This window comes from Methylobacterium phyllostachyos (assembly GCF_900103445.1).
In the GTDB taxonomy this organism is placed as follows: Bacteria; Pseudomonadota; Alphaproteobacteria; order Rhizobiales; family Beijerinckiaceae; genus Methylobacterium; species Methylobacterium phyllostachyos.
Genome location: NZ_FNHS01000001.1, coordinates 442,796 through 541,370 on the forward strand (window position 1 = coordinate 442,796; position 98,575 = coordinate 541,370).

The following is a 98,575-nucleotide window of genomic DNA, read 5'->3' on the forward strand; positions in this document are numbered from 1 at the left end:
CCGTCCCTCTGTCGTTGCCCCTCCTGCGGAGCCGGTGGCCTTCTCTCCGGCCCCTGTAGAGCCCCCTCCGCCTCCTGCGGTCGTGCCGGTGCCGGCCTTCCTCTTGGCCCTCCGGCCGGCGCCCGAGCCTGAACCGGCCCCTTCTCCCGAACCGCCCCCCTCCCTCGCACCCTCTCGCCCCCGTCCATCCCTCGCGTTCCTCGCGCGGTCCCTACCACCCGCTGATGCCCCCTCAGACCCCGCTCCGCTGAGGCCCGTCACGTACCCTCCCAGACACGCCCCTGTGTCCCTGGCCGTCGTAGATGATGGACGCCCTGAGGACGCTCCCGAGGTGCTTTTCCCGCCCGTCGAGAGGAAAGGCTTGCTAGGGCGGCTCGCAGCCCAAGCCCGGGCCATGCGCGACCCGGTCGGCGCCGCAGCCGCGGATGCGCGCATGGCGGAGCTCAAGGCGCTAGCCTCACGTCAGCGTGCCCGTGCTCATGCATCATAGGCGTTGTCTATTGCCGAGCACCCTGGCAATATGCTGGCAGGCTCTCGCGGGCTGACGATGCACCTCATCGTGAAGGCCTCCACCTCCGGGTGGGGGCCTTCTTCATTCAGGCCCATGCCGTTCCTCGGGGGTTGTCCGTTGCAGGGCCCGGCGGCCCGCTACAGGGCATGCGACCCGCCCTCGCCATAGCCTCCCTCGATGCCCTGCCGGACGCCATCGCATCATGGCGCCCGACCCTCATCGTCTCCATCGCATCCCCATCCCGGCCCATGGTTCGCCCATGGCCGGGGCCATGGCTGCCCATGACCCTCCATGACCGCGAGGCCATGGGGACCATGGGGACCGCCATGGTGACTGGCATGGTCCGCATGGGCCTTCCCCGCGCCGCCATTTCCCATGCCCGCCCCATCAGCCTGCCCATGCCGTCCCATGTCCTCGCCATGGTGGAGGCCATCAGGTCCCATGGGGCGACCCATGGGGACGAGATGGGCCGCCATCGGGATTCCATGGGCCACCATGGGCAGGTCCATGGGGAGCCATGGGTCAGCCCATGGGCCACGCATCCTCGTCCATTGCCATGCGGGCCTGGGGCGTAGCCCTGCCATGGCCATCGTCGCCCTCATGGTCATGGGCCTCGATGCCAAGGCCGCCGTCGAGGCCGTGGCTATGGCCGTGCCCGAGGCGTCCCCGAACAGGCTGGTGCTCCGCCATGCCGAGGCTATCCTCGGTGGGGCCATCGTCGTCCATGCGCAGTGTGCATGGCTCTACAGACGCGGGCCCTCGGGCGCACAGCGCGAGGTTCGGGCCGAGGTAGGCCCCATCGCGAGTCCCCCTTGGGAATGCGCTCCATAATAAAATCGCGACGTGCCGCTTTCGAGCCAAAGGATAAGGAAGCTGGCTCCATCCTGAGGAGAGCAGTACTGCCCTCGAGTGCGGCAGGAGTGACCCACGCGGTGTTGCCGACGCCGAATACGACCTGTTCCTAACTGCATAGGATCAGTCAGCAGGGGTCGAGGACCATTCTGAGCCGGTCGATGTCTAGGTTTATGAACTCGGCCACATCGACGCCGGTGACTGAGATCGGCCTGCCTTCCGTACCCCTTGCCGTCTTATGGCTCCCTAGCGGTGATGGCTGACTAACCCCTCTGTAGCCCCAGAATTATTAGCTACGCTGCTACGCTTAAGTATCATGTTTGGCTAAACGCAAGGGAAGAAATCGGCTGAAGGGCCGTCGTCATGATTTTACGTCGGTAATCCAGCACCATCAGACCGTGCTCCGACCCCACTTGCTTTCCTGTAGCAGATGTAGCAAAAGTAGCAGGTGTAGCAGGCGTAGCGAGTCGCGGAGGGGCCTGCTCAGAAGCCGGCTGCCACCAAGCATCACATTTTCATAGATCTGACTTTCCAGACAAATCGAAGGGTCGGACCAACCGACAGCCTAAGAAATCAAGGTTTACGCAAGCTATGACCTCAATAGAAGCACCTGAACCCAACACGCCATCAATATTCAATTTCACATCCTACCCTTACGATGCACCTGAGTACCCTGTGAATGCCTTAGGCCCAGTTTCAGGTCTGGCGCGGTCCCTTGCAGAAGCATTACAGGTTCCGTTAGCGTTGGTGGCGCAAAACATTCTGGGCTTGCTGTCTTTTGCTACCCAAGGGCTAGCAAATGTACAAACCCCACTTACTGCCAGTTCCCCCCTGTCTCTGTGCTTAGTTACAACCGTTGAGTCACAGCCGCGCAAAAGGCTTCTTCAATCGATACTATCGTCCGAACTAATCCTGTATCAAAAAGATCTTCAAAATATTCAAATGCGCACAGCCAAGGAAGAGACCCCCTCCACATCGACTAAATCGAACAATGACACTCACAAATCGGTGCTAGGCTGCATATTCCTTCCACGAGAACAACAAATTTCGAGCATCTTCCCTAATATTAGATATTATCCATCAACTATACTTTTTAATAGTGATAATTTATCTCAGTTCATTGCGAAAGGCGGCCAAAAATATACCTCATCTCAATCCTCCGCAACTCAACATTTAGACGATCTATGGTCAGGTGAGGACATCGTGCAGATTACCAAATCGACCACCGAAATAATTTCAAATTACAGGTGTACGTTTAATCTAAGCGCTAGTGAGGATCAAGTTGTAGAGCTGTTTAATATTGAATATCACGCAACACATGCACTCTTATCTAAGGCGTTGATTGCAGCACCGGAAAAAATTATTGGCCAAAGATCAATTAAAGAATTAAAGCCCAATGAGATTGCGGGACTCAACGACTTTCACAGCAGATGTATAGAACTTTTGCTGCAAATCATACCATCCTCTGAACAACCATCGGCAGGGCCCTCCTTGAGATTGTTGAAATTACAACGCCCCGAGCGTGGAACTCTAATCGATTTCATGAAAGAAATTGAAGCTCATTCGGGTCCAGAAGGATTTTTCTCTAAAATCCAGGCTTTTTCAGAAAACGCGGCCGAACATGTATGTCGGCTCGCAGGCGTCCTGCAACTCTACGACAACCCACTGGCCGAAACTATCAGCGGCGAAATGCTAAACAATGCAATGGCTCTTTTTTCTTTCTATGCAATAGAGGCATACCGGATTCAAGACTTACGCGACAAAGAACGCCAGCTTCCAGAAGAATTGGTGCTATTGAAATGGTTATTGGAAAAGTCGAAAAAAATGAACGGCTCCGCTATTTCAGAGCCCTTTCGTGTCCGTTATGTGCGACAAAATACAAAACCACAGTTCAGAAATATCGAAAAATTACTTGAGATTATTAAGATTTTAGAGGCAAAGCATTATGTTGATTACGACGCGGACAAAAAACTCATCAGTTTGCGAGTCTCCGAGTTGCCGAAGGAGATGTAGAACACAGAAGCGGGCGGTCATAATGACAAATGATCGCCCTTGGCTGCGTGACGGCGGGTAAAAAATGAAGTTCGGGATTATAACTCAGGGGATTATCCTACTACCGGGATCCGACTATGACGTCAGCCGGCGTTGCCTTCCACACCGCAGAACTCGCCCCGGAGTGGAAGGGCAACCTATTTGCAGCCGTCCTGGGCAGACATCACTCTTGTGGCTCGTCGTGGAGGACGGGAGGGTCAATAGTGAGGAACGCTTGTTTCGCGGTAATAACCAGCGAGGCCGCTACGTGAAGCTTGCTTAGATAGAGCGTTCTGAATGGTGTCAGTCGATGTCGATGCTTGTGTCATCCGGCTTTCCCCGAAGAGGGTGCTGTTCAGCTTCTTGAAAGGTACGCGGACTTCGAGTCCGGTGGCGACCCAACGCAGTCGTACACGAGCGGTCGAACGACTCTCGAAAGCGGAAGTGTACTCCGTCGCTACTCCAGCGGCGATGAGCCTACTGCGGCCGCTCAGTTGAAGGCTATGGCTCCCCAAGGAGCAGCCGTTCTCGCCGGCTGCCGCTGCAGGCACCCTTCAAGGTTTGATGAGTTCGACCTGATCAACAGGCAGCGAACGCCACCAAGCGCCAGACGCACGGAATGCCTCGTAGGCTAACCGTAGGACATACTCCGGCTGACAGTGCGACGGGTCGATCTCACGGCGGGCCTCGTTGCGGGCGAGGAGCATTTCCCAGGAAAGGTCGAACACTTTCCACTCGACCGAGAGGCCATACCGCTCAATGACCTGAAGCTCGGCTTTGAATACCTCACGGGTCAGGTGGGTGTCGGCCATTACCACGTTGAACCCGGCCGCCAGGGCCGCATCCAGGGCAGCGACCTTCACACCGTGGAGCAGTTGACGCGCGCCATCGTCCCAGCCCGTCTGCCGCACCTGCCCAGTAGACCTGACGGTCCGGCGGCCAGAACGTCTGACGTAGGTCGTCGAGGGTAAGGTGCACCCAGCCCTGGAGTGGGTCGTACCGGCGCGCATAGGTCGTCTTGCCCGCCCCGGGGCATCCAATCAGCCCCACTACCCTCTGTCGGCGCGGGTATCTCTCATCGTCCATGAAGAGCGGGATCAGGCATGGTGGGCGACATCCTCGTCCTCATCGATCTCGGGGTCGGCCTCGACGGTGTCACCACGGAGATAGCGTGCTTGGACCTCGGCGACGCGGCGAGCGGCCTGGGCGTGGCGGTTGGACACAAGGCTGTCCGGGCCGAAGTCCCCGCCGCGCTTGGCTGCCAGCAAGTCCGGGTCTCCCCAGCGGTCGAGAAGGACCTGGAAGGCGTCGTGCCGGGCCACGTCGAAGGCGATCCGCTGGCCCATCATGTCCTTGTAAGGGTGAGCCGGATGAATGCCGGCGCAGGGTGATCCGCCCCCAGTGAAGTGGTCCGCCCTGAGGTATGGCTTTCGGGCCAGTGGAGTTGACCCCGTTTGTGGTCCACGGCCTATGCAAGTTCTCGGGCTGTGACAGCTTGGTTGGCGAAGGCTCGGGGCGTCAAGCCGCCCAAGGCCGTATGAGGTCGGTCTTCGTTGTAGTGGCACCTCCAGTCCTCGATGCGCTCCCGGGCATCGGTCAGCGACAGGAACCACGAGGCGTTCAGACATTCCGCCCTTAGGCGGCCGTTGAACGACTCGATATACGCGTTGTCGGTCGGCTTGCCCGGTCGGGAGAAGTCGATCTCGACCCCGTTCAGGTAGGCCCACTGGTCGAGCATGCGACCGGCGAACTCCGGCCCATTATCGACCCGCAAGCTCTTGGGCCGTCCTCTGAGCTTGACCAAGGCGTCGAGCGCTTCGGTCACTTGGTAGGCGCGGAAGTTGGCTCTCGGCGTGAGTGAGAGCGCCTCTCGCGTGTGGCAATCGACGACGGTCAGGATCCGGAATGGACGCCCGTCGAAGATGCGGTCGGACATGAAGTCCATCGCCCAGACCTCGTTGGGTCCACCGATCGCAGGCCGTCCCTGGCGATATCGCCAAGCCCGCTTGCGCTTTGGTAGCTTGACCCGGATCGACAGCCCTTCGTCTCGGTAGATCCGGTAGGTGCGCTTGTGGTTCACCTTCCAGCCCTCCCGTCGCAGCAGGATATGTAGCCGTCGATAGCCGTAACGGACCCGTGCGGCGGCCAGCTCCTTCAACCTCATCCGCAGAGCGACTTGCGGGTCGGCTCGCTTCCTGTTATCAAGCGACAGCCGGAACTGACCCCTTCGCGTCATGAGGATCTGACCCCCATGCTAATTTCCCACGCCTAGACGGGTGTGGGTTGGGGGACCGCAGCCGCCTTTTGCAGGAGGCCGCTGCGACGCTTCTCACGAAGCCGGTAGCTGTCGCCGCGGATGGTGACGACGTGGCTGTGGTGCAGCAGCCGATCGAGGATCGCGGTGGCCACCACCGCATCGCCGAACACGCTTCCCCACTCGCCCACGGCCCGGTTCGAGGTCACCAGCATCGCGCCCCGCTCGTAGCGGCGGCTGACGAGCTGGAAGAACAGATGCGCGGCATCCGGCTCGAACGGCAGATAGCCGAGCTCGTCGATGATCAGCAGTTTCGGCTTGGCGTAGTGCGTCAGTCGCTCCTCCAACCGGCCCTCAGCATGCGCCTTGGCCAGCTGCGCCACGAGCGTCGTGGCCGGGGTGAACAGCACGCCATAGCCGGCCACAATCGCCGCGCGCCCGATCGCCACCGCCAAGTGCGTCTTGCCCACACCGGGCGGCCCGAGGAACAGCACCGCTTCGCCATTGGCGATGAAGCGGCCGGTGGCAAGTTCACGGATCTGCGCCTTGTCCAGCGAGGGTTGTGCGCCGAAGTCGAAGCCGGTCAGGTCCCGCACGAAGGGGAAGCGAGCCAGACCGAAGGCCATGTCGATGCGGCGCTGGTCACGCCGAGCGACCTCGCGCTCGCAGAACAGGGTCAGCGCCTCACGGATCGTCAGCTCGCCCCGGCCAGCCTCGTCGATCAGGCTATCGAGCTGATCGCGCATGGCCGTCAGCTTCAGGCGGTCGAGCAGCAGGGTGAGGTGGTCATGGTCCATCAGAAGCCTCCCCCAGCGACCGCCTCGTACTCGGCCAGCGGCCGCAACAGCGCCGGCGGCATGATGGGCGACGGGTCGAGCCGGTGAGCCGGTCGCTCTCGGCTACCCACAAGCCCGGCCAGATGGGCATCGTCGACGACACGGCCGTGGCGCCCCTTCAACGCGGCGTGCACGGCGACCTCACCTCCGCCGTGGTGGACGCGCACCACCGCTCCGCTCACGGTGACGCGAACCCGCTCGCCGATCAGCCGCCACGGCACCGAGTAGGCGTTGCCGTCGACGCTGACCGCGCAGTCTGCCCCAACTCGGCGCACGAGATCGCGCGCGGCGGAGAACGGCGGCACGCCCGCCAGGGGCTGCAGCGCCCGGGCCTCATCCCGGGCGAACCGCGCCCCCGGCGCCTCACCGGTCGTGCCGTGCGCGCGCCGGTCGGCCACATCCCGCGTCCAGGCATCGAGATGCGCCTCCAGGGCGGCAAAGCTCGCGAAGCGGTGGCCGGCCACAGCGTTCCTTTTGACGTAGCCGACGCCGCGCTCGTCCTTGCCCTTCGTGCGCGCCCGGTACGGGGCGCAGGCCCGCACCCGGAAGCCCCAATGCCGGGAGAAGGCGTGCAACCGCGGATGCAGGATGACCTCGCGGCTGATCGGGTCATGGTGCAGGACCAGGGCGCGGGCATTGTCGAGCAGCACCTCACGCGGCACACCGCCGAACGCCTGGAAGGCGCTCTCCAATCCGGCGAACCAGTCCTCCTGCCGCTCGTGGCCGAAGGCGCGCACGTGCAGTCGACGCGAGTAACCGAGCGTCGCAACGAACAGCGAGACCCGGGTCGGCACACCGCCGATCTCGATCCGCCGCTCGCCGAAGTCGATCTGCATCTGCTCGCCTGGCCGCGTCTCGAACCGCACGCTCGCCCGCGCGGCGACCACCAGGTCCCGCCGCAACGGCGCCACAGCCCGTTCCACGGTGCGCAGGCTGACGTGGATGTCCTTCTCGTTGGCGAGGTCCTGGCGCACGACGTCGGCGTTGCCGGCATGCTGCCGGAACCGTTCGGCCAACCAGTCCGTCAAGCCGTCGAGCCGCTTCGATCGTGAAGGCGTTTTAGAGGAACGCCAATCACCCTGACGGAGCCAGTGCTTGACCGTGTTCTTCGAACAGCCGAGCTCGGTCGCGATCCGCTTGGCACCCCAGCCCAGCGCCTTCAGCCGCACCATCGCCGATACGTCGTCCGGCGTCTTCATCTCGGCCCTCCGCGGATCGTTCATCCGCTGAAGAGCCTGATCTTCGTTCCTGATCATCTCGACCTCCTCGCTCATCGAGGGGGTCAGGTCCTCATGGCGTCAGGGGGTCAGTTTGCCGTGTCGCCTGACACCTGTAACGCTGGGACGAACGGCCGAAGCCGGTGGCCTGACAGGCCCGACGCTCGCTGATGTCGTAGGCCACCTGCAAGTGACCGGCGACTTCACGGCGAACGACGGGCCTCACCACTTTCGTTTGAGCACGTCCTGCAGCATCGAGCGGTCCAGCGTCAGGTCAGCGACCAGCCGCTTGAGCTTGCTGTTCTCGTCCTCCAGCTGCTTCAGCCGACGGATCTCCGGCACGCCCATCCCGACGAACTGCTTCTTCCAGCGGTAGAACGTCGGCTCGGACACGCCCATCTTCCGGCAGACCTCGTCCACCGTCGCGCCGTTCTCCGCCTGCCGTAGGGCAAAGGCGATCTGCTCGTTCGTGAAGCGTTTGCGAGGCATGACATCCACCCTCCTTCAGGATTCAGGATGCCCGAAAAACTTGCGCTCGGCCTGGACCAGTTTGCTGGGTCAGGGTCACCAGGACGAGGACGGACAGATGGGAACGAAGCGGCACAAGCCGGAGGATGTCGTCGCCAAGCTGCGGCAGGTGGATGTGCTGGTCTCGCAGGGCCAGAGCGTCGGGGACGCGATCCGCACGATCGGCGTGACGGAGGTTACGTACTATCGCTGGCGCAAGGAGTACGGCGGCCTGAAGAGCGACCAGGTCCGGCGCATGAAGGACCTGGAGACCGAGAACCAGCGGCTCCGGAAGGCGATCGCAGATCTCACGCTCGACAAGCTGATCCTGCAGGAGGCTGCCCGGGGAAACTGACCAGCCCCGCGCGCCGACGCGCCTGCATCGAGAATGTGATGGACGTCCTGGACGTCTCCGAGCGCCGCGCATGCCGTGCGCTCGGTCAGCATCGTTCGACGCAGCGCAAGGTGCCGCGGGGCAGAGACGATGAGGCGGCGTTGACCACCGATCTCGTAGAACTGGCGCGCCGGTACGGGCGCTACGGCTACCGGAAGATCGGCGCGCTGCTGAAGGCGGCCGGCTGGTTGGTCAACGACAAGCGGGTCGAGCGGATCTGGCGGCGCGAGGGGCTGAAGGTGCCCGGCCGCCAGCCGAAGAAGGGCCGGCTGTGGGACGGGGATGGTTCCTGCATCCGGCTCAAACCGGAGCGGCGCGACCACGTCTGGGCCTACGACTTCGTCGAAGCGCGCACCCATCACGGGCGCAAGTTCCGGATGCTCAACGTCGTCGACGAGTTCACCCGCGAATGTCTGGCGATCCGCGTTGCGCGCAAGCTGAAAGGAGCTGACGTGATCGACGTGCTCTCGGACCTGTTCATCCTGCGCGGCGTGCCCGAGCACGTTCGTTCAGACAACGTCCTACGTAGCGAGGAAGGACGACTGGTCGGGCAACAGGTCTCCGTCCGCGAACATGCGCCCGCGGTGTGTTTGTCGTCAACGTCGATCCAGGCGGCTCCTGCCGATCCGGAAGAACTCTCGGCCATAGCGAACACAGGATCCAGCCGGCGCACGCGGCACCCTGGTCCTCACCGTCCTCAACACGAGATGTCGATCCAGGCAGGAGACCCGAGCATTGTCTACAGGGTCGTGGCTCTCACGCCCTCACGGCTCTGCTGAGAGGGGTTCTCCCACCTGGCACCGGTCCCTCGACGAAGGGCCGGTAGTCGGCACCGGTCTTGATGACGGCGTGCACCACGCGCGCCATCTTGGCGGTGATCGCGGTCAGCGCCTTGCGCCGCAGGTCGGCATTGTGCCGGTCGCGGGCGATGTAGCGCTCGAACTTGTCGCGGAAGCCGTTCTCCCGCTGCCTGATGGCCACCTGCCCAGCCAGCCAGAGCGTACGCCGGAGCCGGGCGTTGCCGTACTTCGACAGCTTGGTCTGGCCACGGAAGGTGCCGGATTGCTGGGTGGCCAGATCGAGCCCGCAGAACTTCAGGAACTGCCGGTGATGGCCGAAGCGGCGCAGGTCGCCGGCCTCAGCCAGGATGGTCAGGGCGTTGATCGGGCCGATGCCAGGGATGCGGCGCAGCAGCTTGTAGTCGGAGCTGTCGGTCAGGAGGGCGTCGGCCGTGGCCTCGATGGCGTCGCGCTGCCGGATTAGCCCGCGCGCCTCGCCGATGACGAGCCGGAACATGCTCACCGCCGGAGCGTCAGGCGGCACCGGCAGGCCGATCGAGCTGCGGGCCGTCTCGTAGATGTCGCCGAGCAGTTGCGCCTTAGCGACCTTGCGCCCGACGACATCCCAGGCGGCGGCGATGAAGGCCTCCTTGCTCAGCGCGGTGATGCTGGCGGGCGTGGGGAAGCGATCGAGGAAGGCGAAAAACCAGTCCGAGCGGCTGTTGTGGCGGAAGCGGTCGACCTCCGGGAAGTACAGCGGCAGGTAGTGGGTCAGGATCCGATGCAGCACCTCGGTCTTCGCCCGCGAGACCGCGTCGTGCGTCTTGGACAGTTCCTGCACGTCGTTGATGCCGGCGGCGAGTGGATCGTGGTACACCTGCGAGGCGCCGATGCGGATCATGTGCAGCATGACCTGGGCGTCCTTCGGGTCGTTCTTGTCCCAGCCGTTGTGCAGGGCCTCGCGGGTGCGAGCGAGCCCCACGGAGGAGATCAGGCGCACGGCAAAGCCGGCCTGGAGCAGGCGCCAGGCGATCGGGCGGTGATAGTTGCCGGTGGCCTCGAAGCCGCAGGTCACCGGCTGGCCGAGATCAGAAAGGATCGCGATCAGACGGTCGTGCTCGGCGCGAGTGTTGAGGACGCTCAACCGGCGTCGTCGGCCGGAGCCGGGCACCTCGATGAGGACCTCGTTGCGGGCCTTGGCGACGTCGATGGCTACGAGAACGCCGGCCGGCGGCGTAAGCTGTGGTCTGGTCATGGTCGATCCGTCTCCGGAATGAGGCTTCGAACACCGTCACTCTAGAGACCTGCTGATCGGCCATGACCGCCCAGGGCGGCGCGCTGCGCTCAGCATGGCTTCGCGCGCCGCCCCAGAACCGTCGAGCCATCTTCCCGATGTGCTACGGACCCGAGTTCATCGCCAAGTCGGTGCAGTCCTGGATTGCGGCTATTGGCGCGAAGGCCGCCTACATCGCGCCAGGCTCACCGTGGGAGAACGGCTTTGTCGAAAGCTTCAACGCGCGATTGCGGGATGAACTCCTGAATGGCGAGATTTTCTACACCATGAAGGAGGCGCAGATCATCATCGAAAGCTGGCGTCGGCACTACAACACGATCCGCCCGCACGGTGCGCTTGGCTACAAGCCACCAGCGCCGGAAGTGTTCGTGCCAGCCATGACCGCTTGGCCGGCTGCGCTCGCCCGACCGGCTCCGTCGGCCAAGCTACTCGTAGAGCAGAGGCCGACCCTGCACTAATCTTGAACTCGGACCACCTCGTGGGGGCAGGTCAGTAGATCTGGACCAAAATCACAGTGCCTGTCTTGAATTTGATAGAAAAATTGTAGATTTGATCCGAAAATATAGACATCTCGAATTATAAATTGCCGTCGTAATAACATACGCACTCGTGTGATGTGCGGAGCAGCCAACGCTCGGACCACAGCCTTTGCGGATCATTCGCGATCTAATCTTGCGGCGGAACCTGCCTCTATGTCCGCTCCAGAGATTGCACCGGATAGAGCTGGATGGCAGCTATGAGCGCAAATCTGAACGGCCGGTTCTGCGCACACTGGAGCTTCGGCATGACGCAGTCTGGCCGAAAGAAGCTGGTCCGCTTTCGGTTCAATATCAGAGTGTAGCGGACGAGTGCGCCGAGCAGTGTGGCTTGCAGCGGCCCTCTTCCACGTTGCACATGGCCGCTATCACATCATCCGCATTCTCAGATTGAAGAGAACGACGAGCGTTCCGCCGACCATGAGGAGGACGATGAGCGTCGAGAACAGGATGAGCTGACGGTCGTCGCGCGCGGATCGTTTAAGGTTGATATGCAGGAAGCAGCGGAAGTGTACGAGCGCCTGGACTAAGGCGAGTCCGAGCACGAGGCCGAGCGCGGTCTGGGCGGCGAACCAATGCCAGTACACGAACCCGAAGGCGAGGCAGGTCAGCGTGAGGGCCAGCGCGTAGCCGATGACGTAGGTTATGAGGTCGACGTGCCTCGAGTGTAAGTCGTCGTCGGTGGGGCGTTCCCGCGCTGCAGGTGGATGCCCGTCCTCCAAACGTCGTCCCTTCCGCCCGATGATGAGACTGGACGCGCCGAGCAGGGCGGCGGCCCCGAGAGCCTTGGCTAGTACGGCGGCTCTCGTTTCGCTCCGCGCGCTCATCGCAAGATCCCCTGCAGGTAGACGACGGAGAAGATCCCGATCCAGATGATATCGAGAAAATGCCAGAACAGACCGAGCCGCAGAAGGTTGAGCTTGACCCGATCGTCGAGCCCGAACACCCCGATTTGCACGAGCATCACCGCGATCCAGATACACCCGGCCGTGACATGCAGCCCGTGGGTGGGCACAAGGGCGAAGAAGGCCGAAAGGAATCCGCTCCGGTCCGGGGTTGCCCCGTTCGCAAACATCGTCTGGAAGTCGTTGAGTTCGAAGCCGAGGAAAGCGAGTCCGAGCACCAGGGTGAAGCAAAGCAATACGACGAGACCAGTGCGCGTCCGGTCGTACTTCATCGCGATCGAAGCAAGTCCAAACGTCAGGCTGCTGGTGAGCAGAAGCAGCGTCTCGATGAACGCCGGTCCGATTTTAAACTCGGCTTGTGGCCCTGGGGCTCCTGCGGTTGCGGAGAGCTGCGTCCCGTAGATGGCGAACAACAGCGCGAACAGCACCGCGTCACTCATCAGGAAGATCCAGAATCCGTAGATCCCGATCGCAGCCTCACTTGGTTCGATGAGGTCGGAGCCGCGCAGATTCAAACCGACGTGGCGCAGTTGCGGAGCGCTCATGCCGGCACCGGCGCTGGGAAGGGCTCGGCGAGGCCGAAATTCTCCGGGCTCTCTTCCAGCCGCCGCGGGATCGGATGCGCGGAGGCAGCCTGATCGAGCCAGCGCCGGTCGGTTGCCTCGACCTCGGCCGCCGGAATGACCCGGTGCGTGTCGCGGACGAAGCTGCGGACGACCACCGTGATCCAGACACCCGCGAAGCCGAGGATCGTCATCCACCAGATGTGCCAGACGAGACCGAAGCCGCAGGCAGCGCCGCCCAGGCCGACGAACGGTCCAACCCAGCTATTCTTTGGGACGGTGATGTCGCGGTAGTGGTCGGCAGGCTTGTAGGCGCCGCGGGCGGCCTTGCGCCAGTAGAACGCATCTCGGCGTCCGACCTGCGGGATGGTCGCGAAATTGTATTCCGGCGGCGGTGCTGAGACCGACCATTCGAGGCTGCGCGCGTCCCACGGGTCGCCGACCGGGACACGGTTGCGCTCGCGCTCGCGCACGCTGACGACGAGCTGGACGAACAGGGTCGCGAGAGCGGTCAGCAGAAGAAAGGCGCCGACGACGGCGACGATGAGCCAGGGGCGGTAGTCCGGCTCGAACAACGCTTGGCTGCGCCGGGCCATGCCGCCGAGCCCGAGCACGTAGAGCGGCATGAAGGCGAGATAGAACCCGACCACCCAGCAGACGAAGGAGATCTTGCCCCAGCCCTCGACGAGCCGGAAGCCGAACGCCTTGGGGAACCAGTACTGGTAGCCGGCGATCATTCCGAACAGCGTGCCGGGGATGATGACGTTGTGGAAGTGCGCGACCAGGAAGACGGTGTTGTGCACGACGTAGTCGATCGGCGGCACGGCGAGGAGGATGCCCGAGAAGCCACCGAGCACGAAGGTGACGATGAACGCGAGCGAGAACAGCATTTGCGTGGTGAAGCGGACCTCACCGCGGAACATCGTCCAGATCCAGTCATAGACCTTGACCCCGGTCGGAATGCCGATGGTCATCGTCGCGATGCCGAAGACCGCGTTGATGTTCGCGCTCTGTCCCATCGTGAAGAAGTGGTGCAGCCACACCGTGAACGAGAGCACGCCGATGGCCATCGTCGCGAGGACGAGGGACGTGTAGCCGTAGAGCTCTTTAGAGGAGAATGCGGAGATGACTTCCGAGTAGACCCCGAACGCCGGCAGGACGATGATGTAAACCTCCGGATGGCCGAACAGCCAGAAGAGGTTCACATAGTTCATCATGTTGCCGCCGAGGTCGTTGGTGAAGAAGTGAAAGTCGGCATAGCGGTCGAGCGCCAGCAACGCGGTCGCGAGCGTGAGCGGCGGCATCGCGAAGATCATCAGGATCGAGGTACACAAAGCCGTCCACGAGAACAGCGGCATGCGCATCAGGTGCATCCCGGGGCAGCGCTTCTTGTAAATCGTCGCGGCGAAGTTCAGCCCGGAGAAAGTCGTGCCCAGCGAGGTGAGGGTCACCGCCCAGATCCAGTAGTCCGGGCCAACGCCGGGCTGGAACGCCTTGCCGGTGTAGGGCGGGTAACCCGACCATCCGCCGGTCGAGAATTCGCCGATGGCGAGCGAGATCATCACGAGGCCGGCGCCGCCGGCCGTGAGCATCAGGCTGATCGAGTTAAGTAGCGGGAAGGCGACGTCGCGGGCGCCGATCTGGAGCGGCACGACGTAGTTGATCAGCCCGGTCAGGAACGGCATCGCCATGAAGAAGATCATGATGGTGCCGTGCGTGCTGAACAGCTGAGCGAAATGCTCCGGAGCGACGATACCCGGCGCGTTAATGGCGAGCGACTGCTGCGTGCGCATTAGCACTGCCTCGATCAGCGCCCGGGTGAGCATGACGCCGGCGATCACGACGTACATCACGCCGATCTTCTTGTGGTCGAGACTAGTTAGCCAGTCGAGGAACAGCGGGCGCCACCAGCGCATGTACGTCAGGAGCGCGACGACGCCGACGGCGCCGATGACGACCATCGCGCCGGCACCGGCGCCGATGAACTCGCTCAAGACCGGGTGATCGTAGGCCCGCACGAACGGCAGTGCCTTGGCGTCGAGGCGCCCGAACAGCCAATACCAGAGTTCATCGCCGCTCATTGCTTGGCTTCCTTGTGGGCGGCATGTGCGCCCGCGTCGTCGAGGGCGATGATCGCCTTGAACAGGTCCGGCGTCACTGCGCCGTATCGGCTGGGCTCGGCCTGCACGGAGCGGACGGACAGGGCCTTGTAGGCGGGCATGTCGAGCGTCCGCCCATCGGTCTTGGCCCGCGCGAGCCAGGCACGGTAGTCGGTGGCTGGCTCGGCCCGAACCTGGAATTTTTGGTTCTGGAAGCCCATGCCGTTGAACTGCGTGTTCTCGCCGCGGAACGTGCCTGGTGCGCCGGCCGCAAGGTTCATCTGGGTGGTCATACCGGCCATCGCGTAGATCTGCCCGGCGAGCTTGGGGATGAAGAACGACTGCATCACCGTGCCGCTGGTCAGACTGATATGGACCGGGCGGTCGGCCGGGAAGACGAGCTCGTTGACGCTGGCCACCCCCTCCTCGGGGTAGATGAACAACCATTTCCAATCGAGGGCGACCGCTTGCACCTCCGTCGGCGGCAGAGCGGAGGCGAGGGGCTTGTATGGGTCGAGCCGATGAGTGTCGCGCCACAGGAACACGGCGAGCAACACCACGATGAGGATGGGCGGGATCCAGATCAATCCTTCGAGGGGCCAGTTGAAGCCCCATTGCGGTCGATAGGCGCTCTTGGTGTTCGACAGGCGATAATGCCAGGCGAAGAGCGGAGTGAGCAGTAGCACCGGCCCGACCACGAACAGCAGGATGCCGCAGACGATGAAGAACAGGTGGCGCGTCTGGTCGGCGACTGGCCCGGCGGCACCGAGCATGCCGTGATCGAGCACGCCGCAGCCACCGAGCGGAAGCAGAGTGGCGACGACCAAAACGGGGGCAATCCGCGCGAGGGATGCTGATCGAAGGGCTGGGCTTGCGCCCTTGGATGGCGGGGATTCGACGGTGTTAGGCATCGCGGCCGCTCTTGATGCGTGCGGTCGCACGGATCCTGTCGGCGGTGCGCAAGGCGATGGCCTGGATGGTGAGCGACGGGTTCACCCCGCCTGTGGTCGGAAACACCGAGCCGTCGCAGACGAAGAGATTTGGGATGTCCCAGGTCCGGCAGTCGGCATCAACCACCGAGGTGCTCGGGTCGTGGCCCATTCGGGCGGTGCCGTACAAGTGGTTGGTGTCGTCCGTCTGCTCCCAGACGTTGCGCCCACCAGCCGCCGCGAGCGCCCGCCCCATGAACTTTAGGCCATGATGATTCAAAGCTCGATCGTTGTCGCACCACGAGTAGGTGATGCGTGGGATGGGCAGACCATACTGGTCTGTTTCGTCGGTAAGAGTGACCCGGTTGCGCTCCTGCGCAAGGTATTCCGAAACGATCTTCAGCCCGGCGACGTGGTTGTAACGCTGCATCTCGGAGACCAGCGCTTCGCCCCACAGGCCGTGTGCGCCGGCGAGCGTATTGCCCCAGAGTGTCGGCAGCGGCCCCTGGCTCATGTAGCAGTATCCACCGAAGAAGTCCTTCGCGAACTCCCCCCGGCCGCAATCGTCGTAGTTCCAGTGCTCGCTGACCGCGAGCGAGGGCGGCCCCTTGTACGAACGGATCTCCTGTTCGAAGTCTCCCCAGACCGCCTGGTTGCCCTGGACGATCAGGTTCCTGCCGACCAGCCCCGAGGAATTGGCGAGCCCGTCCGGGAACTCGCGGTTGGCCGACATCAGCAGCAGCCGCGGCGTCTCGATGGCGTAGCCCGCCACCACGACGTTCTTCGCTCGCTGGAAGCGCCACGTTCCTTCGCGATGATAGTGCACCCCGGTGGCGCGTCCGTCCTTCGTCTCGATCCGTCCGACCATGGCGAGGTCGCGGATCTCGGCGCCGGCCGCCAAGGCCCGCGGCAGGTAGGTGACGAGCACGCTCTGCTTGGCGTTCGTCGAGCAGCCGGAGGTGCAGAAGCCGCGATAGACGCAAGGTGGGCTGTCGCCGCGCGGAGCCGAGACCGTGGCCAGCGGTGTCGGCGTCCAGGCAATTCCCATCGCCTCGGCGCCGCGGGCGAGCACCTTGGCGGCGGCATTCAATTCGTGTGCACGGTAGCGGTAGCGTGGTCGCCTCGGCCCCCAAGGGTAGGTGACTGGGCCGGAGATCTTGAGGTCGTCCTCGACCTGATCGTAGTAGCGCCACATCTCACGCCAATCGAGGGGCCAGTCCGCGCCATAGCCGAGCAGCGTGCGCGACTTGAACCACTCGGGGCGGAAGCGGAGCGCCACCATGGCGTAGTGCACGGTCGAGCCGCCCACCGCCTTGCCGGAGTTGTTCGAGCCCATCTGCAGCGGGTTGTCGCCGTCGACGATGCGCTCGTCCGTCCAATAGAGCTTTGACTGGTGGCGCTCGTCCGAGGCGAAGTCCTCCAGCGGCCGGAAATACGGCCCGGCGTCCATTGCCACCACGGAGAAGCCATGCTCAGCCAGGCGGCAGGCGAGCGTGCCGCCGCCAGCACCGGTGCCGACGACCACGAAGTCGACCTCCTCCGCCTCGCGGAACTGGCGCATCGGCACCCAATGCCCGAGCCGCATGACGTCGGGCGCGCGGCCGTCGCGGGCGCGGGGGCGATGCTCGGGATCGTCGCCGGGAACGGCGTGCCTGGGGTTGTCGGCGGCGTCGCCGAGGCCGGAGATGCGCATGGGTGTCCGCGAGCCCTATCTGCCGATCCGGAGGTTGTGCGCGAGCGCTTCGTCCGCCCGCCCGGGCTTGGCCTCGGCCGCCTCCCAGGGGTCGCGGCGGTCGTAGTCCATGCGCACGTAGCCGCGCGGGCTCGCGGGCCCGCCCCAGCCGATCTCGTTCCAGGCCGTGGGGTGGGCGTAGTACGCCTTGACGAGGTCCGGCAGCACGCGCTGCTTGAAGAACAGCCCCGGGTTCATCCCCTCCCAGATTGGGTCGGCGAGATCGCCCGCCTCGGCCTTCCTCAGGATCTCGTCACGCGCCCAGCCACCCAGGGCGGCGAACCCGGTGCCGAAGGCGCGCTTGGCCTCGGCATCGAGAGCCGCGAGACCGCGCCGCCACGCATCGCCCTGCTCGGGAAGGCCGGCGTGACGGTAGCCGTCACCCTCGCCACTCGCGAGTTTGTCATCGACGAGGGCCGCCACCGGGATTGGCAAGTCGCGCCCAGTGGGCTGAGGGACGATCCGGTCGGCGACCGCGCGCAGCACGGCGAAAGCGTCCGCGTCGAGGAAGCGATGCGTATCGCACGTCAAAGTAAGCCGCTCATCGAGCACGGCGCGGGTCTTGGGGTTCCAGGACGGCCCGTCGCGCTTGGCCAGCACGTCGTAGCCGGGGAACAGGTCTTTGCGTGGATGCACGGTCGTCCTCGTCAGATCGAGTATCGCGTCAGGCGCGCAAGCGGCGCCGTTCGAGCAATTCGAGGGCGGCGAGGCCGCCGAGCGCTACGCCGGAGAATGAAGGTGGGGCTGGCAGCGGCGGCCCGTCGATGAGGTTCTGGCGCCAGTTGCCCCAGCCACCCATCATCCGCGCGACGCCGTAGGCATGGAACGCCACGCCGGCCACGCCCATCGCAGAGACTGCCAACATGGCCCACTTGGCCGTGACCTGGGAGGCGCCAGCCTCTTTCATGGAGGCGACCGCCAGCACCGCGGCGGCGAGCGGCGGCAGGGTGACGGGCGCGAACATCGCCGGGTTCTGGAAGGCGCCGCGGAAATGGAGCAGCCCCGCCTCAAAGGTTGTGCCGACAAGCATCCCGGCCGTGGCCAGCACGAGTAGGCGCCCGGCAGGCAGGCCGGCGAGTTCAGGCCAATCGGGGTCGGCGTCACGCACCCGTTCGGCGGCGACCCCCAGGACTCCGGCCAGCGTCAGCGCCATGGGCGCGCCGATCGGAGCGGCGTAGAACAGGTTCTGGAAGGAGTAGCCGCCCTCGCGCTTGCCGACGTTGTAGGCATGGAAGCCGAAGCCGACGAGCCCGGTGAGTCCGGCCAGCGCCTGGGCCGCGTGACGGACGTGTGAGCGGCCGGGGTCTGTGTCGCCGGCCCCGTGCAGCGATGAGGCGAGGGTGATGCTCGACACGACGATCGGCGTGTACATCGCCCGGTTGAAGAACTGTCCGCGGTAGTGCTCCAAGCTGGAATCGAACAGCACGGACGCTGCGAGCATCGAGGAGGCGTGGTTGAGGCGCTGTGCGGCGCTGGCCGTGACCTCCGCGCCGCGGGTCCGGTAGCAGCGCGTGCCCTCCGGCATGACCTGTCGACCATGGTGCGGGGCCGGTCCGAGCCGCTTCGAGCGCCCGGCGGCGAACCAGGTCAGCAGCCCAGCGCCGGCCGCCACCGCCGCGAGAATTGCGACCGGGTGAACGGCAGCCTCGACGCGTGCGGGTACAGCGCCCGATCGCACGCGGCGAGCGTCGCGAGCCGACCGGTCGAGTCGGTCCGGTGCCGCATGGGAGAGCTTGGACGCCAACATGCCTGCGTTCGATGCGACCATCGTCCCGAACCTACTTGCTGCCAGGCAGGATGCCGCTCAGCACCTGCCGGGCGGTGTCGACGAGCAGGTTGCGCTGCTTAGGATCGCCCTTGCCGAGCATCGACATGAAGTTCTGTACTTGCTCGAAGGTGAAGAACGGCGGCAGCGGCGGCACCTCGGGGTCAGTCTTCACCTCCAGGACCACCGGCACCGAGCTCGCCAGGGCCTCGTCCCAGGCCGCACCCATCCGCTCAGGATCATCGACGTAGATGCCCTTCAGGCCGATCAACTCTGCGAACTTGTGATAGGGCACGTTGGGGATGACTTGGCTCGCTTCGAACTTCGGGTTGCCCTCCATCACCCGTTGCTCCCAGGTGACTTGGTTCAAGTCTTCGTTGTTGAACACGCAGCAGATCCAGGTCTTGTTCGACCAGCGGTGCATATACTTCGCGACCGTGATCAGCTCGGCCATATTGTTCATCTGCATGGCCCCATCGCCGACCAGCGCGATCACCGGCCGGTCGGGATGAGCGACCTTGGCCGCGATGGCGTAGGGCACCGCCGCGCCCATCGAGGCGAGCCCGCCCGAGAGCGAGCACATCTGGCCCCGGCGCATGCGCAGATCGTGCGCGTACCAGTTGGCGCAGGAGCCGGAATCGGAGGTGATGATCGCCCGCTCGGGCATGCGGGGCGACAGCTCCCAGGTCACCCGCTGCGGGTTGACCGGGTTGGCCTTTGCCATCGCCCGGTCCTCGGCCTCCTTCCACCAGGACGCCACGCCCTTCTCGATCCCCGTGCGCCACGAGCTACCGGTTTTCTTCTGCTGCAGCAGAGGCAGCAGGGCCCGCAGGGTCTCGGCGGAGTCGCCGCACAGCGGCACCTCCATCGGGTAGCGCAGAGATAGCATCTCCGGGGAGATGTCGATCTGCACGCCTCGGGCCTGTCCTTCCTTGGGCAGGAACTCGGCCCATGGGAAGCCCGAGCCAATCATCAGCAGGGTGTCGCATTCCTCCATCATGTCGGAGGATGGTTTCGAGCCGAGCAGGCCGATGGTACCGGTGACGAAGGGCAGATCGTCGGGCGGCGAGGCCTTGCCCAGCAGAGCTTTGGCGACGCCAGCCTGAAGCTTTTCGGCCACCGCGATCACCTCGTCGGTGGCGTGCAGCGCCCCGGCCCCGACTAGGATTGCCACCTTCTCGCCGGCGTTCAGCACGTCGGCGGCACGGCGCAGATCCACCTCGTAGGGCACCACCTTAGGCGCGGTGTAGCCGATGCCTGAGAAGGTGTTGCCGTGCTTGCGCACCGGCGCCTCATAGGGAACCTCCTGCAGGTCGTTCGGTAGGATGATCGCCGAGACCTTTCGCTCGGCCTTGGCGATGCGCATCGCCCTGTCGACGATGTGGCGCACCTGCGCGGGGCTGGACGCTTGCTGCACGTAGGCCGCGACGTCTTTGTAGGCGCTGGTGAGGTCAAATTCCTGCTGGTAATGCGCGCCGTTGACGTTGCGCCCCTGCTGCCCGGCGATGGCGAGCAAGGGAACATGGTCCATGTAGGCGTCGTACATGCCGGTCAGGAGGTGGGTCGCGCCGGGGCCGGAGGTGGCGAGGCACACGCCGACCTCGCCGGTAAACTTGGCGTAAGCCGACGCCATAAAGGCGGCCATCTCCTCGTGCCGGACCTGGATGAACTCGAAGGGCAAATCGAGGCGCTGCATCGCGCCGAGGAGGCCGTTGATGCCGTCGCCCGGGTAGCCGAAGATCGTCTTGACGCCCCACTCGGCCAAGCGCTTCCAGAAAAAGTCGGCGACGGTATCGGTCATACTAAATCCTTGATGACTAGACGGTGGAGCACAGGTCACGTTCACGCATTTATCATAGTAATCTGAGAGCTTATAGGTGCATCATAACAACTTCTTGCTCGACAATCTATTCTGAAAATATATTTTTATTCAACTCACGACTGCGTCAAAAAGCAATATTGCTCTCATAGTTGTTGCGCAATGGGTCGCTCCCGAGATCGATCGCGTAGAGGTGTTGCATCGAGGTAATGAACAGCCGTCTCTCGCCGGGACCGAAGCAGCAGTTCGAGGCGCGTTGCGGGGTCGGGATGAAGCCGAGGGGGCGCCCATCCGCGGAGAAGATCTGAATGCCCGCGCCCGAACTCGTCCAGACCCAGCCACGGGAGTCGACACGGAATCCATCCGGGATGCCCGGCTCGACCTGCGCGAACACCCGTGGCTCGCCAAGCACATGATCGTCGCCGACCGGGAAGGCGTAGAGGGTATGGCCGTCGCCGCCGTGGGTACGCGATGTGTCGCTCACGTAGAGCGTACGCCCGTCCGGGGCGAAAGCCAGACCGTTGGGCTCGCCGAGGTCCGCCATTCGGCGCAGGCCCCCGGTAGCCGGCTCAAAGCGGTAGACGCTGTGGTGGCCGAGTTCGGACTCAGCCAGTGTCCCCTGTTTCGGCAGGCGCAGGGCGTAGCTGGGATCGGTGAACCACACGGCGCCATCGGGGGCGCAGACGACGTCGTCTGGACCGTTGAGCCTCCGGCCCTCGTAGGTCTCGACCACCGGTTCGTACCGTCCCTCCGGCGTCGTGCGCGACAGGCGCCGAGTGCCGTGCTCACAGTGGATCAGGTCGCCGCCGTGATCGACCGTGTTGCCGTTGATGAAAGGTGTCGCATCGACCACCACGCGCACGCACCCGTCCGGGTGCCAGCCCAGAACGCGTCGGCCCTCGATGTCGGACCACACGAGGACCCCTTTGGCGGGCCACCACGTCGGCCCCTCGCTGAAGGTCGCCTCATCGTAGAGCGAGACGAGCCGGGCGTGTTGCGACACGACTTCGGAGAGCCGCGGGTCGAACGCGTGCGGCGGATCGACGGACGAAACGAGATCCGGCGGCCCAGGGTGGCGCAAGAGATCGGACATGAAGCCACTGCCCTCCGCAGTCGTCCGACGCTGCTGCCAGGATGATGCGGTGAAGTGCATTTATCCCCCACCGCGGTTGAGCACCGGTCCGGACAGGCCAAGTGCGGTGTTGACGACCGCCAGATGCGTGAGCGCCTGCGGGAAGTTGCCGGTTAAGCAGCGGCCGGGCACGTCGTACTCTTCCGACAGCAGACCGACATCGTTGGCGACGCCGAGCACCCGCTCCAGATATACCGCAGCCTCGTCGTGACGGTCCTGAAGGCGCAAGCAGTCGGCCATCCAGAGCGAGCACGGCAGGAAGACGCCCTCATCGGTGCCATCCCCCTTGGCGCGGGTGCGCCTGATGAAGCCGCCCTGGTCGAGATCGGTCCCGATCCGGGCGATGGTGGCGGCCATGCGCGGGTCGTTGACGGGGAGGAAGCCGACCAGCGGCAATAGCAGCAGACTCGCGTCGAGTGCGTGGCTGCCGTAGCTCTGCGTGAAGGTGGACAGCCCCGCGTTCCAGCCCTCGTGGCAGACCTCGGCGTGGACACGGGCACGCAGGGACTCCAGCCGGCCGCGCGTCGGCCCGTCGAGGTTGGCATGGGCGAGCGCCCGGTCGAAGCCGACCCAACACATCGCCTTGGAGTAGGTGTACTGCCGCGGCTGCCCCCGCGACTCCCACACGCCCGAGCCGCGATGGTGCCAGACACGCTCCAAGTGGGCGACGATGCGCGCCTCCATCGCCGTCTGGTGCGCGCTCGGCTCTATGCCGGCGCGGCGGGCGAGGGCCAGGGTATCGAGCACCTCGCCGTAGACGTCGATCTGCACTTGCGTCGAGGCGGCGTTGCCGATCCGCACCGGCCGCGCCTCGCGGTAGCCGGGCAGCTCGTCGACCGTCCACTCGTCGAGGTGGCGTGAGCCGTCGACGCGGTACATGATCCGCATCGCGTCGGGGTCGCCGGCGATGGCCCGCAACAGCCAGTCGCGCCACGCGGTAGCCTCGGCGCAGAAGCCCGCGTTGATAAAGGCGCCGAGCGTGAAGGTGGCGTCGCGCAACCAGGAATAGCGGTAGTCCCAGTTCATGGCACCGGCCGGGGCCTCGGGCAGGCTGGTGGTCGGCGCTGCGATCAGCCCGCCGGAGCGCTGATGGACCATCGCCTTCAGCGTGAGGAGCGAGCGCTTGACGGCCTCGGGCCAGCGGGTGCGGGAAGCGTCGAAAGTACCGATCCAGCCCTCCCAGTGCGCGAGCGTCGCGGTCAGCGCGCCGCGCGGGTCGATCGGCTCGGGCTCCGGGTCCCAGGCGGCGGTGCAGGTGAGGACGAGAGCATGGCTCTCACCCTCGCGCAGGGTGAAGCCAGCTGCGATGCGCCCGTCCTCCACGCTTACCGTCACCGGCATTGGCGCGCGCAGGTACACCCGGTGCTGCCCGACGGTGGCGACCGCGCCGTCGCCGCGCGCCTCGCACCATGGTGCCAACGCGCCGTAGTCAAAGCGCAGGCGCAAGTCGAGGTCCATCGCGACCGTGCCGGACAGGCCCTCGACTATCCTCACGAGGGACGAATGCCGCCCGCGGATCGGCATGAAGTCGGTGACACGCGCCCTGCCGGCGTCCGTGTGGAAAACCGTTTCCAGCACAAGGGTATCGCCGCAGTATCGCCGCTCGACCTCGCCCGCCCCGCGCGGCGCCACCAGCCAGCGGCCATTGCTGTCGTCGCCGAGCAGCGCGCTGAGGCAGGCGTCGGAGTCGAACTCCGGCCAGCAGAGCCAGTCGATCGACCCATCGCGGGCCACCAGGGCTGCGGTCTGCCCGTCCCCGATCAGGGCGTAGCTCTCGATCGGCTTGCTCATGGGATCGGCTTCATCTCGACCTCATCGGTGGGCGGCAGCGGCATCTCAGAACTTGTACTTCTTGGCGAGCAAATGCAGCCCGGTGATGGCACCCAGCGCGGCGGCCGCCCAGAACGCGGTGCGGTGGCGGTCGGTGAACATCTCCCAGCTGCCCGAGCGCGCTTTGTCGTCGAAGCGGCCATGGGCGCCGTAATCGCCCGGCACGGGCTCGAACAGGTTGGCCGGCGCATCCTTGGGCAGGCGCTTGTCAGTGAGCTGGCCGCTGTAGCCGGCCTTGGCAAGGTAGCGGTCGATCAAGCCCGGCGCGATGCGGTTGGCCAGGATCGCTTGCACCGTCGGGTAGCCGACCCAGACCTGGCGTCGGCGGTGGGTGGCGGCGAACACGATAGCGCGGGCGGGGACCTCGGGCTGGTAGATCGGTGCGACAGGTTGCGCGCGGCGGCCCATCTTGTTCATCGCCCAATCGAACTGCGGGGTATTCACCGCCGGCAGGTCGACCATCGTGAGGTGGATGTCGAGCTTGTCGTGGATGATCTCGGAGCGCAGCGAGTCGGTGAAGCCGCGGATGGCGAACTTGGCGCCGCAGTAAAGCGATTGCAGCGGCACCGAGCGGTAGGCCAGAGCGGAACCAACGTTGACGATGGTGCCCCGGTTGCGCGGGCGCATGCGCTTGAGCGCGCTCATCATCCCGTAGACCTGCCCGAGGTAGGTAACCTGAGTGGCCCGCTCGGCCTCCTCGGCGGTGATCTCGCTGACGGGCGCAAAAACGGTGGCCATCGCCACGTTGACCCAAATGTCGATCGGCCCGAGTTCCGCCTCAACCCGGTCGGCAGCGGCCTCGACGGCCTTGGCGTCGGCGACGTCGGTGGGGATCGGCAACGCGCGGACGCCATGCCGACGCAGCGTCGCGGCGGCCCGCTCTAGCCGATCGGGATCACGCGAGAGCAGGGCGACGTCGTAGCCGCGGCGGGCGAACGCCTCGACCGTGGCGCGGCCGACGCCGGCCCCCGCTCCCGTGACGACGACGATGCCTGACATGGCTGTTCCTTCGTTTGCAACGCGTGCGATGGCGCTGGATGCCGAGCTGAAAGTTACCGGCGGCTACGTAGCGATCTAACGGTATGATCCGATCGGGAGAGGCGATGGGACCGGTCGTCGCCTCAATGCAGACGCTCGGCGATGCGGTCTGCCACTCTGAGCGCGTTGGCGATGATGGTCAGCGTCGGGTTCACCGCACCGATCGAGGGGAAGAAGCTCGCGTCGGTGACGTACAGGTTGTCGAGTTCGTGCGCTTTGCAATCGAGGTCGAGCACGCTCGATCGCGGGTCGGTGCCGAAACGCAGCGTGCCGGCCTGGTGCGCCGTGCCGGATAGCGGGATATCCTTGCCGAGGTACAGCGAGCGCTCGAACAGGTAGCTGTAGAGCCCGCCCGGCCCAAGCAACTCCTCCAGCTTGGCGCGCAGCCTTTGATGCGCCTCACGGTTGTTCTCGGCGATGTCGAGGATCACCCGGCCGTCCCGGTCGATCGAAACGCGGTTGTCCGGATTGGGCAGATCTTCGCTCTGCAGCCAGAAGTCGATGGAGTGTCTGGCCATCATGTCGAACGGGGCGTTGGGCAGGAAGCCCGTCCACTTGGGGAACTCCTCGCCGCGAATCTGCTCCGGGTGCGTCTTGGCGCACATTTGGATCAGGCCCATAGGGTGATCCCATTCCTTCGAGCCGAAGTAGAAGTCCGAAACCGCGAGAGTCTTTTGGAAGACGGTCTCGTTGACGGCCTTCGACAGACCCATCAGCACCGACATGTTGTGGCGCACGTAGTTGCGCCCAACCTGATCCGATCCGTTAGCGAGACCATTTGGGTGGACGTTGTTTGCCGAGCGTAGGAACAGCAGCGCCGAGGACAGCGCGCCGCAAGCGACCACGACGATGTCGGCGGAGTAGCGCTCGGCGCGGCCTTCGCGGGTGACGCGCACACCGGTCACCGTCCTACCTTTAGGATCGGTCTCCAGCCGCGTGACGGTGGCGTTGACCAGGAGCGTCACGTTGTCGTGCCGGGCGAGCGTCGGGTCGACGGTCATGACCTGGGCGTCGGCCTTGCCGTTCAAGAGGCAGGGGAACCCGTCGAAAGCGTCGCAGCGGATGCAGATCGAGGTCGGCGTGGGCTTGCCGTCGCGCTCGTCGAGCTTGATGCCGAGCGGCAGGTGGAACGGGCGTAGGCCTTCTTTCGCCCAATCGTCCGACAGCCGCTGGATGCGCGGCTCGTGGCTGACCGCCGGGTGTGCGTAGCCGCCGCTCGACCATGGCTCGGTCGGATCCTCGCCGCGCGTGCCGTGGACCGCGAACAGTGCCTCGGCCTCCGCGTAGAATGGCTCGAACTCCCGGTAGGAGACCGGCCATGCCGGCGAGACGCCGTCGACGTGGCGCAATTCCTCGAAGTCCCGCTCGCGCAGCCGAAACAGGGCCGCGCCGTAGACCTTGGAGTTGCCGCCGACGTAGTAGTGCAGGCCTGGGTGGAACGCCCGCCCGTCGCCGCCATACCACGTCTCGGGCGCCTGATACTTGCCGTCGACGAAGACGGTCTTGGCGCTCCAGTTCGCTTGCTCACGCGGCAGATAGTCGCCACGTTCCAGCATGAGGATGCGCTTGCCAGTGCCGGCGAGGCGATGGGTCAGGGAGCCACCACCGGGACCTGAGCCGATCACGATGATGTCATAGTGATCCTGCGACATCGACGCGTCCCACGAAGTCCACCGGCAATTCGAGGCTACAAGCGGTGACGTTTGGATCTGTTCCAATCCGAATGTTCTGCATTTCAGAACGATTTACGCGGGTAAGTCTGTCGGCCTCGCGCGTTCGTCGCATGTGCAGCGGGATCCGCCCCGCGATCGGCCCTCTCACGCGACCCTTCCCTTACATCCGGATCATGCATGACCTCCCTCGCTGAATGGCTGAACACCGCCACTCCGTTTCTGGCCAAGCTCTGTCTCGTGTGCCTCTTCCCCCTGAGCGCCCTCGACAAAGTCGTGCACTGGGACCAAGCGATGAAGCAGGCTCGCTCAACGCCGATCCCCGGCCCGGCAGTGCTGCTGATGCTCGGCATCCTGGTCGAGGCGATCACCCCGGTGCTGATCGTCGCCGGATGGTGGGACCGTGCCGCCGCGTTCGTGCTGATGGGCTTCTGCGCCGTCACCGCGCTGCTGTTCCACCGCTGGTGGGAGTACCCGCACTTCTGGTCCGGGCAGGGCGAGGGTAAGTCGCACTTTTGGGACTTCTTCAAGAACTTCGGGCTGGTTGGCGGCCTGCTGCTCATCGTCATCGTCGGCGGCTACGTGCCGGTCGGCCAACTCGTGCGAGATCCCCTCGCGCCCGGCCCGCGGGCGGCCTTGCCCACAGCGCATTGAGCGAGGGCAGACGATGATGTTGCGTGGAACCCCGGGCACTTCCGGCCGTTCTGCGCATCGATAGTTCCTGCCGCATAGCGCGGGGACGCTGTCGCAGATGGGGATGGAGCTCCCCGACAACCGCCCTCGCCGAGGGCTGATGGCTCCTACCGCGAGGGCGCGATCCGTTCGCCCGCGGTAGGAGCGTGTCTCCACCGCGGACCGACGACCAAGCCCTTTCAGAGAGAAGGGGGACTGGTTCCGTGAATTTTCTGATCGTGATGTTGGGTGCGGGGCTAGGCGGCGGGGCGCGGCACGGCGTGAACGTCGCAGTCTCTCGGCTGGCCCCCGACATCGATTTCCCGCTGGCCACCCTGATCATCAATGTCCTCGGCTCGTTTCTGATGGGCGTGCTTGCCGAGAGCTTCGTGTTGCGCGGGGCCGGCGGGCATCCCGCGAAGCTCCTCCTCACCACCGGGGTTCTAGGCGGCTTCACGACCTTCTCGACCTTCTCCCTCGACGCAGTCAGCCTGTACGACCGCGGGCAGGTCGCGGCGGCCGGCCTCTACGTAGTCCTGTCGGTGGCCGGCGGCCTCGTCGGCTTGGTGGCGGGCCTCGCACTGGCCCGCGTCGCCCTGTCGGGAGGCGCGTCATGAACCGCGCCCTCGTCCTTATCCGCCACGGGCAGAGCACGGCCAACGCTGCCGGCGAATTCACCGGCAACCGGGACGTGCCGCTGACGCCCCTCGGCCGCGAGCAGGCCCGCGCCGCCGGCCGCCGCCTCCTAGAGCGCGGCCTCTACCCCGACGCAGCCTTCTGTTCGACCCGCGCGCGCACCGCCGAGAGCGCCGAGCTGATCCTTGACGCACTGGGCCGCTCCGGGCTCCCCGTCGAGCCAGGCGCGGCGCTGGACGAGCGCGATTACGGAGCGCTCACCGGCCTGACCCATACCGAGGCCGAGGCGCGCTGGGGGGCCGAACAGGTCCGCGTCTGGCGCCGCGCCTTCGCCGATGCGCCGCCGGACGGTGAGAGCATCCGGGACACGCTCGCGCGGGTCGCGCCCTACCACATCACGCACATCCTGCCTGCGGCGATGCGCGGACCCGCCCTCGTAGTCGCCCACGGCAATTCCCTGCGCGCGCTGGTCACCGCCATCGAGGGACTGTCCACGACAGAGACCGAGTATCTCGAAATCCCGACCGGCTCGCTGCGGCTCTACCGGCTCGCGAACGACAGCTCGATCGAGGCCCGCGAGATCGTCGCCTAAATTCGACACTCTGGAGATCAAGATGATCAATGCGCCAAACCACGATCCGGACCCCGAGTTGGAGGACATCCGCCAGCTCGGCCTGATCGCGCACCAGCATCGCAAGGCGGCGCGCAAGCTCGGCGTCTCGCACGGCACGATGGCCGTGATCTGGCTCCTCGTCGTGGCGGTGCTGGTCGCCGCCCTCGTCGGGCTGTTCCTCGCCACGCGCTGAGCTGAGATCCGCCGACGCGCGCATCCGCACCATTCCCTCGAACGGAGACATGCCGTGAGCATCACCGCCATCTGCAATCTTGACGCGCTAGAGATCCTCGACTCGCGCGGCGAGCCGACCCTCCAGGTCCGCGTAATCCTCGAAGGCGGTGCGAGCGCGGTCGCCGCCGTGCCGGCAGGCGCATCCACCGGTCGGCACGAGGCGCGAGAGGCGCGCGACGCGGACCCCGAGCGCTACCGCGGGCGCGGCGTCAGCCGGGCAGCCTCGGCCGTGCGGGGGCGGATCGCCGAGGGTCTGCGCGGGCTCGACGCCGCCGACCAGAAGCAAATCGACGGACGGCTGATCGCCCTCGACGGGACGCCGGACAAGTCCGGACTCGGCGCCAACGCGATCCTCGGTGTATCCATGGCCGCCGCCCGCGCCGCCGCTCAGGCCTCCGGTCGGCCGCTCTACGTCCATCTCGGCGGCGGCGATGCGACCCTCCTGCCGATGCCGTGCCTGAATGTCCTCAACGGCGGCCGGCACGCCGATTCCTCCCTCGACGTGCAGGAGTTCATGCTCGTGCCGGTCGGCATGCCGACCTTCGCCCGGGCGATGCGTTGCGCCGCCGAGACGTATCACGCGATCCGCGACCTGCTGCACGAGCGGTCCTTGAGCACGGCGGTGGGCGATGAGGGCGGCTTCGCCCCCAAGCTCCCCGACAATGAGGCAGCGCTCGACCTGATCGTCGCGGCGACCGAGCGGGCGGGCTACCGCCCGGGGGAGGACGTCGCCATCGCCATCGATCCGGCCGCGACCTCCTTCGCGGTCGAGGGCGGCTACGATCTGGTCCGCTCCGGCACCGGGCGGCTCGACCGGGGCGGGTTGCTCGCGCTCTACGGCCGCTGGATCGAGCGCTGGCCGATCGTCTCGATCGAGGACGGGTTCGGCGAGGACGACTGGGCCGGCTTCGTCGCGCAGACCGCGGCACAGGGCAAGCGCATCCAGGTGATGGGCGACGACCTGCTCTGCACGAACACGCGCCTCATCGAGCAAGCGATCGCCGAGGACGCCTGCAACGCGGCATTGATCAAGCTCAACCAGATCGGCACCGTGACGGAGACGGCGGCGGCTGTCGCGATGTGCCGCGAGGCCGGCTGGGCGAGCATGGTCTCGCACCGCTCGGGCGAGACTACCGACGCGTTCATCGCCGATTTCGCGGTGGCTATGGGCTGCGGCCAGATCAAGTCGGGCGCGCCCTGCCGGGGCGAGCGGCTCGCCAAGTACAACCGCCTCTTGGAGATAGAGGCCGAGCTCGGCCCCCGCGCCCGATTCGAGAACCCGTTCGCACACCGCCGCCACTGATCGGCGCATGCGAAACGACAGCATCGCGTCATCCCGTTGGACGGGAGCGATCCGCTGCAGGAGGCTCAACATCAAAGGTCGAACTTGAGGAGGTCGCGATGACCCGCGCGATGTCGAGCGCGGCAGTGACGGCGCATCGCAGCGAGGCACGACCCGCTTCGCCGCGTCTGATCGAACGGCTGCGCGAGTTGGAGGACGGATCCCGCGCCCGGGTCGACCCGCAGGCGGTGCAGATCTTCGCCTCGGCGCGGAGGCTGCTCGGGGACCTGTGCCACCTACCGGATCTGGACAACACACCACTGGACCTACGAGCTCGCCGTTCGTTCGCGAAAACTGATCGAAACCATCGCTACGTTCCGTTGGAATGAAAGGTAGCCGGTTGCGAAGGTGGGCTCACCCTCCGGAGCGCCACCACGGAAGCGACCATGACAACCTCGGCCCCATCCTTATTTCCCGTCACGCTCGCCTCGGCCGTACGTCGCGTCCTGCCGGGCCTCGCCCTCTGCCTCGCGGTCACGGCGGCCGCCATCGGGCTGGAGGCGGCGGAGGAACATTTATTTGGCCGCGCGTGGCTGGAAGCCCTGGTGCTCGCCATCGTCATCGGCACTGCGGTCCGCACCGCCTGGAACCCCGGCCCGCGCTTCTTCCCCGGCATCGCCTTCGGCGCCAAGACCGTGCTGGAGGTCGCCGTCGTTCTGCTCGGCGCCTCGCTCAGCGTCGCCACGCTGCTCGCCGCCGGCCCAGGGCTGCTCGTCGGAATCGCCGCCGTGGTGACACTAGCCATTGCCGCGAGCTACGGCATCGGTCGCGCGCTCGGGCTGCACCCGAGGCTCGCCATCCTCGTCGCCTGCGGCAACTCGATCTGCGGCAACTCCGCCATCGCCGCCGCCGCCCCGGTGATCGGCGCCGAGGCCGAGGACGTCGCCTCCTCCATCGCCTTCACCGCCGTGCTCGGCGTCCTCGTCGTGCTCGGCCTGCCGCTGCTCGTGCCGCTGCTCGGCCTGTCGCCGATGCAGTACGGCGTGCTCGCCGGCCTGACGGTTTACGCCGTGCCGCAGGTGCTTGCGGCGACCGCGCCGGTGGCCGCGCTGAGCGTGCAGGTCGGCACGCTGGTCAAGCTAGTGCGCGTTCTGATGCTCGGGCCGGTGGTGCTGGCGCTCTCGCTCGGCGCGAGCCGGCTGCGCGAGGAGACGGATGTTCCGGCCCCGCACGTCACCGCGGGCGAGCGCCCGAAGTCCGGGCGCTTGGCTCTGCACCGGATGGTGCCGTGGTTCATCCTGGCCTTTCTCGCGATGGCAGGCCTGCGATCGGCCGGGCTGATCCCGCAGGCGGCGCTCCATCCGATCGCACTGATTGCCAACGTGCTCACAATCGTCTCGATGGCGGCGCTCGGGTTGGGGGTCGACGTGCGGAGCGTCGCGGGAGCCGGCGCCCGGGTGACGCTGGCGGTGGTCGCCTCGCTCGCCGCTCTGACCGCGGTCAGCCTCGGCCTGATCCGCATCCTCGGCATCGCCTGACCCAAATTATCGAAAATACAGAACGAAATGTGCTGAACAAACCGTTTTTCAGAATGCCAGGGGAAGTCCATCTTGAACCCAAGGCGGTCGGCCGAAGGAGCCGGGACCGCCGATCCAAAAGAGAGTCCCATGACCGAGCCGGCCATCATCGAGACCGCCGAGCAGGCCCGCGAGGGCGAGACCAGCGGGCACATGCGCTGGGTCCTCCTGTGGAGCGTCGCCCTGTCCATCGCGGCGATCGCCATCGCCGGCCTCGCCATCGTCGGCTGACCGCCGACGCCCCGATCCTGATCCAGCAGGAGGATACATCATGACGTTCAAGACCGGACGGCGCGGAGCGCTGCAGATTCTTAGTCTCGGCCTCGCCGCGGGAGCGGCGGGCGGCACGGCCCTAACGCCGGCGGCAGCCCGGGCCGCGATCCCCGACAAGTATCCCCTTGTCGAGGCCGGGGCGGGCGACCTGCGCGCCTTGATGGAGCGCCTCGCCAAGGCGCCGCGACGGCGCGACTTCAAGACCGTGCCGATGATCCTCACCAAGCCCGAGGAGTGGGACCACGAGGCGCTCACGGAGGTGATGGCCTACAGACCCAAACCGAAGCAGGTCTGGGACAACACCGACATCGCCAGCCCCTGGCTCAACCTGATGCGCAACGCGCTGAACGCGCAGGTCTGGTCGTTCCGCCACCCGGACTTCCTCGCGGTCTCGGCGACCCACGGCACGGCCCACCTCGCGCTCTACGATCAGGAGACCTGGGACAAATACAAGCTCGCCGACCTCGCCGGGCCGAAGTTCAAGTCGAACACCCTGATCGTCGAGGGCAAGGCGGCCTCGGCCGACCCGAAGAACTTCGAGGATCCGGCCGGCGTGTTCTCGCCCGAGGACAACGCGATCCCGGTTCTGATGCGGCGCGGCGTGGTGTTCACCTCCTGTCACAACGCGATCTGGGAGGAGGCCGGCGGCCTGATCGCCAAGGGCGTCAACCCGGACAAGCTCAGCCACGAGGCGCTCGCGGCCGAGCTGACCAACCATCTCATCCCCGGCGTGATCCTCACGCCCGGCGCCGTCGGCACGCTGCCCGAGCTGCAGCAGGCCGGTTTCCACTACGCGAAGTGAGGAGGGCTCGATGCACCATTTCCACAAAGCGATGCTCGCCGGCTGCGCCGTCGCCCTCGCGCTGTCCTCCGCCGCGCGGGCCGAGGACGCGAAGGGCCCACCCGGCCCGTTCCCACCTTGGCAGCACGGCGACAACAACGACGCCACGCCCCGCGGTCTGCCGTTCACCGTGCCCGAGGTCGACGTGCTCGCCGACTTCCACGGCAGCCTGGACGACCCGAAGCTCGTGCTGTTCGTGGGCGGCAACTACTTCTTCGCGATGGCGCCGCTGGTGAAGGCGTTCGAGGCGAGCCACCCGGAGTACAAGGGTCGGATCTTCTGGGAGACGATCCCGCCGGGCCTGCTCGTCAAGCAGATCGAGGCGGGCGGTACCGTCACGGTCGGCAACATGACTTTCACGGTCAAGCCCGACGCCTATTTCGCCGGGCTCAAGAAGGTCGAGGCGCTGATCCACGAGGGTAAGCTCGTCGGGCCGGCGGTGCCCTACGTGACCAACACGCTGACCATCATGGTGCCCAAGGACAACCCGGCGGGCATGAAGGGTCTGTCTGATCTCGGCAAGCCGGGCATCCGGCTCGCGATGCCCAACCCCGAGTTCGAGGGCATCGCGCGGCAGATCAAGATGTCGCTGGCCAAGGCGGGCGGGAAGGATCTGGAGACAGCGGTCTACGACACGAAGGTCAAGGACGGCTCGACGATCCTCACGCATATCCACCATCGCCAGACGCCGCTGTTCCTGATGCAGGGCCGGGCACAGGCCGGCGTGACGTGGCAGTCCGAGGCGCTGTTCCAGCAGCAGGTCGGCAATCCCATCGGCCACGTCGACATCCCGGACGCGGACAACGCCACGGCCGTCTACGCCGGTGCCGAAGTGAAGGGAGCGGCCCATCCCGAAGCGGCCAAGGCGTGGCTCGCCTTCATCCGGTCTCCCGACGCCCTACAGATCTTCGAGCGGTACGGCTTCAAGCCGTACCGCGGCGGTTGAGGAGGCGGCGATGGGAGGCAGGATCATGACCCTGCACCAGCTTCGCGTCTTCGTTGCGGTGGCCGAGCGGGAGCACCTGACGCAGGCCGCGGCGGCGCTGCACGCGGCACCCTCCGCCGTCAGCGCCTCGATCGCCGCGTTGGAGACCGAGTACGGGCTGTCGCTGTTCGACCGAGCCGGGCGCGGCCTGCGCCTGACGCCGCACGGCACGGTGATGCTGGAAGAAGCCCGCGGGGTGCTGACGCGGGCCGACGCCGCTCGGGCGCGTCTCGCGACGCTGCGGGCCGGGACAGGCACAGGCGAGGCGTCGCCGTGAGCGGCACGCCGCGCCCGAGCCGACCCGGCGGATCGGCGGTCGTGCGGCAAACCGCAGGTGTACGGCCAGCCCGGACACTACCGGTGCCGCGCGGCGATCACGTTCAGACAGGACCGACAACTGATGATCGGCACACCGTGCTCGTTCCACCGTGTACGACGGACCTTATGGTTGTCGCTCGCGGCCTCGGCGCTCGCTGTCCCGGTACCGACGATCGCGGCACCGGCCTGCTCCCCGGGTTATCGGACGGTGGGGGCGGCCGGCCGGTCGATCCACGCCAGGGCCGACATGGATTGGCGGAGGGAAACCTACGGTCCTACGGCCCCTCAGGGGGAGTGCCCGCCGGGCCTGAAGCAGGTGGCCGGGACATGCCTTCAAGCGTGTCCGGGGGGCTACGAGGACCGCGGGGCGACTTGTCTCTATCGCAACCAGTCGAACTGACGCGCGATCGGCCGTCGCTACCGCTGGCGGTGGGATGCAGCGTTCGGATCAAACGAATGGACCGCAACACGGCGAAAGCTCACATACACGTGATGACAGGCTGCTCGAATACGTCTGCGTGGTGGGGCTTCGTGGGCATGGGCGGCTGGATGTCTCGCGCAGGCCTCGCACTGACGCTCGCGCTCCTCGCCCCTGCGCCAGTCTTCGCGGGGGACGATCCGGCTACCGGCGCGACCGTCGCGATGCAGCCCGGTTCTTCCGGACGGCCGGCCTGCGCCGCCTGCCACAGCGCCGACGGCGCCGGACAGGCGGACGTGGGCATCCCACGGCTGGCCGGACTCCACGCCTCCTACATCGCCGACCAACTCGGCCACTTCGCCACGGGGGTACGCGCCAACGCGATCATGGCCCCCTACGCCGCCTCGCTCTCGGCCGATGAGCGCCGGGCCGTCGCTGAGTATTTTGCGGCCCTGCCCATCCCCGCACCGGTCGATCCGATCCCGGAGCCGGTCGCCAAGCTCGATCGCGGCATGGCCCTGTTCCAGCGCGGGGACGCGCGCACAGGCCTGATCGCTTGTACCCAGTGCCACGGCCCGAACGGGGTCGGCGTCGGCAGCTTCACGCCGCGGCTGGCCGGCCAGTCCGGCCCCTACATCGCCGAGCAACTCCATCGCTGGCGCGCGGGCGACATCCGCGATCCGCGCGGCGCCTACATGCGGGCGATCGCCGCCCGCCTGTCCCCGGCCGACATCGAGGCGGTGGCCGCCTACGCGGCCGGCCTGAAAACGGGCGAGACGATCGAAAACACGGCGGGAGGGAAGCCATGAGGTTCATGCAAGTGGCCGCGACCGCCTGCGCCGTCTCGGCCCTGGCCGTGGCTGGGCTGGCCGCGGAGACGGCGTGGTTCCCGCGTGCGGCCGGGGCAACGGAAACGCCGGCGCCCTTCACGCCGCCGGCCGAGGACGCGATTCCCGCCGGCAAGTTCGGCGACGAAGTCCGGCTGGGCGAGCAGATCTTCCGCGAGCCGGGGGAACACGCGGCCGCCTATGTCGGCAACGACCTGCGCTGCTCGAACTGCCACCTCGACGCCGGGCGGCTGGCCGGCTCGGCGCCGATGTGGGCGGCCTACATCTCCTATCCCGCCTACCGGTCCAAGAACGGTCATGTGAACTCGTTCCAGGAGCGCCTGCAGGGTTGCTTCCGTTACAGCATGAACGGGAAAGTGCCCCCGCTCGGCGACCCGGTGCTCGTCGCCCTGGAGAGCTACTCCTTCTTCCTCGCCAAAGGCCTGCCGACCGGCGAGAAGCCCGCAGGCCGCGGTTTCCCCGCGCTGCCGAAGCCCGCGCTGGCGCCGGACTACGCCCGCGGCGCGCAGGTCTATGCCGAGAACTGCGCCGCCTGCCACGGAGCCGACGGGCTCGGCCAGTCGGCCGACGGCAAGGTTGTGTTCCCGCCGCTCTGGGGTCCGCGCTCCTTCAACTGGGGCGCCGGCATGGGCTCGATCAAGAACGCCGCCGAGTTCATCCACGCCAACATGCCGCTGGGCATGGGCGGAACGTTGACGCCGCAGCAATCCTGGGACGTGGCGACCTACATCGACAGCCAGGTCCGCCCACAGGATCCGCGCTTCACCGGCGACGTGGCCGAGACGCGTGCCAAGTTCCACGACAACCCGAACTCCATGTACGGCCGCACGGTCGACGGCGCCGTGCTCGGCGATCCGAAGGTGACGCCCCCGGCTGGCACCGTCCCGGCCTCCAAGGCGGAGCACAAGTGATGAGCGGACAGGGTACTCCCCCGTCGCCCGCGGAGGCGTCCGCCCCGACCGAACCCGTGCGGCCGGTCGGCACCTGGGTGGTGGCGGCCTTCCTGGTCGCCTCGATCGTCGTCGTCTGGTGCCTGGCGGCGCTGGTCTTCCATACCCGGAGCTGAGAACCCGCGATGAGCGAGACCGGCGCGTCGTCCGCCTTCGAGGACGCTTTTCACAAAGCCGCGGAGCGCCACGAGCGCGCTTGGGTTTTCCTGGCCGTCACGATGCTGACCCTGCTGCTCGCCGGCACGATGTTCCTCGTCGTCTACGCCTACGGGATCGTCGTGCGTACCGACGGCTTCCGCCGCGATCCGGCCGCGCTCGATGCCCCCGAGGGCAGCGTCGTGAAGACCGGTCCGAACGCCTACACCGTCACCGTGGTCGCCCACCTCTGGCGCTGGAGCCCGAGCCCGCTGCGCATCCCCAAGGGTGCGACCGTCACCTTCCGCGTGACCAGCGCCGACGTGCTGCACGGGTTCGCCATCCAGGGTACCACCGTCAACGTCACGGCGGTGCCGGGCATCACCGGCAGCGTCACCTACACCTTCAACCGGCCCGGCACCTTCAACATCGTCTGCAACGAGTATTGCGGGCTGGAGCATCAGGGCATGCTCGGGCGCATCGTCGTCACGGGAGACCCGGCATGACCGCCACCGCGATCCCCGGCACGCTGCCGGTTTCCGTCGCCGCACCCGCTGACGTCCTGGCGCCGCAGCGGCGCACGATGCTGGCCTTCCTGGTCTGGGGCTTCTCGGCCCTGATGATCGGGGCGATGATCGGCCCGCTCCAGGCGCTCAACTACGGCGGCGTCAACGCCTACCCGGCCCTCACGCCGATCCTGAAGTCCTACTATCAGGGCCTGACCATCCACGGCGTGCTCAACGCCTACATCTTCACGTTCTTCGTGACCTGCGGCCTGCTGGTCTACCTCCCGGCGCGCGAACTCGGGCTCGCGCCGAGCATGGCGCTGTGGCGCGGCTGCTTCGCGACGATGGCGCTCGGCACGCTGATGCTGCTGCTCGCCATGTTCGACAACTCGTCGAGCGTGCTGTGGACGTTCTATCCGCCGCTCAAGGGCAGCGCGTGGTTCTACCTCGGCATGACGCTGGTCGTCCTCGGCAGCCTGATGCCGCTGCCGATCCTCCTCGACCTACGCGCCCGCTGGAAGGCGCGCCGGCCCGGCGAGGTCACGCCGCTCGTCACCTACATGAGCCTGACGACCATGCTGATGTGGGCGCTGGCCGGGGGCGGCGCGCTGATCGAGCTCGTCGTCCAGCTCAACCCGTGGGCGCTGGGGCTGACCGATACGGTCGACCCGATCGTGGCCCGCACCCTGTTCTGGTGGACCGGACACCCGATCGTCTATTTCTGGCTGATGCCCGCCTACGTGAGCTGGTACGGGCTGCTCTCGAAGCAGATCGGCGGCAAGCTCGTGTCCGACCCGATGGCGCGGCTGACCTTCGCTCTGCTGCTCGTGTTCTCCTTGCCGGTCGGCAGCCACCATCAGTTCACCGATCCCGGCTTCTCGCCGGTCTGGCGCGGCATTCTCACCGCGCTCACCCTGTCGGTGGCGCTGCCGAGCTTGGTCACCGCCTTCACCATCGGGCTCAGCCTCGAATACGCCGGGCGACTGCGCGGCGGCCGGGGCTGGCTCGGCTGGTTCACCGCTCTGCCCTGGCGCGACCCCAGTGTCGCCGCGCAGGTGCTGGCGATGCTCACCTTCATCTTCGGCGGGGCCGGCGGCATCGTGAACGGCAGCTGGGAGCTCAACAACATCGTCCACAACACCACGTGGGTGCCGGGCCACTTCCACATCACGGTCGGGACCGCCTCGGCGCTGACCTTCATGGGCGTGGCATTCTGGATGCTGCCGCATCTCACCGGACGCGCGCTCCTCAGTCGGCGGCTGGCGCTCGCGGCCGCGTGGCTGTGGTTTACCGGGATGTCGGTGTTCGCCCTCGGCATGCACTGGGCGGGCCTCTTCGGCGTGCCGCGCCGGGCCTGGGTGTCGATGCTGCCGCGCTCGGTCTACGACCGGGTCTACGGCGACGCCCATCTCGCCCTGATCCTCGTGGCGGTGGGCGGCTGCATCCTGTGGCTCGCGACGATCGCCTTCTACACGGTCTTCCTCGGCAGCCTCGGCACGCGCCGCCTCGACCGGCGCCCGGCGATCCCCTTCGCCCAGGCCTTCGGCGGCCGCGAGAGCTACGCCCTCGACGGCGGCGAGCCGGTCGGCATCGTCGCCCATCAGGAAGCCTCGAAGCTCGCCCGCGCCCTGGAGCATCTCGGGCTCATCACCGCCTTCACCGCGCTCGCCACCGCCGCGGCCTATGTGCCGATCTTCTGGCCATTCCTGCGGAACGTCACCGCCGCCCGCGGGTGGGTCGTCTGGTGAGAGGTGCCGGCATCACGCGACGGGCGGTCCTGAGCGCCCTGCCGCCTGTCGCGCTCATCACGCTGTCGCCCGTCGCGCTGCGGTGGGGACGCTCCGGCGGCGCGCTCATCGGTACGCCGGTCCCCGCCGGTCCGACGCCGCCGCTCGCCTTATCGAAGACCGATGGCCGGCCGTTCGACCTCGCCGCCGAGCACGGTCGCCTGGTCCTGGTCTATTTCGGCTACACGCGCTGCCCGGACGTGTGCCCGACGACGCTGGCCGACGTGGCGGCCGCGCTCGCCCACCTGAGCGCCGGAGAGGCCGCCAGGGTGCGTGTAGCCTTCGTGAGCCTCGACCCCGCGGCGGATCCGGCCGCGACGTTGCAAGGCTACCTCGGAAGCTTCGGTCCCAGCCCGCCCTTCGTCGGCTTGACCGGCTCGCCCACGGCGGTCGCGCGGGCCGCCGCTGCATGGGGCGTCACGTGGCGGAAGGCAAAAGGTGGCTTCTTCGACCATAGCTCATTCGTGACGGCGGTCGATCCGGGCGGAATTCGCCGCCTCCGCTACGGATACGCGCAAACCCAGGATCCGATCGCGCTCGCTCACGATCTCAGCGTCCTTCTACACGATGCCTGAGCGAGCGCTTCCTTCCCTCCGCCGCGCGGCCGGTGCCACGGGCATCGTCGTGACGGTGGTGGCCAGCCTCGGTCTACGCGACCCGCTGGCCTCGATGGCGAGCTACACCGCCGCTCTGATGGCGCTCAACCAGATCGCTCCCCCACTCCTTCTCCTCGCCCTCGACCGCCCGGGACCGCGCGCGGCGAGATTTTTCGCCGCGACGCTGGATCCGATCCTGGCGTTTACGGCCTTCTGCACCCTGAGCGTCGCGGTCAGCCTGCCCGGCATCTTCGAACCGACGCTGGCCAACGCGCTGTACGCGGCCCCGCTCGGGCTGCTCGAACTCGGGACCGGCCTCATGATGTGGGCGCAGGCGATGCCTGCGACGCGTCAGGTCCACTCGGCCTGGCGGGTGGCGTTGCTCCTCTGGGTCGCGAGCGTCCCGATGACCACGGTCGCCGTCGTGTGGATGCTCAGCCCCGACGTCCTCTACACGCCCTATCTCGACGTCATCTGTCGATGGAACGTGCCGCCGCTCGTCGACCAGAAATGGGCGGGGTTCGTGATGTTCGCAGCTGGCATGCCGATGCAACTCGCAGCCGTCTGGCTTTTGCTGGGCCTGTCAGGGGCGCAACGCGATGCCGCCTGAGCCCGCATCCGAGTCACCCCCCACCTTGCGTGGGATCGACTGGCTCGCCGCCCTGCTGGCCGGCATCGCCGGCGCGACGGATGCCACCGGCATCCTCGCCTTCGGCCGCTACACGGCGCACATGTCGGGCACGACCTCGCAGACCGTCGCGCACGCCCTCTCGAGCATGGGCCCGGTGGTACTTGGCATCCTCGCGATCCTGTGCTTCGTCGTCGGCGCCGCGCTGTGCGGCTTCGTGGCCGAGGCGTTCGCCGCGCGGGCGGCCCGGCGGACTCTGGCGGGCCTGCTCGCGGTCGAAGGGCTGCTGCTCGCCCTGGCCGCGACGCTGCTGACCGCCGCACCGGAACCGATCCTCGCTCTGGCGCCGATGGCCTTCGCGATGGGCCTCCAGAACGCGACGAGTTCGCGCCTACTCGGACCGACGATCCGCACGACCCACGTCACCGGGACTCTGACCGACCTCGGTGACGCGCTCGGCGCCCTGGCGCGGCGCGCCCCTGGGCGGCGCGCGGCGCTCACGGACGTGGCGGCGCGCAAGGGCCTGCTGTTCTGCGCCTTCGCGGGCGGCGGGGCGTTGGGCGGAGGCGGATACGTCTGGGTCGGCTCGTACAGCCTCTTCGCCGCTGCGGCCCTTCTCGGCCTCGCCGCTGTCGTCCTCGCGCGGTCCGGCCGCGCAGGGATGGCGACGCGGCCCTGACCGGTCCTGCGTCGTCAGGCCGATCCCACCGGAGCGGGATTGCTGGCGCGCTCGATCGCCTCGCGGATCATCCTGCGGGCGGCCGCAGGGCCGTCCCAGCCCAGGATCCGCGCCCACTTGCCGGACTCCAGGTCCTTGTAGTGCTCGAAGAAGTGCTGGATCTGCTGGCGCGTGATCTCCGGCAGGTCGGTGTGGTCGCGCACGGCATCGTAGCGGCGGGTCAGGCGCGCGGCCGGCACGGCGACGATCTTCTCGTCCGTGCCGTGCTCGTCCTGCATCAGCAGGACGCCGATCGGCCGCGCGTGCAGCACCGCGCCGGGCAGAATGGTGCGCGTGTTGGCCACGAGCACGTCGCAGGGGTCGCCGTCCTCGGACAAGGTGTTGGGGATGAAGCCGTAATTGCCAGGGTAGCGCATCGGCGTGTGCGGGAACCGATCGACGAATAGGGCGCCGGCCGCCTTGTCCATCTCGTACTTGATCGGCTCGCCGCCGACCGGGACCTCGATCACGACGTTCACCTCGTCGAGGGCCTCATCGCCGGCTGGTATCGCTGAAAGATTCATCGTCCATCACTCTCGTAGTCGTGCCCGAGGCGGACGGCCGGTGGGGGGTCATGGCGGAGGCAATCCAGCCCAGGCACGACGATCCCCCGTCGGTCGCGACGCGGTAGGAGTCATCAGCCTCGGGGGCGGTTGCGGGGAACTCCATCCCCACATACCGAAGTGGGGTGGCGGGCGCGGCCGTCAAGCCTCGCGCGATCGATCGCCCACCACGAACGAAGCGTGCGCGCGACGGCGTTGGACGGTCGCGAGCGCCCGTGCCAGATCGTACCGGTGCCACTGCGATCCCGAAGGTTGAGCGAGCCGATGTCCTCCCCCCAGCCGAACCTCGACCCGGGCGGCGATTTCGGATGGCGCTTCTGGTGCCTCGCGCCGGTGACCGGCGTGGCGGCGGGACTCTCGGCCGGCCTACTGATGCAGCTCCTGCACCGCGTGCAAGCCCTCGCCTGGGGGACAGGCGCGGCGGACTTCCAGGCCGCCGTGACGGCCGCGCGCCCCCTCCACCGCGTCCTCGCCCTGGCGCTGGCAGGGCTTGTGGCGGCGGCGGGCGGCCTTGCTTTGCGCCGCGGCCGGATCCGCGCCGGGCCAGCCGGCGGCGGCCATTCCGGCGAGCTCTCGGCAGCGATCTGGTTCCGGGGCGGGCGGCTGCCGTTCCTGCGCACTCTGGCGCAGGGCGTCCTCTCGATCACTGTGGTGGGCCTCGGGGCCTCGCTGGGCCGGGAGGCCGCGCCGAAGCAGACGGGCGCGGCCTTCGGCAGCCTGTTCGCCCGCGGCCTCGGCCTGTCGCCGAGCCACACCCGCATCTTGGCGGCGTTGGGCGCCGGGGCCGGAATCGCCGCCGTCTACGAGGTGCCGCTGGGCGGTGCCCTGTTCGCCCTCGAAGTGCTGTTGGGCAGCCTCGCCCTGCCCCTCGTCGCCCCGGCGCTGCTGGCGAGCGGGCTCGCGACCGCCACCGCCTGGCTGCTCCTGCCCGAGCGGGCAACCTACGCGATCCCGGCCGAGCCGGTGTCGCAGGCCCTGATCGCCTTCTCGCTGCTCGTCGGCCCGCTGGCGGGGCTCGCGGCAGCGGCTTACGTGCGCCTGATCGGTTTCGCCGACGCCCGGCGCCCGACCGGCGTCGCCGCCCTGATCGCACCCGTTCCCGGGTTGGCTCTCGTGGGCGCGGTCGCCATGGGACTGCCGCAGATCCTGGGCAACGGCAAGGACCTAGCCGAGCAGCTCTTCACGGGCGGCCTCGCGTGGCCGCTGCTCGCCGCCCTGGTCCTGGCCAAGCCACTGGCCACCGCATTGTGTCTCGGCTGCGGCGCGCCGGGCGGCCTGTTCACGCCGACGATCAGCTTCGGCGCCGTCCTCGGCGGGCTGGCCGCCTACGCCTTCTCCCGCGTCGTGCCGGGCGCGCCGCCGGGCGCCTGCGCCCTGGTCGCGGCGACCGCGGTCCTCGCGGCCGCGACCCAGGGCCCCGTCTCGGCGGTGGTGCTGATGCTGGAGCTCACCCGGCGCCTCGACGCAATGATGGTCCCGGTCCTGCTGGCAGTAGCGGGGTCCATGCTGGTGGCGCGCTTCCTGGAACCGCGCTCGCTCTACGCCTGCCGCATCCGGGAGATCGATCGCGCCGCGCAACCGGGCGACCCGGCGATATCGGTCGCCGCGCCCTACCTCGCGGTTCTGCGGGCGATGCCGGTCGACGGCGGACCTCTGCGCGTCTTCGACGAGGCCGGCGCCTACCTCGGCCCTGTCGACGCCGATCGCGTGCGCGCGCCGTGCTGTGCTGATGGTCCGCTGTCGACCGCCACGGCCGGCGATTTCGTGGTGCTGGCGAGACGGGTGCCATGAGGCACCTGCGAGAGCGTGCAGCCGCGTGGCTCGCAGGCCCGGGCCGGGGCCTAGCGGACACGGGGGCGCTGCTGACCGGCCTATCGGAGCTTCTGTGCGACCTTGGTCTGCCGCTTGACCGCGCCACTACCCATGCCCCGACCCTGCACCCGTCCTACCGCTGGGTCATGCGGGTCTGGCGTCCGGGCGGGGAGATGCTGACGCTGCGCCGTCCGCACGGCATCGAGACGACGCCGACGTTCCACGGCAACACGGTTGAGCACGTCGTCGCCGCGGGCGCGCCGTACAGGGTCCGACTCGACGGGTCGGGGCCGCTGCCGTTTCCGGTGCTGGACGCGCTGCGCGCGGAGGGGCTGACCGACTATCTCATCGTGCCGCTGCCGGCCTCCTCCGGGCGAACGGGCGCCGCCTCCTGGGCCACGGCCCAGCCCGGCGGCTTCGACGCGGGGGAGATCGCCGACCTGATCGCGCTTGGCGCGTCCCTGTCCCTCGTGTTCGAGCTCAAGGCCTGCGAGAGCATGCTCGGCGACGTGCTCGCGGCCTATGTCGGGCGCGACCCGGCCCGGCGCATCATCGCGGGCGGCGTGCGCCTCGGCGACGTGCGGGTGATGCGCTCGGCGATGCTGCTCACAGACATGCGCGGGTTCGGGGCGCTCTCCGACGCGAGTGGGCCGGCCGATCTCGTGGCCCTGCTCAACGCGATGTTCGCGGCGATCGTCCCGGCGGTGCAGGCCGAGGGTGGGGAGGTCCTGAAGTACATCGGTGACGGCCTGCTGGCAGTCTTCGACGCGTCCGGTGACGAGGCTGAGGCACGCCGCAGAGCTTTCCGCGCCGCTCAAGCCGCGCTCGCCGCGGTGGCGCGGACGCCGGACCTCCCACCCGTCGGCGCCGCACTCCACGCGGGCGAGGTCGCCTACGGCAATATCGGCGCGGGCGACCGGCTCGACTTCACCGCCATCGGCCGGGACGTGAACGTGCTCGCCCGCGTCGAGGCCCTGTGCCGCACCTACGGCACGCCGCTCCTGGCCACCGGCGATTTCGCGCAAGGGCTCGGCCTGCCCCTGGAACCCATCGACACGGTCACGCTGCGCGGCATTGGCGAGCCGCAGACCCTCTACGCCCTAACCCTGGAAGAGGACGATCGAGCGAGGCTCCCACGCCTCACGCGGTGACCGGCTCCTGATGAGCTTGAAGGATCTCTGTCCGCCCCGTCGCGCCGATCACGATCTGTACGGGCATCGCCGCGGCCTCCGCCGGGGTTTCGGCGCACACGATCAGGCACCCGGGCGCGTAAGGCCCTTCGGACAGAGTTGCGATGACCCGGTCGAGATCGGAGATGTGCCGCAGGGTCCCGTCGATGATTATGGCCCGCGGTTGCCGCAGGGCAGCCCGGCCGATCTCGATCAGCGCCCGCTGCCGCTGCGTCAGCGCCTGCCCGCGGTTCCCGACGGCGTAGTCCAGCCCGCGGACCCGGACGTCGTCCTCAAGCTCGAATCGCCGGACGGCACCGCGCACGGCCGCCTGGATCACGTCGCTGGCCAGGCCGTGGCCGGCGTCGATGCGGCCGAACAGGAGGTTGTCGAGCATCGAGCTGCGCATGTTGATGCGATCGGGGTCGAAGGCCTCCACGTCCGGCACGCCCCGCGTCCGCAGCGCCTCATGCAGCGGATCCCGCGCGCCGACGACGCGCCGCCGGAGGGCGTCGTCGAGGAGACCGAGGCGCTGCACCGGCTCGACGTAGGACAGCGCGATCGCCAGGAAGATCGGCGTGTGGGGGGCGGGCACGGTCCCCTCGGGGATGGCGCCGAGAAGGCGCTCGACCTCGGGCAGCTCTTCCGGTTCGATCAGCGAGAAGCGCCGGAACAGGCCGTCACCCGGTGCCACGCCGCGGAAGAGATCCACGAGCGTCCGGGCGATCGCGACGCCGAGGCGCCAGAGCGGGTCGATGAGGTCCAGATCCGTCAAAACGGCCCGAAACCGCGGTTCCGCGGCGAGGTCCCGCCCGACAAGCGCTTGGTCGACCGGCACGCCAAACAGCAGGTTCTCCGCGATCGTGGCGCGGGCGTTGTAGCGTCGGCGCTCGAAAGGTAGCACCAACCCTGCGTGGCCGGAGTGAGCTAGTTCCTCGCGCAGGAACCGGCGCGCCGCGATCATCCTGGTGCCGAGCGGCGTGCCCTCGCACCGGGATCGCGCGGTAAGGCCGAACCGGTACAGATCCTCTTCGAGCCCCAGCCGACAGACGAGGTGGAGCATCGTGCGGTCGAACCCGCACGCGTCGGCCGCGCCGAGGGCGGCGTGATCGATCCACGGCGCGGCCGACGCCTCCGGCGTGTTGCCGGTGCGCCGCGCTTCGGCCGCGTAGAGCGGGTCCTCCGGCGGCGCCAGCGGCGCCACGCGCAGCCCGTAGATCAGGTTGTCTCGAATGCTGCCGGGGAACAGTGTCGGCTCGCGCCCGGCATAGCCGACCGCTCGCACGCCGCCGCCACCGACGTCGAGGCGAAGGCTGCCGCCGACCGCGGGCCGTAACCCGGCCAGTGCCATGGCTGCAGCGTGGGCTAGCCCGCTTCCCGGCGAGACGACGGCGAAACGCGGTGGTAAAGGCAGGGCGATGTCGGTCACCGCGACCGACCGATCCTCCTGTGGGTCGTGAAGGATCAAGCCGGCGAACGCGAGGTGGTTCAGGCTATCGTCGGAAAACCCCGGCGCACTGACTTCGGCGGTTCTGAGCAGTCGCGGCGCAAACTGCGCCGCGATCGTCTCGTACTTCACCTCTACATCGAGGCGCTGCTGGTCCCAGTCGATCAGTTCCTTGAGCGGCGGCGGCAGGTCGCGGTAGGCGGCGAGTACGGCGACCAGCTGGCCGATGTCGAGTCGGCCCTTCAGCGCGAACATTCCGCCAATCGCGTAGAACAAGAATGGGGTAATCTGGGCGAGAAGGTTATTGAGATATTTCACCGCGAACTTGCGCTTGTAGATGCGCATCCGAAGATCGTAGATCCCGTGAAGGCGACCGCTGATCTCGGAGCGTTCCCAGCGCTCACCCTCGTTCACGGTGACCGTATCAAGCCCGTCGAGAACCTCGGCGACACGACCAGCGAAGGCACGCGATGCGATCTGACGCTGACGGCTCAAGCCAATGATCTGGCGTCGCAGTCGCGGGATGACGGCTATTTGCACGCCGACCATCCCACCCGCGGCCAGACCCAACCAGACGTTTTGCATCAGGATGAATGCGAGCGTGGTCAACGCCTGTGTACCAAGATGGAGTGGCGTCACGATCGCGTCGCCGATGAACGAACCGATCGGCTCGACCTCGTCGCGGATGATGGTTGCGGTCTCGGAGGACTTGACCTCGCGCTGCGCCTGCGGGCTGTAGCGTAGCATCAGCGAGAACAACTGGAAGCGCAGGCGCCGCAGCATGCGCTCGCCGAGCATGCCCTTCTGCAGGTTAATCCAGAACTTGAACGCCCCGTTCGACAGGACGAGCATTAGAAACAATGTGGAAAGGCCGAGCAGCAGCTCCAGGCGGTCGAGCTGAAACCCGTCGAACACATGGATGCGCCCCCCGCCCAAGGAGGCCGGCCAATCGATTTCGAGAGCAAGGAATGGGGCGGTGACTTCGCCGTGGGCGTAGGCTTTGCCGGTGATCGCGTCGTTGACGATGCGCTTCGGGAGGTCGAGCGACGCGAAATAGAACGGCAGGGAGGCGAGCACGACCGCGCAGATCGCAAGCTGGTCGCGCTTCGAGTGACGCCAGATGTATGAGAACAGGCGCGGCGCCAGGAGCGGAGGGGCGGTCGATCCCGACGGATGATCAGGCGAACTCGGTCCGTCGTCCTCTACCACACCGGAGATGCAGGCCCGTCGACGGCTCCCTATCGCCACACCTATCGACTCCTATGATCGCCAGAGACGGCCACGCCGGACACATGGCTGCGTTTACGCGGTTTCGCTTGCCGTCGCACGCGTCGGGAACGTTCTTATTTTACGAATGAAATGACCACGATGGGCATTTGTCCGAACGTCTGTTCAAAGGCATAGTAAGCACGATCGAAAACGCGGGAACGGCCGCACGCCATGATCTGGGGGGACTAGAGTGAAGTCGACATTGGGCATCGCGAGCCGGCGGGGCTTCCTCACCGGTCTCGGCATCGGCGGGCTGGCCGCAGCCGCGCCGGCCTGGGCGGCGGGGTCCGTCAAGCTGCCGCTGCCGGGCGGCCCGGATGAGCGGGCGCTGACCACCGCCTTCCCGGGCAAGGGCGAGATGATCCTCCAGCGCACCCGCCCGCCGTTGCTGGAGACGCCGTTCGAGGTGTTCGACGAGGGCGTCTTCACCCCCAACGATCGCTTCTACGTGCGTTGGCACTGGGCCAACATCCCGGCGGCAGTCGATGCGAACACCTACCGCTTGAAGGTGCATGGCCACGTCCACAAAGACCTGTCTCTGTCGCTGGACGACCTCGCACGGTTACCGCGCTTCGAGATCGCCGCTGTCAATCAGTGCTCGGGCAACTCGCGCGGGCTGTTCGAGCCGCGGGTCGCTGGCGCACAATGGGCCAACGGCTCGATGGGCAACGCCCGCTGGGCCGGCGTGCGCTTGAAGGACGTGCTGGACAAGGCCGGCGTAAAAGCCGGGGCCGTGCAGGTGCGCTTCAACGGGCTCGATGAGCCGGTGGTGGACGGCGCCCCGGACTTCAAGAAGTCCCTCGACCTCGACCACGCCCAGGATGGCGAGGTCATGCTGGCCTACGCGATGAACGGCGAGCAACTACCCCTGCTCAACGGCTTCCCGCTGCGCCTCGTGGTGCCGGGCTGGTACTCGACCTACTGGGTCAAGATGCTGTCCGACATCGAGGTGCTGGACAAGCCGGACGAGAACTACTGGATGAAGATTGCCTATCGCATCCCCGACGTGCCCGGCGCGAACATCAAGCCCGGCCAGACCGGCTTCAAGACGGTGCCGATCAACCGGATGGTGCCGCGCTCCTTCGTGACCAATATGCGCGACGGGGCCAAGGTGGCGGCCGGCAGCCCCGTGGCCATCCGCGGCCTCGCTCTCGGCGGCGACTGCGGGGTGAAGGCGGTGGACTTCTCCGGCGACGGCGGGGCGACGTGGTCCCCCGCCGAACTCGGGATGGACGAGGGCAAGTACAGCTTCCGCCGGTTCACCGGCAGCCTGCCGGCGCTCGCGGCGGGCGCGCACGCGGTCAAGGTCCGGTGCACCAACGCGAACGGGCTCGTGCAGCCGATGGACCCCGTGTGGAACGCAGCCGGCTTCATGCAGAACGGCGTCGAGACCGTGTCATTCCAGGTCGCCTGAGGAGGAACGATATGATCCCGACCCGCACCCTCGCATCCTCGGCGGCGCTGCTCGCCGTCTTCACCCTGTCGGCCGCCCCCGCCCTGGCCGCCGCCCCCGAGCCGATGCGCTTCAAGTCCGCTGAGATCGAGTTCCCGTCCTCCGACCGGATCTTCCCGGGCGGCCACGAGGCGGAGGCGATCAACAACAACTGCCTAGCCTGCCACTCGGCTGGAATGGTGCTGACCCAGCCGCACCTGTCGAAGGCTGAGTGGCAGGGCGAGGTCACCAAGATGATCAACGTCTACAAGGCGCCGGTCGACCAGGCCGACGTGGCCGCCATCGTCGACTACCTCGCCGCGATGAAGCCACAACCCTGAAGTGCAGGGCGCGCCGCGTCCCGGTGTGCCCTGTTCGATCCCCCGCCATCCTTTGGAGTTGGGCATGAACAAGAGCACACGCGAGACCCTTTATCCGGGCACGCGCCTGAGCGTCCACCTGACCGAGCGCGGCATGACGCCGGACGGCGGCGAGCCGGAGCAGCCGAACTATACGCTGATTGAGGCTCTGCGCACGGTGCGCGATGAGGGCTACGATTCGATCACTGCGGTCGAGCGCTACGACCCCGACTTCTCGATCGATCTATCCCGCGCCCGCACGGAGGCGGAGGCCGACGCCCTTCTGGAGCGCTGGCACGCCCGCCGCGCCGCCGTGCTCGACGAGACCCGCGCGAAGCTCAAGCGGACGTGGTCCGACGGGCGGACCCGGGCCGGGGCTTAGTGCCGCGCCGAATTCCGCACCGCCGGTGGAATAGATCGCCCGCGCCGGACTCCTCATCCGGGCACGCACACCCGCCGTGCCCCGGAGCTGATCCATGCCTGTCTCACGCCACGTCGCCCTCTTCGGCGCTGCCCTCGCCCTCGCTGCGGCGACCCCCGACCTCGCCGCGGGCTTCGACTCGGCCATCAAGAACAACAGCCTCGCCCTCAGCCCCAACGGGCGCACCGCCGCCGCCTCGAACAGCGACGAGGGCCGCGTGCTCGTCTACGACGTGACCTCGGGCAAGCTCAGTCGCACGCTCCCGGGCTTCGTCACCCCGCGCAACATCGTCTTCAGCCCCGACGGCGCGCGCTTCTACGTCTCCGACAGCGGCACCGGCCGCGTCACCGCCCACGGGACCGCGACGGGCAAGGAGACGATGGCCCTCGCCGCCGGCCCCGGCGCCTTCGGCACCGTCCTCTCGGCCGACGGTGGCACGCTCTACGTCAACAACCAGGCGTCGAGTACCGTGGCCGTGTTCGACACCAAGACGGGCCTGCCCAAGGCGGTGGTGTCCGGCTTCGACCAACCGCGCCAGGGCGTGCGCCTCTCGCCGGACGGGGGCACCCTCTAGGTGACCAACTTCGTGGGCGACAAGATCACCCTGGTGGACACGGCGACCGACAAGCCGACGGGCGAGATCGCTGGCTTCGACAAGCTGCGCGCCATCTCGGTCACCAAGGACGGCAAGACGATCTACGCGGCCAACAGCGGGCGCGACGCGATCAGGGTCGTCGACGTGCCGGAGGGGAAGGTCGTCGCGGAGATCCCGGTGGGCAAGGACCCCTACGGCGCAGCACTGACCTCGGACGGGAAGTTCGTCTACTCGGGCAACCTGAAAGACAACACCCTGTCGGTGATCGACATAAGCACTCGCAAGGTGGTGGCGACGGTGACCGGGTTGAACGAGCCGCGGAAGGCGATCGTGTTCTCGCCCGACGGGACCAAGACGTACGCGCTCAACCGCGACTTGAGCGTGGCTGTGGTCGACCGCGCGAGCAACGCAGTCGTCTCCCTGATGAAGCCCTGAGGCATGGTCGCGCCGCCGGGACCCGTTTGGTCCCGGCGGCGCGACCCGGACACGAGGAACCACCGATGTCGAACCAGCCCGACCACAGCCTTTCCGATGGCGGACTTGCCGAGCGGATGGCGCGCCTGATCGTGCACGGGCGCGCCCCCTACAATGCCGAGCCGCCGCTCGACCGGCTGCGGGCGTCCTGGCGCACGGCGGCGGCGGACTTCTACGTGCGCTCGCACGGGGATCTGCCGGCGATCGACGCGGAGGCCTATCGCCTGGAGGTCGGCGGGGCGGTGGGCCGAAAATTGTCCCTGTCGCTCACCGAGATCCAGGCGATGCCGCAGGCGACGGTGACGGCGACGCTGCAATGCGCCGGCAACCGCCGGGCCGACATGCGCGCGGTCGCCCCGGTCTCGGGCGACCCGTGGGACGCCGGCGCCATCGGCACCGCCGACTGGACCGGTCCCCGTCTCGCCGACGTGCTGGCGGCAGCCGGGTTCGACCGGGCGCACGCGCAGGAGGATTTGCACGTCGCCTTCGCGTGTCACGACACCGTGGAAGGGGAAGCCTACCGCTACGGCGCCTCGATTCCAATGGCCAAAGCGCTGGCGCCGGAGACGCTGCTCGCCCACGCGATGAACGGGGAACCGCTCCTGCCCGAGCACGGCTTCCCGCTGCGTGCGGTGGTGCCGGGCTACGCCGGCGTGCGCAGCCCGAAGTGGCTGGCGTCCATCACCGTGCAGGATCGCCCATCCGACAACCCGATCCAGGCGGGCGACTACAAGTTTCTGCCGCCGCAGGTCGATCCGGACAAGGTCGGCCCTGACGACGGCATCACCATCGAGACCATGCCGCTCAACAGCGCGATCTGCGAGCCCGCCCGCGGGGCGTCGCTGCCGGCGGGGCTCACCGCTGTGCGCGGCTACGCGGTGTGCGGCGACCGCACGGTGGCCCGCGTCGACGTCTCCGGGGACAGCGGGCGGACCTGGGCGCAGGCCAGCCTGGAGCGCGAGGCGGAGGCGCCCTTCGCCTGGACGTTCTGGTCGATCGACCTCGACCTGCCCCCGGGCGAGCACGAGCTCGCCGTGCGCGCCTGGGACGCGGCCGGCCAGACCCAGCCCGCCGCCGCCGACGACACCTGGAACCGCAAGGGCTACTTGAGCACCGCGTGGCACCGGGTGCGGGTCACAGTGGGCTGAGGCGCGCCGTGCCGGCTTGGGCGGAGTTCGTCTTCGGCGCCGACCACGCGCTGTCGTGGGGGCAGGAATGTGCCCGGGCGGCGCTGGTCTTCACCTACGGCCTGTTTCTGCTGCGGCTGGGCGGGCGGCGGGTGTTCGGGCGCTGGTCGGCGCTCGACATCGTGGTCTCGATCATCGTCGGCTCGTCGCTGAGTCGGGCACTGACCGGCGCCGCGCCGCTGTTCGGGACGCTGGCGGCCTCGACGCTGATGGTCGGCTTGCACGCGGCGCTGGCCCGGGCGGCGGCGGCCTCGTCGCGCATCGCCCGCCTCGTCGAGGGTGGATCCGTCGTGCTGGCCCGCGACGGGCGCGCCGTCCAGGCCGCGATGCGCCGCCACGGGGTCAGCGAGGCCGACCTCGCCGAGGCCCTGCATCAAGCCAAGGTCGCGGATGTCGCGCAGACGCGCCTCGTCCTGCTCGAACCCTCCGGCACCATCAGCGTCCGCAAGCGCTGATGCTTCCGGCCGGGGCTGCCGCCCCGGGAGGCGGACGCGGTCCGGGGAGATGTACGAGAAACGGCGCCCCGTCTCCGGGGCGCCCTCTCAGGTTCCGACCGAGACCGATACGAGCGTCAGCCGTGCTTCTTGTTGGCCCGGTGGTGGCCGATGGCGCATCCCGCGGCCGCGCCCGCCACGCCGTGACCGGCCATGTGCCCGGCGACCGCGCCGACGGCGGCGCCCTTCAGGCAGCCCTTGGCCTCGGCCGAGCCAGCTGCGAGCAGACCGAGCGAGAGGACAGCGGCGGCGAGCGTGACGTGCTTCATGGGGTGATCCTCCGATGATCGTGCGGGTCTAACTTGCTGACAACGAAGGGCGTTCCAGGCGCCGCCCATCACCCGAGCGTGATCGCCGTCGCTGCCGGCCCGATCCCAGAGCCGCGACGGCCGTCGGACCGATCGTCCCGGACACGTCGCGCGGCCGGTCGGCGACCGACGCTCACCGTGGCTCATGACAGAAGCGCTCGGTCTGCCACTTGGCCCCGCCCGGCTGCTGCGCGCTGAAGCAGTCGTCCCCGCGCGGCCTCCCCCCGCTTCACCTCGGCCCCGGGCCCCCGCACCACGATCTCGCGGACGTACCCACTTCAGTGGGGGCGGATCACGGCGGCAGCATAACTAGCGAACGAGTTACTGACGATCTCGCCAGCCCACATAGCCCTTTGCAATGGTTGAAAGTGATGAGGGTTCAATCCAGTGTCGTGAATGCTCCCGCCACCAACCTCAAAGGGCGAATCGACGAGACAGTTGAAATTGACATCGGCCACATCAGCTGCGCAGATTAGAAGGCAATAGTTCAACAAGAAAACTATATGTTGAAAATTTAATTTGTTTATAGTGAACTCGGTGACTACCAATAACCTTTGGCTGCCGTTACATAATAGCTGACCTGACCGGTATTTTGGACCGAGCCGATTGAGAGGCTACTGCATGGTGGCGGCCATGGGTAGACGGAAGGCCAGATCCGGGTAGCTGACGGGCGCGGGCGGCCGATAGCCCAGCGACGAATGCGGTCGAACGCGGTTGTAGGTGGTTTGCCATAGACCGATCACGATCTGCACTTCTTTCAGCGAGTAGAAGATCTCCTGGCGAAGACACTTGTCACGAAGCTTGCCGTTGAAGCTTTCACAGTAGCCATTCTCCCACGGGGATCCTGGCGCGATGTACCGGATCTTTGAGCCAGCTTTGGCGGCCCACTTGCGCAACGCCTTCGAGATCATCTCTGGGCCATTGTCGCAGCGGATATGCTCCGGGGTGCCGTGCAGGCACATGGCATCGGCCAGCGCCTCGATCACGCCGACGCTGTTGATGCGCCGCGCCACCTTCAGCGCGAGGCAGGCCCGGCTGTGCTCGTCGATCGGCGTCAGGATGCGCAGAGAGCGCCCATCGTGCGTCTGGGCCTGCACGAAGTCGAAGCTCCAGACGTGATTACGGTGAAGCGGTCGTAGCCGCATGCACGAGCCGTCGTTCAGCCACAGGCGGCTGCGGGGTCTATGTCGGCTGGGGACCTTCAGCCCCTCGCGACGCCAGATGCGCTGAACCCGGTCTTTGCCGACCTGCCAGCCGGCTGCCTGTAGCAGCGCGGTGACGCGGCGGTAGCCGTAGCGTCCGTACTCGGACGCCAGGGCGATGATGGCCTGGGTCAGCGCATCCTCGTCGGCCAGCACGGTAGGCATGTAGCGCTGCGTGCCCCGGTGCTGGCCGACGATCCGGCAGGCGTGACGTTCCGAGAGGCCGTACTTCTCACGGATGCCGTCCAACGCCTGCCTGCGTCGCTCGGGGGCTACAAGTTTCCCGAGGCGACGTCCGCCAGCACCTGCTTCTCTAAAGAAAGGTCGGCCACGAGCCGGCGCAGACGAGCGTTCTCGCGCTCCAGATCCTTCATCTTCCTGGCTTGATCGACTTGAAGGCCGCCGTACTCCTTGCGCCAGCGGTAATAGCTCTGCTCGGAGATCTCCGCCTCCCTGCACGCAAGGGTCAAACCCTTGCCCTGGGCTGTCTGCACCTCGATCTGGCGCAGCTTGAGCACGACCTGCTCCGCGTTCGTCTTCTGACCTCGCCGCATGTCCAACTCCTTTGGTCCTGGCTGATCCTCTCAATCAGCCCGGTCCAAAACCAGCCGGTCAGGTCAAGGACCTGGAGCCCGGCAAGTGGGTCCGGATCACCGGTTGGGACACGGCGGCCGCGGCGCGGGCGATGATCGCGGCCGCCGTGGAGCGCCATCAGGCGGCCGGCCCCGCGCCGAGGACTCCGTGAGGGGCCTGCTGCAGTCCTGGCAGTCCTGGGCCCTGCTCTCGGCCGGCTTCGCAGCGCTGACCGCGATCTTCGCCAAGGTCGGCATTGAGGCGGTCGGCTCGGACTTCGCCACCTTCATCCGCACCATGGTGATCCTGCTCGTCCTCAGCGGCGTCCTGATCGCGACCGGCCAGTGGCAGCCGCTCTCGTCGGTGTCCGGCCGGACCTACCTGTTCCTGGTCCCTTCGGGTCTCGCCACCGGCGGTTCGTGGCTGTGCTACTTCCGGGCGCTCAAGCTGGGTGACGCGGCGCAGGTCGCCCCCATCGACAAACTCAGCGTCGTGCTTGTCGCCGTGTTTGGGGTCGTGTTTCTGGGCGAGCGGTTGTCCGGACCCAACTGGCTCGGCATCGTCTTGATCGCAGCCGGCGCGATCCTCGTCGCCTTCCGGGGTTGAGCGCATGGGCGACGTCTCCTGGCTCGGCGTGGTCATCACCTTCCAGGTTACCTTCATTAAACTGTCCATCGCGGCCACGGTCCTGATCGCGGGAGCCTACCGCTGCGGTTGGCGCAGTCTCCTGTTGGGCGGCGTCCTCGGCGCGGCTGCCGTAGTCGCCCTGCGCGAGGGCGCCGCGACTGCGACGCTCGGGGTCGCGCTCGGCGTCGCGATCATCGGCGCGTTGGCGGCGACGCTGGGCCGAACGGGGGTTTTCCGAAGCGTACCGCCATTCCTTCTGGATGGCGCCGCCGCCTTCATGGTCGTCGCCTACGGATCCTATTTCCTCGCGTCGGCGCTCGCGGACGGCTGACCCGGCAACACCGAACTCGTTCGGGTGCCGTCACAGCCTTGTCACCTGCGTCGGAATTGACGGCCGCCGTGGATTAAGCCACTGTCCCGGACGTGGGATGGGGATGGAGCTCCCCGACAACTGCCGGGCCCTATGCCTGGACGATAGCTCCTACCGTGCGCTTCCGGGCGCGGGTAGGGCTATGCCTGTTCCCACTTCCGGCCGCGCACCTCCCGTAACCTGATCCCTTCGCCGGGATCCTGCGTGAGCTGTGTGCCGATGCGATCCCACCCTTCGCCGCTCTGAGCCGCCCTGACGTGCGCGACACTGCGCGCGCCTTTTTGCGTGCTCGCACAAGAAAAACGGCGAGGTCCTAAGACCCCGCCGTCTCCAGCGAACCTCCCGAGCGGTAACTTAAGACGTTCGCCAGATCCAAGTCTGTCGCAAACAAGATTAGAGTAACCTTGCAGGGTCAATGTAACCCTGTACGACCCGGAGTCAAGGCATAAACCGCGACTTCGAGCCAATAAAACAGGTACTTTGATCTTTAAAAAGCGCCATTACTGACATCCTGAAACCTTAATGGTTTTTTGGGAGGTTTAGTCATGTCTAATCATGAGCTGATATCGAGTTAGATCTGAAAAACTGTCGCACTTAGAAGAATCTTATTGTAATCCGACGTGCATTCGATAGACCTACGACGCTCGCCTGAAGTCGTTGCCATTGAACAACGATCTCCTGCGACGACAAGCACGCGTGAAGTGACGCATGGCCACGCCAAGACGGGGTCAGGGGCGTCAGTACGGAGGAACGCGCATGAAAAAGATCGCCCTCGTGGCATCGGTCGCCTACGCCGCAACCCTGTTGCCGGCCTCGGCCAACGAAAACCTCATGAAGATGATGGAGAACCCCAACGACTGGGCGTTCCCCGGGCTGAACTATTCCAACACCCGCTTCTCGAAGCTCGACCAGATCAACACGAAGAACGTCAAGGACCTGCAGGTCGCCTGGACCTTCTCGACCGGCGTTCTGCGCGGCCACGAGGGCGCGCCGCTCGTGATCGGCAACGTCATGTACGTGCACACGCCGTTCCCGAACATCGTGTACGCGCTGGATCTTGAGCACGAGCAGAAGATCCTCTGGAAGTACGAGCCCAAGCAGGATCCGTCCGTGATCCCGGTCATGTGCTGTGACACGGTCAACCGTGGTCTGGCCTACGCCGACGGCGCCATCCTCTTGCACCAGGCCGACACCACCCTCGTGTCGCTCGACGCCAAGACCGGCAAGGTCAACTGGTCGGTGAAGAACGGCGATCCGTCGAAGGGCGCGACCAACACCGCCACGGTCATGCCGGTCAAAGACAAGGTCCTCGTCGGCATCTCGGGCGGCGAGTTCGGCGTGCAGTGCTCGATCACCGCCTACAGCCTGAAGGACGGCAAGCGGATCTGGCGCGGCTACTCGGAAGGTCCGGACGACGAGTTGCTGGTCGACCCGGAGAAGACCACCTCACTCGGCAAGCCGATCGGCAAGGACTCCTCGCTGAAGACCTGGGAAGGCGATCAGTGGAAGACCGGCGGCGGCTGCACCTGGGGCTGGTACTCTTACGACCCCAAGCTCAACCTGGTCTACTACGGCTCGGGCAACCCCTCGACCTGGAACCCCAAGCAGCGTCCGGGCGACAACAAGTGGTCGATGACCATCTGGGCGCGTAACCCCGATACCGGCATGGCCAAGTGGGTCTACCAGATGACCCCCCACGACGAGTGGGACTACGACGGCATCAACGAGATGATCCTCACGGATCAGAAGGTTGACGGCAAGGAGCAGCCGCTCCTGACCCACTTCGACCGTAACGGCTTCGGCTACACGCTGAACCGCGAGACGGGCGAGCTGCTGGTCGCCGAGAAGTTCGACCCGGCCGTCAACTGGGCGTCCAAGGTCGACATGGACAAGGGCTCCAAGACCTACGGCCGCCCGCTGGTCCAGTCGAAATACTCGACCGAGCAGAACGGTGAGGACACCAACTCCAAGGGCATCTGCCCGGCGGCCCTCGGGTCGAAGGACGAGCAGCCTGCGGCCTTCTCGCCGAAGACCAACCTGTTCTACGTGCCCACCAACCACGTTTGCATGGACTACGAGCCGTTCCGGGTGACCTATACCCCGGGCCAGCCCTACGTCGGTGCGACCCTCTCGATGTACCCGGCCCCGAACTCGCACGGCGGCATGGGCAACTTCATCGCTTGGGACGGCGTGAAGGGTAAGATCGTCTGGTCCGATCCGGAGCAGTTCTCGGTGTGGTCGGGCGCTCTCGCCACCGCCGGCGACGTGGTCTTCTATGGAACCCTGGAAGGCTACATCAAGGCGGTCGACGACAAGACCGGCAAGGAGCTTTGGAAGTTCAAGACCCCGTCGGGCATCATCGGCAACGTGATGACCTACGCGATCAAGGGCAAGCAGCACATCGCCGTCCTGTCGGGCGTCGGCGGCTGGGCTGGCATCGGCCTCGCGGCCGGCCTGACCGACCCGAACGCCGGCCTCGGCGCGGTGGGTGGCTATGCGGCCCTGTCGCAGTACACCAACCTCGGTGGCACGCTGACCGACTTCGCCCTGCCGAACTGAACAGCGGCACATCGCTGACGACATGAGGGTGCCGGCGCGGGTTCCGCGCCGGCACCCTTCTCCTTGCTCGGTTACCGCCGAGGAACTTCATCAATCAACGGAATACCCAATGCGTCCGGACACGAAGATCCGCGCCCTCGAAGCCCTGGAAATCCTCGACTCCCGCGGCCGCCCGACCCTGGAGGTCCGCGTCACGCTGGAAGGCGGCGTCAGTGCCACCGCCGGCGTCCCCTCGGGCGCCTCGACGGGCGTCAACGAGGCGGTCGAGAGGCGCGACAACGACCCGGCTCGTTACGGGGGTAAGGGTGTGCTGATGGCCGCAGGGGCCGTGCGTGGCGAGATCGCCGGGGCGCTCCGGGGGTGGGACGCAGCCGACCAGCAAGGCGTCGACCGGACGCTCGTCGAGCTCGATGGATCGCCGAACAAGTCCAGGCTCGGCGCCAACGCGCTGCTCGGCGTCTCCATGGCGGCGGCGCGTGCGGCCGCGCGCGCGACGGGCCGTCCCCTCTACGCCCATCTTGGAGGCGAGGCCGCAACCCTTCTCCCGATGCCGTGCCTCAACGTCCTCAATGGCGGTCAGCATGCCGACAGCTCACTCGACGTCCAGGAGTTCATGCTCGTGCCCGTCGGCGCGTCGAGCGTGGCCAAGGCGATGCGTGTCGCGGCCGAGACCTACGCGGCTATTCGGGAGAACCTCCACGAACGGGGGCTGGCCACGGCCGTAGGGGACGAGGGCGGCTTCGCACCCAACCTGCCGGACAACGAGGCGGCTTTGGCGTTGATCGTGGAGGCCACGGAGAGGGCCGGCTACAGGCCGGGCGCCGACGTCGCCATCGCCCTGGATCCCGCGGCCTCTTCCTTCGCGGCGACGGACGGTTACAACCTCGCCCGATCGCGGACTGGCATGCTAAACCGCGCGCAGCTCCTGGAGCTCTACGGCCGTTGGGTCGAGCGCTGGCCCATCGTCTCCATCGAGGACGGGTTCGGGGAGGAGGACTGGACCGGCTTCGTCGCCCAGACGGCCGCGCAAGGCGAGCGGATACAGGTCGTCGGCGACGACCTGCTGGTGACCAATCCCCGCTTCATCGCGAAGGCCATCGACGAACGGGCCTGCACCGCGGCCCTGATCAAGCTGAATCAGATCGGCACCGTGTCCGAGACGGTCGAGGCCATCACCCTGTGCCGGAAGGCCGGGTGGGCAACGATGGTTTCCCATCGCTCCGGGGAGACCACGGACACGTTCATCGCCGACTTCGCGGTCGCCATGGGCAGCGGGCAGATCAAGGCCGGAGCGCCCTGCCGGGGCGAGCGGCTGGCCAAGTACAACCGCCTGCTGGCCATCGAGGCCGAACTCGGCGCCCGCGCGCGCTTCGAGAACCCGTTCGCGCGCTACGGACGCTCCTGGTAGCGCCGAGCAAGGTCGGCGCCCGCTCGGTTCCCGTCACCGATGCCGGCGGGAGCGTGGACGGGACGCCAACAGCCAAGGTGCATGACAGCACCGAGCCGAACCCGCTTGTTCGCCGACGCCTATCCGGCAGAACGCGCATGACACCAACGAGACGCCCATGCCCGCCTATCGCTCCCGCACCACCACCCACGGCCGCAACATGGCCGGTGCCCGCGGCCTGTGGCGCGCCACCGGCATGAAGGATGCCGATTTCGGCAAGCCGATCATCGCGGTGGTGAATTCCTTCACGCAGTTCGTGCCGGGCCACGTCCACCTGAAGGACCTCGGCCAGCTCGTCGCGCGTGAGATCGAGGCGGCCGGCGGCGTCGCCAAGGAGTTTAACACGATCGCCGTGGATGACGGCATCGCCATGGGCCACGACGGGATGCTGTACTCGCTCCCGTCCCGCGAGCTGATCGCCGATTCCGTCGAGTACATGGTCAACGCCCACTGCGCCGACGCGATGGTGTGCATCTCGAATTGCGACAAGATCACCCCCGGCATGCTGATGGCAACGCTCCGCCTCAACATCCCGACCGTCTTCGTCTCGGGCGGCCCAATGGAGGCCGGCAAGGTCCAGCTCCCCGGCATCGCCAAGAAGGTCGATCTTGTCGACGCGATGATCGCGGCCGCCGACGACCGGATCTCCGACGCCGACGTCGCGGTGATCGAGCGCTCGGCCTGCCCGACCTGCGGCTCGTGCTCCGGCATGTTCACGGCGAACTCGATGAACTGCCTCACCGAGGCGCTCGGGCTGGCCCTTCCCGGCAACGGCTCGGTGCTCGCCACCCATGCCGATCGCAAGCGCCTGTTCGTCGAGGCCGGCCACCTGATCGTCGATCTCGCCCGCCGCCACTACGAGCAGGACGACGCCAGCGTGCTCCCCCGCGCGGTGGCGAGCTTCCAGGCGTTCGAGAACGCCATGACTCTCGACATCGCCATGGGCGGCTCGACCAACACGGTGCTGCACCTGCTGGCCGCCGCCCACGAGGGCGAGGTGCCGTTCACCATGGCCGATATCGACCGGCTGTCGCGCCGGGTGCCGGTGTTGTGCAAGGTCGCCCCGGCGGTGGCCAACGTCCACATGGAGGACGTGCATCGCGCCGGCGGGATCATGGGCATTCTGGGTGAGCTCGACCGGGCCGGCCTGATCGACACCGGGGTGGGCAACGTCTCGGCCGGGACGCTCGGCGCGGCGCTCGCCCGCTGGGACGTCCGTGGCGAACCGGCCGCCTTTGTCCAGGACTTCTACCGCGCGGCCCCGGGCGGCGTGCCGACCCAGGTAGCGTTCAGCCAGGAATCCCGCTTCGACGAACTCGACCTCGACCGGGAGGGCGGCGTCATCCGCGACGCCGCGCACGCCTACTCGCAGGATGGCGGCCTCGCCGTGCTGTTCGGCAACCTCGCCGAGGACGGCTGCATCGTGAAGACCGCGGGTGTCGACGCCTCGAACCTGACCTTCACCGGGACGGCCCGCGTGTTCGAGAGCCAGGACGCGGCCGTCGACGGCATCCTTAACGGCAAGGTCACGGCGGGCGAGGTGGTGCTGATCCGCTACGAAGGACCGCGCGGCGGACCCGGCATGCAGGAGATGCTGTACCCGACGAGCTACCTGAAATCGAAGGGGTTGGGTAAGGCCTGCGCCCTCGTCACGGACGGGCGTTTCTCCGGCGGCTCCTCCGGTCTGTCCATCGGGCACGTTTCCCCGGAAGCGGCTGAGGGCGGCCTCATCGGCCTCGTGCGCGACGGCGACCGGATCGCCATCGACATCGCGGCACGCAGCATCCACCTCGACGTGGAACCCACGGAGCTCGACCGGCGGCGGGTCGCCCAGGACGCGGCGGGCTGGCAGCCGACGAAGCCGCGCAAGCGCAAGGTTAGTGCGGCGCTGCGCGCCTACGCGATGCTCACGACCAGCGCGGCGAAGGGCGCGGTCCGGCGGGTCTGAGCTCGACCCAACGGACCGGCGGCCGGACCTCAGCGCGACAGAAGCCAGATGGCCACGACCGCGATGACGACGATGGCGGCGCCGATCAGGACGGCACGCGGGATGGGCGCCTTGCCCACCGCGTGCCGCCGCTCCAGGCGCCCCATCTCGTCGATGTCCCTCATCTCGAGATCGGGATCTTCCCCGGGCGAATTGACCATCAGTTTCCTCCGTCGACGGCTTGCAGGGTCGGTTCCAGGCACGTTCGCGACAGGACGGTCGTGTCCGGTGCCAGCGTGTAGAGGCGCATCGCGCAGGTGGGCAGCTCAAGGTCTTCCACCGCGTCCGGGGTGAGCCCGTCCAAGGCCATGACCAGGGCCCGCAGCGAGTTCCCGTGGGCAACGACCAGGGTCGTGCCATTCATGGCCGCCGGCAGGATCTCCCGCACGTAGCCGAGCATGACGCGCGCCGCGGTATCGCGCAGGCTTTCGCCCCCGGGCGGCGCGTCCGCGTAGGAGCGTCGCCATCGCTCGATCCGGTCCGGCGGCCACCTTTCGCAGGCCTGGGCCCTGTCCAGTCCGCTCAACTCCCCGTAGTCGCGTTCGACCAGGGCCTCGCAGAGCCGCGGGCGCACCTCCGGTTGTCCCAGCGTCTCCAGGGCGAGGGCGCAACTAGTGCTCAGACGCACTCACTTCGTTCATGCGAGTGAGCACTCGCTCATTGTTCGAGCATCAATTTTTCCAGACTCGGCTGAAGCCTCCGTCTGGATCGATGCACTAGCCACCGCCCGGAGCAGGGGCGACGCGAAGGCGGTCCGGACGTCCAGCCCCCGTGCGGCAAGCGTGGCGCCCGCCGCTCGGGCCTCCCCAATGCCCCGTGCGGTCAGTGGCGGGTCGAGCCACCCGGTGAACCGATTGGCTCGGTTCGCCTCGCTCTCGCCGTGCCGCATAAGGACCAGGTTCGGCGCGCCCGCAGGCGAGCCAGGGCTCACAACAGAGCCACCTTCTCGCGCTGCCGCCTTTCGGCCGCAGCGACCAGCTCGCGGGCTCGGCTTGCATCCGCCCAGCCGGCGATGCGCACCCACTTGCCCGGTTCCAGGTCCTTGTAGTGCTCGAAGAAGTGCTGGATCTGCTGGCGGGTGATCTCAGGCAGGTCGGTGTGTGCCCGGATGCCGTCGTAGCGCCGCGTCAGCCGCGCGGCCGGCACGCCGATGATCTTCTCGTCGGGACCGTGCTCATCCTCCATCAGGAGAACCCCGACCGGCCGCACGGCGATCACGGCGCCGGGCTGGATCGCCCGGGTGTTGGCCACCAGCACGTCGCAGGGATCCCCGTCCTCCGACAGGGTGTTGGGGATGAAACCGTAATTCCCCGGGTAGTGCATGGGGGTGTAGAGGAAGCGGTCGACGACCAGGGCGCCGGACGCCTTGTCCATCTCGTATTTGATCGGCGGTCCGCCGATGGGGACCTCGATCACGACGTTGACCTCGTCGAAGGGCGCAGTGCCCGGGCTGATCGCGGCAAGATTCATGGCTGCACGCTCTCGGCAGGAGCGGAGAGACGACGGGCACGAATTAGTGATGATGGGCGGTACGGGGACAAGGCACACTCCTATCGTGCGTTGGCAACGATAGGAGTCATCAGCCCCGAGGGCGGTTTTGAGGGAGACCCCATTCCCAAGTCAGACATAACAGCCAATTCGTTTGGATCAAGGGGAACCTCCTGCACAAAAAACGGGAACACCCTTTCAAGGCGCCGCTTCCAAGTGACGGGCAAATCCAAGCCGGCTTCGTCCGCTTTCTAGATGTTGTCAAAGGAAGCTGAATGACCGGGTTGGGCGCAAAGCGGAACGGCCGCTTTTGGTGACAAGACTGTTCAGACGGGGTCCGATTTTTCAATCTGCCGCTTCGGAGATGCCGTGCAAGCCAAGCTCGGATTTCCGAACCTCGACATGATCCTTCGCCGCAACGAAGATTCGGTGAGCGGTTATGGCGCCTTGAAAACATCCGACGAACCACGGATACGTACCTCGAATGTGTAGCGGCCTCGACACCTTTGCGTTGATTAGCGCGGCCTCCCCGCCGGCCAACGCGAACTCTCACGCAGCACTCGGCGGGTGGCGGTTCGCGATGACCGTTCCGTCGGAGCCTAGCCGCCGGCGCTACGGCTTCTCCAATGCGGAGTTGGCGTCGACCGGCAGTGAATAATTACAGTGGCGTCCGGCGAGGGGTGTACGAGGGCTGGGTAAGTGCGCGCCCGCATCGCAGAGCGCACCACAAGCAACTTCGGGTTCACCCCCGGCTAAAGGGGGAGCTGAAAGGATGGTGCCTTCGAAGGCGCACACAGGGGTAAGGCGCTCTACCTGAGGCGGCGACCATACACAAAGTGTTACGGGGTATGTCCTCTCTGGCCGAAGGCCAAAGTCGGGGGAGAAAATTTTTTGGCTCGTCCACACCCCGATCGCAGTCGCGCCCGGTACGGTGGAAGTAGCATCAAGGCGCAGGGAAGCCTCGCAGGGCACCCTGGCCGTGTCGGCGACCTGGTATAGCACCCCATCCGAACGAGGTGGCGTAGCGGCCTCTCAGGCGCCTTCCTCCGGCATCCTTGCGCCTTCACCCCCGCCGAATTCGGACGCCAACCTCGAAGTAGTTCCACAGTCTTACCCGAGTTTGACCTTTCCGGGTCCCGGTGTAGCTTTGGTCCATCGAGTTGCTCCCCCGCGGTCAGAGGTGCCCTGCGGTCGAGCCTAGCTAGAGGACCGTCGTGACCCCCCTGAACACTGTCGTCGGAGGCAAGGCCTCCACGCGCGCCCCGCACGTAATCGTCTCGGGCCTGCGCTACGCCCACGAGGTCGGTCCGCTCGACTTCGCCCGCATCCTCCACCCCAAGGGCGGCACCGGGCAGGTCGCCTTCGGCGGACCCGTGGCGACCCGGAAGATCGACGCCAAGGGGCACGCCGTCATGACCTGGACGAACAAGCGCTGGTCGCCCCATGCCCTCGCGACCCGCAGCACCGTCGACATCGCCGGTGCCCGGTTCATCACGATGGCGACGTACCGCTACCACGAGCGCGGCCAACCCAAGCCCAAGAAGTCCGAGGCCAACATCGTGGGCATCGGGTCGTCCTGGGTCGACCTCGACAGCTACAAGGAAGAGGCCTGGCGGGACGTCCCGCCGTCCGTCATCCGGGAGGTCATCCTCAACAGCTGCGAGGACCTCGGGCTCCCGGCCCCAACCCTCATCAACTTCAGCGGCCGTGGCCACCTCGTGGTCTGGCAGTACCAGGCCCAGGCTTGGGCCCTCATCGCTCCCCGCTGGAAGGCGGTGCAGAAGACATTGCACGAGAAGTTCCTGTTCCTCGGCAGCGACCGTTCCGGCAAGAGCCCGACCAAGTGGTTCCGCTTGCCCGGCTCGAAGAACGAGAGGTCCGGCCAGCAGGTCGGGATGGTGTGGCCGCCGGTGCTGGCCGACATGCAGCGCACCACCTTCGATTGCCTCGCGGCCGCCGTCCTCCCGCACGCCCGCCAGACCAAGGCCGAGCGGCTCGCCGCCAAGGCCGAGTTGGTCGCCAAGCGCCTCGCCGCCAGGAAGCCGCGCGCCGGGCTGCACGGGGCCAAGCTCGGCGGTCGCTCCTACTGGGAGACGATCAGCACCGACCCGGAAAGGCTCTTCGCCCTGCGGTTCGGAACCGGGCCCATCCCCGACGGCGAGGGGCGCAATACCTGGATCCTGATGCTGGCCTACGCCGCGTCGTGGCGCATGCCCGCCAAGGACCTGCCCGGCTACATTCGCGACCAGGCGGCCCGCTGCGGCCTGGAGGAGCACGAGGCCATCGCCAAGACTGTCACGGTCGTGCAGCACGCCGGCGAGGCCGCTCAGCGCATCAAGAAGGTCTGGATCGACCGCCGCGGCCCCGTGCCGGTCGAGCGCAAGGTGGACCCCCGCTACCGCCCGTCGCCCGCGTACTTCGTCGAGGAGCTCGACATCAAACCGCGCGAGATGAAGAGGGCCGACCTGCGCATGCTGGTCGACGAGGCGCGCCGGAAGGCCAACGCGAAGGAGCGGGTCACGAAGAGCCGGCGCGCGGCCGGCGTCGGCTCCCGGGATGTCTCGCAGGACACCCGGCGCGAGGTCGGTCGTGTGGCCCTGGAGATGCGGGACGAGGGCCTGAAGAACCGCGAGGTGCTTGAGGTGTTCGGGATCGAGCAGCGCTACCTAGATACCTGCCTGCGCGACGCCCGTGTCGTGGCCGACATCGGGTCGACGGCTAAGCCGGCCAAGGCCCGGAAGGTCTCGCCCGTCCCGGCCCCCGTGGTCGAGCCGGAGACCTGCGACGTCATCGAATCTCCCGCCCTCGCGGACGCCCCCGAGGGCACACATGAAGTGTTACGGGGTACAAGGGAAAGTGGCGACCAGTCCGTGGATGTCCTTGTCGCTGACTCCGCCGCAGCCTATTCTGCCGTCGTCACGATGGTTGGCACCTCCCTCCACCGAGGACGGACGCCCGCTGAGAGCCCACCGGCCCGGCGGGCGTTCTCATGTCCGGCCCCCGTCCCCGCCGACATGGAGGCCTGCGCGTGACCCCCGAGCAGGAACGTCTCGACCGCGTCGCCTGCCTCGCCGCCATCCGCGCCGGTTGGTACGGCGATGCCCAGCCGGTCTCGCCGCATGGCCGCCGCATGTACGCGGCCGGCGCGGTCCATCATCTAAGCGAGCAGACCGAGGCCCTGTTGCCCCCGCCCTCGCACGAGGCCGGGCGGACCTACCTGCGGGGCGTCCTGCGGGACTGGCGCACCGTGCACGCCGTCCTCGCGGACTACGACGCGTCCCGGGGCGGTGCCATGCGGCGCGCCCTTGTGGCGGCCGGGCGCGCCCTGGCGGACGAGACGGACGACGGGCGGGAGCGGGCCGATGCCCTCGTCCGTGAGGCGACCATTTCCGTGCGGGCCCGCAAGCCCGAGGTCCTCGACGCCATCGTGGCCCATCTCGGCACTATACCGGTCGGACCGTTCCGTCTCGGGTGGGGTGGCCCGTCCCGCATCTAGGCGTCGTGCCTTGCCGGGCTGGCTGGCATGATCTTCCCGAGGAGCCAGCCCCATGCTCACCGAAGCTTCCTACATCCTCGCCGGTCTCGTCGAGCAGATGCCCGAGGAGATCTACCTCGACGACCCCGCGCCCGAGACCGGCTCGGCGCGCACCGCCCGTGAGCGCAGGGACGCCGCCGAGCGCAAGCGGGCCGAGCGTGCCAGACGGAAGGCCGAGGGCATCCCCGAGCCCCGTCTAGTCGACGCCGCCATCGCCACGGCCCTCTCAGACCTGTCCCGTCGAGGCGGCCTTCGCGCGCGCGTGCGAGAGCAGAGGAGCTTCGAGGGGATCTCCTACGACCTCGGCGGGCTGCTCGGGCAGGCGATGGAAGAGCTCGTCGAGCGCCGCGGCGTCGCGCAGCCGCAAGCCAAGGCGGCTTTGATGCAGCGCCTCGGGCTGACCCGGCAGGCCTGAGACCGCCATTGAGGGGCATGTGTTGGCGGATGCACGGGGCGCCCCGACCGTGGGGACGTCACCCACCAGGGCCAGCCCCCATGCCCCGCTACAACGCCAATCCCATCGTCCGCCCCAGCAACCTCAAGGGCCGCTCCATCCCCAGCCACGTGGCCGAGGCCGTCCGCAAGGAGACCGCCCGCCTCGTGGGGTTCGATAGCCAGGGCGAGGCCCTCGGGCTGCTGGAGGCCCGGGAGGGCGTCACCCGGATCTCGCGTGGCGACTACCGCGGCGTGAGCGAGGGGGCAGCCCGCCGGTGGTTCAGCCTGGCTGACGTCCCCGGTGGCGTGGCTTGCCTCGCCGAGGAGGGTGCGCACCCCGCTCCCCGGGGCGGGAGGGGGCCGAGGGGGGTGGGGGTCGCGGGTCCTTCCGGCCGGGGGGCCTGACCCGCAGGTTTCCCGATTCCGGGCCCAGGCGGGGCACACGCGATTTTTTTGGGTACGCAGGTACGCACCGGCACCGGTCGCCCTGAATCGTCAGAGGGTTAGCAGGTGCGCACCGACCACCGCCTCAGGTACGCAGCGGTCGAAATCGTGGGGGTACGCACCCTCACCGGCTTCGACCGCAACGCGCGTACGCACTCCCCCGAACAGGTCGCCCAACTCGCGGCCGCCATCGACCGCTTCGGGTTCACGCAACCGCTCCTCGTCGACGAGCGCGACGTGATCATCGCGGGCCACGGGCGCCTCGCCGCGGCGAAGTCCCTCGGCATGCAGGACGTGCCGGTCATCCGAGTCACCGGCCTGACCGATGCCGAACGCGGCGCCCTGGTGCTGGCCGACAACCGCATCGCGCTGAACGCCGGCTGGGACGAGAAGCTGCTGGCGGAGGAGCTCCGGTCCCTGCAGGACGCCATCGGAACCGGTGACCTCGACCTCGGCGACGCCGGCCTGGAGGCCCTCGGCTTCGGCGAGGCCGAGCTCAGGGAGTACGAGGAGCTCCTCGCGCCGCCGCCCGAGAAGGAGCCGGTGCGCGAGGTCATGCTCGGCGAGGAGCCGCACGTCTGGCGAACGGCACCACCACCATGGAGATGGAGTGGGCCAAGCTCGGGCGGCGCTGGCAGGAAGAGGCCGAGCAGCAGGAATCCGAGGCCGAGTTTTACGCCGCCCGGAAGCGCCCGTACCCGCTCGACCTCGCCGCCCGCCATGCCGTCACCGGCGGCGGCGCCGCGCCGCCCCAGCCCGAGCGCGACGAAGAAACCGACAGGGAGCATTGAGCCATGGCGCGCGACCTCGCCCACATCGCCACCGCGCTGAGCCGCCCGTGGGCCATCACCTCGGAGGGCCTCGACGAGCTCGTGTTCCTCGCGCGCCGGGAGGACATCCAGATCAAGGCCCTCGCCCCGCGGGCACAGGACCACGTCACCGGCGGCGTCTCGGCCGGCGACCACGATGTCGATGTAGACGGCCCCCCGAAGCGGAAGGCGCTGGCCGAGGGCGACGATTACCTGCGCGAGTACGGGAAGAGCATCGGGACGGGGTCGCCATCATCCCGGTCATCGGACCGCTCATCGCGCGGGCGTCGTGGCTGGAGAGCTGCGGCATGACCTCGTACCAGACGCTGAAAGACGACCTGACCGCGGCGGTCAGCCATGGCGCGCTCCGCGGCATCGTCATGGAGGTCGACAGCCCCGGCGGCCAAGTCACCGGCTGCAGCGAGGCGGCGGCCGCGGTCAAGGCGGCGTCCGAGCACCTGCCCGTCATCGCCATGGTGGTAGGGGACGCCTGCAGCGCGGCCCTTTGGATCGTGTCCGCGGCCGACCACATCGCCATCACGCCGACCTTGGCCATCGGGTCGCTCGGGTGCTGCTGCTCCATCACCGACCGCCGCGGCGCCGACGAGAAGGCCGGGGTGAAGACGCATGAGATCATCTCGTCCCAGACCCCGAACAAGCGCCCGGACGTGGCGACCGATTCGGGGCGGGCCGCAATCCAGAAGATCGCCGACGACACCGCCGCGGTGTTCATCGCGCAGGTCGCCGCATACCGCGGCCTGTCGGTGGACGTCGTCGGGTCCGAGCAGTTTGGCCAGGGCGCGGTGTTCATCGGTCAGGCCGCCGTCGACGCCGGTCTCGCCGACGAGGTTTCGACATTCGACGACGTCATGGCGGAGCTCGTCGGGGACGAGGACGAGACCCTAAGCGGCCTGCTGCAGGTTGCTTAGAGGACCGGGGCGTTCACCGCCCCGGTCCGAATCGGTCACGACGGGAGCGGGACCGGGTAGGCCTCGGGGTGCCGGCGGCGGTGGACGACGTGGTTCACCGATCCGACGTTGAGGCCCACGATGATGGCGGCCTCCGTCTGAGTGAGGCCGAGGATCTCGACGAGGTAGAGGACGTAGCACGCCAGTTCGAACGTGCAGGGGAAGCGGCCGCGCATGGGCGAGCCCTCCTGTTCATATACAGGATGAAGGGGCTCCCGAGTTGAAAACTGCGGCGGAAAGTGACACGTTCAGGCTGCGGAGCCGTCGACTTTCAGCGCAGCTTCCTCCCGGAAGCGGCTGTTGTTGATGGTCCAAGCGGGGTCGGGTGTTGCAAGCGCTCGACCCCGTTTCTTCGACCGGCCGGACCTGAGCCGTCGAAGCACAGTCTATGAGGCCATACTGCCTCCATCGGAGTCCCCAAAGAACGGCGCGTCACTCGTCGCGCCCTGCTCGCGCAGGGTATCGGCGTCCGAGGCGTCGTCGTCCTCTTCCTCTTCCTCGATCTCCGGCACCTCGGGCGAGTGCCCGCCGTGACCGGCGGCTGGCGCCTGATCGAGCTTGAACTGGTCGACCGCTTTCTTGGTGACCCGGAAACCGTCCTCGGGCGTCCCTTCGAGGAAGCCTTGGGTCACGTAGTCCCGCGCGCGGTCGCGGATGGATGCGATGGACTGCACATTGATGCCGGCGCTCTGGGCGGCACTCATCATCATCTCGTAGTCGAAAGGCTCGCCCGTCAAGTTGAGATAGCCGAGCGTCTTACGCCAAGCCCGGGAGATGCTGCCGCGCTGCCGGCCGCGGCGCTTGCCGTCACCGTCCGAGGCGTCCGACGCATCGTCGTCGCCGCTCAGCGACGAGAGGGGGCGAAGCGAGGCGGCCTTCTCGAACGCCGCCAACTCGACGGTGGCGAGCATGATGCTCTCGCGCAGGCTGACGACCTTGGCCTCGTGGTCGGCGATTTCCGCCTCCACGGCCCGAATGGCCTGCCGCTTTTCAGCGATGAGTGTATCCAACGCGTCCATGACACCGTCATAAGTGCACACGACGCTTAGAAGCGCAAGGGCGCACGGCGTCTAGACGACGCCGATTTACACCGCGGGAATTTCCGCCATCGGTATGTCAAGCCCCGAGAAATACCGTCGAACGGCATCAAATGCCACGAAGTTCAGACCATCGAAGTCATTGTTCGAACCGGGACCCGGTACGGACTGCCGACTTCTTAAGCCGGCGGGCGCGCGCGTGCGCACGCGAGGAGGCCGTTGTCCACCGGCGATTTTTCCGCTCGGGCATGTGTTGGCGGATGCACGGCGGCACCTGACGCTCTCCGGGACACACAGTTCCAGACCCGCTCACCGGCCCCGGCACGATGCCGGGGCGGCGCGCGGGTCCCCCGAACCCGGAGCAGCCCATGTCCGCCCCCCGCCTCCGCGCCAAGCTGGCGACGCCCCGCACCGCCTCGGAGCAGACCGAGGAGGAGAAGGCCAAGGCCAAGAAGGCCGAGGGCAAGGAGGTGGACAAGGACGTCTCCGACAACGATGAGGACGACGGCGAGGGCGTCACGCCCCCTAAGAAGGACGGTAAGAAGGCCGCCGCGGCGACCGCCCCCGTGAAGGCTCTCTCCCCGGAGAAGGCCCGCATGAAGGCCATCACCGGCTCAGAGGCCGCCGGCCTGATGCCGAAGCTCGCCGCCCACCTCGCCTACGACACCGACCTGTCCGCGGCGGAGGCCGAGGCCGTCATGGCCGCCGCCCTGGAGGACGTCGACACCGAGGCCTCCGAGGCCCCGGCCCAGCGCGAATCGTCCGCCACGTCGCCGAATGGCGCCGCCTTCCGGAAGGCCATGAACGCCGAGGCCCCGAACCCCAGCCTGGGCGCCGGCGGCGGCGGCAAGGGCGAGCCCGAGGATCCGTGGCTCGCCGCGGCCAAGAGCCTGGGCGTCGCCTGACTGCGCCCGCCACCCCTTCCGCAGCCTGAACACCAGAGGTCACCATGGGCATCCCCCGCAGCGACGAGTTCACCTCGAACCCCTACGACTACCGCTGGGGCTCGGACAACAGCGTCGAGACCCGCACCGTCACGCTCGCCGCCGGGCAGGTCCTGAAGAAGGGCTCCGTTCTTGGCCGCATCGACGCGACCGGCGAGTACGTCCTCTGCGCCAAGACCAAGGCCGACGCCTCGGCGGTGAACGACGGCTCGCAGCGAGCCCGCCTGGTGCTGGCTTCCAGCGTCGACACCACCGGCGGCTCGAAGAAGGGCGTGACCTACACGAAGGGGACTTTCCCCAAGACCTGGGTCTCGGTCGGCACGGGCCACACGCTCCTGACCGTCGAGGAGGACCTCCGCGACCTCGGCATCTACCTCTCGGAAGTCGCCATCCCGGCGGTCGGCTGACGCCGGCCCCGCCCCTTCGCGCCAATCCCGCAACGCCGCCCCGCGCGCCAGACTAAGGAACCGCCTCGATGGCCGACACCCCCGGCACGATGAACACCGCTGATACCGCGCGCGTCATCAAGCTCGTCCAGTCCCTGAAGCGCCCGAAGACCGTCTTCCTCGGGAAGTTCTTCCCGGGCATCCTCAAGTCCGAGCACAAGCACATCTACATCGACCTGGAGATCGGCAACCGCCAGGTCGCGCCGTATGTGCACCCGCGCTCCAAGGCGCCGGACATGCAGCTCGACGGCTTCGTGACCCGGGACTTCCAGCCCCCGACGGTCAAGCTCAAGGCCGAGGTCCCGGTCGAGGGCGCCTTCGTCCGCGCGGCCGGCGAGCAGATCGGCGGCGAGATGACCGCCCAGGAGCGGGACGCCGCGAACTTCGTCCGGACGGTCACCAAGATGCGCGACCTGTTCACCCGGCGCGAGGAGTGCATGGCGGTCGAGTCCATCGTGACCGGCGGCCTGGTGGTCAACGGTGTCGGCTACGCCGAGCCCATCGTCCTGAACTTCCGCCGCGACCCGGCGCTGCAATCCGTGCTCCTCGGCGACGCCCGCTGGAACGGCGGCGCGCTGGCCGACCCGCTGCAGGACATCGAGGACAAGGGCGAGCTCGTCAACAACATCGAGGGCGCCCTCATCACCGACGTCTACATGGACCTGCAGGCGTGGCGCTGGGCCCGCAAGGACCCGAAGCTGAAGGAGATCATCAATCTCCGTAGAGCGGCGGGCGGCAACACCGCCGACATCGGGCCGACCAACACCGTCCGCGGCGCGAAGCTGGTCGCCAACATGGGCGACTACAACCTCTGGATCTACCAGGACTACAAGGACGTCATCAACGTCCTCCCCGACGGCACCTTCACGGTGACCAAGTGCGTGCCGGTCCTGCCCCCGGGCGCGGTCATCGGCGTCGGTCCCGACCTGGAGGGCGTGCACGCCTACGGCCGGATCGAGAACAAGAAGGCCGTGAAGATGGGTCAGGCCACGACCGAGCTCTTCATGGACACCTGGATGACCGACGACCCCTCGCGCGAGTGGGTTTACGGCGAGGCCGCGCCCATCACCATCCCGGTCCGCCCGAACGCCTGCTGGGCCATGAACGTGTTCGGCAACCCGCTCACCTTCAACGGCAACTGACCGGCACCCCGCCCGGCGCCCTCCGCGCCGGGCGGTCCGCTTCGCGACCCTCCCGAACCCACCACCTGAGACCGAGGACGAGACGCCATGGCTGATGCGCTGTGCCGGGCCCTGCGGGGCGTGAAGACCGTCGAGGACGGCGAGGCCGTCTGGAAGGGGCCGGGCGACGAGCTCACCCTGCCGCTGTCCGTCGCCGCCGACCTGCAGGAGGGCGGCTACGTCACCATCCTCGCCACCGACGAGCAGGCCCCCGAGGGCGTCGACCTCGGCAAGGGCGGCAAGGCCGGCAAGTAAGGGGGACGGCCCGATGCAGACGTCCCCCTCGGCCGGGTTCCACCCGCCCGTCTCCGACAACAACATCGGGCAGCAGGTCCCCCTGGAACTGCAGTGGCTCGATTCGCCGATGGTCGCCGTCGGCGTCGTCGACGCCCTTCGTCTCCGTCCCGCTGCCCCGCGGCGGCTACGTCGTCTGGACCTCTGGCCCAGCGTGGGTGAACGCGGGCCCGGACGGCGGCAGCCTCGACGCGACGGTCACCTCGGCGAACGCGGGCTCGCCCGCGGCGCTGGCCGGTGCCCCCAAGAGCCATGACGGGAAGCAATGGCCGGTGGCGGTCCGCACGGACAGCTGCATCGCCCTGAAGGCCGAGGCCGGCAGCATCGAGTTCCGGATCTGGGAGGCGCTCTAACCATGGGTCTCGCGGTCCCCAGCGGCAGCCTCGAAGGCTCGCCCGGCGCTCCCGGCGCCAACACGCAGTTCTCGAACTACGGGATGGCCTACGTCACGTTCGACGCCGGGGCGACGTGGAAGGGACCGGTCAAGACGATGACAGCGAGCGGCGGGGCAAGCCCCCAGTTGAACGTGGTCGTGAACCCCAAGCTCGTGCCGCTCTACCCGACGGCTTCGTGACCCGTCACAGGCGGAACTTCTTGCCCGCCTGTTGCAACCCGGCAGTGACGGCGTCACGGACGATCAGCTCGAACGGGAACCGCGCCTCGTACTGTGTCTCGGCCACGATGGCGGCTATGACCTCGGGGCGGCCGCGCTCGCGCCCCGGCAGGATGAGGGTGAGCGGCGCCGTCGGGCGCAGGCGGACCCAGCGGGCGCCGCGCGAGATGGCGTCCGAGACCTCGCCGCGGGGCATGTTGCCGTGCTCGTCGAGGACGGCGTCACGCCCGGGGACGAGCGGGCCGGCCGGCGTGGTGGCGTAGTCCCCGCCGCGGCGTGTCCCGCCGAAGACCGCGAACCTCAGGACCTCGGCTTGCTTCTCCATGACGTAGACCAAGGCGGCCGCCCGGTCGCCGTCGCCGGCCGGGGAGAACGCGAACCCTTGCAGCGTCCACGGTACGGGGTTCTGCAGGAACTCCGGGGCGCGCTCGATCAGTCTCTTCCGGGCGGACGCCGCGAGGTACAGGACGGTGTCCTGCTGGGCCGGGAGCAGCCTCGTCCTGATCAGGTCCTTGACCTGGCGGCGGTAGCGCTCGGTGTCGATGGAGACGGCGAACTTCATGCCTTCGAGCGTGCCTGGGCTGCGTGCACCGGACCACACATGCGGTCGGAGCGGTGACGCCGTACCTCTGACTTTTCGTTACACAACCAGCAAGTAACGGGGCGCTAACCACCGTTCGAGCTTTCCACATGTTCTGGCGTCCGGGCCAGGGACAGCCGTTGACTCCCCCTCGACAGTGAGTCCGTGACCCCCGATCGTGAGGTCACACCGGACGAGGGAGTGACCCCATGACGAGCGCCCACGGAATCGCCAGCGACCTCGACCGGGTGGGCATGACCCTGGCGGGCGTGCTCGCCACGAGCATGGCCGATGCCCGGCGGCGTCAGGCCGACGCCGATTACGAGCAGGGCCTCCGGAACGTCAGCGCCGCCGGGCGCGCGATGCAGGCCGTCACCCGCCAGCGTGCCGCCCTGCAGGCCAGCGTCGACGAGGCCGCCGCCCTCCGTGCCGAGGTCGCCCGGTTGCAGCGCGAGCTCGCCACCGCCCGCACCGAGACCGCCACGGTCCGGGCTGAGACCGCCCGCATGCGGACCCGCGCTCTCCGCGCTGAGGGCCTCGTCCTTCGCGCCGCCCGGTCGGCATGACGTCAGCATCTCTGCGCACGTTGTCATGCTACCGTGTGCGCACGGGGCAAGGCACAAGGGCCGGACGGCGCGGTGACCACACAAAAAGAAAGGCCCGCCCCGGGACGTCGGAGCGGGCCTTTCTCTGTTCGGGGGGGCTTCGTTAGATGCCGTGCTTGAGCTCGAAGGTGGGGCTGTTGATCATCTCGTCGAAGGCGGCGTCGAGGGTGGCGTTGTACTCGGCGATCTCCTCGCGCTGACGAGGCGTCACTTGCGCCGCGCTTCCCAGGATGTGCCTGTACTCCGACAGGGTCGGGCACAGGGGCAGCCCGGGGATGGCCTTGATGCCGAGCATGTGGGCGCCGGCCTGCATCGGGCCGGCCCTCCACACGTGCATCATCTCGTAGGTGTTGAGGCTGTTGAGCCACGCGATCTCGGCCTCGTTGAGACCCTCCGTCGGGGGCTCGTCACCCAGCGTCGCGAGGGCGCAGGCGAACGCGTGGGCCGCCTTGCCCTTCGCGAGGACGGGATCGAGCTCCACGACCTGCGCTGTTTTCGCGGCGGGCTTCGGAGCGACCTCGGGCTTGGGGGCTGGCGCCGGAGCGGGCGTGACACCGTCACGGGCGGGCTGTGACGCCGTCACGGGCGCGGAGGCCTTCGCGGCGACGGCGTCCATCGCATCCTCCACCTCGACACCCTGTGGCGTCGGGATGCCGGAGAAGGCCTTCGCGACCCACCGGGTGCCGTCCCAGACTTTCTGGGCCATGGCGGCCATTGCGGCCATGACGAGGGCGAAGAACTGGCTGAGCTTGCGCATGACGTGAGGATTCCTGTTCGGGGCTACGGGGTGATTGTCGGCGGGGGGACGAAAGCGAGAAGAGGGGGATGGGCTAGACCTCGGGCGAACCGAACACGCGCTCCCGGAGGTATGCCGGGATCTGCCGCTGGTGCGCCCAGACGGCCCTCAAGGCGTGCGAGGCTTCGGGCTGACCGAGCGCGGGGAGGCTCGCCAGGACATGCCCGGCGTGCGAGTGAGCCGCTGACCACCCGCGGGCGTTCCGGACGGTCGCCCAATCGCCGTCCATGTCGGACAGCACTTGGCAGGCCTCATGCGCCGCGGCGCGGACCTCGGGGACGGCGGCGCGCTCCCACCACTCGGCGACACGCTCCTGGCCGAGCCGGGCGGTAATCGTCTGAACGAGGTATTCGACCTCAGCGACGAGTTCGCGGGCGATGCGAGCGTCCCGGTCAGAAGGGCGGTCGCCCAGCAGGGACTCAGCGAGTTCGCGCTTACGCTTGTTCCAGGCCCATGCCCGCGTCTTGAGGCAGGCCCGCAGCGCGTCGATGGCCTCCGCCCGGGCGGCGCCGTTGGCGGCCCATTCGGCCTCCGCGGCGGCTAGCGCTTCCCGCTTCTTGGCGCGGTCCGCCGAGTCCGCGCGGGCCTCGGCCGCCGCGATGGCCTCCTCGACGGTGTAGGGCACGGGCGCCGGAACAGGCTCCCAGCAGACCGGCGTCGAGCCGTCCCACGAGAACCCGAGCTCCCGCATTCCCTCGCGGTCGGCGGAGTAGGCCCGGCTGTAGCGGGTCGTGTCGCCCTCAGCCTTCCAGAGCATGCGCTTCCCGTTGCGGGTCTGGCGCTCGCCGGTGTTCCGCCAGGCGAGGCCCAGCGCGCCGACAGGGAGCGCAAAGTCGAGGGGGAGCGGGCGGTGGGCCGCCGTGGCGGCCGCGGCGGCGACGAGGCCGACGCTGACGAGGAAGAGGAAGATCGTGAACACGGTGTCGGGGCTCCTGGCGATCTGCTGATTGCCATATTGAAGCACTCGACCAAGCACAATGAAAGGGCCGCCAAGAATTTTTCTTCGACCCAATTCGTAAAGTGCAATTTGCAAATTACGAATTACGATCATTCTAATGTCGAAGGAATATGGCATCTTGCATTTCAGCGGAACGTCCATAACCTCCACTGCATTGAACGCTTGGAGAGCTTGGATGTCCGCGTCGCTTACAGAGGAAGAAGTCGTCGACCGCCTGCGGGCGGCCTGCGTCGAGGCAGGCGGACAGACTGCGTGGGCGGCGGCACACGGCCTGAGCGTCCCCTATGTGAACGACGTCGTGCGCAAGCGCCGCGGGCCGGCCGCGCGAATCCTGGAGGGCCTCGGGCTGGTCCGCGAGGTCCGCTACGTGCCGCGCCAGCCCGAGACCGTGACGCTTTACGACCGGGACGGCCTGACGCTCATCGAGGCGGAGGTCCTGTGATGGCGAAGCGTCGGCCGAACCCCGATCAGCTCGACTTCTTCTCGCTACCGGCCCTGGTTCCCGCGGCCGCGCCTTCGGCCTTTCTGTTCCACCGTCCCGGTTGCGTCGAAGAGGCTGAGGCCATAGCGGCCATCCCGTTCGGCCAGCGGTGGGAGAACTACGTCGCCGTCGGCGCCGCGCCGGAGCGGATCGAGATACTCCTGCCGCGGAAGAACCGTATCGAGTTGAGCATCACCGGGACGCGCCTCGGTTGGACGGCGGGTTACCACCTAACCTTCCGCCGGCCGGTTGGGCCCGGCGCGAATCCGAAGGCCGAAACAGGATGCTTCGGCCAAGCCTGCGGCGGCGGCCTCCACGCCAACGTCGACGAGTGCGGGTTCTTCCTTTGGATGTCCCGCGATGCGGCCCTGCGGACGGCCGCCCACCGGGCATGGTGGGCGTGCTGGAAGCTCGACGAGAAGATCGCGTCCGAGGTCGAGCGCGCCATGGAGAAGGTCTTTGGGTTCTCCCCCGTCCAGGCGCCCGGGCACGACGCGAGGCGCTGGCTTGTATCGCGCGCCGACGGTGACGCCAGCCTCGAACGGCGGCGGTCCGGACCGCACGAGGACGTCCCGGAGAGCCCCGCCATCGACGAGTACCGGCGGGCTGCGGGGCTGAGCGACATCTCCGCCTGGAGGGCCGCGGCATGAGCGACCGTTTGCGATTCGTCGACGAGCTCGCCGCGCTCGACGCCCGCGAGACGCGCGCCCGCTACGCAGCGGTCCTGACCGCCGCAAAGGCCCGCGCCGGGTCGAGCCGCTGGGCGGACGAGCGCCTGCAGATCCGCGTCGCCACCGCCGAGGCGGTCGTCCTGTCCGCGGTTCGGCGCGCCATCGCAGAGGTGGAGGCCGCGCTGGCCTGGGTCGACCCGAACGAGAAGGGGACGCCATGAGCGACGAAGCCGTCCCCGACCTGCGCGGCTACGAAGACACCGACCTCGGCGTCGAGATCCCGGCGCTCAACCGCGGTGAGGCCTGGCTCGTCAGCGAGTGCGCCGGGCTCCAGTTCTACGCGTACGGCCGCCGCGACGACCTGACGGGGGAGCGCATCATGCCCCGGCTCGGGGACCGTCTCCACCTCGTGCGTGTCCCCGACAACCAGCACGACGCGAACGCCGTCGAGGTCTGGTGGAGGAACGCCCACCAGATCGGGCACCTGCCGCGCAACGCCGCCGGCGATGTCGCCCCGCTGCTCGATGCCGGCGCGGCCGCCCGGGCGTACGTCATCGGCGAGGGTGACGGCGAGGCGTGGTCGCTCAGGCTCATTGTTGTCGGCCCGGCCGCGGAACCGCTCTACGCCGCGCACATCGAACGGGTCGCCTACCGCGCTACCCTGCCGGTTCGGAACGAGAAGCGGGAGCGGCGCCTGCGTCGGCGGGCCGAACGGTTCGCGGACCAACTCCAGGCCAGGAGAGTGGCGCGCGTCGCCCAGGCGGTCGAGACGTTGCTGGCCGTGCCGTTCGAGCCTGATCTTCCGGACGTCGGCACCGAGGTAGACGTCGACCACGTAGCCCGGCTGCTGGCCTGTTCGCGGTCGACGGTCGCCCGCCTCGCGAAACGGGTCGGCATCGTGGTCGGCCGCTACACCTGGCGGGTGCCGCTGACACGCGAGTTCGACGCGGAGATCCGCGCTTGGTGTCGGGCACCTCGGAGCAGGCTCGACCCCGATTCCGTTCGCGCCCCCCGAATTGGTTGTGAATCGCCCCGGGTTTTCCGGAGGCCGTTTGGTTTGGCTCAGGCGGCCAAGGCTTGGACCTCGGCCTGGGCATAATAGCGTGCCTCCGCCTCGGCGGGAGGGATGTGGCCGATTGGTTCGAGCAGCCGACGGTGGTTGAACCAGTCCACCCATTCCAGCGTGGCGTACTCGACCGCCTCAAAGGACCGCCACGGCCCGCGTCGATGGATGACCTCCGCCTTGAACAGGCCGATCACCGTCTCGGCGAGAGCGTTATCGTACGAGTCGCCAACACTGCCGACGGAGGGTTCGACGCCCGCCTCGGCCAAGCGCTCGGTGTAGCGGATGCTCACATATTGCGATCCGCGATCCGAGTGACAGACGAGGCCGCTGCCGGCGAAGGGGCGGCGCTCGTGCAGGGCCTGCTCCAAGGCATCGAGCACGAAGTCGGCCCGGGCCGAGCGCGACACACGCCAGCCCACGATCCGGCGGGCGAAGACGTCGATCACGAAGGCCGCATAGACGAAGCCGCCCCAGGTGGCGATGTAGGTAAAATCCGCCACCCATAGCCGGTTCGGGCATTCGGCCCTGAACTGTCGATTGACCCGGTCGAGCGGGCAGGCCGCCGCCGGATCGGGAACGGTGGTGCGAACCCTCCGCCCCCGGACGACGCCAGCCAAGCCCATCGTTCGCATCAGCCGGACCACCGTGCAGCGCGCCACAATGATCCCTTCGCGGGCGAGCTGCCGCCAGACCTTGCGCACGCCGTAGACCCGGAAGTTTGCCTCGTACACGCGCCGGATCTCGACCATGAGTGCCGCGTCCCGCTTGGCTCGAGCCGACAGCCTCCCGGGATCGGCTCGTCGCGCGGCATGGGCGTGGTACGTCGACGGGGCGATCGGCAGAACCTTGCAGATCGGCTCGACCCCGTAGAGCGCACGATGATCGTCGATGAAGGCGATCATGACCGGAACCGGCGGTCGAGCTCCGCCTGGGCAAAATACGCGCTCGCCTTCCTGAGGATCTCGTTGGCCTGCCGGAGCTCGCGGTTCTCCCGCTCCAGCGCCTTGATCCGCTCGCGCTCATCCGTCGTCGGTCCGGCCCGCACGCCCCGGTCGCGCTCGGCCTGACGGACCCACTTGCGCAGCGTTTCGCCAGAGCAACCGATTTTGGCCGCGATCGACTGGATCGCGGCCCATTGCGAACCGTGCTCGCTCTCATGCTCCCGGGCCAGCCGGACTGCCCGCTCGCGAACCTCAGGGGAAAAGGGTGGGGTATGCTTCGTCATGGCTCCAGTCTCTCAAGAGTTGGAGCCTCCGAAAATCCCGGGGCGATTCAGTTGCGAGGTCAGCCATGCCTGGGACTAGACCTCGGCAGCCGCGCCCGCCCGCGACGCACGTAATTGTCGACCGGCGAACATGGACCGTCGTCAGCCGCCACCCGTCGCTCGCCGAAGCCAGGGACGCATGGCGACGCCGAGCCTTCCCAACCAAGGGCATGGTCAAGGGTACGCTGCGCCCTTGGGCGTCCCATCACCTCATTCGGACGGTCGCCGCCGCCGAGAATGCCGCGAACCGCTCGGCCATCGAAGCCGCAAAGAGGGAACACCGCGCATGACGACCGCCTCCACGCCCCGCCTGCCCCCGGTCGCCCGGGGAGCCTGCCGCGCCATCCACGCCGCCCCGCCCGCTCTGCCGGAATCCCCGCCCGTCCCGCCGGCGGACGCCCCGGTCGAGGAGGTCCTGGCTAATCAGGCCGTGGCCCTCGTCAAGGCGGTGGAGGAGACCGAACCCGTGCTGATGAAGGCTGCCCGGGATGCGGCGCGGCTTCGCGCGCAGGAGGAGGCCGTCGCCGGCGCGAGCGAGACATACAACCGGCCGAGAACGCTGACGCACTTGGGCTACGGGCCCGAGCCGACGAGCCTCGATGAGCGTGCCCACGTCGCCAGGTGCCGTGCGGCGGGATTCTCTGGGGCGGCCGCGCGGCTGCGCCCGTTCCTCGGAATGGACCACCCCCGCGCAGGCGAGGCCCGCGACCTGCACGACAAACTGGTCGCCGCCGAGGCGGAGTGGAAGGCCAGGGCCGAACGGGAGCGCCACCCCTCGCGCGGGTGAGCGCCTCGTTGCTGTGGACGATTAACCAGCCTGTTAACCTTCGACCATCTCTCGACTCCAGCCGCGACGACCGCTTCGGCAGGGTCTTCTCGACGGCCGCACGGGCGGCCCGAAGATGAGGACCGAGATGACGAGGCGAAATTCGAAGCATCGGGAGCGCGAGATCACGGCCGAGCAGGTCCAAGACCTCATCGACATGGCACAAAAGAATAGTGCCAGCATGCTCGCCGCGGACGAGATCAACCAAGCGTACATGCTAGTGGCCATCTTCAACGCCGCTGACCGCGTCTATGGCCTATGGCCGGACTCATCCAAGCCCAGCGGATACGCGTACAGCATCATGAAGGGCGAGCCCGGTAGCGCCGCCATGCGGCGGGTCGCAGGGAATCCGGACATGCTCGTCGCCGGTGTTTTCCAGCAGGACGAAAACCACGTCGACCTGACGCGCCAGCTGTACAAGATGCTCGATGGCTGTGGCGTCAATGATGAGGCGTACAGGCTGGCATGGAGCATGTGGCTCGGAACCGTCCCCGCGAACATCGAGGCGACCAAGGCCCGCGTGCGGGCCGACATTTTCGGCTGACATCATGTGCTAACGACATGATGAGCGAGTGCCCCGGCGGAGATGCCGGGGCCTTTCGCGTTCAAGTGACGTGCTCGCAGACGACCGCGTTGAGCGTCGCCCCCGGCGGGCAGTCCCCGGCGACGGTCCGCCGGTACGGCCCCCATTGCCCGCATCCCCTGCAGCGGTAGCTGTCGAGCACCGCCGGGGTCGGCCAATGCCGCAGGCGGCTTGGGTCCTCTAGCCGCCACAGGTTGTGCCTCTCGATGTGCGCCTCGGCGTCCGCCTTCGAGACGGCATAGGACACCCACCCGCACCTGATGCACGTGACGCAGTCGGCTGGGATCTCCTGCTCACCCCTCGGCATCGTCGTCCTCCCCTTGCTGCCCGAGCCGCCGCTCCTCGGGAATTTCCGGCGTCGCAGCGAGGCGCTCCCGAATTTGGCCGAGCGTCACCGGGGCGTACGACCACCGGTCCACGCCTACGTCGCAGGACTGGCTGGTGTCCGGCAGGGAGCCGTGGGTGTGCCCGAAAAAATGGACGCTCTCCCGCCACGCGCCCGGCCACGCCCTCATGGGGTAATGGCACATGACGATGCGCTGGCCCTCGATGCGGCGGCTGACGAGGTCGTGCTGCTCGTGCCACGGCAGGTCCGTGACCCGCTTCCGGTCGTGGTTACCACGGACGAGGATCTTGCGGCCGCGCAGCCGGCGGAACAGGGAGGCGCACCGCTCCGGGCTTGCCCCGAGGGCGAAGTCGCCGAGGTGCCAGACCTCGTCGCGCGGACCGACGACGCTGTTCCACGCGGCCACGAGGGCCTCGTCGTGCTCCTGAATGGAGGCGAAGGGGCGGCCGCTCATCCGCAGGACGGACGCGTGGCCGAAGTGCGAATCGGCAGTGAAGTAGGTCGTCATAGGGGCAGCCTCCGTGAGGGGGGGCTGCCGCGCGCGGTCACGCCCCCGGGGGTGTCGTTCGGTTCGAGCGGGGGAGCGCTATTCGTTTCACGTCGGCCTCGATGGCTTGTGAGGGTGCGATGATCGCGGCGCGGACTCAGCCGGTCAACGGCGGCCGAGGGGTTATCCCTGGGCCTCACGCCGGAGTTGAACATAAGGGGCGGCGGGACGGCCGAGTGCCGTTATGTTCTGCGCATAAGGGGCCCCAAAGCGGCATAACCTGAACGTAGCGGCTGCCGCGCATCCGGCAGGCCCTTAGGGTGATGGGCGGTCCGGCGGGCGACCAGCGTTGAGGTCCTCGAACATGGCCCGACACCAAGGCACGTACTGGCTCGGCCCGCGCTTCCCCCATGGTTTCGGGCGCGGGCAGGTTCTGGTGATCCACCGCAACACGGTGTCGAGGTCGGCCCCGGGCCCGAGGCGCGCGGATAGCCGCTCCGTGTGGTAGTCCCCGCGGCGCCGGGGGCACCAGCAGCACGTCACGCGTACCCGTCGGTAGGGGAAATCGACCAAGCCGCGAGGTTCTCACATCCCGTTCTATGCCCCGTTGAACCCGTCCTCGTGTTCCCTATCTGTTCTAAAGAACGGAGGGGTCAATGCTCAGCTTTCAAGACGTCGCCGACGCAGGGTTCGAGGAGCGCGACGCCGTCATGCGCGCCCTGGCCGAGGACATGCTGGAGGCCTCCGGGCGCTACCGCGGCGGCCGCGGATTCGTCTCGGCCGAGCGGCCGCGAGATCGCGCTAGGGCCCTCGGCAGGGACCGGCGGGAGCGTCGGCCGCAGCGCCGGGCCTGCTAGGCCGCCTCCTTCCGCCGCGGAGCCGCCGGCTTGCGCTTCGTCCTAGGCGGTGGTGCCGGCACCGGGAGCAAGGCTAGCGCGGCCCGCTCGCGCTCGTAGGCGTCCAAGACCGCGGTGACCCACATCTCCATGCCCTCGGCCTTGAGGGCCATTCGCTGGCCGCGGTCGTAGTGAAGCCGCGTGACTGCTGCGGTCCGTTCCTTCTCGTTTTCGTCCTTGCCCTCCTTGTGGGAGAGGATGGCCGACGCAGCACCGCCGAGCCGGCGGTCTCCGAGGAATGAGCCAATCGTGCGCCGGGCATCATGCGGCGTCCACGGTTCGATTCCGTGCAGCGCGAGAAGGTTCGCCCGGCCGGGCTTCGGGTCTCCGTACTGGTCGAGGCCCTCTAGGCGCCAAAGCAACTTGTTGACGGCGCTCTGGTGGGCATGGCCTTCGCCGCGGACGGACGGACACGCCCATGGTGACGGCTCGTCGAGCTCGGCCCAGAGGCGCTTCAGAACCGCCGTCGCCTGCGGGGGCAGCGGCAAGGCGTGCGGGCGGCTGCCCGACTTGCCTCCCTTCATCTCGACCCCGGTCCAGTTCGCACTGACCCAGCCCGGCATCCCGTCGAGGGGGTAGAGGCGGTCGTGCCGAAGAATCGACGTCTGGTAAGTCCGCTGTCCCGTCAGGACGGTGAGCCACAACATCGCCAGGGTGCCGGTCCCGGTCGCATGCTCCGTCTGGCCAAGGGACCGGTGCCGCTCAGCGAGGGCGAGCGTACGGGCGAGCTCCTCGATCCGGGGGACGTGGTCGCGCTTGCCCGACGCGTAATCGATGCTCCACCGCAGCCACCATTCGTACTCGAACGCGTCGAGGCCGCTAACACCGGCATTGAACTTCCATGCCCATGACATCGCTTCCTTGCCCTGCTGGACGACGCGGTGAGCGGCCGACGCGGTGTTCGACTTCAGGACGGAATTACGGACCCCCTCCAGGTCCTTGATGCGGATGTCGGAGACAAGCCGGTCGCGGATGCGGTCGAACGCCTGGTGACGCAGATAGCTCTCGTACTGCGCCCGGTAGGTACCCTTCAGCTTAGGAAGCTTGGCGACGAGGAACTCGTCTACGAGGTCGCGCCATAACCAAGGCCCGTGGGCGCGCCGGTCAGCCTCGGTCTGCGCCGGCGTGTCGTCCACCGCCGCGGCGACCTCGGCGGCCGAGGATTGGTCCCCCGAATCCCCTAGCGATGCCTCGAACGCGGCGACCTGGCGCCGAGGGTCCCGGCCGCGCTTGAGGCTGATGCGTGCGAGGGTGGCTTGGTCTCGCGCCTGCTCGACGGTGATGCGGCTAGCCTCGCCCAGCCTGACAGTGGCGTGCTCGGTCTTGAGCATGAACGTCGATGCCGTCGGGGTAATCCGGAGGATGAGGCCGGGCGTCCGGGTGTCTGCGAACTCGATGCCCCGCCCCGGGACGCGTCCCCGCTCAATCATGTCCTCGCCGCGCTCGACGTGTTCGAGAGCCAGTGACACCCGCTTCCGCGTGTACGCCGCCGGATTCGCCGTGGCCTTCGTCACCGCCTTCGCCATGCCTCGCCTCGGCCTGTTCCGCGTGATACCAGCCAATACCAGCCGCACCGGGAAACCGGGCGCAACGGGGCATCCTACGCACGAACGCGGATTTCCGCTGTATTCTCAGTGGGCTGTTTAATGGGTCGTGGTGGCTTTAGCGGCTGAAATTCAGTCGGGGAACCAGCCTTCCAAGCTGAATACGAGGGTTCGATTCCCTTCACCCGCTCCATCCCGCGCCGCCGATTGCCGCGGTGCGGCAGACGTGTTCCGGATCAGGCAGGCGTCATGAAGGTATCGGCCGACCTGTGCATCGTGCCGATGGGAGTCGGCCCCTCGGTCTCGCCCTACGTGCGAGAGATCAAGGCGATCATCGAGGCGAGCGGACTCACCGCCACGATGCATCCCAACGGTACTAACATCGAGGCCGAGCTGTCCGAGATCTGCGCCCTGGCCGAACGCTGCGAGGCGCGGCTCGCCGAACTCGGTGTCCAGCGCACGTTCTTTACGCTGATCTTCTCGACCCGCCGGGACAAGGATCAGTCCATGGCCGACAAGCTCACGGCCGTCTCCTGACGCGGCCCCGCGCGGCGTGACACCGCGCCCGCGCGGCTCCGGATGTCTCACCCGTGTCAGGCGCAGCCGGCATGCTCACAGCCGGGGTGATCCTTGTGGCCCTCCGCGTACGCGTCGCAGCAGGATGACGCAGACGTAGTCCTGGCAGGCGCACTTCACCATCTCGACATCGACGCCGGCCATAGCCTCTTCCCCGCTCGATACGTGCACGAATCGACGTTGGATGTGCCGCGCCGCGAACGGAAGCCGGCCGGCGCCGCAGTGACGCGCCCGCGATCCCGATCCCTTCCTCGCGCGTTCACCCTGTCCGGTCACTGGGGTGCCGGGTGGGAGGACGGCATGGCCGAGCAGGAGAACGGTGAGATTCGGATCGAGCCTTACGATGGCCCGGCCGGCGGCTGGGGCTCCGCGCGCTCCCTGGTCGAGATCCTCACCCGCGAGGGCGTGCCGGTCACCGGGTCGGCGATGCTGCTGAAGCAGAACAAGCCGGACGGATACATGTGCACGTCCTGCGCCTGGGCGAAGCCGGCCAAGCCGCTGGCCTTCGAGTATTGCGAGAACGGCGCCAAGGCGACCGCCTGGGAGCAGACGCGGCGCCGCGCCACCCCGGATTTCTTCGCCGCTCACACCGTCACCGAACTCCGCGGCTGGAGCGATTACGCCCTGGAGGAGCAGGGCCGCCTCACCCATCCCCTGCGCTACGATCCCGAGACCGACCGCTACCGCGTGGTCTCCTGGGGCGAGGCGATGGCCGAGATCGGCCGGGAGCTGAAGGCCCTGCGCGAGGCCGATCCGAAATCGGTGGTGTTCTACGCCTCCGGCCGGGCCTCGTTGGAGACCAGCTACATGTGGGCGCTGCTGGCCCGGCTCTACGGCAACAACAACCTGCCGGATTCCTCTAACATGTGCCACGAGCCGACCTCGGTGGCGCTGCCGCAATCGATCGGCGCACCGGTGGGCACGGTCCTGCTGGAGGATTTCGAGACCACCGACCTGATCTTCTTCTTCGGCCAGAATGTCGGCTCGAATGCACCACGGATGCTGCACCCGCTGCAGGAGGCCCGGCGTCGGGGGGCGCAGATCATCACCTTCAACCCGCTCCGCGAGCGGGGCCTGGAGCGCTTCACCGATCCACAATCACCGGTGGAGATGCTGACGCGATCCTCGACCAAGATCTCGACCCAGTACCATCAGGTGAAGGCCGGCGGCGACCTCTCCGCACTCACCGGCCTGTGCAAGGCGCTGCTGACCATGGACCGAGAGGCCGAAGCGGCGGGCCGGCCCCGGGTTCTCGACCATGCCTTCATCGCCGAGCACACCCATGGTTTCGCGGATTTCGTCCGGTTCTGCGATCGCCAGGACTGGGCGGTGCTGGAACGGCGCTCCGGCCTGACCCGGCGCGCCCTGGAGGCCGCGGCCGAGGTTTACGCCCGGGCGAAGGCGGTGATCGGCATCTACGGGATGGGCCTGACCCAGCACCGTAAGGGCACCGAGACGGTGCGGATGCTGGTCAACCTGCTGCTCCTGCGCGGCAATATCGGCAAGCCCGGGGCCGGGATCTGCCCGGTACGGGGCCATTCGAACGTGCAGGGCCAGCGCACCGTCGGCATCACCGAGAAGCCGGAGTTGGCACCGCTCGATCAGTTGAAGGACCTCTACGGGTTCGAGCCGCCGCGGGAGAAGGGGCTCAACACGGTGGAGACCTGCGAGGGCATCCTCGACGGCAGCGTGCAGGCCTTTATCGGGCTCGGCGGCAATTTCCTGCGGGCGATACCCGATACCGGCCGAATGGAACCCGCCTGGCGGCGGCAGCGCCTGACCGTGCAGATCTCGACCAAGCTCAACCGCTCACACCTTGTGAACGGGTCAGTCGCCTATATCCTGCCCTGCCTCGGGCGCATCGAGGTCGACCAGCAAGCGAGCGGACCGCAGGCGGTCTCGATGGAGGATTCCACCGCGCGCTTTCACGGCTCCCGGGGGGTGGCTGAACCGGTCGGGCCGCACCTGCGCTCGGAGCCCTGGATCGTGGCGGAGATCGCCAAGGCGACGCTGCCGCCGAACTCCCGGATCGACTGGGATGCATGGGTCGCCGATTACGGCCGCGTGCGCGCCGCCATCGAGGCCACCTACCCGAAGGTGTTCCACGACCTGAACGGGCGGATGTTCCAGCCCGGCGGCCTCACCAAGCCGCTGGGCGCCCGCGACAGGAAATGGGAGACGGAAACCGGCAAGGCCAACTTCGCGGTGCCCGAAGGGCTCGAAGCCGACCCGGATCTGCCGTCTCGCGGACACGACGTGCTCGACCTCATCACCCTCCGGTCGAACGACCAATTCAACACCACGGTCTACGGCTACGACGACCGCTTCCGCGGCGTGAAGGGCACCCGTGCCGTCCTGTTCATGAACCGGGCCGATATCGCCCGGCTCGGCCTGAAGGATGGCGGCGCTGTCGACGTGGCGACTGAGGCGGGCGATGCGGTGGCCCGGCAGGTCGCTGGCCTTCGGGTCGTCGCCTACGACATTCCCGAGGGGAATTGCGGCGGCTACTATCCCGAGCTGAACGTCCTGCTGCCGCTGTGGCACTACGACGAGCAGTCCAAGACCCCAGCCGCCAAGGCGATCACGGTGCGGGTGACCGCCTCGACACGCGCAGCCTGAGAAAGGCGGTCCGAGAGAGAAGGCGTCTGGCGCACGGCCATTCTCTCCGGCAAGGAACCGCCATGGATCAGGCGACACCACCGGACGCGCGGCCGGACATGCTGGGGGACACGCGCCTGCGTGCGCTCCTCGACCGGATCGCCGCCGGGGCTCCCGTGCGCGAAGCGGGTTCGGACCTCGCACATCTGAGCGCCTCGCGCGATGCGTTGGCCACGGCGGGTTTCGGCGCCGATCCCGAATCGGGCGGGCTGCCACTGGCGGAGGCCGACCTGTCCCGGGCGCGCATGGAGGAAGCCGACTTCTCCGCGGCGAACCTGCGCCAGGCCAACCTCGTCGGGGTGGTCGGGCGCTCCACCCGCTTCACCGGCGCGATCCTCGAGGCGGCCGACCTCTCCGAGGCCGATCTGTCGGGGGCGGATTTTTCCGGCATCGTGGCGGGACAGGTGAAGTTCGCGGGCGCCATGCTGGAGGATGCGCGCTTCGGGCAGGCTGCGATGCGCTTCGCCGACCTGTCCGGCGCACTCCTCGACGGAACGGATTTCGCCGACGCCGACCTCTGGGGCGCGGATTTCACCGGGGCCGACGCCGACGATACCGTCTTCCGTGGCGCGCGCCTTGATGAGGCCAAGCTCACCGACGCCAACCTGACCCATGCGGATTTTGCCGGGGCAAGCCTCACGAGGGCGAGCCTGGCGGGCTCCCGGCTTCGCGGGGCGAATTTTTCGGGGGCGAAGCTCGATGGGGCGGATCTCTCCGGCGCCGATCTGTCCGACACCGATCTCGTGCGCCTGAACCTCGCCACCTGCCAGCTGCGGCACGCTCGCTTCTCGGGCGCATGGCTCAATGGGACGCGGATGAGCGTCGAGCAGCTCGGCGGCGCGGTCGGCGAGGAGGTGGCGGGCGCCTTCGAGGCCGCGCAGGCGAGCTACCTCGCCCTGGAGCAGAACTGGAAGAGCATCGGCAGCCACGATGCGGCGAGCTGGGCCTACAAGCGCGGCCGCCGAATGGGCCGCTTTCACGCCGGCCGGCAGGCTCGCGACGCCTGGCGCGCGCGCGACTGGGCCGGCGCTTTGCGACACGGCTACCGCTGGAGCGCCGACCGCTTCGTCGAGTGGTTGTGTGATTACGGCGAGAGCCTATCGCGCATCGCCCGCGCCTTCGCGCTGCTGATCGCGGTCTTCGCGGGCCTCTACGGCCTGACGGGGGGCCTGATCATCCTGGAGGGGCCGGAGGCCGGGCCGACCTACAACCCCCTCGATCTCCTGAGCTACAGCGCCCTCAACATGATGACGGCCAATCCGCCGGAGATCGGCCTCAAGCCCACGGGCCGCGTCACCAACCTGCTGGTCGGCATCGAGGGCGCAGTCGGTATCATCCTGATGGGGCTCTACGGCTTCGTCCTGGGCAACCGCCTGCGCCGGTGAAGGCGGAGCGGCTGCGCCGTCACTCGCCGTCGCTCAGCCGCTCGATCACCAGGCTCAGATCCTTGCGGAGCGCCCGGATCTCCGGCTCACTCAGCTCAAGCTGGCACATGACGCTCTCGCGAACCGAGACGGCATCGGCCCGGAGCGCGGCGCCTTGCGGCGTCAGGGCAATCTCGACTTCGCGCTCGTCCGACTGTCGGCGGGTGCGCAGGAGGAAGCCCGCACTCTCCAAGCGCTTCAACACCGGCGTCAAAGTGCCGGAGTCGAGCCGGAGCCGCCGGCCGATCTCCGAGACCGTGACGCCGTCCTGCTCCCACAGCACCAGAAGCACAAGATATTGCGGATAGGTCAGCCCCAGGCGCTCCAGCAAAGGCCGGTAGGACTTCGTCATCCGATGCGCGGCCGCGTAGAGCGCGTAGCAAAGCTGGTTATCGAGGAGGAGCGGATCCGTCTCGCGCTGAGCCTCCACCGTGTCGGCAGTATGAACCATATCGTTCGCCTATCGCGGTCCAGGCACCGCACCTCTCGACCGCGACCGCGGGTTCGTCATTATACCACAACACTTGAAGCCGGCGCACGAGCTTCGACCAAGGCATCCACGTCCATACAGTCCCGACTTTGTCACAACGCGGACGGCGGCGAAACGAGCGACGCCAAGCTGTCGAGGAGACCGGCCTCGTCCTCCAGCGTGCGCAGGTCCAGGAGGATGGCGTCGTCCTGAATGCGGCCGATCACCGGCACGGGCAGATCGCGCAGGCGCTCGGCGAGGCGCTTGCATCGCCCACCCGCGCCACGGCGTGCCGGTTCTCCGGCCGCTTCCGGGGTCAGGACCAGGGCGGCGCTGGGCAGCGTCTCCACCGGCAGCGCGCCGGACCCGATCTGGCTGACGCACTCCGAGACTGAGACGGCCGCCCGGCCGGCCAAGCGCTCCGCCACCGCAGGGGCGAGGCGTTCAGCCTGCGCGGTGATCGCCGCGCGGTCCCGGGTGAGCAGCCGCAGGGTCGGTAGTTCCTCGGCCAGCCGCTCCGGGTGGAGGTAGAGCCGCAGGACCGCTTCGAGCGCCGCGTAGGTCATCTTGTCGACCCGCAGCGCCCGCTTCAGCGGGTTCTTACGCACGCGGGCAATCAGATCCGTCCGGCCCGCCACGATCCCGCACTGGACCGCGCCCAGCAGCTTGTCGCCGCTGAAGGTGACGACGTCGGCGCGCTCCAGCGCCGCCCGAACGGTCGGCTCGGGGGGCAGGCCGTAGGCGGCGAGATCGGCGAGGTTGCCGCTGCCGAGGTCGTCGGCCAGCGGCACGCCGCGCTCCCGGCAGAGGGCATAGAGCGCCTCGGGGTCGGCCTCGGCCGTGAAGCCCGCGATGGCGTAGTTGCTCGGATGCACCTTCATCACGAGGCCGGTGCGCGGGCCGATCGCCTCGGCATAGTCGCGCAGATGGGTGCGGTTGGTGGTGCCGACCTCGCGCAGGCGGCAGCCGGCCCGCACCATCACGTCCGGCACCCGGAACGAGCCGCCGATCTCCACGAGCTCCCCGCGGGAGACCACGACCTCCTTGCGCATGGCGAGCGCGTTGAGCACCAGCAGGACCGCGGCCGCGTTGTTGTTGACGACCACCGCCGCCTCAGCGCCGGTCAGGCGGCAGATCAGGGCCTCGACATGGTCGTCCCGCTCGCCGCGGGCACCGGTCGCCAGATCGAATTCGAGGTTGCTCGCCTGCACCATCACGGCCGCCACCGCCTCGGCCGCCGAGCGGGGCAGCAGCGCGCGACCCAGATTGGTATGCAGCACCGTGCCGGTGAGATTGAAGACCGGCTTCAGGGACGGGCGCCGCTCGGCGGCGAGCTGCCGGCAGGCGGCCGCCCGGATCGCCGCCGCCTCCGGAACGGGGCCGGCCTCCGCGCGGAGGCCAGCCAGCACAGCCCGGATCGCGCCGGTGAAGGCGATACGCCCGTAGGCGGCGAGATCCGCCGGGGACGCGCCTCCGACCAGGCGCTCCACCGACGGGATGCGCCGGGGGCTTGGCGCCGGGTCGTCGGAGGTCGAACGGGTCTTGTTGAATGAAGGCATTGCGAAACCAGAGATAACGATCCGGCTGTGTTGAGCCAGTCCTGACCGCCGTGGATAATCCGCGCAGGTTGTTTGGCTTCCGGCACGCCGTTAAGGGCAAGTACGCGAAAAATCGCGGGCGCCGGCACTCCTCATCCTTGCGGGGCGGTCCGGACTGCGCGATCACGCCATTCCGTCACGCACCGCGGGAGGAGCCGCCATGTCCCGATCTTCTGCTCCCATCTACCCGATGATCCTGTGCGGCGGGACGGGCACGCGGCTGTGGCCGGCCTCGCGCGAGAGCATGCCCAAGCAGTTCGCCCGGCTGGTCGATGCCGAGCGCTCGACCTTCCAGGCGACGCTCGCGCGGGTCTCGGACGCGGCCGTATTCGCCAAGGCCACCGTCATCGCCTCGGCGGAAGCCCGCTTCATCGTCGCCGAGCAGCGGGACCAGATCGGGCTTGCCGCCGACATCCTGCTCGAGCCGCAGGGCCGCGATTCCGCCGCCGCCGTCGCGGTCGCGGCCCTGCACGCCTCGGCCAGCGACCCTCAGGCGGTCGTCCTGATCATGGCGGCCGATCACGTCGTGCCTGACCCCTCGGCCTTCGTCGACGCCGTCGTCCGCGCCGCCGCAGGCGCCCGGGCCGGCTTCACGATGACGCTCGGCATCGAGCCCGACCGCCCGGCCACCGATTACGGCTATATCCGCCGCGGCGAGCCGATCCACGAGGCGCCGGGCGCGGCCCGCGTCGCCCGCTTCGTCGAGAAGCCCGATCGCGCCGGCGCCGAGGCGCTGATCACCGACGGCGCCCTTTGGAACTCCGGCTACTTCCTGTTCCGCGCCGACCTGATGCTGGCCGAACTCGAAGCCTTCGTGCCCGAGGTGTTGGCGGCCGCCCGCGCCGCCTACGAGTCCGCGGTGACCGATCTCGACTTCGTACGCCTCGACGCGGCGGCCTTCGCGCAGGCGCCCAAGATCTCGATCGACTACGCGGTGATGGAGCGCACCGCCCAAGCCGGCGTGCTGCCGGTGTCGTTCGCGTGGTCGGATGTCGGCACCTGGGACGCGGTCTGGCAGGTGCTCGACCATGACGAGGCCGGCAACGCGGTACGGGGCCGGGTGTCGCTGATCGGGACGCGGAACAGCCTCGTGCACAGCCAGGGCGAGGGCCTGACCGCGGTGGTGGGGCTGGAAGATGTGGTGGTGGTCTCCACGCCCGACGCGGTGCTGGTCGCCTCCAAGGCGCATTCAGGTCAGGTGAAGGAGCTGGTGAACGCGCTGCGGGCCTCCGGCGAGCCGGAGGCGGACGCGCATCTGCGGATGTACCGCCCCTGGGGCTGGTACCAGCGGATCGATATCGGCGAGCGGTTCCAGGTGAAGCGGATCCAGGTCGTTCCGGGCGGGCGGCTGTCTCTCCAGAAGCACTACCACCGGGCCGAGCACTGGGTCGTGGTGCGCGGCACCGCCGAGGTGACGATCGACGACCGGGTTGTCCTGGTCCATGAGAACGAGGCGATATACCTGCCGATCGGGTCGATGCACCGGCTCTCCAACCCGGGCAAGATCCCGCTGGAGCTGATCGAGGTGCAGGTCGGCTCCTATACCGGCGAGGATGATATTATCCGCGTCGAGGATATCTACGGGCGCTGAGTGGGCTGCCGCGTGCGGCGCTCGATCCTGCGGGACGCCGGGTGGCCGGTATCGAGACAGGTTTGACACGCGGAAGAGCGCGCGTGCTTCTCGATAGCGGCCGTGTGGTGCCCCGCGTGCGAAGGCGGCAGGGTTTGGGCAGGGCCATCGCCCGCCATGTCAGGCGCGCAGCGTAGCGCACAGCCCCGGCGGTCGCATCGGCGGATCGGCGGATCGGCGGATCGGCGGATCGGCGGATCGGCGCGCCTACGATTGAAGCGCGAAGCGCAGCAAGATCTGCATCACCGAAGGCAAGCCGGCCGATACGGCTGCGGAACCATGGTCCTCAGCCACTGACCGCCTTGCGTGCCGCAAATCTCGCATCACACTGAACTCATTCAACAAGATGTCCGCAATCGGTCATTGAGCTGACGGTCGCGATCGCTGCGACTAGACGTCAACGGCCGACCCCGCCAAGCCTGGGGCCCAGATCCGCCAGCGCGCGCCGGGTCGCACCGCATCCGACTATCGCGGAAGGACGCATCATCGCCGCATCCCCGCAACCGGGATGGGGCGCGTGCGATGCCATACGGCCGGCGCTGTGGAAGACAGCGCCAAGGCGATGAACGCGCTGGTCGCGGTGTTCCCGCTGATGCTGATCGTGACGCTGACGATCATCATGCTGCAGGTGCGATCGTTTACGACGATGCTCATGGCGTTCGCGACCGCGCCGCCGGGCCTTGTCGGCGCCGTCCCGACCCTGCTCGTCGTCCACCAGCCCTTCGGCTTCGACGCGATCCTGGGCCTGATCGCGCTGTCGGGCATCCTGATGCGCCACACGCTGATCCTCGTAGACCAGATGCACCACGACCGTGCGACAGGGCTGTCGGACTACGGGGCCATCGTCGAGTTGACCGTGCGGCGGGCGCGTCCGGTGAGCCTGACGGCGGTCGCCATACTGGCCTTCATCTCGCTGACCCACTCGCTGCCCTGGGGGGCGCTGGCCTACGCGCTGATCGACAGGGTCGGCATCGGGACGCTGCTGACCCTGCTGTTCCACCCAGCCCTCTACGCTTTCGAGTTCCGGGTCGGGCGGTCGCCGCGTCCAACGAGGGCTGCCGTAGCGGGAGCGCCAGCCGGCCACACGCCCTGACGAAGCGTCCGCACGGCAGCTCCTTGAATGACGCCACGCATCTATATGTGAGGCCCTATCGAAGGATCAGAGCATGCCCCGCGTCTCCCAGGAACAGGCCAGACAGAACCGGCAGCGGGTCGTCGAGGTTGCAGCGGCCCTGTTCCGCGAACGTGGACTGCACGGGGTTGGGGTCGCCGACATCATGGCCTCCGCCGGGCTGACCCATGGCGGCTTCTACGGCCAGTTCGCCAACAAGGATGCTCTGGCGGTCGAGGCGTTCGACGCGGCACTGGCGGAGGAGCGCCAGGGAATGGGCGACGCCCTCATCGCGAACTACCTGTCGCCCACACATGTCCAGAATCCCGGGAGAGGATGCCCGCTCGCCGCGCTGGCGAACGACGTGGCGCGGGAGCCGCCGGACAGCCCGATGCGTGCCCACTTCACGCGGGGCGTCGAGAGCCTCGCCACCATCCTCGCCGGGCTGACGCCGCGGCTGTCCAAAGAGCGGCGCCGCCAGCAATCCCTGGCCGCCCTCTCGACGCTCGTGGGCGCCGTGGTGCTGGCTCGCGCCGTCGATGACCAGGCTTTGGCGAAGGAGCTGCTCGAAGCGGCCACTGCATCGACGACCCGGTAGCGGCTCGAGATCCTGCTCACCGCATTCGGCCCCGGGAATCCCGGCTCCCATCGACGCAGTATGACCCAGGCCCGCCCCACAGCCGTCCCAACCATCGCGGCTAGCGGCGCCCCGCGGCCGAACCTCCTCGGCCCGAGGAGGGTCCAGAGCACGGGCCGGAAATCCCGCCCCTGTCGGTGAGGACGGTCACGGTTTGGGCTACGCGGAAGCGCGGTAACGCTCAGCGGCGTGGGACTGCGCGAAGTTCGGGACCATCGCAAGCCGCGCGGCCTCGAAGATCTGCCACTGCCCGGCATCAGGCAGGGGTGGGATCGTCACGTCCTCGCGTCGGTCGAAGCCCGAGAGCGCCGCATCGACGAGTTCGCCGACCTCCATGACACCCGGAAGCATGTTCACATCGCGCCCGGAGCGCTCCCAGATTTCGGTTCGGGTTGCCGCCGGCAGGACGGCTTGGACGTAGACGCCCTTCGGACCCAGTTCGCGCTGAAGACCCTGGCTCAGGAACAGCATGTAGGATTTGGTCGCCCCGTACACCGTCATGCCGAATTCGGGCGCGAGTCCGACCACGGAAGCGATGTTCACGATGCCGCCCGTCCCGGCCTGCACGAAGCGTGGCGCGACGGCGCTGGCGAGTCGCGTCGGCGCCGTGACATTGAGGGCGACGAGCGCGGCGGCCGCAGCGGGATCCTGATCGAGGAAGCCCCCGTGACCGGCGGCCCCTGCGTTGTTCACCAGCACGCCGATGCGTGCATCCTCCCGGAGCCGGGCCTCAATCCGAAGCAAATCGGCCTCGACCGTGAGATCGGCGGTGAGCACGTCGATGGCGACGCCTGTCTTGGACCGCAGTTGGTCGGCCAAGGTCGCGAGGCGCGCCGTATTCCGGGCGACCAGGACGAGGTCGTGACCGCGGCGTGCGAAGCGATCGGCATAGGTGGCACCGATCCCCGAAGAGGCACCGGTGATCAGGATTGTAGGCTTGTCGCTCATGGTCGGAGTTCCATCCGCTGAGCATGACGGTCATCATGCCGAATTTAGATGATGAATGTCATGATAACGATCAAGACTGCTCGCACGCCGCGCGTGTGAGATTGCGCACACGCAGGTCCGTCGCGGGCCGGCCGGGGGGACCTATCGGGCGAGCCTCGGCAGGGCTGACAGCCGGTTCCACAGGCGGGGCTTCGCCGCGGCGAACGTCGAGGCGGCGCGGCACGGGCGAAGCACGGGCCATCAGGACGGCAAGCGGCCGGTGCCAGACGCCCCCAGAGTCGCGACCGTGGGGGCGCCCGGGAGCAGCGTGGCCCCTGCGACCCAGCGACTGCCCTCTCACCCAGGAACAAAGCACCCCACCCGAGGGATAGCCATAGGTGCGACCGGTGCGGCCTTGTTGGGCCGCGCGAGCGCATGTTCGGATCGCAGGGGTTCACCGCATGAAGCACAAGCCGCTCCGCGAGCAGGTCATCGTGATCACCGGCGCGTCATCGGGCATCGGCCTCGCCACCGCGCGGATGGCGGCCGGGTACGGAGCCCGTGTCGTCCTGGCTGCGCGCAGTGGCGACACCTTGGCCCGCGTACAGCAGGAGATCGAAGGCGTCGGCGGCAAGGCCGTTCATGTTGTCGCGGATGTCGGAAACCGCGCGGACGTGCAGGCGGTCGCCGACCGGGCCGTGGCGACCTTCGGCGGCTTCGACACCTGGGTGAACGTGGCGGGGGGCTCGATCTACGGAAAGCTGCGCGAAATCAGCGACGCCGACCACGAGCGGCTGATCCAGACCAACTTCTGGGGAACGGTCTACGGCTCCCTGGTGGCGACCGAGCATCTGCGGCAGCAGGGCGGCGCCCTCATCAATGTCGGCAGCATCGCCTCCGATCTCGCCTTTCCGTATCAAGGGATGTACGCGGCCTCGAAACACGCGGTGAAGGGCTTCACCGACGCGCTGCGCATGGAACTCCTCTACGAGAAGGCGCCGGTCTCGGTCACCCTGATCAAGCCCGCCTCGATCGATACCCCCCTCCCCCAGCGCGCGCGCAACTACATGGACCGCGAGCCGAGCCTGCCGCCGCCGATCTACCCGCCCGAGGAGGTGGCGAACGCCATCCTGCACGCGGCCGTGCATCCGCAGCGTGACATCTTCGTGGGCGGCGCCGGCAAGGCCTTCACGGCCGGCAAGGAATTCGCACCCGGCGCTTACGATTATCTCGCCCCGGCGATCATTGCCCTGCAGAAGCGCAAGAGCGCCCCCCGCAACCCGGACGGCGCCCTCCACGCGCCCGTGCCGGCCGGCGAGACGCGGGGTGATCCACCCATTCCGGTCATGCGGACCAGCGCGTACACGCGGGCGACGCTGCACCCGCTCGCGGCAGCGGCCGGCCTCCTGGGGGTTGGGGCGGCCACGGCCCTGGCGGTCATGGGTCCCACCAGCCGCAAGCGGCGCTCGTAATTGGCGGCCTCGGTCGAAACCCTGCCCGGATCGGCCCAGCCCGAGCAGGAGGCGCAATGTGATCCCCGCATCGTGCCGCGCCGGATCGTCCGCCTGACCGACGACCGAACGATCGCCTATGCGGAAACCGGGTCCGGGCCTGATCTCGTGGCAATCCACGGGACCCTCATGTGCCTGGAGGATCTCTGGCTCGGGCCGGTGCCGGCCCTGGCCGAGCATTTCCGTGTGGTCGCGGTCGATCGTCCGGGCCACGGCTTCAGCCTGCGCCCGCGCGGGCAGGCGGGCGATCTCTGGGATCAGGCAGAGCGGATCCGCGAGGCGGTGCAGCACCTCGGTCTGCACCAGCCAGTGATCCTCGGGCATTCCTTCGGTGGTGCGGTGGCGCTGGCCTACGGCCTCCTCTATCCCGACGAGATTACCGGGGTGGTCTCGGTCGCGCCGATCTGCTTCCCGGAGCCGCGCCTGGAGCATGTGCTATTCGGGCCCCGGGCGCTGCCCTTCGGGGGCGATGCGCTTTCTCGGCTCCTCGGTGCGACGAGCGACAGGGCGCTGCTGCCGCTGCTCTGGAACGCGATGTATTTCCCGCGCATGATGCCGGACACGGTCGCCCGAAACTTCCCGTTCGACCTCGCGGCACGACCCGCGCAGATCACGGCAGAGGGCGAGGATGCCGGTTGGCTCTGGCCGGGCCTGACCCGCAGCATGCTGGCCTATCCGAGTCTGCGGGTCCCGGTGCGCCTGCTCGCCGGCAGCGCCGATCTCGTGGTGAACACGGCCGTGCACGCGCAGCGCGCCGCCCGGATGATACCCGATGTGCAGTTCGAGCTTCTGCCCGGAGCCGGGCACATGCTGCACCACTTCCATCCCGACGCGGTCGTGCGGGCCGCCCTGTCGCTCCGGCCGTCGTAGCGCGGGTCCCGAAGGGCCTCTTCAGGTTTCGCCGCGCATGGGTCTCATGAGAGCGCCGAGCAGGAAACCGAGCTGCCCGCAGACGAGCAGAGCCAGCCCGCGGCGCATACTGCCGCTGGCGCTGAGGTGATGGATGTACATGCCGTAGGCCAACTCACCAGCGACGATCGGCGGGAACGCCAGCAGCCACCATGCCGAGCCGAACCGCCCCAGACCCAGCCCGAGCAGCGCGTTCAGCAACAGACCCTTCATCGCCGCCCGTCCCCGCATCCCGGCATGGGCCAGGTGGTAGACCGATCCCGCCCGCCGCGCCATCGTGCTCGGATCCGTCCCAGTCGCGGCACTTCCGGCTTGAGCGCCCCGTCCTAGCGGCTTCCGCGCTGGGCGAGGACGGCCGGGACGGTGCGCAGCATGATGGCGATGTCCCGGCGCAAGCTCCAGCGGCTGGCATAGTCCAGATCCAGCGCCACACGCTCGGCATAGCTCGTGTCCGACCGGCCCGAGACCTGCCACAGCCCCGTCACCCCCGGCGGCACCGCAAAGCAGGTCGCAAACGCCCGGCCGTAGCGCGCGACCTCGGCCGGGACGATCGGGCGCGGGCCGACCAGGCTCATCTCGCCACGCAGGACGTTCCACAGCTGGGGCAGCTCGTCCAGCGAGGTCTTGCGTAGCACCTGGCCGATCGCGGTGATGCGCGGATCGTTGCTGAGCTTGTGCGTCTCGGCCCATTCGGCCCGGGCCTGCGGGTCGGCGGCCAGGTGCCGGGCGAGCACCGCCTCGCCGTCCGGGACCATGGAGCGGAACTTGAGGCAGCCGAAGCTGCGCCCGTCGCGGCCCAGGCGCCTGTGGCGGAAGATCGGGG

General features: G+C 67.8%; 101 protein-coding genes, 7 pseudogenes, 4 riboswitches and 1 other annotated feature (1 of these 113 only partly in view). Of the genes and pseudogenes, 67 read left to right on the forward strand and 41 right to left on the reverse strand.

The window, feature by feature from the left end; all coding sequences use genetic code 11:
• Positions 1 to 490 carry the final stretch of a hypothetical protein gene (locus BLQ49_RS02190; RefSeq protein WP_091712894.1) on the forward strand. Its footprint begins 1,466 nt before the window's first position, so only the last 490 of its 1,956 coding nucleotides appear in the window; its start codon lies off the left edge, out of view; its stop codon occupies positions 488 to 490.
• A gap of 543 nt (positions 491 to 1,033) precedes the next feature.
• Here BLQ49_RS02190 and BLQ49_RS30090 read toward each other — a convergent pair.
• Positions 1,034 to 1,237, reverse strand: a complete 204-nt coding sequence (locus tag BLQ49_RS30090) for a hypothetical protein (RefSeq protein ID WP_244507392.1) — start codon at positions 1,235 to 1,237, stop codon at positions 1,034 to 1,036.
• Positions 1,238 to 1,954: 717 nt separating this feature from the next.
• On the opposite strand from BLQ49_RS30090, the gene BLQ49_RS02200 reads away from it, so the two are divergent.
• On the forward strand, positions 1,955 to 3,376 hold the full coding sequence (locus tag BLQ49_RS02200) for a DUF3987 domain-containing protein (protein ID WP_091713111.1): 1,422 nt from the start codon (positions 1,955 to 1,957) through the stop codon (positions 3,374 to 3,376).
• 572 nt (positions 3,377 to 3,948) lie between these two features.
• Here the strand turns inward: BLQ49_RS02200 and BLQ49_RS02205 are convergent.
• From BLQ49_RS02205 to BLQ49_RS02230, 6 genes and pseudogenes are all read right to left on the reverse strand, one after another.
• Complete coding sequence (locus tag BLQ49_RS02205; RefSeq protein ID WP_342028147.1) at positions 3,949 to 4,305, reverse strand: AAA family ATPase; 357 nt, start codon at positions 4,303 to 4,305, stop codon at positions 3,949 to 3,951.
• A gap of 186 nt (positions 4,306 to 4,491) precedes the next feature.
• On the reverse strand, positions 4,492 to 4,959 hold the full coding sequence (locus BLQ49_RS30825; RefSeq protein WP_425283961.1) for a DUF6925 family protein: 468 nt from the start codon (positions 4,957 to 4,959) through the stop codon (positions 4,492 to 4,494).
• Positions 4,863 to 5,609, reverse strand: a pseudogene (locus tag BLQ49_RS02215) (IS3 family transposase); the annotation flags it as partial. The gene BLQ49_RS30825 and the pseudogene BLQ49_RS02215, both read right to left, overlap by 97 nt.
• A gap of 53 nt (positions 5,610 to 5,662) precedes the next feature.
• The gene (gene istB / locus BLQ49_RS02220) at positions 5,663 to 6,445 is read right to left on the reverse strand and encodes an IS21-like element helper ATPase IstB (RefSeq protein WP_170861908.1); all 783 of its coding nucleotides are present in this window, start codon (positions 6,443 to 6,445) and stop codon (positions 5,663 to 5,665) included.
• Positions 6,445 to 7,683, reverse strand: coding sequence for an IS21 family transposase (gene istA, locus BLQ49_RS02225; protein ID WP_091713112.1), 1,239 nt, complete (start codon positions 7,681 to 7,683; stop codon positions 6,445 to 6,447). The genes istB and istA overlap by 1 nt, the downstream gene beginning before the upstream one ends.
• 112 nt (positions 7,684 to 7,795) lie before the next feature.
• Positions 7,796 to 8,190, reverse strand: a pseudogene (locus BLQ49_RS02230) (transposase); the annotation flags it as partial.
• A 97-nt stretch (positions 8,191 to 8,287) separates the two neighbouring features.
• On the opposite strand from BLQ49_RS02230, the pseudogene BLQ49_RS02235 reads away from it, so the two are divergent.
• Positions 8,288 to 9,120 (forward strand): annotated as a pseudogene (locus tag BLQ49_RS02235) (IS3 family transposase); the annotation flags it as partial.
• A gap of 238 nt (positions 9,121 to 9,358) precedes the next feature.
• Here the strand turns inward: BLQ49_RS02235 and BLQ49_RS02240 are convergent.
• Entirely contained in the window at positions 9,359 to 10,636 is a 1,278-nt protein-coding gene (locus BLQ49_RS02240; protein WP_091712898.1) for an IS110 family RNA-guided transposase, read from the reverse strand.
• 146 nt (positions 10,637 to 10,782) lie between these two features.
• Between BLQ49_RS02240 and BLQ49_RS02245 the strand changes: the two are divergent.
• Positions 10,783 to 11,133: pseudogene (locus BLQ49_RS02245) on the forward strand (integrase core domain-containing protein); the annotation flags it as partial.
• Between the two features lie 446 nt (positions 11,134 to 11,579).
• On the opposite strand, the gene BLQ49_RS02250 reads toward BLQ49_RS02245, so the two are convergent.
• The 12 genes from BLQ49_RS02250 to BLQ49_RS02305 form a co-directional block, all read right to left on the reverse strand.
• Positions 11,580 to 12,038 (reverse strand): cytochrome o ubiquinol oxidase subunit IV, encoded by a 459-nt coding sequence (locus BLQ49_RS02250; protein ID WP_091712899.1) that lies wholly within the window; start codon positions 12,036 to 12,038, stop codon positions 11,580 to 11,582.
• Positions 12,035 to 12,661 carry a cytochrome c oxidase subunit 3 gene (locus BLQ49_RS02255; RefSeq protein ID WP_091712901.1) on the reverse strand — a complete coding sequence of 209 codons (627 nt, stop codon included), beginning with the start codon at positions 12,659 to 12,661 and terminating at the stop codon, positions 12,035 to 12,037. The genes BLQ49_RS02250 and BLQ49_RS02255 overlap by 4 nt, the downstream gene beginning before the upstream one ends.
• Entirely contained in the window at positions 12,658 to 14,760 is a 2,103-nt protein-coding gene (locus BLQ49_RS02260; RefSeq protein WP_091712903.1) for a cbb3-type cytochrome c oxidase subunit I, read from the reverse strand. Before BLQ49_RS02260 ends, BLQ49_RS02255 begins: the two co-directional genes overlap by 4 nt.
• Positions 14,757 to 15,605, reverse strand: a complete 849-nt coding sequence (locus BLQ49_RS02265) for a COX aromatic rich motif-containing protein (protein WP_244507393.1) — start codon at positions 15,603 to 15,605, stop codon at positions 14,757 to 14,759. Before BLQ49_RS02265 ends, BLQ49_RS02260 begins: the two co-directional genes overlap by 4 nt.
• 76 nt (positions 15,606 to 15,681) lie before the next feature.
• Positions 15,682 to 17,400: a GMC family oxidoreductase gene (locus BLQ49_RS02270; protein ID WP_091712906.1), complete on the reverse strand. Its 1,719-nt coding sequence runs from the start codon at positions 17,398 to 17,400 to the stop codon at positions 15,682 to 15,684.
• A gap of 15 nt (positions 17,401 to 17,415) precedes the next feature.
• Complete coding sequence (locus BLQ49_RS02275) at positions 17,416 to 18,075, reverse strand: gluconate 2-dehydrogenase subunit 3 family protein (RefSeq protein WP_091712908.1); 660 nt, start codon at positions 18,073 to 18,075, stop codon at positions 17,416 to 17,418.
• Positions 18,076 to 18,103: 28 nt separating this feature from the next.
• Positions 18,104 to 19,186: a hypothetical protein gene (locus tag BLQ49_RS02280; RefSeq protein ID WP_244507394.1), complete on the reverse strand. Its 1,083-nt coding sequence runs from the start codon at positions 19,184 to 19,186 to the stop codon at positions 18,104 to 18,106.
• Between the two features lie 31 nt (positions 19,187 to 19,217).
• A complete protein-coding gene (locus BLQ49_RS02285; RefSeq protein WP_091712910.1) occupies positions 19,218 to 21,005 on the reverse strand; it encodes a thiamine pyrophosphate-requiring protein in 1,788 nt (595 codons plus the stop codon).
• A 145-nt stretch (positions 21,006 to 21,150) separates the two neighbouring features.
• Complete coding sequence (locus tag BLQ49_RS02290) at positions 21,151 to 22,116, reverse strand: SMP-30/gluconolactonase/LRE family protein (protein WP_091712912.1); 966 nt, start codon at positions 22,114 to 22,116, stop codon at positions 21,151 to 21,153.
• A gap of 60 nt (positions 22,117 to 22,176) precedes the next feature.
• Entirely contained in the window at positions 22,177 to 23,946 is a 1,770-nt protein-coding gene (locus BLQ49_RS02295; RefSeq protein WP_091712913.1) for a glycoside hydrolase family 15 protein, read from the reverse strand.
• 45 nt (positions 23,947 to 23,991) lie between these two features.
• A complete protein-coding gene (locus BLQ49_RS02300; protein WP_091712915.1) occupies positions 23,992 to 24,984 on the reverse strand; it encodes an SDR family oxidoreductase in 993 nt (330 codons plus the stop codon).
• Positions 24,985 to 25,106: 122 nt separating this feature from the next.
• Positions 25,107 to 26,675 (reverse strand): FAD-dependent oxidoreductase, encoded by a 1,569-nt coding sequence (locus BLQ49_RS02305; protein WP_091712916.1) that lies wholly within the window; start codon positions 26,673 to 26,675, stop codon positions 25,107 to 25,109.
• A 198-nt stretch (positions 26,676 to 26,873) separates the two neighbouring features.
• On the opposite strand from BLQ49_RS02305, the gene BLQ49_RS02310 reads away from it, so the two are divergent.
• The 19 genes from BLQ49_RS02310 to BLQ49_RS02385 all read left to right on the forward strand — a co-directional run bounded on the left by BLQ49_RS02310 (position 26,874) and on the right by BLQ49_RS02385 (position 40,671).
• Positions 26,874 to 27,347: a DoxX family protein gene (locus BLQ49_RS02310; RefSeq protein WP_091712918.1), complete on the forward strand. Its 474-nt coding sequence runs from the start codon at positions 26,874 to 26,876 to the stop codon at positions 27,345 to 27,347.
• Between the two features lie 90 nt (positions 27,348 to 27,437).
• Positions 27,438 to 27,503, forward strand: a riboswitch (Fluoride riboswitch).
• 104 nt (positions 27,504 to 27,607) lie between these two features.
• A complete protein-coding gene (gene crcB / locus BLQ49_RS02315) occupies positions 27,608 to 27,982 on the forward strand; it encodes a fluoride efflux transporter CrcB (protein WP_091713116.1) in 375 nt (124 codons plus the stop codon).
• Positions 27,979 to 28,593 (forward strand): 2,3-bisphosphoglycerate-dependent phosphoglycerate mutase, encoded by a 615-nt coding sequence (locus BLQ49_RS02320; protein WP_091712919.1) that lies wholly within the window; start codon positions 27,979 to 27,981, stop codon positions 28,591 to 28,593. The genes crcB and BLQ49_RS02320 overlap by 4 nt, the downstream gene beginning before the upstream one ends.
• A gap of 22 nt (positions 28,594 to 28,615) precedes the next feature.
• Positions 28,616 to 28,807: a hypothetical protein gene (locus tag BLQ49_RS02325; RefSeq protein ID WP_091712921.1), complete on the forward strand. Its 192-nt coding sequence runs from the start codon at positions 28,616 to 28,618 to the stop codon at positions 28,805 to 28,807.
• Positions 28,808 to 28,867: 60 nt separating this feature from the next.
• Complete coding sequence (gene eno / locus BLQ49_RS02330; RefSeq protein WP_208859000.1) at positions 28,868 to 30,151, forward strand: phosphopyruvate hydratase; 1,284 nt, start codon at positions 28,868 to 28,870, stop codon at positions 30,149 to 30,151.
• A 98-nt stretch (positions 30,152 to 30,249) separates the two neighbouring features.
• Positions 30,250 to 30,519: a hypothetical protein gene (locus BLQ49_RS28815; protein WP_143012192.1), complete on the forward strand. Its 270-nt coding sequence runs from the start codon at positions 30,250 to 30,252 to the stop codon at positions 30,517 to 30,519.
• A gap of 57 nt (positions 30,520 to 30,576) precedes the next feature.
• Positions 30,577 to 31,668 (forward strand): YeiH family protein, encoded by a 1,092-nt coding sequence (locus BLQ49_RS02335; RefSeq protein WP_091712924.1) that lies wholly within the window; start codon positions 30,577 to 30,579, stop codon positions 31,666 to 31,668.
• Between the two features lie 129 nt (positions 31,669 to 31,797).
• Positions 31,798 to 31,938 (forward strand): hypothetical protein, encoded by a 141-nt coding sequence (locus tag BLQ49_RS29450; RefSeq protein WP_167627602.1) that lies wholly within the window; start codon positions 31,798 to 31,800, stop codon positions 31,936 to 31,938.
• Between the two features lie 40 nt (positions 31,939 to 31,978).
• Complete coding sequence (gene tetH, locus BLQ49_RS02340) at positions 31,979 to 32,782, forward strand: thiosulfate dehydrogenase (protein WP_091712925.1); 804 nt, start codon at positions 31,979 to 31,981, stop codon at positions 32,780 to 32,782.
• Positions 32,783 to 32,792: 10 nt separating this feature from the next.
• Positions 32,793 to 33,767 carry a molybdate ABC transporter substrate-binding protein gene (locus BLQ49_RS02345; RefSeq protein ID WP_091712927.1) on the forward strand — a complete coding sequence of 325 codons (975 nt, stop codon included), beginning with the start codon at positions 32,793 to 32,795 and terminating at the stop codon, positions 33,765 to 33,767.
• Between the two features lie 10 nt (positions 33,768 to 33,777).
• Positions 33,778 to 34,083, forward strand: coding sequence for a LysR family transcriptional regulator (locus BLQ49_RS02350; protein WP_244507395.1), 306 nt, complete (start codon positions 33,778 to 33,780; stop codon positions 34,081 to 34,083).
• 590 nt (positions 34,084 to 34,673) lie between these two features.
• The gene (locus BLQ49_RS02355) at positions 34,674 to 35,351 is read left to right on the forward strand and encodes a c-type cytochrome (protein WP_167627603.1); all 678 of its coding nucleotides are present in this window, start codon (positions 34,674 to 34,676) and stop codon (positions 35,349 to 35,351) included.
• Complete coding sequence (locus tag BLQ49_RS02360; RefSeq protein WP_091712933.1) at positions 35,348 to 36,301, forward strand: c-type cytochrome; 954 nt, start codon at positions 35,348 to 35,350, stop codon at positions 36,299 to 36,301. The genes BLQ49_RS02355 and BLQ49_RS02360 overlap by 4 nt, the downstream gene beginning before the upstream one ends.
• On the forward strand, positions 36,301 to 36,456 hold the full coding sequence (locus tag BLQ49_RS29455; protein WP_167627604.1) for a hypothetical protein: 156 nt from the start codon (positions 36,301 to 36,303) through the stop codon (positions 36,454 to 36,456). The genes BLQ49_RS02360 and BLQ49_RS29455 overlap by 1 nt, the downstream gene beginning before the upstream one ends.
• Before the next feature lie 9 nt (positions 36,457 to 36,465).
• Positions 36,466 to 36,981: a cytochrome c oxidase subunit II gene (locus BLQ49_RS02365; RefSeq protein WP_091712935.1), complete on the forward strand. Its 516-nt coding sequence runs from the start codon at positions 36,466 to 36,468 to the stop codon at positions 36,979 to 36,981.
• Complete coding sequence (locus BLQ49_RS02370; protein WP_091712936.1) at positions 36,978 to 38,729, forward strand: cbb3-type cytochrome c oxidase subunit I; 1,752 nt, start codon at positions 36,978 to 36,980, stop codon at positions 38,727 to 38,729. The genes BLQ49_RS02365 and BLQ49_RS02370 overlap by 4 nt, the downstream gene beginning before the upstream one ends.
• Entirely contained in the window at positions 38,726 to 39,343 is a 618-nt protein-coding gene (locus BLQ49_RS02375; RefSeq protein ID WP_208858999.1) for an SCO family protein, read from the forward strand. The genes BLQ49_RS02370 and BLQ49_RS02375 overlap by 4 nt, the downstream gene beginning before the upstream one ends.
• On the forward strand, positions 39,336 to 39,974 hold the full coding sequence (locus BLQ49_RS02380; RefSeq protein ID WP_091712939.1) for a cytochrome c oxidase assembly protein: 639 nt from the start codon (positions 39,336 to 39,338) through the stop codon (positions 39,972 to 39,974). The genes BLQ49_RS02375 and BLQ49_RS02380 overlap by 8 nt, the downstream gene beginning before the upstream one ends.
• A gap of 25 nt (positions 39,975 to 39,999) precedes the next feature.
• Positions 40,000 to 40,671 carry a YoaK family protein gene (locus tag BLQ49_RS02385; protein ID WP_167627605.1) on the forward strand — a complete coding sequence of 224 codons (672 nt, stop codon included), beginning with the start codon at positions 40,000 to 40,002 and terminating at the stop codon, positions 40,669 to 40,671.
• A 14-nt stretch (positions 40,672 to 40,685) separates the two neighbouring features.
• On the opposite strand, the gene ppa (BLQ49_RS02390) is transcribed toward BLQ49_RS02385, so the two are convergent.
• Positions 40,686 to 41,234, reverse strand: a complete 549-nt coding sequence (ppa, locus tag BLQ49_RS02390; protein WP_091712943.1) for an inorganic diphosphatase — start codon at positions 41,232 to 41,234, stop codon at positions 40,686 to 40,688.
• Positions 41,235 to 41,331: 97 nt separating this feature from the next.
• A riboswitch (Fluoride riboswitch) is annotated at positions 41,332 to 41,392 on the reverse strand.
• 145 nt (positions 41,393 to 41,537) lie between these two features.
• Between ppa (BLQ49_RS02390) and BLQ49_RS02395 the strand changes: the two genes are divergently transcribed.
• Both BLQ49_RS02395 and BLQ49_RS02400 read left to right on the forward strand, forming a co-directional pair.
• The gene (locus tag BLQ49_RS02395) at positions 41,538 to 43,064 is read left to right on the forward strand and encodes a chloride channel protein (protein WP_091712944.1); all 1,527 of its coding nucleotides are present in this window, start codon (positions 41,538 to 41,540) and stop codon (positions 43,062 to 43,064) included.
• A complete protein-coding gene (locus BLQ49_RS02400) occupies positions 43,061 to 44,236 on the forward strand; it encodes an adenylate/guanylate cyclase domain-containing protein (RefSeq protein WP_091712946.1) in 1,176 nt (391 codons plus the stop codon). Before BLQ49_RS02395 ends, BLQ49_RS02400 begins: the two co-directional genes overlap by 4 nt.
• Here BLQ49_RS02400 and BLQ49_RS02405 read toward each other — a convergent pair.
• A complete protein-coding gene (locus tag BLQ49_RS02405) occupies positions 44,226 to 46,778 on the reverse strand; it encodes an ABC transporter transmembrane domain-containing protein (protein ID WP_244507396.1) in 2,553 nt (850 codons plus the stop codon). The genes BLQ49_RS02400 and BLQ49_RS02405 overlap by 11 nt on opposite strands.
• A 382-nt stretch (positions 46,779 to 47,160) precedes the next feature.
• On the opposite strand from BLQ49_RS02405, the gene BLQ49_RS02410 reads away from it, so the two are divergent.
• The 7 genes from BLQ49_RS02410 to BLQ49_RS02435 all read left to right on the forward strand — a co-directional run bounded on the left by BLQ49_RS02410 (position 47,161) and on the right by BLQ49_RS02435 (position 51,893).
• Positions 47,161 to 48,384 (forward strand): molybdopterin-dependent oxidoreductase, encoded by a 1,224-nt coding sequence (locus BLQ49_RS02410; protein ID WP_091712948.1) that lies wholly within the window; start codon positions 47,161 to 47,163, stop codon positions 48,382 to 48,384.
• Between the two features lie 11 nt (positions 48,385 to 48,395).
• Complete coding sequence (locus BLQ49_RS02415; protein WP_091712950.1) at positions 48,396 to 48,743, forward strand: c-type cytochrome; 348 nt, start codon at positions 48,396 to 48,398, stop codon at positions 48,741 to 48,743.
• Positions 48,744 to 48,807: 64 nt separating this feature from the next.
• Positions 48,808 to 49,143, forward strand: coding sequence for a hypothetical protein (locus BLQ49_RS02420; RefSeq protein WP_091712951.1), 336 nt, complete (start codon positions 48,808 to 48,810; stop codon positions 49,141 to 49,143).
• 94 nt (positions 49,144 to 49,237) lie between these two features.
• Positions 49,238 to 49,756, forward strand: coding sequence for a YncE family protein (locus tag BLQ49_RS30095; protein ID WP_244507397.1), 519 nt, complete (start codon positions 49,238 to 49,240; stop codon positions 49,754 to 49,756).
• Positions 49,757 to 50,212: a YncE family protein gene (locus tag BLQ49_RS30100; RefSeq protein WP_244507398.1), complete on the forward strand. Its 456-nt coding sequence runs from the start codon at positions 49,757 to 49,759 to the stop codon at positions 50,210 to 50,212.
• A gap of 65 nt (positions 50,213 to 50,277) precedes the next feature.
• The gene (locus tag BLQ49_RS02430) at positions 50,278 to 51,399 is read left to right on the forward strand and encodes a molybdopterin-dependent oxidoreductase (RefSeq protein WP_091712953.1); all 1,122 of its coding nucleotides are present in this window, start codon (positions 50,278 to 50,280) and stop codon (positions 51,397 to 51,399) included.
• Positions 51,400 to 51,407: 8 nt separating this feature from the next.
• Positions 51,408 to 51,893: a DUF421 domain-containing protein gene (locus BLQ49_RS02435; protein WP_091712955.1), complete on the forward strand. Its 486-nt coding sequence runs from the start codon at positions 51,408 to 51,410 to the stop codon at positions 51,891 to 51,893.
• 116 nt (positions 51,894 to 52,009) lie between these two features.
• On the opposite strand, the gene BLQ49_RS02440 is transcribed toward BLQ49_RS02435, so the two are convergent.
• Positions 52,010 to 52,201 carry a hypothetical protein gene (locus BLQ49_RS02440; RefSeq protein WP_091712956.1) on the reverse strand — a complete coding sequence of 64 codons (192 nt, stop codon included), beginning with the start codon at positions 52,199 to 52,201 and terminating at the stop codon, positions 52,010 to 52,012.
• A gap of 653 nt (positions 52,202 to 52,854) precedes the next feature.
• A protein-coding gene (locus tag BLQ49_RS02445) for an IS3 family transposase (protein ID WP_091712958.1) occupies positions 52,855 to 53,996 on the reverse strand; the annotation gives its coding sequence in 2 pieces (ribosomal slippage) (positions 52,855 to 53,729 and positions 53,729 to 53,996; 1,143 coding nt in all).
• A gap of 187 nt (positions 53,997 to 54,183) precedes the next feature.
• Between BLQ49_RS02445 and BLQ49_RS02455 the strand changes: the two genes are divergently transcribed.
• From BLQ49_RS02455 to ilvD, 5 genes are all read left to right on the forward strand, one after another.
• The gene (locus BLQ49_RS02455; protein WP_091712962.1) at positions 54,184 to 54,621 is read left to right on the forward strand and encodes an EamA family transporter; all 438 of its coding nucleotides are present in this window, start codon (positions 54,184 to 54,186) and stop codon (positions 54,619 to 54,621) included.
• 4 nt (positions 54,622 to 54,625) lie between these two features.
• Entirely contained in the window at positions 54,626 to 54,973 is a 348-nt protein-coding gene (locus BLQ49_RS02460) for a hypothetical protein (protein ID WP_091712964.1), read from the forward strand.
• Positions 54,974 to 55,063: 90 nt separating this feature from the next.
• A riboswitch (Fluoride riboswitch) is annotated at positions 55,064 to 55,133 on the forward strand.
• A gap of 635 nt (positions 55,134 to 55,768) precedes the next feature.
• Positions 55,769 to 57,571 carry a lanthanide-dependent methanol dehydrogenase XoxF5 gene (gene xoxF5 / locus BLQ49_RS02465; protein WP_091712966.1) on the forward strand — a complete coding sequence of 601 codons (1,803 nt, stop codon included), beginning with the start codon at positions 55,769 to 55,771 and terminating at the stop codon, positions 57,569 to 57,571.
• Between the two features lie 109 nt (positions 57,572 to 57,680).
• Positions 57,681 to 58,979 carry a phosphopyruvate hydratase gene (eno, locus tag BLQ49_RS02470; RefSeq protein WP_091712968.1) on the forward strand — a complete coding sequence of 433 codons (1,299 nt, stop codon included), beginning with the start codon at positions 57,681 to 57,683 and terminating at the stop codon, positions 58,977 to 58,979.
• Positions 58,980 to 59,136: 157 nt separating this feature from the next.
• Positions 59,137 to 60,966, forward strand: a complete 1,830-nt coding sequence (gene ilvD / locus BLQ49_RS02475) for a dihydroxy-acid dehydratase (RefSeq protein WP_091712969.1) — start codon at positions 59,137 to 59,139, stop codon at positions 60,964 to 60,966.
• Positions 60,967 to 60,995: 29 nt separating this feature from the next.
• On the opposite strand, the gene BLQ49_RS30550 is transcribed toward ilvD, so the two are convergent.
• The 3 genes and pseudogenes from BLQ49_RS30550 to ppa (BLQ49_RS02490) all read right to left on the reverse strand — a co-directional run bounded on the left by BLQ49_RS30550 (position 60,996) and on the right by ppa (BLQ49_RS02490) (position 62,475).
• Entirely contained in the window at positions 60,996 to 61,130 is a 135-nt protein-coding gene (locus BLQ49_RS30550; RefSeq protein ID WP_280140934.1) for a hypothetical protein, read from the reverse strand.
• A gap of 35 nt (positions 61,131 to 61,165) precedes the next feature.
• A pseudogene (locus BLQ49_RS30830) lies at positions 61,166 to 61,894 on the reverse strand (histidine phosphatase family protein).
• 38 nt (positions 61,895 to 61,932) lie between these two features.
• On the reverse strand, positions 61,933 to 62,475 hold the full coding sequence (gene ppa, locus BLQ49_RS02490; protein ID WP_091712974.1) for an inorganic diphosphatase: 543 nt from the start codon (positions 62,473 to 62,475) through the stop codon (positions 61,933 to 61,935).
• Between the two features lie 93 nt (positions 62,476 to 62,568).
• Positions 62,569 to 62,631, reverse strand: a riboswitch (Fluoride riboswitch).
• 1,076 nt (positions 62,632 to 63,707) lie between these two features.
• Between ppa (BLQ49_RS02490) and BLQ49_RS02495 the strand changes: the two genes are divergently transcribed.
• The 8 genes and pseudogenes from BLQ49_RS02495 (at position 63,708) to BLQ49_RS02525 (ending at position 68,645) form a co-directional block, all read left to right on the forward strand.
• Positions 63,708 to 65,525 (forward strand): hypothetical protein, encoded by a 1,818-nt coding sequence (locus tag BLQ49_RS02495; RefSeq protein WP_091712975.1) that lies wholly within the window; start codon positions 63,708 to 63,710, stop codon positions 65,523 to 65,525.
• On the forward strand, positions 65,522 to 65,989 hold the full coding sequence (locus BLQ49_RS02500; protein WP_091712977.1) for a hypothetical protein: 468 nt from the start codon (positions 65,522 to 65,524) through the stop codon (positions 65,987 to 65,989). The genes BLQ49_RS02495 and BLQ49_RS02500 overlap by 4 nt, the downstream gene beginning before the upstream one ends.
• A gap of 52 nt (positions 65,990 to 66,041) precedes the next feature.
• Positions 66,042 to 66,443: a hypothetical protein gene (locus BLQ49_RS02505; RefSeq protein WP_091712979.1), complete on the forward strand. Its 402-nt coding sequence runs from the start codon at positions 66,042 to 66,044 to the stop codon at positions 66,441 to 66,443.
• An 80-nt stretch (positions 66,444 to 66,523) separates the two neighbouring features.
• Positions 66,524 to 66,868: a hypothetical protein gene (locus BLQ49_RS02510; protein ID WP_091712981.1), complete on the forward strand. Its 345-nt coding sequence runs from the start codon at positions 66,524 to 66,526 to the stop codon at positions 66,866 to 66,868.
• A 147-nt stretch (positions 66,869 to 67,015) separates the two neighbouring features.
• A pseudogene (locus BLQ49_RS30110) lies at positions 67,016 to 67,207 on the forward strand (ParB/Srx family N-terminal domain-containing protein); the annotation flags it as partial.
• 299 nt (positions 67,208 to 67,506) lie between these two features.
• Complete coding sequence (locus BLQ49_RS30115; RefSeq protein WP_244507408.1) at positions 67,507 to 67,698, forward strand: hypothetical protein; 192 nt, start codon at positions 67,507 to 67,509, stop codon at positions 67,696 to 67,698.
• 3 nt (positions 67,699 to 67,701) lie between these two features.
• Complete coding sequence (locus tag BLQ49_RS02520; RefSeq protein ID WP_091712982.1) at positions 67,702 to 68,028, forward strand: hypothetical protein; 327 nt, start codon at positions 67,702 to 67,704, stop codon at positions 68,026 to 68,028.
• Positions 68,025 to 68,645, forward strand: coding sequence for a S49 family peptidase (locus BLQ49_RS02525; RefSeq protein WP_091712984.1), 621 nt, complete (start codon positions 68,025 to 68,027; stop codon positions 68,643 to 68,645). The genes BLQ49_RS02520 and BLQ49_RS02525 overlap by 4 nt, the downstream gene beginning before the upstream one ends.
• Positions 68,646 to 68,680: 35 nt before the next feature.
• Here BLQ49_RS02525 and BLQ49_RS02530 read toward each other — a convergent pair whose 3' ends face one another.
• Positions 68,681 to 68,860, reverse strand: a complete 180-nt coding sequence (locus BLQ49_RS02530; RefSeq protein WP_091712985.1) for a hypothetical protein — start codon at positions 68,858 to 68,860, stop codon at positions 68,681 to 68,683.
• A gap of 210 nt (positions 68,861 to 69,070) precedes the next feature.
• Positions 69,071 to 69,703 carry a hypothetical protein gene (locus tag BLQ49_RS02535; protein WP_091712987.1) on the reverse strand — a complete coding sequence of 211 codons (633 nt, stop codon included), beginning with the start codon at positions 69,701 to 69,703 and terminating at the stop codon, positions 69,071 to 69,073.
• Between the two features lie 386 nt (positions 69,704 to 70,089).
• Between BLQ49_RS02535 and BLQ49_RS02540 the strand changes: the two genes are divergently transcribed.
• From BLQ49_RS02540 to BLQ49_RS02565, 6 genes are all read left to right on the forward strand, one after another.
• Positions 70,090 to 70,626, forward strand: a complete 537-nt coding sequence (locus BLQ49_RS02540) for a hypothetical protein (RefSeq protein WP_091712989.1) — start codon at positions 70,090 to 70,092, stop codon at positions 70,624 to 70,626.
• 44 nt (positions 70,627 to 70,670) lie between these two features.
• Positions 70,671 to 71,072 (forward strand): head decoration protein, encoded by a 402-nt coding sequence (locus tag BLQ49_RS02545; protein ID WP_091712991.1) that lies wholly within the window; start codon positions 70,671 to 70,673, stop codon positions 71,070 to 71,072.
• A 68-nt stretch (positions 71,073 to 71,140) separates the two neighbouring features.
• Positions 71,141 to 72,253: a major capsid protein gene (locus BLQ49_RS02550; protein WP_091712992.1), complete on the forward strand. Its 1,113-nt coding sequence runs from the start codon at positions 71,141 to 71,143 to the stop codon at positions 72,251 to 72,253.
• A gap of 87 nt (positions 72,254 to 72,340) precedes the next feature.
• Positions 72,341 to 72,547 carry a hypothetical protein gene (locus BLQ49_RS02555; RefSeq protein ID WP_091712994.1) on the forward strand — a complete coding sequence of 69 codons (207 nt, stop codon included), beginning with the start codon at positions 72,341 to 72,343 and terminating at the stop codon, positions 72,545 to 72,547.
• A gap of 197 nt (positions 72,548 to 72,744) precedes the next feature.
• Positions 72,745 to 72,939, forward strand: a complete 195-nt coding sequence (locus tag BLQ49_RS02560) for a hypothetical protein (protein ID WP_091712995.1) — start codon at positions 72,745 to 72,747, stop codon at positions 72,937 to 72,939.
• A gap of 2 nt (positions 72,940 to 72,941) precedes the next feature.
• The gene (locus BLQ49_RS02565; RefSeq protein WP_091712996.1) at positions 72,942 to 73,160 is read left to right on the forward strand and encodes a hypothetical protein; all 219 of its coding nucleotides are present in this window, start codon (positions 72,942 to 72,944) and stop codon (positions 73,158 to 73,160) included.
• Positions 73,161 to 73,164: 4 nt separating this feature from the next.
• Here BLQ49_RS02565 and BLQ49_RS02570 read toward each other — a convergent pair whose 3' ends face one another.
• Complete coding sequence (locus tag BLQ49_RS02570; protein ID WP_091712997.1) at positions 73,165 to 73,761, reverse strand: hypothetical protein; 597 nt, start codon at positions 73,759 to 73,761, stop codon at positions 73,165 to 73,167.
• Between the two features lie 227 nt (positions 73,762 to 73,988).
• On the opposite strand from BLQ49_RS02570, the gene BLQ49_RS02575 reads away from it, so the two are divergent.
• Positions 73,989 to 74,345: a hypothetical protein gene (locus BLQ49_RS02575; RefSeq protein ID WP_091712998.1), complete on the forward strand. Its 357-nt coding sequence runs from the start codon at positions 73,989 to 73,991 to the stop codon at positions 74,343 to 74,345.
• Positions 74,346 to 74,487: 142 nt separating this feature from the next.
• On the opposite strand, the gene BLQ49_RS29995 is transcribed toward BLQ49_RS02575, so the two are convergent.
• Both BLQ49_RS29995 and BLQ49_RS02585 read right to left on the reverse strand, forming a co-directional pair.
• Positions 74,488 to 75,141 carry a hypothetical protein gene (locus BLQ49_RS29995; protein WP_091712999.1) on the reverse strand — a complete coding sequence of 218 codons (654 nt, stop codon included), beginning with the start codon at positions 75,139 to 75,141 and terminating at the stop codon, positions 74,488 to 74,490.
• A gap of 73 nt (positions 75,142 to 75,214) precedes the next feature.
• Entirely contained in the window at positions 75,215 to 76,099 is an 885-nt protein-coding gene (locus BLQ49_RS02585; protein ID WP_143012193.1) for a hypothetical protein, read from the reverse strand.
• Positions 76,100 to 76,313: 214 nt separating this feature from the next.
• On the opposite strand from BLQ49_RS02585, the gene BLQ49_RS02590 reads away from it, so the two are divergent.
• Genes BLQ49_RS02590 through BLQ49_RS02605 form a run of 4 tightly spaced genes read left to right on the forward strand, consistent with a single transcriptional unit; the run spans position 76,314 to position 78,389 of the window.
• Positions 76,314 to 76,580, forward strand: coding sequence for a hypothetical protein (locus tag BLQ49_RS02590; RefSeq protein WP_091713006.1), 267 nt, complete (start codon positions 76,314 to 76,316; stop codon positions 76,578 to 76,580).
• Positions 76,580 to 77,269 (forward strand): hypothetical protein, encoded by a 690-nt coding sequence (locus BLQ49_RS02595; RefSeq protein WP_091713008.1) that lies wholly within the window; start codon positions 76,580 to 76,582, stop codon positions 77,267 to 77,269. The genes BLQ49_RS02590 and BLQ49_RS02595 overlap by 1 nt, the downstream gene beginning before the upstream one ends.
• A complete protein-coding gene (locus BLQ49_RS02600; RefSeq protein WP_091713009.1) occupies positions 77,266 to 77,511 on the forward strand; it encodes a hypothetical protein in 246 nt (81 codons plus the stop codon). Before BLQ49_RS02595 ends, BLQ49_RS02600 begins: the two co-directional genes overlap by 4 nt.
• Positions 77,508 to 78,389: an HIRAN domain-containing protein gene (locus BLQ49_RS02605; protein WP_091713011.1), complete on the forward strand. Its 882-nt coding sequence runs from the start codon at positions 77,508 to 77,510 to the stop codon at positions 78,387 to 78,389. Before BLQ49_RS02600 ends, BLQ49_RS02605 begins: the two co-directional genes overlap by 4 nt.
• On the opposite strand, the gene BLQ49_RS02610 is transcribed toward BLQ49_RS02605, so the two are convergent.
• A protein-coding gene (locus BLQ49_RS02610; protein ID WP_091713013.1) for an IS3 family transposase occupies positions 78,353 to 79,581 on the reverse strand; the annotation gives its coding sequence in 2 pieces (ribosomal slippage) (positions 78,353 to 79,293 and positions 79,293 to 79,581; 1,230 coding nt in all). The genes BLQ49_RS02605 and BLQ49_RS02610 overlap by 37 nt on opposite strands.
• Positions 79,184 to 79,300, reverse strand: a sequence feature (AL1L pseudoknot). Its footprint overlaps the gene before it by 117 nt.
• Before the next feature lie 325 nt (positions 79,582 to 79,906).
• On the opposite strand from BLQ49_RS02610, the gene BLQ49_RS02620 reads away from it, so the two are divergent.
• Entirely contained in the window at positions 79,907 to 80,407 is a 501-nt protein-coding gene (locus BLQ49_RS02620; protein ID WP_167627606.1) for a hypothetical protein, read from the forward strand.
• A 115-nt stretch (positions 80,408 to 80,522) separates the two neighbouring features.
• Positions 80,523 to 80,990: a hypothetical protein gene (locus tag BLQ49_RS02625; protein ID WP_091713019.1), complete on the forward strand. Its 468-nt coding sequence runs from the start codon at positions 80,523 to 80,525 to the stop codon at positions 80,988 to 80,990.
• A 61-nt stretch (positions 80,991 to 81,051) separates the two neighbouring features.
• Here the strand turns inward: BLQ49_RS02625 and BLQ49_RS02630 are convergent, their stop codons facing one another.
• Together BLQ49_RS02630 and BLQ49_RS02635 are read right to left on the reverse strand one after the other, a co-directional pair.
• Positions 81,052 to 81,276, reverse strand: coding sequence for a hypothetical protein (locus BLQ49_RS02630; RefSeq protein WP_143012195.1), 225 nt, complete (start codon positions 81,274 to 81,276; stop codon positions 81,052 to 81,054).
• A gap of 46 nt (positions 81,277 to 81,322) precedes the next feature.
• Entirely contained in the window at positions 81,323 to 81,883 is a 561-nt protein-coding gene (locus tag BLQ49_RS02635; protein ID WP_091713022.1) for a metallophosphoesterase family protein, read from the reverse strand.
• 635 nt (positions 81,884 to 82,518) lie between these two features.
• Here BLQ49_RS02635 and BLQ49_RS02645 point away from each other — a divergent pair.
• Positions 82,519 to 82,719, forward strand: coding sequence for a hypothetical protein (locus BLQ49_RS02645; RefSeq protein ID WP_091713026.1), 201 nt, complete (start codon positions 82,519 to 82,521; stop codon positions 82,717 to 82,719).
• Here the strand turns inward: BLQ49_RS02645 and BLQ49_RS02650 are convergent.
• Positions 82,716 to 84,284: an integrase arm-type DNA-binding domain-containing protein gene (locus BLQ49_RS02650; protein ID WP_091713028.1), complete on the reverse strand. Its 1,569-nt coding sequence runs from the start codon at positions 84,282 to 84,284 to the stop codon at positions 82,716 to 82,718. The genes BLQ49_RS02645 and BLQ49_RS02650 overlap by 4 nt on opposite strands.
• Before the next feature lie 267 nt (positions 84,285 to 84,551).
• Between BLQ49_RS02650 and BLQ49_RS02660 the strand changes: the two genes are divergently transcribed.
• The 3 genes from BLQ49_RS02660 to BLQ49_RS02675 all read left to right on the forward strand — a co-directional run bounded on the left by BLQ49_RS02660 (position 84,552) and on the right by BLQ49_RS02675 (position 88,921).
• Positions 84,552 to 84,839, forward strand: coding sequence for an MTH1187 family thiamine-binding protein (locus BLQ49_RS02660; protein ID WP_091713030.1), 288 nt, complete (start codon positions 84,552 to 84,554; stop codon positions 84,837 to 84,839).
• A 339-nt stretch (positions 84,840 to 85,178) separates the two neighbouring features.
• Entirely contained in the window at positions 85,179 to 87,497 is a 2,319-nt protein-coding gene (locus tag BLQ49_RS02670) for an FdhF/YdeP family oxidoreductase (protein ID WP_091713032.1), read from the forward strand.
• A 62-nt stretch (positions 87,498 to 87,559) separates the two neighbouring features.
• A complete protein-coding gene (locus BLQ49_RS02675; RefSeq protein WP_091713034.1) occupies positions 87,560 to 88,921 on the forward strand; it encodes a pentapeptide repeat-containing protein in 1,362 nt (453 codons plus the stop codon).
• A 19-nt stretch (positions 88,922 to 88,940) separates the two neighbouring features.
• Here the strand turns inward: BLQ49_RS02675 and BLQ49_RS02680 are convergent, their stop codons facing one another.
• Both BLQ49_RS02680 and selA read right to left on the reverse strand, forming a co-directional pair.
• Positions 88,941 to 89,411 carry a MarR family winged helix-turn-helix transcriptional regulator gene (locus tag BLQ49_RS02680; RefSeq protein WP_091713035.1) on the reverse strand — a complete coding sequence of 157 codons (471 nt, stop codon included), beginning with the start codon at positions 89,409 to 89,411 and terminating at the stop codon, positions 88,941 to 88,943.
• Between the two features lie 131 nt (positions 89,412 to 89,542).
• Positions 89,543 to 90,988: an L-seryl-tRNA(Sec) selenium transferase gene (selA, locus tag BLQ49_RS02685; protein ID WP_091713037.1), complete on the reverse strand. Its 1,446-nt coding sequence runs from the start codon at positions 90,986 to 90,988 to the stop codon at positions 89,543 to 89,545.
• A 199-nt stretch (positions 90,989 to 91,187) separates the two neighbouring features.
• Here selA and BLQ49_RS02690 point away from each other — a divergent pair, with 199 nt between their 5' ends.
• From BLQ49_RS02690 to BLQ49_RS02700, 3 genes and pseudogenes are all read left to right on the forward strand, one after another.
• Positions 91,188 to 92,618, forward strand: a complete 1,431-nt coding sequence (locus BLQ49_RS02690; RefSeq protein ID WP_091713039.1) for a mannose-1-phosphate guanylyltransferase/mannose-6-phosphate isomerase — start codon at positions 91,188 to 91,190, stop codon at positions 92,616 to 92,618.
• Positions 92,619 to 93,177: 559 nt separating this feature from the next.
• Positions 93,178 to 93,750: pseudogene (locus BLQ49_RS02695) on the forward strand (efflux RND transporter permease subunit); the annotation flags it as partial.
• A gap of 73 nt (positions 93,751 to 93,823) precedes the next feature.
• Positions 93,824 to 94,366, forward strand: a complete 543-nt coding sequence (locus BLQ49_RS02700) for a TetR/AcrR family transcriptional regulator (protein WP_091713041.1) — start codon at positions 93,824 to 93,826, stop codon at positions 94,364 to 94,366.
• A gap of 198 nt (positions 94,367 to 94,564) precedes the next feature.
• On the opposite strand, the gene BLQ49_RS02705 is transcribed toward BLQ49_RS02700, so the two are convergent.
• A complete protein-coding gene (locus BLQ49_RS02705) occupies positions 94,565 to 95,353 on the reverse strand; it encodes an SDR family NAD(P)-dependent oxidoreductase (RefSeq protein WP_091713043.1) in 789 nt (262 codons plus the stop codon).
• A gap of 440 nt (positions 95,354 to 95,793) precedes the next feature.
• Between BLQ49_RS02705 and BLQ49_RS02710 the strand changes: the two genes are divergently transcribed.
• Complete coding sequence (locus BLQ49_RS02710; protein ID WP_091713045.1) at positions 95,794 to 96,804, forward strand: SDR family oxidoreductase; 1,011 nt, start codon at positions 95,794 to 95,796, stop codon at positions 96,802 to 96,804.
• Positions 96,805 to 97,713, forward strand: a complete 909-nt coding sequence (locus BLQ49_RS02715) for an alpha/beta fold hydrolase (RefSeq protein WP_091713047.1) — start codon at positions 96,805 to 96,807, stop codon at positions 97,711 to 97,713.
• A gap of 21 nt (positions 97,714 to 97,734) precedes the next feature.
• On the opposite strand, the gene BLQ49_RS02720 is transcribed toward BLQ49_RS02715, so the two are convergent.
• Positions 97,735 to 98,028 (reverse strand): hypothetical protein, encoded by a 294-nt coding sequence (locus BLQ49_RS02720; protein ID WP_244507399.1) that lies wholly within the window; start codon positions 98,026 to 98,028, stop codon positions 97,735 to 97,737.
• A gap of 50 nt (positions 98,029 to 98,078) precedes the next feature.
• Positions 98,079 to 98,575: sugar transferase (locus BLQ49_RS02725; protein WP_091713048.1), on the reverse strand; the 497-nt coding region annotated here is incomplete at its 5' end.

Excerpts from the sequence above, each read along its gene's own strand:
- BLQ49_RS02350 (WP_244507395.1), top strand. The coding sequence starts at position 33,778 with ATGGGAGGCAGGATCATGACCCTGCACCAGCTTCGCGTCTTCGTTGCG.
- BLQ49_RS30115 (WP_244507408.1), top strand. The coding sequence starts at position 67,507 with ATGGAGATGGAGTGGGCCAAGCTCGGGCGGCGCTGGCAGGAAGAGGCC.
- BLQ49_RS02530 (WP_091712985.1), bottom strand. The coding sequence starts at position 68,860 with ATGCGCGGCCGCTTCCCCTGCACGTTCGAACTGGCGTGCTACGTCCTC.
- BLQ49_RS02335 (WP_091712924.1), top strand. The coding sequence starts at position 30,577 with ATGACAACCTCGGCCCCATCCTTATTTCCCGTCACGCTCGCCTCGGCC.
- BLQ49_RS02540 (WP_091712989.1), top strand. The coding sequence starts at position 70,090 with ATGTCCGCCCCCCGCCTCCGCGCCAAGCTGGCGACGCCCCGCACCGCC.
- BLQ49_RS02280 (WP_244507394.1), bottom strand. The coding sequence starts at position 19,186 with ATGTTGGCGTCCAAGCTCTCCCATGCGGCACCGGACCGACTCGACCGG.
- istB (WP_170861908.1), bottom strand. The coding sequence starts at position 6,445 with ATGGACCATGACCACCTCACCCTGCTGCTCGACCGCCTGAAGCTGACG.
- BLQ49_RS02535 (WP_091712987.1), bottom strand. The coding sequence starts at position 69,703 with ATGGACGCGTTGGATACACTCATCGCTGAAAAGCGGCAGGCCATTCGG.
- BLQ49_RS28815 (WP_143012192.1), top strand. The coding sequence starts at position 30,250 with ATGACCCGCGCGATGTCGAGCGCGGCAGTGACGGCGCATCGCAGCGAG.
- BLQ49_RS02555 (WP_091712994.1), top strand. The coding sequence starts at position 72,341 with ATGGCTGATGCGCTGTGCCGGGCCCTGCGGGGCGTGAAGACCGTCGAG.
- BLQ49_RS02270 (WP_091712906.1), bottom strand. The coding sequence starts at position 17,400 with ATGCGCATCTCCGGCCTCGGCGACGCCGCCGACAACCCCAGGCACGCC.
- BLQ49_RS02565 (WP_091712996.1), top strand. The coding sequence starts at position 72,942 with ATGGGTCTCGCGGTCCCCAGCGGCAGCCTCGAAGGCTCGCCCGGCGCT.
- BLQ49_RS02430 (WP_091712953.1), top strand. The coding sequence starts at position 50,278 with ATGTCGAACCAGCCCGACCACAGCCTTTCCGATGGCGGACTTGCCGAG.
- BLQ49_RS02380 (WP_091712939.1), top strand. The coding sequence starts at position 39,336 with ATGCCTGAGCGAGCGCTTCCTTCCCTCCGCCGCGCGGCCGGTGCCACG.
- BLQ49_RS02690 (WP_091713039.1), top strand. The coding sequence starts at position 91,188 with ATGTCCCGATCTTCTGCTCCCATCTACCCGATGATCCTGTGCGGCGGG.
- BLQ49_RS30550 (WP_280140934.1), bottom strand. The coding sequence starts at position 61,130 with ATGAGGGACATCGACGAGATGGGGCGCCTGGAGCGGCGGCACGCGGTG.
- BLQ49_RS02240 (WP_091712898.1), bottom strand. The coding sequence starts at position 10,636 with ATGACCAGACCACAGCTTACGCCGCCGGCCGGCGTTCTCGTAGCCATC.
- BLQ49_RS02605 (WP_091713011.1), top strand. The coding sequence starts at position 77,508 with ATGAGCGACGAAGCCGTCCCCGACCTGCGCGGCTACGAAGACACCGAC.
- tetH (WP_091712925.1), top strand. The coding sequence starts at position 31,979 with ATGACGTTCAAGACCGGACGGCGCGGAGCGCTGCAGATTCTTAGTCTC.
- eno (WP_091712968.1), top strand. The coding sequence starts at position 57,681 with ATGCGTCCGGACACGAAGATCCGCGCCCTCGAAGCCCTGGAAATCCTC.
- BLQ49_RS02525 (WP_091712984.1), top strand. The coding sequence starts at position 68,025 with ATGACCTCGTACCAGACGCTGAAAGACGACCTGACCGCGGCGGTCAGC.
- BLQ49_RS02680 (WP_091713035.1), bottom strand. The coding sequence starts at position 89,411 with ATGGTTCATACTGCCGACACGGTGGAGGCTCAGCGCGAGACGGATCCG.
- BLQ49_RS02290 (WP_091712912.1), bottom strand. The coding sequence starts at position 22,116 with ATGTCCGATCTCTTGCGCCACCCTGGGCCGCCGGATCTCGTTTCGTCC.
- crcB (WP_091713116.1), top strand. The coding sequence starts at position 27,608 with ATGTTGGGTGCGGGGCTAGGCGGCGGGGCGCGGCACGGCGTGAACGTC.
- BLQ49_RS02285 (WP_091712910.1), bottom strand. The coding sequence starts at position 21,005 with ATGACCGATACCGTCGCCGACTTTTTCTGGAAGCGCTTGGCCGAGTGG.
- BLQ49_RS02650 (WP_091713028.1), bottom strand. The coding sequence starts at position 84,284 with ATGGCGAAGGCGGTGACGAAGGCCACGGCGAATCCGGCGGCGTACACG.
- BLQ49_RS02545 (WP_091712991.1), top strand. The coding sequence starts at position 70,671 with ATGGGCATCCCCCGCAGCGACGAGTTCACCTCGAACCCCTACGACTAC.
- BLQ49_RS02575 (WP_091712998.1), top strand. The coding sequence starts at position 73,989 with ATGACGAGCGCCCACGGAATCGCCAGCGACCTCGACCGGGTGGGCATG.
- BLQ49_RS02255 (WP_091712901.1), bottom strand. The coding sequence starts at position 12,661 with ATGAGCGCTCCGCAACTGCGCCACGTCGGTTTGAATCTGCGCGGCTCC.
- BLQ49_RS02305 (WP_091712916.1), bottom strand. The coding sequence starts at position 26,675 with ATGTCGCAGGATCACTATGACATCATCGTGATCGGCTCAGGTCCCGGT.
- BLQ49_RS02670 (WP_091713032.1), top strand. The coding sequence starts at position 85,179 with ATGGCCGAGCAGGAGAACGGTGAGATTCGGATCGAGCCTTACGATGGC.
- BLQ49_RS02505 (WP_091712979.1), top strand. The coding sequence starts at position 66,042 with ATGCTCACCGAAGCTTCCTACATCCTCGCCGGTCTCGTCGAGCAGATG.
- BLQ49_RS02595 (WP_091713008.1), top strand. The coding sequence starts at position 76,580 with ATGGCGAAGCGTCGGCCGAACCCCGATCAGCTCGACTTCTTCTCGCTA.
- BLQ49_RS02675 (WP_091713034.1), top strand. The coding sequence starts at position 87,560 with ATGGATCAGGCGACACCACCGGACGCGCGGCCGGACATGCTGGGGGAC.
- BLQ49_RS29995 (WP_091712999.1), bottom strand. The coding sequence starts at position 75,141 with ATGCGCAAGCTCAGCCAGTTCTTCGCCCTCGTCATGGCCGCAATGGCC.
- BLQ49_RS02260 (WP_091712903.1), bottom strand. The coding sequence starts at position 14,760 with ATGAGCGGCGATGAACTCTGGTATTGGCTGTTCGGGCGCCTCGACGCC.
- BLQ49_RS02550 (WP_091712992.1), top strand. The coding sequence starts at position 71,141 with ATGGCCGACACCCCCGGCACGATGAACACCGCTGATACCGCGCGCGTC.
- BLQ49_RS02295 (WP_091712913.1), bottom strand. The coding sequence starts at position 23,946 with ATGAGCAAGCCGATCGAGAGCTACGCCCTGATCGGGGACGGGCAGACC.
- BLQ49_RS02720 (WP_244507399.1), bottom strand. The coding sequence starts at position 98,028 with ATGGCGCGGCGGGCGGGATCGGTCTACCACCTGGCCCATGCCGGGATG.
- BLQ49_RS02400 (WP_091712946.1), top strand. The coding sequence starts at position 43,061 with ATGAGGCACCTGCGAGAGCGTGCAGCCGCGTGGCTCGCAGGCCCGGGC.
- ilvD (WP_091712969.1), top strand. The coding sequence starts at position 59,137 with ATGCCCGCCTATCGCTCCCGCACCACCACCCACGGCCGCAACATGGCC.
- BLQ49_RS02310 (WP_091712918.1), top strand. The coding sequence starts at position 26,874 with ATGACCTCCCTCGCTGAATGGCTGAACACCGCCACTCCGTTTCTGGCC.
- BLQ49_RS02635 (WP_091713022.1), bottom strand. The coding sequence starts at position 81,883 with ATGACGACCTACTTCACTGCCGATTCGCACTTCGGCCACGCGTCCGTC.
- BLQ49_RS02520 (WP_091712982.1), top strand. The coding sequence starts at position 67,702 with ATGGCGCGCGACCTCGCCCACATCGCCACCGCGCTGAGCCGCCCGTGG.
- selA (WP_091713037.1), bottom strand. The coding sequence starts at position 90,988 with ATGCCTTCATTCAACAAGACCCGTTCGACCTCCGACGACCCGGCGCCA.
- BLQ49_RS02600 (WP_091713009.1), top strand. The coding sequence starts at position 77,266 with ATGAGCGACCGTTTGCGATTCGTCGACGAGCTCGCCGCGCTCGACGCC.
- BLQ49_RS02360 (WP_091712933.1), top strand. The coding sequence starts at position 35,348 with ATGAGGTTCATGCAAGTGGCCGCGACCGCCTGCGCCGTCTCGGCCCTG.
- BLQ49_RS29455 (WP_167627604.1), top strand. The coding sequence starts at position 36,301 with ATGAGCGGACAGGGTACTCCCCCGTCGCCCGCGGAGGCGTCCGCCCCG.
- BLQ49_RS02710 (WP_091713045.1), top strand. The coding sequence starts at position 95,794 with ATGAAGCACAAGCCGCTCCGCGAGCAGGTCATCGTGATCACCGGCGCG.
- BLQ49_RS02510 (WP_091712981.1), top strand. The coding sequence starts at position 66,524 with ATGCCCCGCTACAACGCCAATCCCATCGTCCGCCCCAGCAACCTCAAG.
- BLQ49_RS02460 (WP_091712964.1), top strand. The coding sequence starts at position 54,626 with ATGGGCGACGTCTCCTGGCTCGGCGTGGTCATCACCTTCCAGGTTACC.
- BLQ49_RS02345 (WP_091712927.1), top strand. The coding sequence starts at position 32,793 with ATGCACCATTTCCACAAAGCGATGCTCGCCGGCTGCGCCGTCGCCCTC.
- BLQ49_RS02200 (WP_091713111.1), top strand. The coding sequence starts at position 1,955 with ATGACCTCAATAGAAGCACCTGAACCCAACACGCCATCAATATTCAAT.
- BLQ49_RS02320 (WP_091712919.1), top strand. The coding sequence starts at position 27,979 with ATGAACCGCGCCCTCGTCCTTATCCGCCACGGGCAGAGCACGGCCAAC.
- BLQ49_RS02705 (WP_091713043.1), bottom strand. The coding sequence starts at position 95,353 with ATGAGCGACAAGCCTACAATCCTGATCACCGGTGCCTCTTCGGGGATC.
- BLQ49_RS02415 (WP_091712950.1), top strand. The coding sequence starts at position 48,396 with ATGATCCCGACCCGCACCCTCGCATCCTCGGCGGCGCTGCTCGCCGTC.
- BLQ49_RS02570 (WP_091712997.1), bottom strand. The coding sequence starts at position 73,761 with ATGAAGTTCGCCGTCTCCATCGACACCGAGCGCTACCGCCGCCAGGTC.
- BLQ49_RS30090 (WP_244507392.1), bottom strand. The coding sequence starts at position 1,237 with ATGGACGACGATGGCCCCACCGAGGATAGCCTCGGCATGGCGGAGCAC.
- BLQ49_RS02700 (WP_091713041.1), top strand. The coding sequence starts at position 93,824 with ATGCCCCGCGTCTCCCAGGAACAGGCCAGACAGAACCGGCAGCGGGTC.
- ppa (WP_091712943.1), bottom strand. The coding sequence starts at position 41,234 with ATGAATCTTTCAGCGATACCAGCCGGCGATGAGGCCCTCGACGAGGTG.
- BLQ49_RS02440 (WP_091712956.1), bottom strand. The coding sequence starts at position 52,201 with ATGAAGCACGTCACGCTCGCCGCCGCTGTCCTCTCGCTCGGTCTGCTC.
- BLQ49_RS02395 (WP_091712944.1), top strand. The coding sequence starts at position 41,538 with ATGTCCTCCCCCCAGCCGAACCTCGACCCGGGCGGCGATTTCGGATGG.
- BLQ49_RS02325 (WP_091712921.1), top strand. The coding sequence starts at position 28,616 with ATGATCAATGCGCCAAACCACGATCCGGACCCCGAGTTGGAGGACATC.
- BLQ49_RS02355 (WP_167627603.1), top strand. The coding sequence starts at position 34,674 with ATGTCTCGCGCAGGCCTCGCACTGACGCTCGCGCTCCTCGCCCCTGCG.
- istA (WP_091713112.1), bottom strand. The coding sequence starts at position 7,683 with ATGAAGACGCCGGACGACGTATCGGCGATGGTGCGGCTGAAGGCGCTG.
- BLQ49_RS02300 (WP_091712915.1), bottom strand. The coding sequence starts at position 24,984 with ATGTCAGGCATCGTCGTCGTCACGGGAGCGGGGGCCGGCGTCGGCCGC.
- ppa (WP_091712974.1), bottom strand. The coding sequence starts at position 62,475 with ATGAATCTTGCCGCGATCAGCCCGGGCACTGCGCCCTTCGACGAGGTC.
- BLQ49_RS02250 (WP_091712899.1), bottom strand. The coding sequence starts at position 12,038 with ATGAGCGCGCGGAGCGAAACGAGAGCCGCCGTACTAGCCAAGGCTCTC.
- BLQ49_RS02420 (WP_091712951.1), top strand. The coding sequence starts at position 48,808 with ATGAACAAGAGCACACGCGAGACCCTTTATCCGGGCACGCGCCTGAGC.
- BLQ49_RS30095 (WP_244507397.1), top strand. The coding sequence starts at position 49,238 with ATGCCTGTCTCACGCCACGTCGCCCTCTTCGGCGCTGCCCTCGCCCTC.
- BLQ49_RS02625 (WP_091713019.1), top strand. The coding sequence starts at position 80,523 with ATGAGGACCGAGATGACGAGGCGAAATTCGAAGCATCGGGAGCGCGAG.
- BLQ49_RS02370 (WP_091712936.1), top strand. The coding sequence starts at position 36,978 with ATGACCGCCACCGCGATCCCCGGCACGCTGCCGGTTTCCGTCGCCGCA.
- xoxF5 (WP_091712966.1), top strand. The coding sequence starts at position 55,769 with ATGAAAAAGATCGCCCTCGTGGCATCGGTCGCCTACGCCGCAACCCTG.
- BLQ49_RS02365 (WP_091712935.1), top strand. The coding sequence starts at position 36,466 with ATGAGCGAGACCGGCGCGTCGTCCGCCTTCGAGGACGCTTTTCACAAA.
- BLQ49_RS02645 (WP_091713026.1), top strand. The coding sequence starts at position 82,519 with ATGCTCAGCTTTCAAGACGTCGCCGACGCAGGGTTCGAGGAGCGCGAC.
- BLQ49_RS02660 (WP_091713030.1), top strand. The coding sequence starts at position 84,552 with ATGAAGGTATCGGCCGACCTGTGCATCGTGCCGATGGGAGTCGGCCCC.
- BLQ49_RS02590 (WP_091713006.1), top strand. The coding sequence starts at position 76,314 with ATGTCCGCGTCGCTTACAGAGGAAGAAGTCGTCGACCGCCTGCGGGCG.
- BLQ49_RS02620 (WP_167627606.1), top strand. The coding sequence starts at position 79,907 with ATGACGACCGCCTCCACGCCCCGCCTGCCCCCGGTCGCCCGGGGAGCC.
- BLQ49_RS29450 (WP_167627602.1), top strand. The coding sequence starts at position 31,798 with ATGACCGAGCCGGCCATCATCGAGACCGCCGAGCAGGCCCGCGAGGGC.